The 93426-nt window shown below is 70.8% G+C and carries 84 protein-coding genes, 1 tRNA gene and 7 pseudogenes; 42 read left to right on the top strand and 50 right to left on the bottom strand.

Annotated features, from left to right (window positions below):
• Positions 1-119: 119 nt before the first annotated feature.
• Positions 120-608 (bottom strand): CAP family protein, encoded by a 489-nt coding sequence (locus ETD85_RS62910; protein ID WP_170246535.1) that lies wholly within the window; start codon positions 606-608, stop codon positions 120-122.
• 276 nt (positions 609-884) lie between these two features.
• On the opposite strand from ETD85_RS62910, the gene ETD85_RS06745 reads away from it, so the two are divergent.
• The 3 genes from ETD85_RS06745 to rpoB all read left to right on the top strand — a co-directional run bounded on the left by ETD85_RS06745 (position 885) and on the right by rpoB (position 5193).
• Positions 885-1262 carry a hypothetical protein gene (locus ETD85_RS06745; RefSeq protein WP_138688720.1) on the top strand — a complete coding sequence of 126 codons (378 nt, stop codon included), beginning with the start codon at positions 885-887 and terminating at the stop codon, positions 1260-1262.
• A 52-nt stretch (positions 1263-1314) separates the two neighbouring features.
• Positions 1315-1482 (top strand): hypothetical protein, encoded by a 168-nt coding sequence (locus tag ETD85_RS62905; protein ID WP_170246534.1) that lies wholly within the window; start codon positions 1315-1317, stop codon positions 1480-1482.
• A 240-nt stretch (positions 1483-1722) separates the two neighbouring features.
• Positions 1723-5193 (top strand): DNA-directed RNA polymerase subunit beta, encoded by a 3471-nt coding sequence (rpoB, locus tag ETD85_RS06740; RefSeq protein WP_170246533.1) that lies wholly within the window; start codon positions 1723-1725, stop codon positions 5191-5193.
• A 91-nt stretch (positions 5194-5284) separates the two neighbouring features.
• On the opposite strand, the gene helR is transcribed toward rpoB, so the two are convergent.
• From helR to ETD85_RS06705, 8 genes and pseudogenes are all read right to left on the bottom strand, one after another.
• Positions 5285-7435 carry an RNA polymerase recycling motor ATPase HelR gene (gene helR / locus ETD85_RS06735; RefSeq protein ID WP_138688718.1) on the bottom strand — a complete coding sequence of 717 codons (2151 nt, stop codon included), beginning with the start codon at positions 7433-7435 and terminating at the stop codon, positions 5285-5287.
• A 339-nt stretch (positions 7436-7774) separates the two neighbouring features.
• Positions 7775-8710, bottom strand: a complete 936-nt coding sequence (locus tag ETD85_RS06730) for a fumarylacetoacetate hydrolase family protein (RefSeq protein ID WP_138688717.1) — start codon at positions 8708-8710, stop codon at positions 7775-7777.
• Between the two features lie 13 nt (positions 8711-8723).
• Positions 8724-9656, bottom strand: a complete 933-nt coding sequence (locus ETD85_RS06725) for a VOC family protein (protein ID WP_138688716.1) — start codon at positions 9654-9656, stop codon at positions 8724-8726.
• Positions 9653-10651, bottom strand: a complete 999-nt coding sequence (locus ETD85_RS06720) for an amidohydrolase family protein (RefSeq protein ID WP_240778997.1) — start codon at positions 10649-10651, stop codon at positions 9653-9655. The genes ETD85_RS06725 and ETD85_RS06720 overlap by 4 nt, the downstream gene beginning before the upstream one ends.
• Complete coding sequence (locus tag ETD85_RS66695; RefSeq protein WP_206058139.1) at positions 10648-11058, bottom strand: FAD-dependent monooxygenase; 411 nt, start codon at positions 11056-11058, stop codon at positions 10648-10650. The genes ETD85_RS06720 and ETD85_RS66695 overlap by 4 nt, the downstream gene beginning before the upstream one ends.
• Before the next feature lie 244 nt (positions 11059-11302).
• A pseudogene (locus tag ETD85_RS67430) lies at positions 11303-11761 on the bottom strand (FAD-dependent monooxygenase); the annotation flags it as partial.
• 7 nt (positions 11762-11768) lie between these two features.
• Entirely contained in the window at positions 11769-12713 is a 945-nt protein-coding gene (locus ETD85_RS06710) for a cyclase family protein (RefSeq protein WP_138688715.1), read from the bottom strand.
• The gene (locus ETD85_RS06705) at positions 12703-13665 is read right to left on the bottom strand and encodes a fumarylacetoacetate hydrolase family protein (RefSeq protein WP_138688714.1); all 963 of its coding nucleotides are present in this window, start codon (positions 13663-13665) and stop codon (positions 12703-12705) included. Before ETD85_RS06705 ends, ETD85_RS06710 begins: the two co-directional genes overlap by 11 nt.
• Positions 13666-13752: 87 nt before the next feature.
• On the opposite strand from ETD85_RS06705, the gene ETD85_RS06700 reads away from it, so the two are divergent.
• Both ETD85_RS06700 and ETD85_RS06695 read left to right on the top strand, forming a co-directional pair.
• Entirely contained in the window at positions 13753-14700 is a 948-nt protein-coding gene (locus ETD85_RS06700) for a LysR family transcriptional regulator (protein ID WP_240778995.1), read from the top strand.
• Positions 14701-14774: 74 nt separating this feature from the next.
• The gene (locus ETD85_RS06695) at positions 14775-15263 is read left to right on the top strand and encodes a hypothetical protein (protein WP_138688713.1); all 489 of its coding nucleotides are present in this window, start codon (positions 14775-14777) and stop codon (positions 15261-15263) included.
• 50 nt (positions 15264-15313) lie between these two features.
• On the opposite strand, the gene ETD85_RS06690 is transcribed toward ETD85_RS06695, so the two are convergent.
• The gene (locus tag ETD85_RS06690) at positions 15314-16294 is read right to left on the bottom strand and encodes an aldo/keto reductase (protein WP_138688712.1); all 981 of its coding nucleotides are present in this window, start codon (positions 16292-16294) and stop codon (positions 15314-15316) included.
• Entirely contained in the window at positions 16291-17175 is an 885-nt protein-coding gene (locus ETD85_RS06685) for an EamA family transporter (RefSeq protein ID WP_138688711.1), read from the bottom strand. Before ETD85_RS06685 ends, ETD85_RS06690 begins: the two co-directional genes overlap by 4 nt.
• Before the next feature lie 69 nt (positions 17176-17244).
• On the opposite strand from ETD85_RS06685, the gene ETD85_RS06680 reads away from it, so the two are divergent.
• The 12 genes and pseudogenes from ETD85_RS06680 to ETD85_RS06630 all read left to right on the top strand — a co-directional run bounded on the left by ETD85_RS06680 (position 17245) and on the right by ETD85_RS06630 (position 27678).
• Positions 17245-17748 carry an Lrp/AsnC family transcriptional regulator gene (locus ETD85_RS06680; protein WP_240778994.1) on the top strand — a complete coding sequence of 168 codons (504 nt, stop codon included), beginning with the start codon at positions 17245-17247 and terminating at the stop codon, positions 17746-17748.
• Between the two features lie 57 nt (positions 17749-17805).
• Entirely contained in the window at positions 17806-18417 is a 612-nt protein-coding gene (locus tag ETD85_RS06675) for a TetR/AcrR family transcriptional regulator C-terminal domain-containing protein (RefSeq protein WP_138688710.1), read from the top strand.
• A gap of 51 nt (positions 18418-18468) precedes the next feature.
• Positions 18469-19056, top strand: a complete 588-nt coding sequence (locus ETD85_RS06670) for a class I SAM-dependent methyltransferase (protein WP_206058138.1) — start codon at positions 18469-18471, stop codon at positions 19054-19056.
• 26 nt (positions 19057-19082) lie between these two features.
• Positions 19083-20366 (top strand): MFS transporter, encoded by a 1284-nt coding sequence (locus ETD85_RS06665; protein ID WP_240778993.1) that lies wholly within the window; start codon positions 19083-19085, stop codon positions 20364-20366.
• Positions 20367-20437: 71 nt separating this feature from the next.
• Positions 20438-20878, top strand: coding sequence for a hypothetical protein (locus ETD85_RS06660; RefSeq protein WP_138688709.1), 441 nt, complete (start codon positions 20438-20440; stop codon positions 20876-20878).
• Between the two features lie 121 nt (positions 20879-20999).
• Entirely contained in the window at positions 21000-22136 is a 1137-nt protein-coding gene (locus tag ETD85_RS06655; RefSeq protein ID WP_138688708.1) for a DUF8189 domain-containing protein, read from the top strand.
• A gap of 138 nt (positions 22137-22274) precedes the next feature.
• Positions 22275-22631 (top strand): annotated as a pseudogene (locus ETD85_RS67425) (3'-5' exonuclease); the annotation flags it as partial.
• Between the two features lie 118 nt (positions 22632-22749).
• Positions 22750-22962, top strand: a pseudogene (locus ETD85_RS65510) (superoxide dismutase); the annotation flags it as partial.
• Positions 22963-23155: 193 nt separating this feature from the next.
• Positions 23156-24154: an ABC transporter substrate-binding protein gene (locus ETD85_RS06645; RefSeq protein ID WP_138688706.1), complete on the top strand. Its 999-nt coding sequence runs from the start codon at positions 23156-23158 to the stop codon at positions 24152-24154.
• A complete protein-coding gene (locus ETD85_RS06640; RefSeq protein ID WP_138688705.1) occupies positions 24151-25248 on the top strand; it encodes a FecCD family ABC transporter permease in 1098 nt (365 codons plus the stop codon). The genes ETD85_RS06645 and ETD85_RS06640 overlap by 4 nt, the downstream gene beginning before the upstream one ends.
• The gene (locus tag ETD85_RS06635; RefSeq protein ID WP_138688704.1) at positions 25245-25988 is read left to right on the top strand and encodes an ABC transporter ATP-binding protein; all 744 of its coding nucleotides are present in this window, start codon (positions 25245-25247) and stop codon (positions 25986-25988) included. The genes ETD85_RS06640 and ETD85_RS06635 overlap by 4 nt, the downstream gene beginning before the upstream one ends.
• A gap of 142 nt (positions 25989-26130) precedes the next feature.
• On the top strand, positions 26131-27678 hold the full coding sequence (locus ETD85_RS06630) for a pectate lyase family protein (RefSeq protein ID WP_138688703.1): 1548 nt from the start codon (positions 26131-26133) through the stop codon (positions 27676-27678).
• A 144-nt stretch (positions 27679-27822) separates the two neighbouring features.
• On the opposite strand, the gene ETD85_RS06625 is transcribed toward ETD85_RS06630, so the two are convergent.
• From ETD85_RS06625 to ETD85_RS06585, 9 genes and pseudogenes are all read right to left on the bottom strand, one after another.
• Complete coding sequence (locus ETD85_RS06625; protein ID WP_138688702.1) at positions 27823-29283, bottom strand: aldehyde dehydrogenase family protein; 1461 nt, start codon at positions 29281-29283, stop codon at positions 27823-27825.
• Between the two features lie 18 nt (positions 29284-29301).
• On the bottom strand, positions 29302-30417 hold the full coding sequence (locus ETD85_RS06620) for an NAD(P)-dependent alcohol dehydrogenase (protein WP_138688701.1): 1116 nt from the start codon (positions 30415-30417) through the stop codon (positions 29302-29304).
• Positions 30414-31796, bottom strand: a complete 1383-nt coding sequence (locus ETD85_RS06615) for an amidase (protein WP_138688700.1) — start codon at positions 31794-31796, stop codon at positions 30414-30416. The genes ETD85_RS06620 and ETD85_RS06615 overlap by 4 nt, the downstream gene beginning before the upstream one ends.
• Positions 31786-32814: a branched-chain amino acid ABC transporter permease gene (locus tag ETD85_RS06610; protein ID WP_138688699.1), complete on the bottom strand. Its 1029-nt coding sequence runs from the start codon at positions 32812-32814 to the stop codon at positions 31786-31788. Before ETD85_RS06610 ends, ETD85_RS06615 begins: the two co-directional genes overlap by 11 nt.
• Positions 32811-33677, bottom strand: a complete 867-nt coding sequence (locus ETD85_RS06605; RefSeq protein ID WP_138688698.1) for a branched-chain amino acid ABC transporter permease — start codon at positions 33675-33677, stop codon at positions 32811-32813. Before ETD85_RS06605 ends, ETD85_RS06610 begins: the two co-directional genes overlap by 4 nt.
• Position 33678: 1 nt before the next feature.
• Complete coding sequence (locus tag ETD85_RS06600) at positions 33679-34485, bottom strand: ABC transporter ATP-binding protein (RefSeq protein ID WP_240778992.1); 807 nt, start codon at positions 34483-34485, stop codon at positions 33679-33681.
• Positions 34482-35165, bottom strand: a pseudogene (locus ETD85_RS06595) (ABC transporter ATP-binding protein); the annotation flags it as partial. The pseudogene ETD85_RS06595 and the gene ETD85_RS06600, both read right to left, overlap by 4 nt.
• Positions 35166-35236: 71 nt before the next feature.
• A complete protein-coding gene (locus ETD85_RS06590; protein WP_138688697.1) occupies positions 35237-36544 on the bottom strand; it encodes an ABC transporter substrate-binding protein in 1308 nt (435 codons plus the stop codon).
• Positions 36545-36798: 254 nt separating this feature from the next.
• On the bottom strand, positions 36799-37638 hold the full coding sequence (locus tag ETD85_RS06585) for an IclR family transcriptional regulator (RefSeq protein ID WP_240778990.1): 840 nt from the start codon (positions 37636-37638) through the stop codon (positions 36799-36801).
• A 113-nt stretch (positions 37639-37751) separates the two neighbouring features.
• Here ETD85_RS06585 and ETD85_RS06580 point away from each other — a divergent pair, with 113 nt between their 5' ends.
• Entirely contained in the window at positions 37752-39233 is a 1482-nt protein-coding gene (locus tag ETD85_RS06580; protein WP_138688695.1) for an aldehyde dehydrogenase family protein, read from the top strand.
• Between the two features lie 250 nt (positions 39234-39483).
• Entirely contained in the window at positions 39484-40158 is a 675-nt protein-coding gene (locus ETD85_RS06575) for a nitroreductase (protein WP_138688694.1), read from the top strand.
• Positions 40159-40174: 16 nt separating this feature from the next.
• Here ETD85_RS06575 and ETD85_RS06570 read toward each other — a convergent pair whose 3' ends face one another.
• Entirely contained in the window at positions 40175-40651 is a 477-nt protein-coding gene (locus ETD85_RS06570) for a MarR family winged helix-turn-helix transcriptional regulator (protein WP_170246531.1), read from the bottom strand.
• 180 nt (positions 40652-40831) lie between these two features.
• On the bottom strand, positions 40832-42040 hold the full coding sequence (locus ETD85_RS06565; RefSeq protein WP_138688693.1) for a cytochrome P450: 1209 nt from the start codon (positions 42038-42040) through the stop codon (positions 40832-40834).
• Between the two features lie 251 nt (positions 42041-42291).
• Here ETD85_RS06565 and ETD85_RS06560 point away from each other — a divergent pair, with 251 nt between their 5' ends.
• On the top strand, positions 42292-45390 hold the full coding sequence (locus ETD85_RS06560) for an AfsR/SARP family transcriptional regulator (RefSeq protein ID WP_240778989.1): 3099 nt from the start codon (positions 42292-42294) through the stop codon (positions 45388-45390).
• A 13-nt stretch (positions 45391-45403) separates the two neighbouring features.
• On the opposite strand, the gene ETD85_RS67885 is transcribed toward ETD85_RS06560, so the two are convergent.
• Positions 45404-46135 (bottom strand): ABC transporter permease, encoded by a 732-nt coding sequence (locus tag ETD85_RS67885; RefSeq protein ID WP_449290105.1) that lies wholly within the window; start codon positions 46133-46135, stop codon positions 45404-45406.
• A gap of 11 nt (positions 46136-46146) precedes the next feature.
• On the opposite strand from ETD85_RS67885, the gene ETD85_RS67880 reads away from it, so the two are divergent.
• Positions 46147-46275, top strand: coding sequence for a hypothetical protein (locus tag ETD85_RS67880; protein WP_449290104.1), 129 nt, complete (start codon positions 46147-46149; stop codon positions 46273-46275).
• Here ETD85_RS67880 and ETD85_RS67875 read toward each other — a convergent pair.
• A pseudogene (locus ETD85_RS67875) lies at positions 46248-46445 on the bottom strand (ABC transporter); the annotation flags it as partial. The gene ETD85_RS67880 and the pseudogene ETD85_RS67875 sit on opposite strands and share 28 nt — an antisense overlap.
• On the opposite strand from ETD85_RS67875, the gene ETD85_RS67870 reads away from it, so the two are divergent.
• Together ETD85_RS67870 and ETD85_RS06545 are read left to right on the top strand one after the other, a co-directional pair.
• On the top strand, positions 46381-46515 hold the full coding sequence (locus ETD85_RS67870; protein ID WP_449290103.1) for a hypothetical protein: 135 nt from the start codon (positions 46381-46383) through the stop codon (positions 46513-46515). The pseudogene ETD85_RS67875 and the gene ETD85_RS67870 sit on opposite strands and share 65 nt — an antisense overlap.
• Before the next feature lie 101 nt (positions 46516-46616).
• Positions 46617-47303, top strand: a complete 687-nt coding sequence (locus tag ETD85_RS06545; protein WP_138688691.1) for a DNA alkylation repair protein — start codon at positions 46617-46619, stop codon at positions 47301-47303.
• A gap of 47 nt (positions 47304-47350) precedes the next feature.
• Here ETD85_RS06545 and ETD85_RS06540 read toward each other — a convergent pair whose 3' ends face one another.
• Positions 47351-47995 (bottom strand): TetR/AcrR family transcriptional regulator, encoded by a 645-nt coding sequence (locus ETD85_RS06540; protein ID WP_138688690.1) that lies wholly within the window; start codon positions 47993-47995, stop codon positions 47351-47353.
• A 183-nt stretch (positions 47996-48178) separates the two neighbouring features.
• On the opposite strand from ETD85_RS06540, the gene ETD85_RS06535 reads away from it, so the two are divergent.
• The 6 genes from ETD85_RS06535 to ETD85_RS06510 all read left to right on the top strand — a co-directional run bounded on the left by ETD85_RS06535 (position 48179) and on the right by ETD85_RS06510 (position 55391).
• Positions 48179-49453 carry an erythromycin esterase family protein gene (locus tag ETD85_RS06535; RefSeq protein ID WP_138688689.1) on the top strand — a complete coding sequence of 425 codons (1275 nt, stop codon included), beginning with the start codon at positions 48179-48181 and terminating at the stop codon, positions 49451-49453.
• A 66-nt stretch (positions 49454-49519) separates the two neighbouring features.
• Positions 49520-51055, top strand: a complete 1536-nt coding sequence (locus ETD85_RS06530; protein WP_138688688.1) for an FAD-dependent monooxygenase — start codon at positions 49520-49522, stop codon at positions 51053-51055.
• 202 nt (positions 51056-51257) lie between these two features.
• Positions 51258-52235, top strand: coding sequence for a hypothetical protein (locus tag ETD85_RS06525; RefSeq protein ID WP_138688687.1), 978 nt, complete (start codon positions 51258-51260; stop codon positions 52233-52235).
• An 18-nt stretch (positions 52236-52253) separates the two neighbouring features.
• Positions 52254-52913 (top strand): O-methyltransferase, encoded by a 660-nt coding sequence (locus ETD85_RS06520; RefSeq protein WP_138688686.1) that lies wholly within the window; start codon positions 52254-52256, stop codon positions 52911-52913.
• The gene (locus ETD85_RS06515) at positions 52910-54364 is read left to right on the top strand and encodes a pyridoxal phosphate-dependent decarboxylase family protein (protein WP_138688685.1); all 1455 of its coding nucleotides are present in this window, start codon (positions 52910-52912) and stop codon (positions 54362-54364) included. The genes ETD85_RS06520 and ETD85_RS06515 overlap by 4 nt, the downstream gene beginning before the upstream one ends.
• Position 54365: 1 nt before the next feature.
• Positions 54366-55391 carry a zinc-binding dehydrogenase gene (locus tag ETD85_RS06510; RefSeq protein ID WP_138688684.1) on the top strand — a complete coding sequence of 342 codons (1026 nt, stop codon included), beginning with the start codon at positions 54366-54368 and terminating at the stop codon, positions 55389-55391.
• 108 nt (positions 55392-55499) lie between these two features.
• Here ETD85_RS06510 and ETD85_RS06505 read toward each other — a convergent pair whose 3' ends face one another.
• The 6 genes from ETD85_RS06505 to ETD85_RS06480 form a co-directional block, all read right to left on the bottom strand.
• Complete coding sequence (locus ETD85_RS06505; RefSeq protein ID WP_138688683.1) at positions 55500-55979, bottom strand: tellurite resistance TerB family protein; 480 nt, start codon at positions 55977-55979, stop codon at positions 55500-55502.
• A gap of 72 nt (positions 55980-56051) precedes the next feature.
• Positions 56052-57455 (bottom strand): FAD-binding oxidoreductase, encoded by a 1404-nt coding sequence (locus ETD85_RS06500; protein ID WP_206058133.1) that lies wholly within the window; start codon positions 57453-57455, stop codon positions 56052-56054.
• An 11-nt stretch (positions 57456-57466) separates the two neighbouring features.
• Positions 57467-58720 (bottom strand): cytochrome P450 family protein, encoded by a 1254-nt coding sequence (locus ETD85_RS06495; RefSeq protein ID WP_138688682.1) that lies wholly within the window; start codon positions 58718-58720, stop codon positions 57467-57469.
• A 26-nt stretch (positions 58721-58746) separates the two neighbouring features.
• Entirely contained in the window at positions 58747-59589 is an 843-nt protein-coding gene (locus ETD85_RS06490; RefSeq protein WP_138688681.1) for a methyltransferase domain-containing protein, read from the bottom strand.
• A gap of 52 nt (positions 59590-59641) precedes the next feature.
• On the bottom strand, positions 59642-61435 hold the full coding sequence (locus tag ETD85_RS06485; protein WP_138688680.1) for an FAD-dependent monooxygenase: 1794 nt from the start codon (positions 61433-61435) through the stop codon (positions 59642-59644).
• 165 nt (positions 61436-61600) lie between these two features.
• The gene (locus tag ETD85_RS06480) at positions 61601-61915 is read right to left on the bottom strand and encodes a hypothetical protein (protein WP_138688679.1); all 315 of its coding nucleotides are present in this window, start codon (positions 61913-61915) and stop codon (positions 61601-61603) included.
• A 73-nt stretch (positions 61916-61988) separates the two neighbouring features.
• Here ETD85_RS06480 and ETD85_RS06475 point away from each other — a divergent pair, with 73 nt between their 5' ends.
• Positions 61989-62300, top strand: a complete 312-nt coding sequence (locus ETD85_RS06475) for an N-acetyltransferase (protein ID WP_138688678.1) — start codon at positions 61989-61991, stop codon at positions 62298-62300.
• Between the two features lie 177 nt (positions 62301-62477).
• Positions 62478-62843 carry a DUF4267 domain-containing protein gene (locus ETD85_RS06470; RefSeq protein ID WP_138688677.1) on the top strand — a complete coding sequence of 122 codons (366 nt, stop codon included), beginning with the start codon at positions 62478-62480 and terminating at the stop codon, positions 62841-62843.
• A gap of 194 nt (positions 62844-63037) precedes the next feature.
• Here the strand turns inward: ETD85_RS06470 and ETD85_RS06465 are convergent, their stop codons facing one another.
• From ETD85_RS06465 to ETD85_RS06450, 4 genes are all read right to left on the bottom strand, one after another.
• Positions 63038-63475, bottom strand: coding sequence for an ester cyclase (locus ETD85_RS06465; protein ID WP_138688676.1), 438 nt, complete (start codon positions 63473-63475; stop codon positions 63038-63040).
• Positions 63476-63618: 143 nt separating this feature from the next.
• A complete protein-coding gene (locus ETD85_RS06460) occupies positions 63619-63939 on the bottom strand; it encodes a GYD domain-containing protein (RefSeq protein WP_138688675.1) in 321 nt (106 codons plus the stop codon).
• Positions 63940-64062: 123 nt separating this feature from the next.
• Positions 64063-64764: a DUF6069 family protein gene (locus ETD85_RS06455; RefSeq protein WP_138688674.1), complete on the bottom strand. Its 702-nt coding sequence runs from the start codon at positions 64762-64764 to the stop codon at positions 64063-64065.
• Positions 64765-64769: 5 nt separating this feature from the next.
• A complete protein-coding gene (locus ETD85_RS06450) occupies positions 64770-65768 on the bottom strand; it encodes an RNA polymerase subunit sigma-70 (RefSeq protein WP_138688673.1) in 999 nt (332 codons plus the stop codon).
• A 92-nt stretch (positions 65769-65860) separates the two neighbouring features.
• On the opposite strand from ETD85_RS06450, the gene ETD85_RS06445 reads away from it, so the two are divergent.
• The gene (locus tag ETD85_RS06445; protein WP_206058132.1) at positions 65861-66220 is read left to right on the top strand and encodes a hypothetical protein; all 360 of its coding nucleotides are present in this window, start codon (positions 65861-65863) and stop codon (positions 66218-66220) included.
• A 47-nt stretch (positions 66221-66267) separates the two neighbouring features.
• Here ETD85_RS06445 and ETD85_RS06440 read toward each other — a convergent pair whose 3' ends face one another.
• Entirely contained in the window at positions 66268-66786 is a 519-nt protein-coding gene (locus tag ETD85_RS06440) for an RICIN domain-containing protein (RefSeq protein ID WP_170246529.1), read from the bottom strand.
• A 220-nt stretch (positions 66787-67006) separates the two neighbouring features.
• Between ETD85_RS06440 and ETD85_RS06435 the strand changes: the two genes are divergently transcribed.
• From ETD85_RS06435 to ETD85_RS67230, 5 genes are all read left to right on the top strand, one after another.
• Positions 67007-67654 (top strand): hypothetical protein, encoded by a 648-nt coding sequence (locus ETD85_RS06435; RefSeq protein WP_138688671.1) that lies wholly within the window; start codon positions 67007-67009, stop codon positions 67652-67654.
• Positions 67655-67666: 12 nt separating this feature from the next.
• Positions 67667-69721 carry a sensor histidine kinase gene (locus ETD85_RS06430; RefSeq protein WP_138688670.1) on the top strand — a complete coding sequence of 685 codons (2055 nt, stop codon included), beginning with the start codon at positions 67667-67669 and terminating at the stop codon, positions 69719-69721.
• Positions 69718-70362 carry a response regulator transcription factor gene (locus tag ETD85_RS06425; protein WP_138688669.1) on the top strand — a complete coding sequence of 215 codons (645 nt, stop codon included), beginning with the start codon at positions 69718-69720 and terminating at the stop codon, positions 70360-70362. The genes ETD85_RS06430 and ETD85_RS06425 overlap by 4 nt, the downstream gene beginning before the upstream one ends.
• Before the next feature lie 1740 nt (positions 70363-72102).
• Positions 72103-73065: a DUF4360 domain-containing protein gene (locus tag ETD85_RS65500; RefSeq protein ID WP_276617184.1), complete on the top strand. Its 963-nt coding sequence runs from the start codon at positions 72103-72105 to the stop codon at positions 73063-73065.
• A 301-nt stretch (positions 73066-73366) separates the two neighbouring features.
• The gene (locus ETD85_RS67230; protein WP_338087124.1) at positions 73367-73591 is read left to right on the top strand and encodes a replication initiator; all 225 of its coding nucleotides are present in this window, start codon (positions 73367-73369) and stop codon (positions 73589-73591) included.
• Here the strand turns inward: ETD85_RS67230 and ETD85_RS06405 are convergent.
• Positions 73549-74340 (bottom strand): annotated as a pseudogene (locus ETD85_RS06405) (IS5 family transposase); the annotation flags it as partial. The gene ETD85_RS67230 and the pseudogene ETD85_RS06405 sit on opposite strands and share 43 nt — an antisense overlap.
• 476 nt (positions 74341-74816) lie before the next feature.
• On the opposite strand from ETD85_RS06405, the gene ETD85_RS64510 reads away from it, so the two are divergent.
• Together ETD85_RS64510 and ETD85_RS06400 are read left to right on the top strand one after the other, a co-directional pair.
• A complete protein-coding gene (locus tag ETD85_RS64510; RefSeq protein WP_206058131.1) occupies positions 74817-75134 on the top strand; it encodes an IS110 family transposase in 318 nt (105 codons plus the stop codon).
• Entirely contained in the window at positions 75128-75823 is a 696-nt protein-coding gene (locus ETD85_RS06400; RefSeq protein WP_206058130.1) for a transposase, read from the top strand. Before ETD85_RS64510 ends, ETD85_RS06400 begins: the two co-directional genes overlap by 7 nt.
• 764 nt (positions 75824-76587) lie before the next feature.
• On the opposite strand, the gene ETD85_RS06390 is transcribed toward ETD85_RS06400, so the two are convergent.
• From ETD85_RS06390 to ETD85_RS66685, 6 genes and pseudogenes are all read right to left on the bottom strand, one after another.
• Positions 76588-77061, bottom strand: a complete 474-nt coding sequence (locus ETD85_RS06390) for a hypothetical protein (RefSeq protein ID WP_138688667.1) — start codon at positions 77059-77061, stop codon at positions 76588-76590.
• Positions 77062-78393: 1332 nt separating this feature from the next.
• Complete coding sequence (locus tag ETD85_RS06380) at positions 78394-79434, bottom strand: trypsin-like serine peptidase (RefSeq protein WP_138688666.1); 1041 nt, start codon at positions 79432-79434, stop codon at positions 78394-78396.
• A 447-nt stretch (positions 79435-79881) separates the two neighbouring features.
• Positions 79882-80481, bottom strand: coding sequence for a hypothetical protein (locus ETD85_RS06375; RefSeq protein ID WP_138688665.1), 600 nt, complete (start codon positions 80479-80481; stop codon positions 79882-79884).
• Between the two features lie 138 nt (positions 80482-80619).
• Positions 80620-80704: transfer RNA gene (locus tag ETD85_RS06370), tRNA-Tyr, on the bottom strand.
• A gap of 87 nt (positions 80705-80791) precedes the next feature.
• Complete coding sequence (locus tag ETD85_RS66690; RefSeq protein WP_206058129.1) at positions 80792-81022, bottom strand: sulfotransferase; 231 nt, start codon at positions 81020-81022, stop codon at positions 80792-80794.
• A gap of 178 nt (positions 81023-81200) precedes the next feature.
• A pseudogene (locus ETD85_RS66685) lies at positions 81201-81470 on the bottom strand (sulfotransferase family protein); the annotation flags it as partial.
• A 193-nt stretch (positions 81471-81663) separates the two neighbouring features.
• Here ETD85_RS66685 and ETD85_RS06360 point away from each other — a divergent pair.
• Both ETD85_RS06360 and ETD85_RS06355 read left to right on the top strand, forming a co-directional pair.
• Positions 81664-82155 carry a YajQ family cyclic di-GMP-binding protein gene (locus ETD85_RS06360; protein WP_138688664.1) on the top strand — a complete coding sequence of 164 codons (492 nt, stop codon included), beginning with the start codon at positions 81664-81666 and terminating at the stop codon, positions 82153-82155.
• A gap of 405 nt (positions 82156-82560) precedes the next feature.
• Positions 82561-83079 carry an NUDIX hydrolase gene (locus tag ETD85_RS06355; RefSeq protein ID WP_138688663.1) on the top strand — a complete coding sequence of 173 codons (519 nt, stop codon included), beginning with the start codon at positions 82561-82563 and terminating at the stop codon, positions 83077-83079.
• Here ETD85_RS06355 and ETD85_RS06350 read toward each other — a convergent pair.
• The 7 genes from ETD85_RS06350 to ETD85_RS06320 form a co-directional block, all read right to left on the bottom strand.
• Positions 83054-84538: a hypothetical protein gene (locus ETD85_RS06350; RefSeq protein ID WP_138688662.1), complete on the bottom strand. Its 1485-nt coding sequence runs from the start codon at positions 84536-84538 to the stop codon at positions 83054-83056. The genes ETD85_RS06355 and ETD85_RS06350 overlap by 26 nt on opposite strands.
• A 5-nt stretch (positions 84539-84543) precedes the next feature.
• Positions 84544-85395: a zinc metalloprotease HtpX gene (gene htpX, locus ETD85_RS06345; protein WP_138688661.1), complete on the bottom strand. Its 852-nt coding sequence runs from the start codon at positions 85393-85395 to the stop codon at positions 84544-84546.
• 207 nt (positions 85396-85602) lie between these two features.
• The gene (locus ETD85_RS06340; protein ID WP_138688660.1) at positions 85603-87204 is read right to left on the bottom strand and encodes an NADH-quinone oxidoreductase subunit N; all 1602 of its coding nucleotides are present in this window, start codon (positions 87202-87204) and stop codon (positions 85603-85605) included.
• Positions 87201-88952, bottom strand: a complete 1752-nt coding sequence (locus tag ETD85_RS06335; RefSeq protein ID WP_138688722.1) for a complex I subunit 4 family protein — start codon at positions 88950-88952, stop codon at positions 87201-87203. Before ETD85_RS06335 ends, ETD85_RS06340 begins: the two co-directional genes overlap by 4 nt.
• Complete coding sequence (locus ETD85_RS06330) at positions 88952-90931, bottom strand: NADH-quinone oxidoreductase subunit 5 family protein (RefSeq protein ID WP_138688659.1); 1980 nt, start codon at positions 90929-90931, stop codon at positions 88952-88954. The genes ETD85_RS06335 and ETD85_RS06330 overlap by 1 nt, the downstream gene beginning before the upstream one ends.
• Entirely contained in the window at positions 90928-91632 is a 705-nt protein-coding gene (nuoK, locus tag ETD85_RS67865) for an NADH-quinone oxidoreductase subunit NuoK (RefSeq protein WP_276617182.1), read from the bottom strand. The genes ETD85_RS06330 and nuoK overlap by 4 nt, the downstream gene beginning before the upstream one ends.
• Positions 91632-92264 carry an NADH-quinone oxidoreductase subunit J family protein gene (locus tag ETD85_RS06320; RefSeq protein WP_138688658.1) on the bottom strand — a complete coding sequence of 211 codons (633 nt, stop codon included), beginning with the start codon at positions 92262-92264 and terminating at the stop codon, positions 91632-91634. The genes nuoK and ETD85_RS06320 overlap by 1 nt, the downstream gene beginning before the upstream one ends.
• A 231-nt stretch (positions 92265-92495) precedes the next feature.
• Between ETD85_RS06320 and ETD85_RS06315 the strand changes: the two genes are divergently transcribed.
• Positions 92496-92948 (top strand): hypothetical protein, encoded by a 453-nt coding sequence (locus ETD85_RS06315; protein ID WP_138688657.1) that lies wholly within the window; start codon positions 92496-92498, stop codon positions 92946-92948.
• Positions 92949-93426: the final 478 nt, after the last annotated feature.

Raw genomic sequence — 93426 nt, 5'->3', positions numbered from 1 at the left:
CGTCCGGTGAGTGCACATGAGCGCCTCCCGGCCAGGGACGACACATCCCGTTAAGGACCCGAAGTCAGTCAGGCGGTGGGTCAGCCCCTGGCGGGAAGCGCTCATCTACATCCTCACTGTCAGGCGGGCAGCACGTTGTCCGCGAACGCGCCCGCCATGTTTCCGCGCGCCTCGAAGACGAACACGATGTACGTCTCGAAGTACTTGCTGCCCTGTCCCGCGACGCGGGCGATGCCGACCTTGGTGCTGGCCTTCCAGACCAGCTGGGTGAAGTGGCCGGCGCCGGAGGAGAACTTGGCGGCGGCGAAGTCGTAGGCGGTGATCTCGTCGTACCAGGACTTGACCGCGTCCGATCCGGGCAGTGCTTCGGAGCCGCCGCCCCAGAAGATGTTCTCGCCCGTCTGTGCACGCAGGCCGGTGTGACCGGCATTGAGCATCTCCTGCTCGGAGCGGGAGGATGCCCGTTCCTGAGCGTAGGCGTTGAGCTCAGGGTCCATCACCAGGGGCGGCGCGTGGTGCTTGGCCCGGTAGGCGTTGGCCTCGGCGAGCGCCTCGGCCTGGAATTCCGGCGTGGTGCAGTCGGGTAAGGCGGGGCGGGTTCCGGTCATGAGACGTCCTTCGGACAGCGTCAGGGTGGCCGGCCGGATCACGATCGCCGCTCGACGCGGCTGTTCCCGGCCGGGGCGGCCTCGGTCGTGGGCCGCCCACTGCTCATCCTCCGCCTCGCGCGGGAATCCGCCAGGTGCCGTCCCTGTCCAACATCGGACACTCAGCCACCACGTCGGGACTGTGCGTAACATCGGGCGGACGGGTCTGTCAAGGCCACACCGTGAAGCCCTCGTGCCGGACGCTCCAGAGCCGGTGGCTGGCCATACCATCACGCAATGGCGCAGAGACCCACAGACAGGTGGCGGGAGCAGGCCGCCGAGCCGAGAAGTGCCGAGGGCACGGGCTTCGCCGAGCTGTATCCGGAGCCGTTCGTGTCGGCGACCGAGCAGGTGCTCAAGTCCTTCGAGTCCGAGGTACGGGCCCTCGGCTCGCCTTCCGACGACGACGTCTTCGCGGCCGTCCAGCGGGTGGTCGAAGGGCTCAACGACGTGGACGAATCCCATGACGACTGCGACTACACGACCATCGAGCGTGAGGACCTGTGCGAGTTCATCGACACCGTGCTCACCGAGGCCGGGATAGACCTCGACGGCCTCGCCGCCCGCCGCGGGCTCGGACGACACGAGATCACCGACGAGTGGCGCGACTGGTGAGCTACGCCGCGCAGCTCAGACCGGTGAGCCGCTCGACGCCGCCTGCACCGCCGTGCTTCTGGCCTACGGGGCCGACCCCGAGCGGCCCGGCCCCGACGGGACCAGCCCGCGGCTCTTCGCCTTCCACTACGGCCACGGGCCGGCGGTCCGGCTGATCGAGGCGCACATCGCCCGCCTGCGCGGCGGCGACCTGCCGGACCCCTGCCCTGAGCTGCCGTGAGCCGGGGATCCGGGCAGCGTGACCGGCGGTAATTTGGGCGCTTGACAAGCGCAGCGGCGTAGGTCATCCTGAAAATGCGACCGGCCTAGTGGGTCGGCGGTAGCGTGGACAAATTCCCCCAGAGCGAGTACGCTCAAGCATTCGCGCTGCCCTTTTTGACGGCCCGCTCCGCTGCTCACGTTGCGAGGTTGTCTGGCGTGCGTGTAGTCAGTCCGCCGCGAGCCCTCGGAAGGACATCTGTTGGCAGCCTCGCGCAACGCCTCCGCCGTACCCGCTGGTCCCCGTCGCGTCTCTTTTTCGCGCATCCAGGAGCCCCTCGAAGTTCCTGACCTTCTCGCCCTGCAGACCGAGTCGTTCGACTGGTTGCTCGGCAACGAGAAGTGGAAGGCCCGGGTAGAGGCGGCTCGCCAGGCCGGGCGCAAGGACGTCCCGACCCAGTCGGGCCTCGAAGAGATCTTCGAAGAGATCAGTCCCATCGAGGACTTCTCGGGGACCATGTCCTTGTCGTTCCGCGACCACCGGTTCGAGCCGCCCAAGCACTCCGTCGATGAGTGCAAAGACAAGGACATGACCTTCTCCGCCCCGATGTTCGTGACGGCGGAGTTCATCAACAACACCACCGGTGAGATCAAGAGCCAGACGGTGTTCATGGGCGACTTCCCGCTCATGTCACCCAAGGGCACGTTCATCGTGAACGGCACCGAAAGGGTGGTCGTCTCCCAGCTCGTCCGGTCCCCGGGCGTGTACTTCGAGCGCAACATCGACAAGACCTCCGACAAGGACCTGTACGCGTGCAAGGTGATCCCCTCGCGCGGGGCCTGGCTGGAGTTCGAGATCGACAAGCGCGACAGCGTCGGCGTCCGCATCGACCGCAAGCGCAAGCAACCGGTGACGGTGCTGCTCAAGGCGCTGGGCTGGACCAGCGACGCGATCCTGGAGCGGTTCGGCCAGTACGAGTCGATGCGCGCCACCCTGGAGAAGGACCACACGGCCGGCCAGGATGACGCCCTGCTCGACATCTACCGCAAGCTGCGGCCGGGTGAGCCGCCGACCAAGGAGTCGGCGCAGACCCTGCTGGAGAACCTGTATTTCAACCCCAAGCGGTACGACCTGGCCAAGGTCGGCCGATACAAGATCAACAAGAAGCTCGGGGTCGACTCCGAGATCACGCAGGGCACGCTGACCGAAGAGGACATCGTCGCCACGATCGAGTACATCGTCCGCCTGCACGCGGGCGAGGAGTCGATGCCGGGCGCCGGCGAGCGTGAGGTCATCGTCGAGGTCGACGACATCGACCACTTCGGCAACCGCCGCCTGCGCAGCGTCGGCGAGCTCATCCAGAACCAGGTCCGCCTGGGCCTGGCCCGCATGGAGCGCGTCGTCCGCGAGCGGATGACCACCCAGGACGTCGAGGCGATCACGCCGCAGACCCTGATCAACATCCGCCCGGTCGTGGCGTCCATGAAGGAGTTCTTCGGCACCTCGCAGCTGTCGCAGTTCATGGACCAGATCAACCCGCTGTCCGGGCTGACGCACAAGCGGCGGATGAATGCCCTGGGCCCTGGCGGTCTGTCCCGTGAGCGGGCGGGCTTCGAGGTCCGTGACGTGCACCCGTCCCACTATGGCCGGATGTGCCCGATCGAGACCCCTGAAGGCCCGAACATCGGCCTGATCGGCTCCCTGGCCTCCTACGCCAGGCTCAACGCCTTCGGGTTCGTCGAGACCCCGTACCGGAAGGTCGTGGACGGGAAGGTCACCGAGCAGATCGACTACCTGACCGCCGACGAGGAAGACCGCTACGTCAAGGCGCAGGCCAACACGGTGCTCAACGCCGACGGCTCCTTCGCCGAGTCGCGCGTCCTGGTCCGTACCAAGGGCGGCGAGACCGAGCTCATGCGGGCCGAGGAGGTCGACTACATCGACGTCTCGCCCCGGCAGATGGTGTCGGTGGCGACGGCGATGATCCCCTTCCTGGAGCACGACGACGCCAACCGGGCACTGATGGGCGCGAACATGATGCGCCAGTCGGTGCCGCTGCTCAAGAGCGAGGCGCCGCTGGTCGGCACCGGCATGGAATACCGTGCCGCCACCGACGCCGGTGACGTGATCAGCGCCGAGAAGGCGGGCGTGGTCGAGGAGGTCTCGGCCGACTACGTGACCGTGATGAACGACGACGGCAGCCGCACCACCTACCGGGTGGCCAAGTTCAGCCGGTCCAACCAGGGCACCTCGTTCAACCAGAAGCCCATCGTCGCCGAGGGCGACCGGGTGGAGGTCAACCAGGTGATCGCCGACGGTCCTTGCACCGACCAGGGCGAGATGGCCCTGGGCAAGAACCTGCTGGTGGCGTTCATGCCGTGGGAGGGTCACAACTACGAAGACGCGATCATCCTGTCCCAGCGGCTGATCCAGGACGACGTCCTTTCCTCGATCCACATCGAGGAGCACGAGGTCGACGCCCGTGACACCAAGCTGGGCCCGGAGGAGATCACCCGGGACATCCCCAACGTCTCCGAAGAGGTCCTGGCCGACCTCGACGAGCGCGGCATCATCCGCATCGGCGCCGAAGTGTCGCCCGGCGACATCCTGGTCGGCAAGGTCACCCCGAAGGGCGAGACCGAGCTGACCCCGGAGGAGCGGCTGCTGCGCGCGATCTTCGGTGAGAAGGCCCGTGAAGTCCGCGACACCTCGCTGAAGGTGCCGCACGGCGAGCAGGGCAAGGTCATCGGGGTCCGGGTGTTCTCCCGGGAAGAGGGCGACGAGCTGCCCCCGGGGGTCAACGAGCTGGTCCGCGTGCACGTGGCGCAGAAGCGTAAGATCACCGATGGCGACAAGCTGGCCGGCCGGCACGGCAACAAGGGCGTCATCTCCAAGATCCTGCCGGTCGAGGACATGCCGTTCCTGGAGGACGGCACCCCGGTCGACATCATCCTCAACCCGCTGGGCGTGCCCGGCCGGATGAACGTCGGCCAGGTGCTGGAGATGCATCTGGGATGGATCGCCGCCCGCGGCTGGGACATCTCGGGCGTCCAGGAAGCCTGGGCCGAGCGGCTCCGGGACAAGGGCCTGGACCGGGTGGAGCCGCACACCAACATGGCCACCCCGGTCTTCGACGGCGCCCACGAGGACGAGATCGTCGGCCTGCTCGACAGCACCGTCCCCAACCGTGACGGGGATCGGCTGGTGGACCACAGCGGCAAGGCCCAGCTGTTCGACGGCCGGAGCGGTGAGCCGTTCCCGTACCCGATCGCGGTCGGCTACGTGTACATCCTCAAGCTGCTGCACCTGGTCGACGACAAGATCCACGCGCGGTCGACCGGCCCGTACTCCATGATCACCCAGCAGCCGCTCGGCGGTAAGGCCCAGTTCGGCGGCCAGCGCTTCGGTGAGATGGAGGTGTGGGCGCTGGAGGCGTACGGCGCCGCCTACGCCCTGCAGGAGCTGCTGACCATCAAGTCCGACGACGTTCTCGGCCGGGTGAAGGTCTACGAGGCCATCGTCAAGGGCGAGAACATTCCCGAGCCGGGCATCCCGGAGTCCTTCAAGGTCCTCATCAAGGAAATGCAGTCGCTGTGCCTCAACGTCGAGGTGCTCTCCAGCGACGGCATGTCCATCGAGATGCGAGACACGGACGAGGACGTCTTCCGCGCAGCGGAGGAGCTCGGCATCGACCTGTCCCGGCGCGAGCCGAGCAGCGTAGAGGAGATCTGACAGGGGCCGAGGGCAAGCCTCGGCCCCACCAGCAGGCAAGCCGTCCCGGCCGGTCGTGAACCGGCCGGGACGGCTTGCTTCCGGCTGAACGTCAGGAGCTCGTGAGGATGACGAGCTGCTGGGTCGCCCGGGTCATCGCGACATAGCGGTCCACCGCTCCTTCGACGCCCTCCCCGAACGACTCCGGGTCGATGAGGACGACCAGGTCGAACTCCAGGCCCTTCGACAGCTCCGGGGTCAGCGAGCGGACGCGGGACGTCGCCCGGAACGTGGGATCGCCGATGACGCAGGCGATCCCGTCGGCGTGTTCGGCGAGCCAGGCGTCGAGGATCGAGCTCAGCTCCGCAGTGGATCCGTGCACGACGGGGACGCCGCTGCTGCGGATGGAGGACGGCACGTTGGCATCCGGGAGCGCGGCCCGGATGACCGGCTCGGCCTCCGTCATGATCTCTTCCGGGGTCCGGTAGTTGATGCTCAGCGAGGCCAGGTTGATCCGGTCGAGCCCGATCCGCTCCAACCGTTCCTGCCACGACTCCGTGAACCCGTGCCTGGCCTGGGCCCGGTCCCCGACGATGGTGAAGCTCCTGGACGGGCAGCGCAGCAGCAGCATCTGCCACTCCGCGTCGGTCAGCTCCTGCGCCTCGTCCACGACGACGTGCGCGAACGGGCCGGCGAGCAGGTCCGGCTCGGTGCCGGGCGCCGCGGTCTGGTCCACCAGGGCGTCCTGGAGGTCGCGCCCGCGCAGCATCGTCACCGCGCCTTCGCCGTCGTCGTCGGCCTCCAGCAGGTGGTCGACGACGGCGGCCATGCGCTCGCGCTCGGCGGCGACGGCGGCGGCGTGCCGGCGCTTGCGCCGCGCCGTCTCCGGGTCGCCGAGCCGCTGCCGCGCCGCGTCCAGGAGCGGCAGGTCGGACACCGTCCACGCCTGGGCGTCCGCGCGCTGCAACCGCCGGATCTCGTCGGGGCTGAGCCAGGGGGCGCACATCCGCAGGTACGCGGGCACCGACCACAGGTCACCGACGAGGTCGGCCGCTTCGATCAGCGGCCACGCGCGGTTGAACGTGGTGAGCAGCTCCCTGTTCTGCAGCAGCGACTTGCGGAGCAGGTCGTCCGAGACGTTGTCGTCGTCGTGCTTGTCGGCCAGGATCGTGAGCAGTTCCGACCAGATCTGGTCGCGTGCCTCGTTGTGCGGGGTGCCGGGTTCGGCCGCGTCGAACGCCTCGGCCCAGTCGTCGGTGCTCAGCCAGATGTCCGACCAGTGGGTCGTGACCGTCATCCCCTTGGTGGGCGGGTTCTCGTAGAACTTGACGGCCGGCTCGATCGCCTTGACCAGGTCCGCCGACGACTTCAGCCGGGCCACCTCCGGGTCGGTCTCGATCGCCGCCGCGGCCCCCTCGGCGACGAGGTCCCGCAGGGTGCAGGTCTGCACGCCCTCCTCGCCGAGGCTGGGCAGGACGTCGGAGACGTAGGCCAGGTAGGGCTGGTGCGGGCCGACGAAGAGCACGCCGCCCCGGTGGTGGCCGAGCCGGGGGTCGGAGTAGAGCAGGTAGGCGGAGCGGTGCAGGGCGACGACGGTCTTGCCCGTGCCGGGACCGCCGTCCACGACGAGAGCGCCGCGGGATCCCGCGCGGATGATGGCGTCCTGGTCGGCCTGGATGGTGCCGAGCACGTCCCGCATCCGTGCCGACCGGTTGCTGCCCAGGCTGGCGATGAAGGCGGACTGGTCGTCGAGCGCGGCGTGCCCGACGATCCCGTCCGTGGTGAACACCTCGTCCCAGTAGTCGCTGATCCGGCCCCGGGTCCAGCGGTACCGGCGGCGGCTGGCCAGGCCCATCGGGTTGGCGTGGGTGGCGCCGAAGAACGGCTCGGCGGCGGGCGAGCGCCAGTCGAGCAGCAGCCGCCGGCCCGTGCTGTCCGTGAGGCCGAGCCGCCCGACGTACACGGGCTCGGAGTCGTCCGCGCCGACCATGTGCCCGAGGCACAGGTCCAGGCCGAAGCGACGCAGCGCGCGCAGGCGCGTGGTCAGCCGGTGGATCTCCAGGTCCCGGTCCAGCGCCTGCCGGCCCTTGCCGCCGGGCGCCTTGCGCTCGGCGTCGAGGCGGTCGGACAGCTCGGCGATCGACTGCTCAAGGCTCTCCGCGATGGCCGCGAAGTGCCGCTCGTCACCGGCGATCAGCGTCGGGTCGGCCTTGGGAGCGAGGTTTTCGGGAAGGTCGAACGCGCTGGTGGTCAGTGGGTTCACGTCATTGACTCCGATATCTGAGATCGCGTACGACCACTACGCGCGGCCGGCCGGCTGGACCACGTCGACCAGCGGCCTCGCGACCACCATCGCCCCGTCTGTGCACGATCCGTGCGTAGACAGCAACACCCGCACTACACATCCCCCATTTCCGCAGGTTCTGGCCTCGGGCGACAATACTGCGGCATGACCCGGGTCTTGCCGCAAGCCCCCTGGTGCGCTATACGTTGAGAGTGGAGAGGTGCGGGTCTTCCCCTCTCCCTCATCGTCCGCTGCGGCCGGACGATCCCCTGCGAAGCGGCAGCGTACCGCGGCCGAGCACCGAACCGCCTCCCTGGTTCAAGGACGGTGCCGCGGGCGCGGGCGGGCCTTGGGCAGCGGCACCGGGTCCACGCCGGCCACGACGGTGTTGCGGATGGCGCCGATGCCCTCGACGGCGATCTCGACCACGTCTCCCGGGCGCAGCGGCGGCGGGTCCGGCCGGCCGCGCAGGCCCCACAGCTCGGCCAGGCAGCCGCCGTTGCCGCAGGTGCCGGAGCCGAGCACGTCGCCCGGGCGGACCCAGGTCCCGCGCGAGGCGTAGGCGACCAGGTCCTCGAACGGCCAGCCCATGTTGGACAGCAGGTCGCGGCCGATCTCGGCCCCGTTCACGCTGACGGTGAGCGCCAGGCGCAGGAAGCCGTCGGCGTCCCGGTACGGCTCCAGCTCGTCGGCGGTGACCAGCCAGGGGCCGAGCGTGGTGGCGGTGTCCTTGCCCTTGGCCGGACCCAGGTTGACCTGCATCTCGCGCGACTGCAGGTCGCGGGCGGACCAGTCGTTCATGATCAGGTACCCGGCGATGTGCTCCCGCGCCGCATCGGGCGTCAGGTCACGCCCGGCCCGGCCGATGACGGCGGCGACCTCCAGCTCGAAGTCGAACGCCCGGCAGCCGGGCGGCACCGGCACGTCGTCATGCGGTCCGACGACGGCGTAGGGGTTGGTGAAGTAGAAGGCGGGGGCGTCGTACCAGGCGTCGGGCACCCCCGCGCGGCCGTCCACGCTCCTGCGCACGCCCTCGACGTGCTCCTCGAAGGCGACGAAGTCGCGGACGGTGGGCGGCTGGTACGGCGCCAGCAGCCGCACCTCGGACAGCGGGACCGGCTCCCCCGCGGGCTCCGCGTCGAGACGGCCCTTCCTGAGCAGGCCGAGCAGGTCGCCGTGCACCGGGGTGACCGTGCCGCCGGCCACGACGCCGCAGCGGGTGCGGCCCTCATAGTTGTAGGTGGCCAGGCGCATCAGACGGGCCCCCTCAGACCGGCGGGGCGACGAACACGCCGCGGTCGACGTCGTTGAACGACTCCTTGGCGATCAGCTCGTTCATCGGGTTGGCGGTGCCCCACTGGTCGGTGACCTCGGGCTGGGAGAAGTCGTGGACGTGCGGGTGCCAGGCGTCCTCGTCCAGCTCCTCCAGCTCGGTGGTGTATTCGACGGTGTTGCCGTGCGGGTCGAGGAAGTAGGAGAAGGTGTTGTCGCCCGCGAGGTGGCGGCCGGGACCCCAGATCATGCGGACGCCGGCGCGCAGCAGCCTGCCCGTCCCGTACATGTACTCGTCCAGGCCGCGCAGCTCGAAGCTGATGTGGTGCAGGGAGGCGTGCGGGCCGCGGGCGATGGCCAGGCTGTGGTGCTGGGGGTTGCAGCGCATGAAGTGCATGACCTGGCCCATGTGCGGGTGGGCGAGGGTGTCGGACAGGGCGAAGCCCAGGTGGGTCTCGTACCAGGCGCGGGTGGCGTCGATGTCGGGGGCGTTGAGCACGACGTGCGAGAGCCGTACGGGGACGGACTCCTTGGCCTCCAGCTTGCGGTGCGCGCGCACGGCGACGTCGGCGGAGACCTCGATGGTGCGGCCGTCGAGGTCGAAGAAGCGGAAACCGTACCCGCCGCCGGGGGTGTCCATCGTGCCCGGCTCGGAGATCAGGCCGGCGCCCGCGGCACGCAGCCGTCCGGCCAGCGCGTCCACGTCGGCGGGGCTCGCGGCGCCGAAGGACACCAGGTCCAGGCGCTTCTCCGCGGCCTTGCGCAGGCGGACGACGTACTGCTCGGGCGATCCGGCCGCGGCCAGGAAGCTGATCCCCGAGTCGTTGGCGACCTCGGTCAGGCCCCAGACGCCGGCGTAGAAGTCGCGCTGCTTGTCGTAGTCGGGCACGGCCAGGTCGACGTGCCGCAGATGGGTGATGAGTCTCATCGGTCGTCCTTGAGGTCGAACAGGCGGATGGCGTTGCCGCCGCGGATCGCGTCGAAGGCGGTGGGCCCGAGCCCGGCCGCGCGCAGGGCCGCGAGGGGGTCGGGTTCGCCCATGTCGAAGGGGAAGTCGGAGCCGAGCAGCACCCGTTCGGGCCCGGCGACCCGGACCAGCTCGCGCAGCACGGCGGGGTCGTGCGTGAGCGAGTCGAAGTGCAGCTCCCGCAGGTAGTCGCTGGGCGCGCGGGCGCAGCCGCGGGCGTCGGGGCGTACCCGGTGGCCGTGATCGGCGCGCCCCAGGTAGTACGGCAGGTAGCCGCCGCCGTGCGCGGCCAGCAGCTTGAGACCGGGATGCCGGTCGAGCACCCCGGAGAAGATCAGGTGCGACAGGGCGACGGCGTTCTCCACCGGCTGGCCGACGATGTTGGACAGGTACCAGTGGTCCAGCCGCTCGTCCAGCGTGCAGCCGAACGGGTGCAGGAACACCACCGCGCCCGACTCCGCGGCCCGCGCCCAGAACGGCTCGTAGGCGGGGTCGGACAGGTCGCGTCCTGGCGCGTGCGAGGAGATCTCCACGCCCTCCAGCCCCAGCCCGAGCGCCTGGTCCAGGGCCGTGACCAGCAGGTCAGGGTGCTGGAGCGGGGCCAGGCCGAGGCCGCGCAGCCGGCCGGGAGCCTGGGCGACGTGCCCGGCCACGCCTTCGGCGGCCAGGCGGCACACGTCCGCGGCCAGCTCCCGGCCGGCCCAGTAGTGGTAGTGGGAGGGCGACGGGCTCACGATCTGCACGTCCACCCCGGTCGCGTCCATGGCCGTCAGCCGGTCGGCGACCCGCGTGAGCAGGCCGATGCGCTCGCCGATCATCGCGCCGGACACGGCCTGCGCGCCGGGCCCGTTGCGCCGCGCGTCCAGCTCCCGGTGGGCGGCATGGCCGGGGTGCCCGGCCACCGCCTGCTCGATGCCGGGCAGCAGCACGTGCGCGTGCGCGTCCACCGTGGTCACGGGCGCTCGCTCACCATCGCCGCGATCCGTCCCATCAGGCCGGGCACGTCGGCGTCGCGCACCCCGTCGAGCTGCCAGCGCGCGAGCTGCACCGACGCCTCGACCACGGCCTTGACCCGGTCGTGGCGGCGGTCCATGAACGCGTCGAACAGCTCCTGGTCCAGCCGGTCGGCGCCGAGCAGCAGCTCGGCCAGCACGGCGGCGTCCTCCAGGCACTGGGCGGCGCCCTGGGCGAGCGTGGGCGGGCAGGCGTGGGCGGCGTCGCCGATCAGGACGACGCGCCCGCGGTTCCACGGGCGCTCCACCAGCAGCGACTCGAACCACGTGTAGTTGATGCGGTCGGGGTCGGTGATGTCGGCGCGGATCTCGTCCCAGGCGCCGCCGTACCCCTCGGCCAGGGCGCGCATGTGCCCGGCCTTGTCGCCGACGGCTTCCCGGGGGGCGGGCCTTCTCGACCAGGTAGGCGTACATGGTGGCAGGGCCGGTCGGGCAGTAGCCGGCGATGAAGCAGGGGCCGCCGTAGACGAGGTCGGTGCGCTCGACCCCCTCCGGACGGCGGGTGTGGATGCGCCAGATGCCCATGCCGGTCGGCTCGGGATCCAGATCGATGCCGATCAGGCCGCGGACCTTGGAGCGGATGCCGTCGGCCCCCACGACCAGGTCATAGCTGGCACTCGTGCCGTCGGACAGGCGCACCCGGCCGTCGGCGGTGACCTCGTCCACGGTGAGCCCGTACCTGACGCGTGCCCCCGCCGCGCGCACGGCGGCGGCCAGGACGGCCGCCAGTTCGGGCCGGTTCATGCCGAGGGTGGCGGGCAGGTCGGGGCCGCCGGTGCGGACGTCGGGGATCTCGGCGAGCAGGCCGCCGTCGGGCGTGCGCAGCCCGAGCGTGTCGAACCCGAACCCGGCCGCGCTGACCTGCTCCCAGACGCCGAGGTCGCGCAGCACCCGCAGGGCGTTGCCCTGCAAGGTCAGGCCCGAGCCGAGCGTGGTGGGCGACGGCTGGAGCTCCGCGACGTCCACGGCGACGCCGGCCCGGGCGAGCAGGACGGCCAGGGCCGAGCCGGCCGTGCCACCGCCGACGATGAGGACGTTCCCTACTGCTGGCATGCGGGCCTCATTTGATCGCGAGGGGGTTGACGGGGGAGCCGACCGCGCCGGTGACGGGCAGCGGGGCGGCGGTGAGGAAGAACTCGTGGACGCCGTCGCCCGCGCAGTCGGCGGCCAGGGCCTCCAGGTCCCACATCTCGCCGACCAGCAGCCCGAGGTGCGGGATCACGACCTGGTGCAGCGGCTGGAACGCGCCGTCGAACTCGTTGGGACGCACCTCGAAGCCCCAGGTGTCGGTGGCGATGGCGGCGATCTCGGTGCGGTGCAGCCAGCCCGCGCTCCAGAACGACAGGCCGGGCGCGGGGCCGCCCGCGTACTCGCCCCAGCCTTCGCGTTTCGCCCTGGCGAACCGGCCGGTGCGTACGCACACGAGGTCGCCGCGCCGGATCTCGACGCCGTGTGCCCCGGCGGTGGCCGCCAGGTGCTCCTCAGTGATGGCGAACCCGTCGGGCAGCTCGCCGCCACCGATCGCCCGGCCCACGTCGAGCAGCACCCCACGCCCGGCCACGGGGGCGGCCAGGTGCTCGATGCCGGTCACCTGGTCGCCCTCGCTGGTGACGACCCGGTCGGCGGGGCGGCCGTTCCACGCCCTGCCGTGGTCGAAGATGTGGCCGAGGCCGTCCCACTGGGTGGAGCACTGCAGCGGCATGGCGATCACGTCGTCCGCGCCGCCGAACCCGTGCGGGAACCCCTGGTCCCCGTGTACGGCGTCCAGGCCGGTGTCGAGCATGGTGTGCACCGGGTTGGTCCGCCGCCGCAAGCCCCGCTGCGGGCCGTTCATGTCGAAGGGCTGCGCCAGCGAGAAGCTCACGCCGCGCCGGACCAGCCGGGCGGCGGCGGCCCGCTCGCCCGGGCCGATGAAGTTGACCGTGCCGAGCACGTCGCCGGCGCCCCAGCGGCCCCAGTTGGAGTATTTCGCCGCGGCCTCGGCGATGGCGTCCTCAGCGTTCATCGCGGCACCTGTTCCGCTGCGTGCCGAGCCCGGTGATCGTGCCCTCCATCACGTCGCCGGGCCTGAGCAGCCGGCCCCAGTGCAGGCCGTTGCCGGCCGGGCTGCCGGTGAGAACGAGGTCGCCGGGCCGCAGCTCCACGGTCTGGGAGGCGTAGGAGACCAGCCGGGCCACGTCGAAGATCATGTCCTTGGTGGACTCGTCCTGCATCACCTCGCCGTTGAGCCGCAGCGTCACCCGCAGGCTCGACGGGTCGGGCACGAACCCGGCCGGCACCAGGTACGGGCCGAGCGGCGTGAACGTGGGCGCGTTCTTGGCCCGCAGCCAGTCGGTGCCGATCTCCGGCATGTCGCGGCGGAACACCAGCTCGCGCGCGGTGATGTCGTTGGCGACGGTGTAGGCGGCCACGTGCTCCAGCGCGTCCTCCTGAGCCACCCGGAACGCCGGGCGGCCGATCACCGCGGCCAGCTCCAGCTCCCAGTCCGGCTTCTCGCACCAGGCCGGGATCACCACGTCGTCGTACGGGCCGGTGACGGAGGAGGGCAGGCCGATGAACACGTACGGCTGGTCCTCGGCCGCGCGGCGGTCCATCATCGCCGCGACCTCGGCCCGTACCTGCTCGGCCGGCCGCCCGCCGGCCGGCTCGTGCGCCACGGCCAGGTCGATCACGTGGGTGCGGTAGTTCGCGCCGGACTGCAGGATCTGCCGCGGCTCGACGGGCGCGTGCACCCGCAGCCCCGCCAGCGGGCGCCACTCCCCCTCCGCCGCCGCGGCGGCCTCGTGCAGCAGCGGCAGGACCTCGTCCCAGCGCTCCAGCAGCGCCCGCGTGGTGGCCGCGTGACCGCTCAGGTCGAGGACGCGTTCACCGGCGACCAGGCCGGGAAAGGCCGGGCCTGCCCCGGCGGAGAAGGTGCCGAGCGCGAAGGGGCCGGCGAGGGACGGGAATGTTTCCACGAGGTTTCCTCCCGATGCGATGCCTTAACCTTGAGCCATCCACAAGGATCTGGGAAATCGATTCTTTGGATCCGAGCCATCCACCACATGGATATGCGTGTGAACCTCGCCAACCTCGACCTCAACCTCCTCGTCGCCCTGCGCGCGCTGCTGGAGGAGCGCAACGTCACCAAGGCCGGCCTGCGCGTCGGGCTGAGCCAGCCCGCGATGAGCGCCGCCCTGGCCAGGCTCCGCCGCCACTTCGCCGACGAGCTGCTGGTCAGGCAGGGCAACCGCTACGAGCTGACCCCGCTCGGCATCGCCCTGCGCGCGCCCGTCGCCAACGCCCACGCGGTGCTGGAACGGCTGTTCACCAGCCGCGCCGACTTCAACCCGGCCACCGAGCAGCGCGACTTCACGCTGCTCTCCTCCGACTACGCGATCGCGGTCTTCGGCGCGCGGCTGGCCCGCGTGCTGCACGAGGAGGCGCCCGGCGTGCGGCTCCACTTCCGGCACGTGCCGCCCGACACGGTGGAGAGCCCGGAAACCGTGCTGTCCGGCGTGGACGGCCTGCTCATGCCGCACGGCGTGATCTCCGGCCTGCCCGCGGTCGAGCTCTACCGCGACGAGTGGGTGTGCCTGGTGTCGGCCGGCCATCCGGAGATCGGCGAGCGCGTCACGCTGGACGATCTGGCCCGCCTGCCGTGGGTGGTCTACCAGCGCACCTTCGACGCCCCGGTCACCCGCCAGCTCACCATGCTCGGGCTGGAGCCGCACGTGGAGGTGTCCGTACAGAACTTCCAGCTCCTGCCGTCGCTGGTGGCCGGCACCCGCCGGGTCGCGCTCGTGCAGCAGCGGCTGGCCCACCTGCTGCGCGACCTCGCCCCCGTCCGCGCGCTGCCCTGCCCGTTCGAGGCGGTGCCGCTGCAGGAGGCGCTGTGGTGGCACCCGGTGCACACCCACGACGCCGCCCACAGCTGGCTGCGCGAGACCGCCGCCCGCGTGGCCGCCGAGCTCCCCGATCCGCCGGCCACGGGCGCGTCCGGCCGGGCCTGAGCCGATCGCGGCCCCCGGCGGCCTGCCCGCGGTGATCGGCGATAATCCCTGGCAGGCCCAACCCGGAGGATCCCGTGCCTGACGACATGACCGAGGACGAGCTGCCGTACCTGCGGCTTCAGGCCGGCTACGTGGGCCGGCTGGGGGTCGAGGTCGGCATCTTCGTCGCCGTCGACCACCTGCGGCGCCAGAGCCTGCTCACCGTGGAGGAAGAAGAGCGCTATTTCGACATCGACGACTGGTTCCAGGAGCACCTGCCCGAGCCGCCGTTCTACGCCGACGGGAACATCATCGGCGCGGTCACCTGGTTCAAGCGCGCCACCACGGGCGCGATGCTCGCCCGCCTGCAGCCGTTGCGTGACCTGCTGAAGACGCACGGCGTGCGCTGCGACCTCGTACGCGCCAGCGATCCCGGAGAGCTCGTCTACGAGGACGCGTACCAGGTCGGCATCGTGCCCAGGGTCCGGAAGCCCGTGACGCCGCCGCCGCCCGGTGTCACGTTCGGACCGACCACCGCGGGGTCGAAGCGGCACCTGGCGCGGCGGTCACCGAAAGCCGGATGACCCGGCGGCCGTCCTCGGCGCCCTGCGGTGAGGTCGCGGGTGGCGGGCGATCACTCGTGGCCGCTGACCGGATGCGGCCGGTACGGCGCCTCCAGCCGGGCGACCTCCTCGCCGGTCAGCGCCACGTCCAGGGCGGCGACCGCCTCGTCGACGTGGTGCACCTTGGTGGCGCCGATGACGGGCGCCGTCACGCCGGGCCTGCCGAGCAGCCAGGCGAGCGAGATCTGGGCCGGTGACCGGCCGTGCCCGGTGGCGATCGCGCGCACCTCGTCCACGATGTCGAAGTCGGCCTCGTCGTGCCGGGACTCGGCGAGCGGGTCCGAGCCGGCGCGCACGGTGGTGGGCTGCCCGTCGCGGGTTCGGTTCCCGGCGAGCATGCCGCGGGCGAGCGGGCTGTACGGGATCACGCCGACGCCCTGGTCCCGGCAGAGCGGGATCATCTCCCGCTCCTCCTCCCGGTACACCAGGTTGTAGTGGTTCTGCATCGACACGAACGGCGTCCACCCCCCGGACCGGGCGGCGTGCTGGGCCTTGGCGAACTCCCAGGCGTACATGCTGGACGCCCCGAGGTAGCGGGCCTTTCCGGCCTTGACCACGTCGTGCAGCGCCTCCATGGTCTCCTCGATCGGCGTCTCGCGGTCCAGGCGGTGGATCTGGTAGAGATCGACGTGGTCGGTGCCCAGCCGGCGCAGCGAGGCGTCGATCGCGGCCATGATGTGCTTGCGCGACAGGCCGCCGTCGTTGGGCCCGGGACCGGTGGGAAAGTAGACCTTCGTGGCCAGCACGTAGTCCTCGCGGCGCGGGAAGAGCCGGCCGAGCAGCCGCCCGGTGATCTCCTCGCTGGCGCCGCCCGAGTACATATCGGCCGTGTCGAAGAAGGTCACCCCCGCGTCGGCCGCCTGTTTGACGATGGGCTCGGCGGCCTGCTCGTCCAGATGCCAGCGCCGGGTCGCGGTGTCACCGAAGGTCATCATGCCTAGGCAGACACGTGAGACCTTCAGCCCGGACGCCCCGAGACGTACATATTTCACGAAATTTTCCCCTTTTCGGGTTCTTGGTGGACTGCGACGCCCACCGTGATCAGGGCGATGCCGGCGAGGTCCTGGATCGTGGGAACCTGGGCCAGCACGGCCAGGCCGATGACGGTGGCCATCGCCGGGAGGATGCTGAGCATGAGCGCGAAGGTCGCCCGGCGCAGCCGCGCCATGGCCAGCTGGTCGGTGACGTACGGGATGACCGAGGAGCAGACGGCCACGCCGATCCCGGCCAGCAGCAGGGACGGGTGGGTGAAGGCCGCCGTGGCGTCGCCCAGGCCGTACGGCGTCACCACGACGGCGGCGATCAGCATCGCGGCACCCAGCTGGTCGATCCCGCTCAGGCCCGGGCCGGCGTTGGCGACGCGGTGCCCGAGTACGACGTACACCAGGAACAACGCGCAGTTCGCGAACGCGAAGACGAACCCCAGCGGCTCGTCCACGAGCCGGACGTCGGCCAGCACGGCGACCCCGCCGACGGCGAGCACGAGCGCCAGCAGGTTGCGGCGATTGCGCACGCCGATCGCGGCCAGCACGATCGTGCCGAGGAACTCGATCGCCCCGACCGTCGACAGCGGGATGCGCGCGCAGGCCAGGTAGAACACGGTGTTCATGGCCGCGAGCACCACGCCCAGCGCGGCGAGCAGGCCCAGCTGCGCGCGCCCCAGCCGCCGGGCCAGCCGCCACGGGCGGCACCAGACGGCGAACACCACCGCGGCGCAGGCGATCCGCAGCCAGGTGACCCCGAACACGCCGACGTGCTCGAACAGCATGACGGCGAGCGCCGGCCCGAGATAGTGGAAGACGGCGCTCACCGCGAAGAACGCCTGCGGCGGCACCCGGTCGGACAAGTGCGACTCTTTGCCGGAGGGGCTCACCGGAGTAGCGTGGCAAACCCTGGTAGCGCAGCTGAATGCCATTCTGTAGGCGAGAGGCCCCAATTGCCGTTGAATTCCAGGTCTTCCGGCCCTGCCACGCACGACCTCGGCGCGATCGACAGCGTCAACACCCGGTTGCTCGCCGAGCTGCACGCCGACCCGCGGCTGTCGATGTCCGAGCTCGCGCGCCGGGTCGGCATGTCCGCGCCCGCGGTCACCGAACGCGTGCAGCGCCTCCAGCGGGCCGGCGTCATCGCCGGGTTCCGCATGGAGGTCGCACCCGAGGCCCTCGGCATGACCGTGACCGCGCTTGTACGCGTCCGCCCTGGCCCCGGCCAGCTCCCCAGGGTGGCCGAGGCCGCCCGCCGGACGCCGAACGTGGTCGAATGCCACCGGATCACCGGGGAGGACTGCTTCATCCTGAAAGTCCACGCCCCGTCGATGGCCGGGCTGGAGGAGATCATCGACCGGTTCGTCATCCACGGGCAGACGACGACGTCGATCGTCGTCTCGACGCCGGTTCCGCTCCGTCCTCTCCCGATCCCGGATCCCGACGAGGGCACTGTGAGATAGCTCACTTGAACATTGTTCAGGTTGAACGATGTTCAAGTTTGGTGCGACGATCCAGGCATGCAGCTGAAGCGTGCTGACGTCGTCACCGGGGCGCTGGCCCTGCTCGACACCGACGGCCTCGACGGGCTGACCATGCGCAAGCTGGGCGCGCGGCTCGGAGTGCAGGCCGGCGGCATCTACTGGCACTTCAAGAACAAGGAAGCCCTGCTCGGCGCCATGGCCGAGCGGATCGTCGGCGAGATCACCGACACCCCGCTCGCCCCAGGCCCCTGGGACGCGCAACTGGCGGAGATCGCCCACCGCGCGCGCCGCGCCTTGCTCTCCCACCGTGACGGCGCCCGCGTGGTCGCCGGCACGTACGTGGTGGAGCCGAACACCGTGCGCGGCGGCGAGCAGGCCGCGCGCATCCTCACCGACGCGGGCTTCCCGCTCGAACGGGCCGGCTGGGTGGTCTTCTCCGCCCTGTACTACGTCCTCGGTCACACGATCGAGGAGCAGGCCCAGCGCGCCGCCGGTGACTGGGAGCAGCGCGGAGCGCAGCTGCCCGACACCGAGCTGCACCGCGCGATGGACGGCGTGATCAAGGCCGACCCCGAGGAGCGGTTCGCGTACGGCCTGGAGCTCTTCCTCGACGGCGTACGCCTGCGGCTCGCGGCGGCCCGGACATGACCCCGAAGACCGAGCGGCTATTCGCAGAGGAGCGATGCGCATGCCCACGACCTGGCTGGACACACTGATCAAGCAGACCCGGCGGCTCGGCGACTTCCCTTTCCCGCACCAGGCGGCGTTCGTGCTCGACAACCCGCTGCGCCGGCTGCTGACGAAGCCGAAAGGCGTGATCGACCGGCTCGGGCTGACCGGCAGCGAACGGGTCCTGGAGCTGGGTCCCGGTCCCGGGTTCTACAGCGTCGAGATCGCGCGCCGACTGACGGCGGCCGGCTCGAACTGTTCGACGTCCAGCCCGAGATGCTCGCCAAGGCGCGGCGCAAGCTCGACCGCGCCGGTTGCCGCAACGTCGGCTTCCACAGCGGCGACGCCGGTGAAGGTCTGCCGTTCGCCGCGCGCACGTTCGACGTGGCGTTCCTGGCCGCCGTGATCGGCGAGGTGCCGGACGCGGCCGCCTGCGTGCGCGCGCTGGCCGGCGTGCTCAGGCCGGGCGGCGTGCTCGTCTTCTTCGAAGGCTTCCTCGACCCCGACCGGTTCAGCGTCGCCCGGCTCCGCGCTCTGGCCGAGCCCGAGGGGTTCGCGTTTCTCGACACCGACGGCGACCGGTGGAGGGACTTCGTCCGTTTCACCCGGCTCGGATGAAGACCGAGTAGGGGCAAAATGTTTACGTGAACATCGGACAGAACGGCGGAGACCGGCGGCGAATGCCCGGCGGATTGGTCGCGCTCGCGCTCGGCAGCTTCGGGATCGGTCTGACCGAGTTCGTGATCGCGGGCCTGTTACCCCAGGTGAGCCGCGGTCTGGACGTCTCCGAGGCCGCGGCCGGGTGGCTCATCTCGGGATACGCCCTGAGCGTCGCGATCGGCGCGATCCTGCTGACCGCCGCCACCGCCCGCATCCACCGCAAGATGGGCCTGGTCGGGCTGATGGCGCTGTTCGTCCTCGGCAACCTGCTGTCCGCCGTCGCGCCCACCTACGCCGTGGCGCTGCTCGGCCGCGTCGTCGCCGCCCTGTGCCACGGCTCCTTCTTCGGCATCGGCTCGCTCGTCGCCCGCCGCATGGTCCCGCCGGAGCGGGCCTCGCGCGCGGTCGCCATGATGTTCGCCGGCCTGACGCTCGCCAACGTGCTGGGCGTGCCGTTCGGCGCGCTGGTCGGCGAGCGGTGGGGCTGGCGCGCCACGTTCTGGGCGATCACCGGGATCGGCGTGCTGGCCGCGGCCGCCATCGCCGTCTGGGTCCCGGCCTGGGCAGGCACCTTGGACCAGGTGGACGGGACTGCCGGCGAGGGCAAGACCCGGGGGACGGCCGCCGAGGGCGAGACCCAGCGGGCGGCCGGCCTGCGCGCCCAGCTTCGCGCCTTCCGCTCGTGGCAGGTCTGGCTGACCCTGACCGCCACCGCCCTCAGCTACGGCGGCATGTTCGGGGCGTTCAGCTACATCGCCTACACCTTCACCGAGGTCACCGGCTTCTCCAGCGCGGACGTCGCCTGGCTGCTGGTCGTCTACGGCAGCGGCCTGGTGCTCGGCAACGTCGCCGGGGGCCGGGCGGCCGACCGCGACCGCGACCGCACGCTGATCGTGTCCATGGCGGGACTCGCCGTCACGCTCGCGACGTTCGGCCTGCTGGCCGACGGGCGGGTCGCGTCGGTGGTCCTGGTCTTCCTGATGGGCGCCTTCGGGTTCGCCGGCGTCCCCGGCCTGATCACCCGCGTCACGGACGCCGCCGGCGGCGCACCGCTCGCCGCCAGCGCCAATGTCTCGGCCTCCAACGTCGGCAACGCCCTGGGCGCCTGGCTCGGCGGCCTCGCGATCAGCGCCGGCCTGGGCTACGCCTCGCCGCTGTTCGTGGGCGCGGCGGTCGTGGCGCTCGGCCTGGCCGTGATGGTGATCACCGCGCGCACCGGGCGTGCCGCCATGAGCCTCGCGGTCCATGCCGGCCCTCGATCGCGGTGAACCGGCAGCCGCCGGCCTGCGTACCTGAGCACGGCCGCTCGGCCATCGCCAGGTCCAGAAAGTTGCCCAGGTTGAAGCTTCTGCGTGTCATCGTGGCGTCCTGCCTGACCCTCTTGGGCGTGAGCCTGGCCGCGGTCACGATTTTCACCCCCGCGCCGGCCGGCACCGCGGCCACGCATCACCATCAGGCCCGGCCCGTCATCGACGAGGCTCTGCCCGCGGCCGGCCTCGACCGCATCCTCGCCGCCATCCGGTGCGAGCGGCCGCAGACCCAGGTCGACGCGGCGGAGCTGCACGGGGTGTCCTGCCGGTCGGCTGCCGACCGCTACATCGTCATGACCTTCGCCACGCGGGCCGGCGAGGACGAGTGGCTCAGCGAGGCGGAGTCCTACGGCGGGACCTACCTGGTCGGCGACCGCTGGACCGTCGTCTCCGCCTCGAAGCTCCTGTCCGGGCTCCGCGCCCGGCTCGGCGGCCATATCGAGGGCCCTGTCGAAAGCCACCGGCACTGAGCGTAGCGAGCCGGACGGATCGTCCCCTCAGCGCGGACGACGGCAGATTTACTTGAATTTTGTACCAATCCAGATGCCCTCCAGGGGCGAATCGAAGTCACTTCCGAAGAAGGGACTTCCCATGGCCCTCCCACGCTGGTTGCGCAAGCCCGCCGTGGCCGCGGTGATCGTCGCCGCGAGCGTCCTGGCGCTCGCGCCGCCCGCCTCGGCCGCGCCGCCGCCATACGCGGCCGACCTGCCCGAACTCAGCACTCCCAACGTCGCGTACAACCTGAGCCCCTTCGCCGCCACGGGCGTCGCCGTCCGCGGCGCCGACGGCTCCCTGTTGTTCAGCCGTCGCTCGGGCTCGGCCTTCGGGCCCCTGCAGTCGCTGGGCGGATCGATCGTCGGCGACCCGTCGGTCGTGGTGACCACCGCGGGGACGCAGTTCTTCGTCCGCGGCACCGATGACCAGGTCTACACCAACACCATCACCCCGTCCGGCGCGGTCACCGGCTATTCCGCGGTGCCCGGTCTGACCGCCACGGGCGACGTCGAAGCCATCGTCCCGAACGTGTCCCCGCTGGGCAGCGTGGTCCGGATCTTCGCCCGCGGCACCGACGGCGCGGTCTGGACGAACGTCCTGCGCAACGGCCAGTGGACGGGGTGGAGCAGCCTGGGCGGTTTCGCCACCAGCGACATCACCGCCGCCCGCACGTTCGTGTTCCCGACCGACACCGTACGCGTGTTCATCCGCGGCAGCGATCACCGCGTGTACGTCAGCCGGGTGACCACCACCTCGGCCACCAGCTTCCAGCCCCTCGGTGACCTGCAGGTCACCAGCAACATCGCCGTCGCCGAGGACTTCTACTTCGCGGGCGGCGAGATCTGGGCGCGCGGCCAGGACAACGGGCTGTACACCTACAGCCTGGTCGTCGCACCGCAATCCTGGAAGCCTCTCGGCGGCACCCTCACCAGCGACATCGCCGCCAGTGGCCAGCCGAACATCACCTACCTGTACAGCCGGGGCCCGGACGGCGCGATCACCGTCAACAAGCGGGGACCGGACGGCGTCTACCGCGGCTTCGAGCGCCTCGACGGCGCCGTGACCGGGAACCCGGCGGCATTCGGCACCGGCCCCAACGGCCCCTTGACCGAGTTCCTGCTGGCCCGCCTCGGCAGCGGCGCCCTGGCCGCGAACCTGGAGCTCGGCTCCGTCCTGCAGCCCCCCAACCAGTTCACCGGCTACGTCCCGATCGCCGGCCCGCCCGTCGGCTGACCGGACGAGGAGGGGGGACCGCTCGCGTCTCCCCTCCTTCCGCCATGCCGGCCGCTGGAGCCCGTCGAGGTCGCCGTCCTGGCCGGTCGGCTGAACGACGACGGGACCTGGACGGAGTCCGACCGGTTCACCTCCCTGATGCGCCTGCCACCCGACGTGCCGGTCACCGAGCTCTTCGTGACCCACACCGGCATCACCGCGGCCATGCTCGCCCGGGCGGCGCCCGCGGCGCAGGTGATGGCGAGGCTGGAGGCTCGCCTGAACGCTCCGCCGTACCGGCTCGTGGCCCACTCCGCGCACACGGAGGCCACGCTGATCGGCGGTCAGCGCCGCCACTGCCCGACCTTGGCCGCCATACCGCTCATCTGCACCGTGAAGCTCGCCCGCGCCCTGCTGCCAGAGCTCCGTTCCCACAAGCTCGACCTGGTCGCCCGGCGCCTCGGTCTGGCCCTTCCCGCCGACCGGCACCGCGCCATGCCCGACGTCGAGCTCACCTCGAAGGTGTTCACCCGCTTGACGGTTGACGGGGTGCGCACCGGACGCTGGCGCACCTTGCTGGAACTTCAGCGCGTCGGCGGCATCAATCCGAAACCGCGATTTCGCCGGGCTGGTCGGGCTGGAGAAGACGTTCGCGTTCAACCTGTCCGGGCACGTGCTGCACACGATCTTCTGGCAGAACCTGTCCCCCGACGGCGGCGACCGCCCCGACGGCGAGCTGGGCGATGCGATCACCGAGCACTTCGGCTCCTTCGACGCCTTCAAGAAGAAGCTCACCACCGCCACCGCCACCGTCCAGGGCTCGGGCTGGGGCGTGCTGGCCTGGGAGCACGCCAGGCGGGCGCCGCCCTCTGCCCAGGTTGAGCTAATGCGACTTGCTGGCAATTGCGACTTATGAGCAGAATGGGGTGCTTTCTCGCATCACGATCAGTTGACCTCTCACCACCTCCGGAGACTCGCCACATGAGCCGCCCGCCCCGTACCGCCCGGCCAGGCCGACCACTGAAGGTGGTAACCGGATCATGAGAAGGCTGCTCGCCCTGGTGGCGGCTCTGTCACTGGCGGCCTGTTCGCCGGCTCCCGCCACAAAGCAGGCGGCGGCGCCGCAGGCCGGCTTCCCCGTCACGATCGAGAACTGCGGGCGCAAGCTCACCTTCGACAGGCCGCCCGCCAAGGTGGTGACCGGCTACCATCCCTCGCTGGAGACCCTGCTCGCCCTCGGCCTGGGCGACCGGATCGCCGGGCGCACGAACTTCGCGGAGAGCCCGTTCCTGCCTGGGCAGAAGGAGCAGTACGACCGGATCCCGGAGATCGCACCGACGATCATGCTGCCGCAGAAGGAGGTCATGCTCGCCCAGGGCGCGGACTTCGTCCTGGACAACGCGATGGCCAGCTTCGACGCCGCCGGCGGCTATGCCACCGTGGAGGAGCTGGACGCGGCCGGCTCACCGCCGTACATCCTGGGCGGCTGGTGCAGCCCCGAGGAGGTGCTGCAGTTCACCATCGACGACACCTTCACGGACCTGCGTAACCTCGGCAAGATCTTCGGCGTGTCCGACCGGGCCGAGAAGCTGGTCAGCGAGTTGCAGGCGCAGCTGGCCGAGGTGCGCAAGCGCGTCGAGGGCCGTACCCCCGTCAAGGTGCTGGCCACCGACGGCGGCAAGGGCCCGGTCAACGCCTACGGCGGCTCCGGGATCACCAACCAGATGATCACCGCGGCCGGCGGCGTGAACGTGCTGGCCGACGTCAAGGGCGACTACACCGAGGTCAGCGCCGAGAAGGTCAGCGCCTCCCAGCCCGAAGCCGTCCTGGTCAGCGACTACGCCACCCTGCGCGGCGAGGACATGCCGAGCTCCCCGGCCAAGGCCGCCGAGGCGTTCGCCATCGCAAAGAACAGCCCGGCCGCCAAGGACCAGCGCTACCTCGCGCTTCCGGTGGCGGCCCAGCACCCCGGCTACCGCAACCTCCTGGCCATCACCGACATCGCCCGCTTCCTGCACCCGGACGCCTTCGACCAGTGACCAGCACAGCCCAGCAGGACCCGGCACGGACCGGGCTCCGGCCCAAGAGCCGCCGCGCGAGCCGGTTCCTCCTGCTCGTCGCGGCACTCGTCGTCGCCGTCGTCGCCTCGACCTGGCTGGCGGTAAGCATCGGCGCGGTGCACGTGGCCCTGCCCCAGGCGTGGGGCATCGTCGCCGACCGCCTCGCCCCCGGCCTGGTGCCGCGCACCTGGACCCCGGTGCAGGAGCAGATCGTGTGGGAGTTCCGGCTGCCCCGGGCGCTGCTGGCGCTCCTGGTCGGGGCCGGGCTCGCCGTGGTCGGGGCCGTGCTGCAGGCACTGGTACGCAATCCGCTGGCCGACCCGTTCCTGCTCGGGGTCTCCTCCGGCGCCTCGTTCGGTGCGGTGCTCGTGCTGATCCTGGGCGCCTCGGCGCTGGGCGGGCTGTCGCTGTCGGCCGCCGCCTTCGCCGGCTCCCTGCTGGCTCTCGGCCTGGTGTACCTGCTGGCGCAGCGGTCCGGACGGCTCACCCCGTCGCGGCTGGTGCTGGCCGGGGTGGCGCTGGCGTACCTGTTCCAGGCCGCCTACAGCTACGTCCTGCAAGCCGCGCAGAGCGGGCGGGCCGCCCAGCAGGTGCTGTTCTGGCTGATGGGCAGCCTCGGCGGGGCCCGCTGGCACCTGCTGCCGCTGCCGGCCGTCGTCCTGGCCGCCGGGGTGGCGTACCTGCTGCTTCAGCACCGCCCGCTGAACGCGCTCGCCGCCGGGGAGGAGAGCGCCGTCTCGCTCGGCGTCAACGTCAACCGCTTCCGGCTGACCCTGTTCGTGCTGACCTCGCTGCTGGTCGGCGTGCTCGTGGCCACCAGCGGCGCGATCGCGTTCGTCGGGCTCATCGTGCCGCACTCGGCCCGGCTGCTCGTCGGCGCCGACCACCGCCGGGTGCTGCCCGTCACCGCCCTGCTCGGTGCCGTGTTCCTGCAACTCGTCGACATCGCCGCCCGCACCGTCAACGCCCCGCAGGAGCTGGCGCTCAGCATCGTCACCGCCCTGTTCGGCGTGCCGTTCTTCCTGTGGCTGCTGCGCCGCCGCTCCGTGGACCGGGCGGTGAGCGTCACGTGAAACTCGACCTGCGCGGGGTGTCCGTCCGGCTGGACGGCCACGGGATCGTGCACGAGGCCGACCTGACGGTGGCCGACGGCGAGATCGTCGGCCTGGTCGGCCCCAACGGCTGCGGCAAGTCCACCCTGCTCCGCTCGATCTACCGGGCCCTGCGCCCGGCGGCCGGGCTGATCAGCGTGGACGGCGACGACGTGCACCGGCTGCCTGCCCGCGAGGCGGCCAGGCGGACCGCCGTCGTCGCCCAGGAGACCCCGGCCGACCTGGACTTCACCGTGGCCGAGATCGTCCTCATGGGCCGCACCCCGTACAAGCCCGACGCTCTGGCGGACGGGGAGCTGTGCGCGCGGGCGCTGGACCGCGTCGGCCTGGCCGGCGCCGCCGACCGGATCTTCGCCACACTGTCCGGCGGCGAGAAGCAACGCGTCCTGCTCGCCCGCGCCCTCGCCCAGCAGACCCGCCTGCTCCTGCTGGACGAGCCCACCTCCCACCTCGACATCCGCCACCAGCTCGAGCTCCTGCACCTCGTCCGCAAGCAGGGCATCGCCACCCTGGCCGTCCTGCACGACCTCAACCAGGCCGCCGCCTTCTGCGACCGCCTCTACGTCATGAACGCCGGCCGCATCGTCACCGGCGGGCCCCCCGACCAGGTCCTCACCCCCGAGCTGATCTCCCAGGTGTACGGCGTGCGCGCCGTCCGGCGCACCCAGCTCGTCTTCGAACGCCTCAAGGAAGAGCACTGACCTGGCCGCGGCCCGCTCGTCCGTCAGGTGCGCGATGAAAGTTTCATGACTCATTGACACCACACCGGGAAAGCGCTTTCCTACGGTGACCGCGCGGAGAAACCAGAGACACCCGGGATTCGACGACGAAGGTGGGACGAGGATGAGACGAGCAGTCGCGTTGCGACTCCAGGCGGCGCTGGCCGCGGTGGCCACTGCGGCCGCGGTCGGCGTGGCCTGGCCGATGATCCAGGCGTCGGCGGCGGCGGTCGGCAGCGCCACCGGCTACGCGACCGGCAACGGCGGGACCACCGGCGGTGCGGGCGGGCAGACGGTGCGGGCCACCACGGGGACCGCGATCCATGCGGCCCTCTGCGGCCGGGCCAGCAGCAGCACCCCGATCACCATCGAGGTCGAGGGGACCATCAACCACGGCAACACCACCAAGGTGTCGGGCGGAAGCTGCAACACCGCCGCCGGCGTGATCGAACTCAAGCAGATCAGCAACGTCACGATCATCGGGGTCGGCAGCGGGGCCGTCTTCGACCAGCTGGGCATCCACATCCGCGAGGCCAGCAACATCATCATCCAGAACGTGACCATCCGGAACGTCAAGAAGTCGGGCTCGCCCACCTCCAACGGCGGCGACGCCATCGGCATGGAGAGCGGCGTCCGCAACGTCTGGGTCGATCACGCCACCCTGGAGGCGTCGGGCGGGGAGTCGGAGGGCTTCGACGGCCTCTTCGACATGAAGGACGACACCCAGTACGTGACCCTCTCCTACAGCATCCTGCGCAACTCCGGCCGCGGCGGGCTCATCGGGTCCAGCGAGAGCGACCGCTCGAACGGCTACGTCACCTTCCACCACAACCTGTACGAGAACATCGACTCCCGCACGCCGCTGCTGCGTGGCGGCATAGCCCACATCTACAACAACTCCTACGTGAGCCTGCACGAGTCCGGTATCAACTCCCGGGCCGGGGCGCGCGCCAAGGTGGAGAACAACTACTTCAAGGACTCCAAGGACGTCCTCGGCACCTTCTACACCAGCGAGGCCGGCTACTGGCAGGTCGGCGGCAACATCTTCGACAACGTCACCTGGTCCGCCCCCGGCACCGACAACGCCCCCGCCGGACCCAACCCTCAGTCCAACACCACCGTCAGCATCCCCTACTCCTACAGCCTCGACGGGGCGAGCTGCGTGCCGGCCATCGTCCGGCAGACGGCCGGCGCCAACAAGGGACTGCAGGTGTCGAACGGCAGCTGCACGCCACAGACACCGACGCCGACCGTGACTCCGACGGTGACTCCGACGGTCACCCCCACGCCGACGCCCACCACCTCGCCCGGCGGCCCCAACCTCAGCATCGGGGCCGGCTCCGACGGCTCCAGCAAGGCCGACGGGACGAGCTACGGCAACGTGCGGGACGGCGACGTGAGCACCTACTGGTCCCCGGCCGGCTCGACCGGTGACATCTCGATCAAGTGGGGCTCCGCCACGACGGTCTCCAGAGTCATCATCCGCGAGGCGTCCGGCTCCGCGATCGGGGCCTGGCAGCTCCTCAACGCCGGCACCGGCGCCGTCCTGAAGTCCGGCAGCGGGGCGGGCACCATCACCTTCACCTCGACCGCGCTGAGCAAGATCACCTTCAGGATCACCAGCTCGACCGGCACGCCGAGGGTCGCCGAGTTCGAGACCTACGCGAGCTAGCGGACGGGTCCCACCGTCCACCGCCGATCACCCGGAACGGGGCGGGGGCCTGACGGTCCCCGCCCCGTCGCAGCCCTGGCCCGCCGCCGCCTCTGGACGGCCTGCGCGTGGCCGAGGGTGGGGGAAGCGGAGCCCGGCGGCGGCTCAGAAGGGGTAGTGGGCGTGCTGGGTCGCCAGGGTGATCCAGCGGGTGTTGGTGAAGGACTCGATGCCCCAGCGGCCACCGAACCGGCCGTAGCCGGAGGACTTGAACCCGCCGAACGGGGCCTGCGGCTCGTCGGCCACCGACTGGTCGTTGACGTGGACGATGCCGGTCCGCAGCCGGCGGGCCACCCGCAGCCCGTGCGTACCGTTCTCGGTGATGATCCCCGCGGTCAGGCCGTGGTCGGTGTCGTTGGCCTTGGTGACGGCCTCCTCGTCGGTGGCGAAGGTGTCGATCACGCAGACCGGGCCGAAGGCTTCGCCGTGGTACAGATCGGCGTCGCCGGGCACCCCGGTCAGCACGGTCGCCGGGTGGACCGCCCCCACCGGCTCGCCCCCGCCGGTCACGACGGTGGCTCCCCTGGCGACGGCGTCGCTGACGAGGGCGGCGACGCGGCGCGCCGCGCCGGCGGAGACCAGCGGCCCGATGACCGTGGCGGGGTCGGCCGGATCGCCGGAGGGCAGGGCGGCGACCTTGGCGGCGAACTTGGCGGTGAACTCCTCGGCCAGCGACTCGTGCACCAGGACGCGGTCGCCGGACATGCAGATCTGCCCGGCGTTCATGAACACGCCGAACGCCGCCGCGTCCACCGCGTAGTCGACGTCCGCGTCGTCGAGCACGATGATCGCGTTCTTGCCGCCGAGCTCCAGCAGGGCCGGCTTGAGGTGCCTGGCGGCGTGGGTGCCGATGATGCGGCCGATCTCGGTGGAGCCGGTGAAGTTGATCGTGCGCACCCGCGGGTCGGCGATGAGCGCCTCGGCGATCTGGGCGGCGTCGGCCGGATCGTTGGTGACGACGTTGAGCGCGCCGTCGGGGAGCCCGGCCTCCGCCAGCACGTCGGCGACGAACAGGCCGCAGGCGATGGGGGCGTCCTCGCTGGGCTTCATGACGACCGTGTTCCCGGCGGCGAGCGCGGCGGCCACCGCGCGTACGCCGAGGATGAGGGGTGCGTTCCACGGCGAGAAGGCGGCGACCACGCCGACGGGCTCGCGTACGGCCAGGCCGAGCGCGCCTTCCTCCTGGGCGGCGAGCACGTCCCCACGGGGCGCTGTGATCGCGGCGGCGCACTCCCGCAGGATGTTCGCGGCCAGGCCGACGTTGAACAGGGCCCACGGACGGGTGCCGCCGACCTCGCCGGCCATGAGGGCCGCCGCCTGCTCGCCGCGTTCGGCCAGCAGGTCGGCGGCCTTGAGGAAGATCGCACGGCGGGCGAACGGGCTCAGCGCCGCCCAGTCGTCGAAGGCGGCCTGCGCGGCGTCCACCGCGAGCGCCACGTCCTCGGTTCCGGCGGCGGCCACGGTGGCGTACGCCTGCCCGGTGTAGGGATTGACGTCGGCGACGGTACGGCCGGACCGGGCGGGCACGGCCTTGCCGCCGATGAGCAGGTGACGGGTGAGGGTCATGAGGGGTTCCTTACGTCTTCAGTGGCTCATGCGGAGGACGGGTTTGAGCACCTCGCCCCGATGACTGTCTTCCAGCGCCGTTTCGAGGTCGGCCAGGTCGTAGAAGCGCACCAATCGGTCGAACGGGAACCGTCCCTGCCGGTGCAGCTCGACCAGGGTGCCGATGAGCGGCTCGCTGCGGCCGCTGCCGCCCAGCGTGCCGATGACGCGCTTGCCCCACAGCGTCGACAGGTGGTCGAGGCCGAACTCGGCTCCCGCCGGGGCGCCGCCGATGAGCACGCAGGTGCCCAGCATGCCGACGCTGTCGGCCGCCTGGCGTACGACCGGGATGACGCCGGTGCATTCCAGCGCGTAGTCGGCCGGACCGCCGCAGACGCGGTGCACCTCGGCGACCGGGTCGGTCCGGGAGGCGTCGATCGTGTGGGTGGCGCCGAACTCCATGGCCAGGTCGAGCCGGGACCGGTGCCGGTCGACCGCGATGATCTTCGTGGCGGGCGAGAGCCGGGCCGCCATCACCGCGGCCAGGCCGACCGCCCCGGCGCCGTAGATCACCAGGCTCGCGCCCGGACCCGGCTTGAGGGTGTTCAGCACCGCCCCGGCCCCGGTGGAGATGCCGCAGGCGAGCGGGCCCAGCAGCTCCAGCGGCGCGTCCCGCGGCACGACGACGAGGGCGTCCGCCCACGTGAGCGCGTAGGTCGAGAAGGACGACTGGCCGAAGAAGTGGCTGTGCACCGGCGACCCGTCCGGCCGGCGCAGCGCGCTCTCTCCGGCGCGCGGGCCGAGCAGCCGTCCGCCGCCGCACAGCGCCTCGCCGAGGCGGGCGCAGTAGCGCGGCTCCCCGTCGCGGCAGTTGCGGCAGGCACCGCACGAGGGCCAGCCGATGACCACGTGGTCACCGGGCCGCACGGCGGAGACGCCCGCGCCGACCGCCACCACCTCGCCGGCGCCCTCGTGGCCGAGCACGGAGGGGAACGGCATCGGCAGGTCTCCGTGCCGGGTGATCGTGTCGGTGTGGCAGACGCCCGACGCGACGATCCGCACCAGGGCCTCGCCCGGTCCCGGCTCGTCGAGGTCGAGATCCTCGATCTGGAACCTGCCGCCGAGCTTGTCGACGACCGCGGCCGTCACTCTCATCGCCGCTCTCCTTCGTGTCGTTCCGCGGGGATGGCGGGCCCGGAGACGCCGGGGGCCGGAAGTGGCGGGGTCAACCGTTCGACGAGGCGGGCCGCCGCCAACACGGTGGTGTCGCGCATGGGGCCGCCGGCGAGCTGCAGCCCGACGGGCAGGCCGCCGGCCAGGGCCACCGGCACCGAGATCGCGGGCAACCCGGCCGCGTTGAACGGCGCGGTCAGCCGGGTCAGCATCAGCTCGACCGGCCACTCGCGGCCGTCCACCATGACGGTGCCCGCGCCGACGGGCGGCGCCGTCACCGGCACGGTGGCGCAGGCCAGCACGTCGCAGTCGTCCAGCGCGGAGCGCAGCGCGCCGACGATCCGGCCCAGCGCGGCCTCCTGCCGCTCGGCCTGCCCGGCGGGCGGCGCGGGCAGCCGCATCAGCTCGGCGATGTCCGCCCCGAACAGCGCCGGGTCGGCCTGGAAAGCCGCCCGGTGAAAGGCGCCGGCCTCGCGTACTATCCGGGCCAGCGGCGCCTCCGGCATCAGCGGCTCGTCCGGCACGGCGACGTCCACGACGGCGACCCCGGCGTCCTCCAGCCGGGCCCGCACGGCGGCGAGCACCGCGCGCACCTCCGGGGCGAGCACCGCGCCGAACCAGCCGCCCAGCCAGCCCACCCGTGGCCGCCGCGGCGGCTGGTCCTGGACGGGGGCGGCGAGCCCGCTCATGAGCAGCGCCGCGTCGTCCACGGTACGGGCCAGCACCCCGAGGTGGTCCAGCGACGGGGCCAGCGGCAGCACGCCGTCCAGCGGGATCCGGCCGCGGCTCGGCTTGAGACCGACGCAGCCGCTCAGCGCGGCGGGGATGCGCACGCTGCCGGCCGTGTCCGAGCCGAGGCCGCCCAGCGAGCTGCCGGCGGCGACCGAGGCCGCCGACCCGCCGGACGACCCGCCGGGGATGTGGCCGAGCCGGTACGGATTGTGCGTCGGGCCGAAGAACGCGCTGTCGGTACGGCCGCCCCAGGCCAGCTCGTGCGTGGTGTGCTTGCCGAGGATCACCGTCCCGGCGTCCAGCAGCCGGGCCACCGCCGTCGCGTCCCGGCCCGGCACGTGCCCGACGAACCGGGGCGAGCCGTAACTGGTGGGCACGCCGGCCGTGTCGATCAGATCCTTGATCCCGATCGGGACGCCGTGCAGCGGGCCGCGGGCCGGTTCGCCGGCAAGGGCCTTCGCGCGGGCGAGCGCGGCCTCGGCGGTGACGGTGGCGTAGGCGTGCAGCGCGGGCTCGGTCGCGGCGATCCGGGCCAGCAGGTGCTCGGTCAGCTCGACCGGTGACAGCTCGCCGCGGGCGATGGCCGCCGAGGCCGCGGTGGCCGTCTCGGTCGCGGGTTCAGCGGGCATCGGTGCCCCGTACGAAATAGCCGACCGGGAACAGGCTGAGCCCGGTACGGTCCCGCGCCAGCCCCCACAGCCCGCCCGGCAGCCAGAGCGCGGTCGCGATGCCGACGGCACCCAGGATCACCAGGTACCAGGAGCCGAAGTCGGCCAGCAGCTGCTGCAGCGCGAAGAACGCAATCGCGCCCACCAGCGGCCCCTCGACGAACCCGATGCCGCCGATCAGCACGATGAAGATCATGTACGCCGACCACTGCACGTTGAAGATCGCGTCCGGATTGACGCTGAGCGAGCTGATCGTGATCACCCCGCCCGCCGCGCCGCACCCCGCGGCCGACACCAGGTACACGATCCGCTTGGCCCGGGTCACGTCGATGCCGGCGGCGCTCGCGGCGGTCTCCTCGTCGCGCACCGCCATCAGCGACAGCCCCAGCCGGCCGCGCAGCAGCAGGTAGCAGCCGCCGACCGTGGCCAGCGCCAGCGCGAGCGCCACCCAGTACGTCAGCGCGCCGCGCAGCGCGGGGTCCAGGCCGGACAGCCCGGCCAGGCCCTTGCCGCTGGCTCCGCCCAGGGCGTCGACCCGCACCACCAGCAGCCGGTACACCTCGGCGATCACCCAGGTCCCGACGGCGAAGTAGTCGCCGCGCAGCCGGAACGCCAGCCACGAGGTGGGCACCGCGAACACCGCGCAGGTGAGCGCGGCCAGCGGCACCGCCAGGTACGGCTGGACCCCCGCGTCGGCCAGCGCGATCACGCTGTAGGCGCCGATCCCGACGAAGGCCTGCTGGCCCACCGAGACCAGGCCGCCGAACCCGGCCAGCAGGTTCCACATGCTCGCCAGCGCGACCAGCACGAACAGGTTGACGAGCGTGTCGGTGACGTCGCTGAACACCACGTACGGCAGCGCACCGAGCACCACCACGACGGCGAGGAGCGCTCCACCCGACACCTTGGAGGTACGGGCGGCACGGCGAACGTCCAGGGCGGCCGCCGCCCGGTCGGTCAGCAGGTGAGAGAGGGTCATGCGGTCCGTCCCGCGAGCAGGCCCTGCGGCCGGAAGGCCAGCACGGCGAGGAAGACGAGGTGGCCGGCGAGCAGCGTCATCGCCGGGTCGATCTGCGCGCCGAGCGACTGGGTGACGCCCAGCACCATGCCGCCCAGCAGGGTCCCCCACAGCGAGCCGAGGCCGCCGATGACGACCGCCTCGAACGCGAAGATCAGCCGGGACGGGCCGATGGCCGGGTCGAACGACGAACGCATCGCGAACATCAGCCCGGCCAGCGCCACCGTGGCGAAGGCGATGGCGGTGGCCACCCCGTACACGTGCCGGCTGTCGGCGCCCACCAGGTTCGCGGTCTCCCGGTCGTCGGAGGAGGCGCGCAGCATGCGGCCCAGCCCGGTGCGGGACAGGAACATCTGGATGCCGGCCAGCACGGCGCAGGCCAGCACGAACGTGGCCAGCGGCAGCCAGCCCACCGAGACGGAGCCGGCCAGCCAGAACGAGGCGGTGGCGAACGAGCCCCCGTCCAGGGTGCGGGTGTCGGCGGAGAACAGCTCCAGCAGCAGGTTCTGCAGCACGATGGACAGCCCGAACGTGACCAGCAGGGTGGCGAGCGGCCCGGAGCTCAGGCTGCGCTGCAGCAGCACTCGCTGGGTCAGGTAGCCGAGCACCGCGAACAACGGCACGGTCACCACGATGACCACCCACAGCGGCAGCCCGGTGCCGCCGACCAGGGCGAGGGCCAGGAACGAGGCGACGACGGCCAGGTCGCCGTGGCCGAGGTTGACGATCCGCATCACGCCGAACATCAGTGACAGGCCGGTCGCGAACAGCGCGTACAGGCCGCCGAGCAGCAGTCCCTGGACGACCGCGTTGAACCATTGCATGTCAGTGCCGACCTTCTTCCATGTCTTTCAGCGCGCCGTCCTTCGCGGCACCGTCCCGCACCACGCCGTCCTTCGCGGCGTCCTTCGCGGCACCGTCCTGTACCGTGTCGCCGATGCCGAAGTAGGCGTGGCCGACCTGCTCGGCGGTCAGCTCGGCGGGCCGGCCGGCCAGCACCGAGCGGCCCTCCAGCAGGCAGTGCACCCGGTCGGCGACCCGCAGGGCCTGCGAGACGTCCTGCTCGACGATGAGCGCGGTGGTCCCGGCCGCGACGATCTCCGGCAGCACCTGGTAGATGCGGCGCACCACCACCGGCGCCAGGCCCAGCGACAGCTCGTCGACGAGCAGCAGGTCGGGGTTGGACAGCAGCGCGCGGCCGATGGCCACCGCCTGCTGCTCGCCGCCGGACAGCTGCGCCGCGTTCTGCCGCCGCCGCTCGGTCATCCACGGGAACAGCTCGTAGACCCGCTCCACCGACCAGGGGCCGGGGCGCTTGCGGTACGCGCCGGTGAGCAGGTTCTCCTCCACGGTGAGGGAGCGGAACAGCCGCCGGCCTTCCGGCACCAGCGCGATCCCCGCCGAGGTGCGCTTGTGCGCGGGGAAGCGGGTGATGTCGCGGCCCCCGAGGTGGACGGTCCCCGACGTGGGCAGGTTGAGCCCGGCCAGGGCACGCAGCAGCGTGGACTTGCCGGCGCCGTTGGCACCGATGATCGCCAGCACCTCGCCCGGCTCCACCTCCAGGCTGAGCCCGTCCACCGCGCGCAGCAGGCCGTGGTGGACGGTGAGGTCGCGGACCGACAGCAGCGTCACGATCCGTCCTCCCCGGTCAGGCCCGTCTCCGGCCCGGCGCCCAGGTACAGCTCGCGTACTTTCGGGTCCGCGAGCACCGCGACCGGCTCGCCGTCGGCCACCACGTCGCCGCCGGCCAGGCAGACCATCCGGCCGACGGTCTTCACCAGCGCGTGCACCACGTGCTCGATCCACACGATGCCGAGCCCGTCGGCGTGCAGCCGCCTGATCACCTCGACCAGCTCGGCCACCTCGGGCTCGGTGAGCCCGCCGGCGACCTCGTCGAGCAGCAGCAGCCTGGGCCGGGTGCCGAGCGCGCGGGCCACCTCCAGCCGCTTGCGCTGCAGCAGGGTGAGCCGGCCGGCGGCGGTGTTGGCCAGCCCGGCCAGGCCGGTGCGCTCCAGCACGTCCATGGCCTGCGACCAGGCTTCCCTGCCGTGCAGCCCGGCGCCCTGGTGCGCGCACACCAGCACGTTCTCGAACACGGTGAGGTGGGTGAACGGCCGCGGCACCTGATAGGTGCGGCCGATGCCGTCGCGGGTGCGGGCGTGCGGCGGGACGCCGGTGACGTCCCGCCCGTCCAGCCACACCGCGCCGCCGTCCGGGCGCAGGTCGCCGGAGATCATGGCGAACAGCGTGGACTTGCCCGCGCCGTTCGGCCCGACGATCCCCAGTGCCTCACCCGGCTCCAGCGAGAGCGTCAGGTCCCTGGCGACGGTCACCTGGCCGAAGCTCTTGGCGATGTTCTCCAGCCGCAGCAGTGGTGCGGTCATCATGCGCTGGTCGGCAGCAGGTCGCCCCCGATGGGGACGGCCTTGTTCGCCGTGTTGTCCACGATGGTGACGTCCCAGGGGAACTTGGTGCCCTCGCGCCACTGGCCGCCGACCGGGTGCTGGATCGCGATGCCCGGCTGCGGCCCGGCGGTGAAGTCCAGGTCGCCGCTCATGCAGCTGAGCTTCATGGTGCGCAGCTTGTCGGCCACGTCGTCGCGGTCCTTGGGGTCGGCCGCGTTCTTGAACGCCTGTACGGCGATCTCGAACAGCGAGTACACCGAGCCGAGCGCCTGCGTCCACTGCTTGCCGGAGGAGGCGGCGAAGTCGTCGGCGAGCTGCTTGGCGCTCTTGCCGTCCAGCACCGACTTGTACGGGTGAGCCGGGCTCCACCAGAAGTCGGTGGCGATGTTGCTCGCGAGCGGGCCGAGCGCCTCGGCCTCGGAGGGGAAGAGCATGACCTTGGCGACGGTGGCCAGCTTCGGCTTGAAGCCCTGCTGCCTGGCCTGCTTCCAGAACGTCTGGAAGTCGGGCGGGATGGGAGTGCAGGTGAACAGCTCGGCGTCCGACGACTTGTACTTGGCGATCTGCGAGCTGAAGTCGGTCGCCCCGCCCTGGTAGGCGCCGCCGTCCACCAGTTCGTAGCCGGCCTTGGTGATCATCGGGCCGAGCCCCTTGCGGAAGGCGTTGGCGTCGGTGTCGTTGGGCCACAGCGCCGCGACGCTCTTGTTGTCCACGCCGATCCGCTGCCACATCGGGAAGAAGCAGTCGGCGAACTCCTGCATGCCGAAGAAGAACAGCGTCGTGTACTTGAAGCCCTCGCCGTCCTTGCCGTTGCGGCCGTGGAACCACGCCTCCCACGGGGCGATCGTGGTGACGTTCGGGATGCCGTTGGCCTCGCACTGGTCGGCCACCGGGTTGGTGGTGTCCGGGGTGGAGGAGCCGACGATGAGGTCCACCTTGTCGCTGTTGATCAGCTGGCGGGTGACCTCGGTGGCCCGGTTCGGGTTGGACTGGGTGTCCTTGACGATGATCTCGACGGTGCGCTTCTTCCCGCCGGCGGTGAAGCCGCCCCGCAGCGCCTCGGTGATCTGCTTGACCACGAAGTTGTCGGCGGTGGCGAAGCCGGCCAGCGCGCCGGTCTGCGGGCTGACGTACCCGATCTTCAGGACGTCGGAGGACGATGCGCCGGTGCCCTTGAGGCCGCCACAGGCGCTCAGCAGCGGGGCGCCGCCGACCGCGGCGGCGCCCAGGCCGACCGCGCTGAGGAAGGAACGGCGGTTCATACCGCCGGGGGAAGCGTCGCTCACGCGAGGACTCCTTATGCCGAGCAGTGTCCTGCAGGCATGGCGAAGCGCGCTGCCGGGACACCAGAGGGGTGCACTTGGGATTTGGCCGGGCGGGCACGTTCGGTTTGTGGCCGTGGTGTGGGTGCCGGCCTGGAGGATGCCGTGAAGGTGACCCGACCGTACGGTCCCGTTAACACGCGTGCAACAGGACGTCCTAGTGAGTAGAACGCGAATTCACGGTGTGGAACGCCATGCCGGCGACCGCGCGGACTCGGCTACGGCTGCTGCCGGTGGCCGAGGCGCCGGGAGATCTCCGCGGCGGTGCGCCGCAGCGGCGCCTCCAGCCGCCCGGCCAGCGCCTCGACGGTGGTCGGCGCCAGCGTCAGGTACACCGCGACGTTGATCGCGGCCACCACCTCGCCGGACCGGTCACGCACCGGCGCGGAGAACGAGCGCAGGCCCGGGGCGAGCTCCTCGTCGTTGACCGCCACCCCGCTCTGGCGCACCTTGGCCAGCGCGGCCAGCAGTTGCTCCCGGTTGGTGATGGTCTTGGGCCCGCGGCGGGCCATGTCGGTGTGGTCCAGGATCTGCCGCAGCGCCGCCGGGTCCCGGTAGGCCAGCAGCACCTTGCCCATCGAGGTGCAGTAGGCCGGCAGCCGGGAGCCGACGTGCAGGTTGAGGTCCATGGCCAGGGCGCTGCGCCGGTTGCTGCGCCGGCGGTCCACGTAGACGACGTCGGGCCCGTCGCACACCGCCACGCTGGCCGTGAACCCGGTCTCGTCGGCCAGCGCCTGCAGCAGCGGCCCGGTGACCCGGGTGAGCTCCATCGAGTCGATCGCCGCGAACCCCAGGTCCACGGCGCGCGGGCCGAGGAAGTACTTCTTCGTCTCCGGGTCCTGCTGCAGGTAGCGCAGGGAGGTCAGCGTGGCGACGTACCGGTGGGTGGTGCTCTTGTTCAGGCCCACCGCCCTGGCCAGGTCGGCGATCCCCAGCACCGAGCGGTTGCCGGTGAACGCGTCGAGGATGCTCAGCCCCCGCTCCAGGGACACCGAGTGGGACGCGGGGGCGTCTGCCGGGACGCGGCCACGCCGCTGGGCGGGTTCCTCATCGGTCACAATGGTCAGCATATGGTCTTACAGTTCTAGCTATCCGAATACTCCGACTGCCGAGTGGCCGGTGTCCGGCCGTGTCGCCCTACCGGTCGATGTGAGCGAGAGGATCAAGTCATATGGCCGGAGCGGAGAGCGCCTGGCGGAAGTCGCGGGCCGGGAACTTCATCGGCGGCGAGTGGGCGGCCGCCGGCTCCGGTCGCTGCTACCCCAATCACTCTCCGTGGTCCGGCGAGGTGCTCGGCGAGGTGGCCGCCGGCGACGCCGACGACGCGCACCGGGCGATCACCGCCGCGCACGAGGCGTTCCCCGGCTGGTCCACGCGGTCGCCCTGGCTGCGCCAGCAGGTGTTCCTGCGCGCGGCCGACATCCTGGATGGCCGGCGCGGCGAGGTCCTCGACGCCCTGGCCGCCGAGACCGGGTGCGGACGCCACTTCGGCGAGGTCCAGGTGGTCTTCGCCCTCAAGCTGCTCCGCCAGGCCGCCCAGCTCGCCTACCAGCCGACCGGCAGCCTGCTGCCGTCCGACGTCGAGGGCACCCAGGCGATGGCGATCCGCCGCCCGGTGGGCGTGGTCGGCGCGATCGCGCCGTGGAACGCCTCACTCACCCTGTCCGGCCGGGGAATCGTCGGGCCGCTCGCCCTCGGCAACACCGTGGTGCTGAAACCCTCCGAGGAGGCGCCCTACACCGGCGGCGCCCTGTGGGCGGAGGTCCTGCACGAGGCCGGGCTGCCGGCCGGCGCGCTCAACATGGTCACGCACGCCCCCGGCGAGGCCGGCGGGATCGCCGACGCGATGCTGGCCAGCCCGCTGGTCAAGCGGATCAACTTCACCGGCTCCACGCCGACCGGCCGGCGCCTGGCCGAGAAGGCGGGCCGGCATCTCAAGCGCGTGGTGCTCCAGCTCAGCGGCCAGAACCCGCTCATCGTCACCCGCGACGCCGACCTCGGGTACGCGGTGCAGGCCGCGGCCTACGGCGCCTTCGTGCACCAGGGCCAGGTGTGCATGTGCGTCCGGCGGATCTACGTGGAGCGGCCGCTGGCCGCCGAGTTCACCGAGCGGTTCGCCGCCAGGGTGGCCACGCTGCCCACCGGCGACCCGCGCGACCCGGCCACCGTGGTCGGCCCGGTGATCAACGAGTGGGCGCTGGCGCTGCTGGACCGCCGGGTCAACGAGGCCGTCGAGCTCGGCTCCCGGGTGCTGGCCGGCGGCGTGCCCCGGCCGCCGTGCTACCCGGCGACCGTGCTGACCGACGTACCGGATGAGGCCGAGATCGCGCACGGCGAGACGTTCGGGCCGGTCGTGGTGGTGGAGGCCGTGGACTCCGCCGAGGAGGCGGTGGCCCGCGCGAACGCCTCGGACCTGGGCCTGGCCGCCTCGATCATCACCGGCGACCCCCGGTACGGGCTGAAACTGGCCTCCCTGCTGGAGGTCGGGATCGTGCACGTCAACGACCAGCCGGTCAACGACGAGCCGCACATGCCGTTCGGCGGGGTCAAGGACAGCGGGTGGGGCCGGTTCGGGCTGGGGTTCGCCGCCGAGGAGTTCAGCGAGCTGCAGTGGGTCACCGTCCGCGACCAGGACCGCGAGTTTCCCTTCTGAGCTGTTGCGACGAGCTCCCGGCGGGCGTGGCCGGGGCCTCCGGTTCGTGCCGTCGGCCCCGATGTGGTGCCGCGTGGCGGGCCGCTACGCAGCGTGAGCACGCCGGATACTGAACGGCATGCGTGTCACCCCTTGACAGAGCGATCGCCAACCTCGCCCCACACACTTCCCGATGGACGTAAATTAGTATCGAATGATACTATCGCGAATGTAACGAAATATCGCGCCGGGCAGAGAAGGAGGGACGATCATGGATGTGTACGAGGCGGTCACGAGCCGGCGGGCGGTTCGCGGGTTCACCGACCGGCCGGTCCCGAGGGAGGCGCTGGAGCGGGTGCTGTCCGCCGCGGCCTGGTCGCCGTCCGGATCGAACCTCCAGCCGTGGCGCGTCTACGTGCTGACCGGCCGGCCGCTGGCAGAGCTCAAGAAACGCGCCGGCGAGCGCGTGGCGGCGGCCGACCCCTGGGACGAGCGGCAGTACGAGATGTACCCGCCCGACCTGAAGTCCCCCTACGGCGAGCGCCGCGCCGCCTTCGGCAAGGAGCGCTACAGCGCGCTCGGCGTCACCCGCGAGGACTGGCAGGCACGCCAGAGAGCCGCCTCGGAGAACTGGCAGTGCTTCGGCGCGCCCGCCGCGCTGTTCTGCTACATCGACCGCGACATGGGCCGGCCCCAGTGGGCCGACGTCGGCATGTACCTGCAGACCGTCATGCTCCTGCTGCGCGCGGAAGGACTGCACAGCTGCCCCCAGATGGCCTGGTCGGTCTACCGCACGACCGTCGCCGAGCTCCTCGCACCCCCCGACGACCTCATCCTCTACTGCGGCATGTCCATCGGATACGAGGACACCACGACACACCACCCCCGCACGGGCCGGGCGCCACTCGAAGAGACCGTCACTTTCGTCGATGACCCGACGGCATGACGGGGACGCGCCCGCCTCACCCCGCGGGATAGGCGAACCGGGTCAGCAGCTCCCTCAGCTGCTCGGGCTCGCCTGGCCCCAGCTCGGCGACCAGCTGCTCGGCCAGCGGCTCCGCCGCCACGTGGGCCGCGTCGAAAAGCTCGATGCCCTCAGGCGTGATCTCCACCGCTCGCACCCGCCGGTCCCCCGGAACGGACTTGCGCACGGCCAGCCCTCTCCGCTCCAGGTCGTCCACGACCCGCATGATCCCCGCCTTGTCCGACCCCGTCGCCGCCGCCAGGTCCCGCTGCACCGTGGGCCCGCGATCGACGAGCACGATCAGCACGGCGAAGTGCCGCAGCTCGATGCCGAGCGGCCGGAGCGCCTCCGTCATCACCGTGGACACCCGCCAGTGCGCCTGGCGCAGCAGCAGGCCGAGGGCGAACGGCGAGGCATCCCCAGGGCGAGCGGTCGCCCGCGAGGCACCGGCTCCGGGCGGAACGTCAGCGGTCATGAGAACAGATTACCGCATTATATTCTCATTCGATACGGTATCGTTTGATATTAAACCTGCTCGCCCGGCTGAGCGACGCCGCCCCCAAGCCACTCAGCAGGTCGATCCGGCCGGCCTGATCCGCACCGAGGCACGCCACCAGCCAGGTGCGGATACGGCTTGGCCCAGTCTTGGTGGTGCTTACGCGTCCCAGGTGACCGGGAGGCTCTTGACGCCGTAGATGTCGGCGGTCTCCGGGCGCAGGGCGACCTCTTCGGCCGGTACGGCCAGGCGCAGCGCGGGGAACCGGTCGAGCAGGGCGGGCAGGGCCACGCGCAGCTCCACCCTGGCCAGCTGCTGGCCCAGGCACTGGTGGATGCCGTGACCGAAGGCCAGGTGGCCGCCGTCCTGCCGGGCGAGGTCGAGCACGTGGGGGTCGGTGAAGCGCTCGGGGTCGCGGTTGGCCGTGTGGTAGGACAGGATGACCGTCGTGCCGGCCTTGATGGTGTGGCCGCCCAGCTCGACGTCTTCCAGCGCCGTTCTCATGAAGGTCTTGGCGACGCTGAGATAGCGCAGCAGCTCTTCCACGGCCTTGTCGGTGAGCGCCGGGTCGGCGCGCAGGGCGGCCAGCTGCGCCGGGTTCTGCAGCAGGGCGAAGGTGCCCAGGGCCAGCATGTTCGCGGTGGTGTCGAACCCGGCCGAGAGCAGGATCAGGGCCATCCCCCGCAGCTCCTCGTCGGTCAGGTCGCTGTCGGTGAGGTCGCTGAGCAGGTCGTCGGTGGGGTTGGCACGCTTGGCGGCGACCAGCCGCGCGAGGTATTCCTGGGTCGCGGTGTAGGCCGCGATCAGCTCCTCGTCGCTGGTCTCCCCGCCGAGGAAGGTGTCGATCTGCTCCTGGAAGGAGTCCCGGTCCTCGTACGGGACCCCCAGCAGCTCGCAGATGACGATGGCGGGGATGGGCTTGGCGAACGCGGTCACCAGATCCGCCGACGATCCGGCCTGCTCCATGGCGTCCAGGTGCTCGGCGGTGATCTGCTCGACCCGCTCGGTGAGCAGCCGCATCCGCCGGACGGTGAACGTGCCCACCAGCGGCTTGCGGTAACGGCTGTGCTGCGGGTCGTCCATCAGCAGGAACTCGCCGGGCGGCGCCGGAGGGACCTCGAAGTCTCCGAGGTCCACCAGCGGGTGGTGGCGCATGAATTCCTTGCGCGAGCTGAACCGCGGGTCGGCCAGCACCGCCCGGACCAGGTCGAAACCGGTGACAATCCAGCCCTCGTGCCCGTCGGGGAACGGGAAGCGGCTGATCGGGCCGTGCTCGCGGGCCTCGGTCAGCTCCTTGGGCGGGTCGAAGGGACAGCCGGACTGACGCGCGGTCGGCATTGTCGTGACGGTGTGGAGGGAGTCACTCATGGTCGTTCCCATCTCGCGATAGTCCATGGTCATAACAGCCCCGCGGCCCCGGGGCCACGAGCGCTGAACCGGTCATGGCGTCCACGATCGCCGACCGCCCTGACATCGGGCCGTCGCCGTGCTGACATGGCCGCGGCGGTGTGTTGCAGATTGTCCACAGTCGCGGTTGGTTACCACTGTTCGGCACAATGACTGATGTGCGAGTTGACTTGCTTGGGCCGTTCGATGTCCGGAACCGCGACGGGGCAGTGGTGGAGGTTCCGGGGAGTCGGCTGCGCGCGCTCCTGGCCGCACTCGCCCTCGAACCCGGCCGGATCGTCACGCGGACGAGGCTGGTGGACTGGATCTGGGGAGAGCAGCCGCCCGCCGACGAGGTGAACGCCGTGCAGGCGCTGGTGTCCCGGCTGCGCAGGGTGCTGCCGGACGGCGTGATCGAGGCGGAGTCGGGCGGATACCGGCTGGCCGTGCCCCCCGAAGCCGTGGACGTGTGGCGGTTCGAGCAGCTCATCGGCCAGGCCCGTGCCGCCGAGCCCGCCGCGCGGGCGGATCTGCTGCGTTCGGCCTTGGCATTGTGGCGCGGCACCCCCATGGCGGACATCGCGCTGCGGGACAGCGAGGCGTTCGACGCCGTGGTCGCGCGCCTGGACGAGCTCCACGTCACCGCGCTCGGGGATCGCGTGGCCGAAGACATCCGTCTCGGCCGTGGCTCGGAGCTGGTCTCCGAGCTGACCGACCTGGTCGCCACGTATCCGCTGCGAGAGGGGTTCGTGGCGGCCTTGATGCGAGCGCTCGCCGAGGCGGGGCGCGGGAACGAGGCCCTGACCGTTTTCCAGCGGACGCGCGAGCGGCTCGCCGAGGAGCTGGGCGCCGACCCGTCGGCCGAGCTCTCCGCGCTGCACACGGCGTTGCTGCGCGGCGAGCTGGGCGAGCGGGCGGAGAACCGCAGGACGAACCTGCGCGCCGAGCTGACGAGTTTCGTCGGCGATGACGACGGCATCGCCGCGGTCGCCGCCATGGCCATCAAGCACCGGCTGGTCACCCTGACGGGGCCGGGTGGCTCCGGCAAGACGAGGCTGGCCACGGAGACCGCGCGGACGATGCTCGCCGAGCTGCCGGATGGCGCGTGGCTGGTCGAGCTGGCCTCGGTGCCGGCCGGCGGTGAGCTGGCGCAGGCCGCCCTCACCGCGATCGGCCTGCGTGACCAGGCGTTGCTCGGCGGCGCGCGGGGTGGTGAGCCGGTGGATCGGCTCATCGCCGCGGTCCGGGATCGCTCGATCTTGCTGATCCTGGACAACTGCGAGCACGTGATCGAGGAGGCCGCGGCTTTCGCCGATCGGCTTCTGGGTGAGTGCCGGCGGCTGCGGATCCTGGCCACGAGCAGGGAACCGCTCGGGATCACCGGGGAGGTGCTGTGGCAGGTCGAGCCGCTCGCGCTGCCCGCGCAGGGAGCGGCCCCCGCCGAGGTCGGGTCCTCGCCCGCCGTGCAGCTGCTGCGGGACCGCGCGGATCTGGTGCGCCAGGACATCGGCTCCGACGCGCACGCCCTGTCGGCGATGGCGCGGATCTGCCGGGCGCTCGACGGGATGCCGCTGGCGATCGAGCTGGCCGCGGCGCGGCTGCGCACCATGTCCGTCGATCAGCTGGCGCGCCGGCTCGACGACCGATTCCGGCTGCTGACGGGCGGCAGCCGTACGGCGCTTCCCCGGCACAAGACGCTGCGCGCGGTCGTGGACTGGAGCTGGGATCTGCTGACCGAGGCCGAGCGCGGCGTGCTGCGGCGGCTCTCGGTGTTCTCCGGCGGGGCGAGCCTGGAAGCTGCCGAACGGGTGTGCGGGGACGGGACCGACGGGACGTTCGGCGGGGAGCTGGTGCTCGACGTCCTGACCGCGTTGATCGAGAAGTCGCTGCTGGTCGCCGACGGCGAGGGCACGCCGCGCTACCGGATGCTCAACACCATCAGGGAGTACGCGGCGGACCGGCTCGTCGAAGCCGGGGAGGCCGAGCCGGTGCGCCGGGCGTACCTCGCCTACTTCACCGAGCTGGCCGAGACGGCCGATCCGCACCTGCGCCGGGCCGAGCAGCTGGAATGGCTGTCCGCGCTCACGGCCGAGCACGACAACATCAATGCGGCCCTGCGCGGCGCGATCGCCGAAGGGTGGGCCCAGGAGGCGATGCGGCTGGTCGGGGCCGTGGGCTGGTACTGGTTCCTCAGCGGGCACAGGGACGAGGGCACCGAGCTGAGCATCGCGGTGGCCACGCTGCCCGGTGAGGTGACCGATGAGGTGCGGGCGATGGTGTACACCATCCTGACCGTGTTCGTGACCTCCGGGCCCGGCCGCGACCAGTTCCAGGCGGAGAAGTGGATCCACGAGGCGCACCGGTTCACCCAGCGCAGCGGGCATCGCCACCCGATACTCGGGTTCGTCGCGCCGCTGGAGCGGATGCTGGCGGAGCCGGCGAACTTCCTGTCCGCGTTCGACCCGCTCGTCGCCGACGACGACCCGTGGGTGCGCGCTCAGGCCAGGCTCAGCCGTAGCCGGCTGCGGCACACGCACGCCGGCGACGAGACCGACGTCGACGTCGACATCGAGACCGCCCTCGCCGAGTTCCGCACGCTGGGCGACCGGTGGGGGATCTCGCTGGCGCTGCACTTCCTGTCCGATCGGCTCGCCATCCGCGGCGAGTTCGCCCGCGCGTGCGAGCACTTCGAAGAGGCGATCACGGCGCTGACCGAGGTGGGCGCGATCGAGGACGCCATCGGCCTGCGGGCACGGCAGGCTCAGCTGTACTGGCTGCTCGGCGACGAGCGATCCAGCACCTCCGCCATGGCCGAAGCGCAGCGGGGCGCGAGCGGGATCGCCTCGCCGGACGCGCTGGCCGACCTGGCGCTGTCGAAGGCGCAGCTGGCGCGCTGGCGCGGCGAGCCGGACCAGGCGTACCAGCATCTGGCCACGGCGCGGGCGACGCAGTCCGGCACGGAGCTGTCCGGCGCCTTCCGCGTCAGGACCCTGGACCTGTACGGCTACCTCACCGAGGATCTCGGCGAGGCCCGCGGGCATCGGGCCGAGGCGCTCAACACGGCCGTCGAGACGACGTATCCGCCGCTGATCGCCGAGGTGCTGATCGGGGTCGCGGATCTCGCGCTGCGCCAGGGCCAGTACGAGCAGGCCGCGCGGTTGCTCGCGGCGAGCGACGGCGTACGCGGCACGACCGATCATTCGATCCCCGACGTTTCCAGGATCGCCGCGGAAACGCGCGATCGCCTCGGCGAAACCGTGTTCGCCGAGGCGACCCGTGCGGGCCAGGAGCAGGACTGGCGCGAGCTGGCCAAGATCACGCTCGCTTCGTGAACGTCGAGCGCGCCTACAGGTAGCCGGCCAGCGCGAGCCCGGCGCACCAGGCGACCGCCGCGATGGCCGAGCCCGCCGACGGCATGCCGGTCAGCAGCCCGCGCAGGGTTTCGATGATCGGGGTGAACGGCTGGTACTTCGCGAACTGCCGCGCACCCGGCCCCATCGTGTCGGCCGGCACGAACGCGCTGCTCAGGAAGGGAAGCAGCATGAGCGGGACAGCGGCGAGGCCCGCGCTGTCCGGCGTCTTCGCCGCGAGCCCGAACGCGACGGTCAGCCAGCCGATCGCCAGCATGGTCAGCACGACGATGCCGATCACGCCGAGCCATTCCACGAAACTCGCCGACGGCCGGAATCCCACGAGCAACGCGACCCCGATGATGAACACGATGGCCACCAGGCTCCGCAGCATGGTCGCGATCACGTGCGCGTTCAGCACCGCGGCCCGCGACACGTCCATGACGCGAAGCCGGTTGATGAATCCGGTCGTCATGTCGGAGTTCACCGCGACCGCGGTGGAGCCGACGTCGAGCCGGTCGAGCAGCGCGCGCGATGACCTCACCCCGCCGTCGCCGGGCACCCGCAGGCTCAGCTCCTCGTCGTCCCTCGTGGACTCGGGCAGGACCTGCGCCGCGACGTCGAGCTCGTGCCGGCCGGTGAACCGCAGCCGGACGTGGCTGCCGGGCACCCGGCGCTTGAGCTCGTCGGCGGTGCCCTCGGCGACCAGCCGGCCCTGGTCGAGCACGGCGATCCCGGATGATCTGCCACATCGTGCGGCGGCTGCGCGGATCGAGCCCGGTCGTGGGCTCGTCCAGGAAGATGATCTGCGGCTCGCCGACCAGCGTCATGGCCAGGTCCAGCTTGCGGCGCATGCCGCCGGAGTAGGACGCCACCTGCTTGCCCGCCGCTTCGACCAGATCGAACCGGTCGAGCAGCCGGCGAGTGATCCGCCTGCCCTGCGCCTTCGGCAGGTGCAGGAGATCCGCCATCATGAGCGGGTTCTCCTCGCCGGTGAGCAGGTTGTCCACCGAGGCGAACTGCCCGGTGCCCCCGATCGCCGCGCGCACCGCCTTGGTCGCGGTGGTCACGTCGTGCCCGGCGACGACCGGGCCGTCGCCGGACTGACACGCCCGCTGACACCACACCTGGTCGCGAGAACGTAGGCGTTCCCCGCCGCGAGCCTTCCGACGTAGGCTGCAACTCGCAGGTGATGACAGGAGGCCGAGGTGGCGGGGACGACGCTGACCGAGACGACGGTGGCCGAGGTGCTGGCCGAGCTGGCCGAGCTCGACGACCCGAAGATCCGCGAGGTGAACGAGCGACACGGTGACGACCACGGCGTGAACCTCGGCAAGCTGCGCGCGCTCGCCAAGCGGCTGAAGACGCAGCAGGAGCTCGCGTACCGGCTCTGGGAGACGGAGGACACCGCGGCGCGGCTGCTGGCGATCCTGATCTGCCGCCCGAAGGCGTTCGGGCGGGACGAGCTGGACGTCATGCTGCGCGACGCGCGCAGGCCCAAGGTGCACGACTGGCTCGTGAACTACGTGGTGAAGAAGAGCCCGCACGCCGAAGAGCTGCGCCTGGTCTGGTTCGCGGATCCGGATCCCGTGGTCGCGAGCGCCGGCTGGGCGCTGACCACCGAGCGCGTGGCGAAGAAACCCGATGGTCTCGACCTCGCAGGTCTGCTCGACGCCATCGAGGCGGAGATGAAGAGCGCCCCGCAACGCCTGCAGTGGGCGATGAACCACTGCCTGGCGCAGATCGGGATCGAGCACGCCGAGCACCGCGCCCGTGCCCTCGACATCGGCGAGCGCCTGGAGGTGCTCAAGGACTACCCGACTCCCCCGGGTTGCACGTCCCCGTTCGCGCCCATCTGGATCACCGAGATGGTCCGCCGGCAGCACGGCAAGTAGGAACGCCCGCGCTCACGGCGCTCCGGCTGCTGCTCGCGCTCCCGCCGTTACCCGCGTGCGCGGCGGTGCGGCCCCGGCGTGGGCGGCGGGCCGGCCTGGGCTGCCGGCATGGGCGGCCGGGGCCTCATCCCCGCGAAGAGGGCGTCGAGGATGCGGTCGACGTACTCGTGCGTCAGCTGTTCCTGCGTGATCAGGAGCTGGAAGTACAGCGGCCCGGACAGGATCGCCATCGCCAGGGCGAGGTCGAAGCCGGGCGACAGCTGGCCCTGGTCGCGGGCCGCCTTCAGCCGGGCGACGGTCTTGTCCGCCTGCGGGGCGATCAAGCGCTCGTTGAGTGCGGCGGCGACCTGAGGATCGTGCTGGGCCTCTCCGACCAGGGCCTTGAACAGAGGGCCGAAGGCCGGCCCGGCCAGCAGGTCGACGGCCGCGTGGATCTGCGCGCGCAGGTCGGCGACGAGGTCGCCGGTGTCGGGATAGTCCAGGCCGGGCTCGTTCAGCGACAGCAGCGAGTCGAGCAGCAGCGCTCCCTTGGACGACCACCGGCGATAGATGGTCTGCTTGCTGGCTCCCGCGTGGGCGGCGACCGCTTCCATGCTCAGTCTGGCGTAGCCGATCTTCTGGCCGAGCTCCAGCGTGGTCCGCATGATGGCCTCGGTCCGGTCTGCGCCACGGCGGTGGGGCGTGTCGGTCATGCCGGCACCTTATCAGTACGGCACGTTCCGTACTTGACACGGCAACCCGGCTTGGACATCATTCCATCGGTACGGCCCGTTCCGCACCGATAGCCGGGGTTTCGTCCCCTGAGCGGCCGCCGCCCGGGCTGAGGCGATGACCCGCGCTTCCTTTACCCTCAACACCGGAATCGAGCCGCCAGCATGCCTGCTCCGTCCCACCACACCACGTTCGCCGGCTGGCTCGGCGCTCATGCCGTCCCGCTCACCCACCTCGACCCGCAGGCGCCGCTCGACGACCTGGAGCCGCTGCGCGAGCTCGTCGGCACGGCCCGGGTCGTCGCCATCGGCGAGAACTCCCACTTCATCACCGAGTTCTCCCAGCTGCGGCAACGCATCCTGCGGTTCCTGGCCGAGCGCTGCGGCTTCACCGTCCTGGCCTTCGAGTACGGCTTCAGCGAAGGCTTCCCCCTCGACGCCTGGGCCCAGGGCGAGGGCACCGGCGACGAGCTGCCGGCCCAGCTCGCCGAGGCGATCCCGGTCGGGGTGGACGAGCCGCTGCGCTGGATCCGCCGGCACAACGCCACCGCCGGGGTGCCGGTGCGGTTCGCCGGGATCGACATCCCGGCGGCCGGCGGATCCCTGCTTCCCGCGCTGGCCCCGGTCGCCGGCTACCTGCGCGAGGTCGATCCCGAGGCCCTCCCGGTGATCAAGGAGGCGATCCGGATCGCCGGGTCGTTCGCCGGCGCCTCCGCGGCCTCGGCCGCGCCGGCCTGGACCCGTCTGGCCGCCGCCGAGCAGGACGCTCTCAGCGCGCTGCTGCTGCGGCTGCTCATGCGCTTCCGTGCCGTCGAGCTGCTGTACGTCTCCCGCGCCGGCCGGCCCAGTTACGACATCGCCCTGCGCCGCGTCGAGGCCGCCTGCACCGCCGACTACGGCTTCCGCGCCATGGCCGGCCTGTACGCCGGCACCGGCCTGACCGCCGACACCTCGGCCCGCGACGTCTACATGGCCGGGTCGATCCTGTGGCACCTGGAGCGCTTCGCACCCGGCACCCGCATCGTGCTGGCGGCGCACAACGCCCACATCCAGAAGACGCCGGTCTCCTTCAACGGCCAACTGACGGGGCTGCCCATGGGACAGCACCTGCACGACGAGCTCGGCGACGACTATGTCGCCCTCGCCCTGACCAGCCCCGCCGGACGTACCGCCGACATGCGCCCCGACGCGAACGCGCGCTTCGGCTTCGCCATCGACGACACCGCGCTGCAGCCGCCCGAGCCGGGCAGCGTCGAGGCCGCCTTCGCCGAGGCCGGGCTCGGGTTCGGGCTCGCCGACCTCCGCCAGGCGGCGCGGCACGCGATCCCTGGCCCCGACCGCATCCGGATCCAGAGCGCCTACGTGCACACGCCCGTCCTGGAGGCGTTCGACGGCGTCCTCAGCACCCCGGCCTCCACCGTCGCCGACATCGAGAGCTGAGACGCGACCCGTCACACGGCCACATCGCCGGTTGCCGGCAACGACAGACAACGAGGAAGTAACCGAATGACGAACACCGATGTGATCATCGTGGGGGCCGGACCGACCGGCCTGATGCTGGCCGCCGAACTGCGTCTGGCCGGGGTGCGACCGCTGCTGCTGGAGCGGCAGCCGCAGCGCCGGGACACCCCCAAGGCCGGCGGGCTCGGCGGCCAGATCCTGGAGCTGCTGCGCCATCGAGGCCTGCTGGACCGCTTCCAGGCGGCCTGCACCGGCCCCGCCCCGGCTCCCCGGTTCCCGTTCGGCGGGGTGCACCTGGACTTCACCCAGCTGACGGATCCCCCGCTGCACGCCCTGCCCCTGCCGCAACAGGAGCTGGAGCGGCTGCTGGAGGAACGCGCCGGCGAACTCGGCGCCGACGTCCGCCGCGGCCACCAGGTGGTCGGGGTGAGCCAGGACGACGCCGCGGTGAGGGTGGACGTGCAGGGCCCGGACGGGCCGTACCAGGCGAGCGCCCGCTACCTCGTGGGCTGCGACGGCGCGCGCAGCCGGGTCCGCGACCGGGCCGGGATCGGCTTCCCCGGCACCACCTATCCCGAGGTCAACCGGCTGGCCCAGGTCACACTGCCGGAGACGGTGACCGTGCTCGGCAACGGCGATCTCGACGTTCCCGGCTTCGGCACGATCCGCGCCGGCTTCACCCGCACGGATCAGGGCCTGTTCGGCGTCGGCTCATCGCCCGGCTCTCAGGCCGTCTCCCTCTACACCATCGAGGACGAGAGCACCGAGTACGACGACGACGTCCCGATGACCCTGACCGAGCTGCAGGACAGCGTTCACCGCGTGCTCGGCGTGCACCTGCCGCTGGCGGGATCGGCGCGGCTGTCGCGATTCACCTTCAAGGCCCGCCAGGCCGAGCGCTACCGCCACGGGCGGATCCTGCTGGCCGGCGACGCGGCGCACCTGTTCCCCGCCACCGGGGTGGCGCTCAACGCCGGCCTGCTGGACGCGGTCAACCTGGCCTGGAAGCTCGCCGCCGACCTCGACGGCTGGGCCCCGTCCGGCCTGCTGGACACCTACCACACCGAACGCCACCTGGCCGGCGCCCGCACCATGCTGCACGCCCGGGCCCAGGTGGCGCTGCGGCGCGGGCACGACCCGGCCGCCGAAGCGCTCCGGGAGGTCTTCTCCGAACTGCTCACCGACGAACAACCGCTGCGCCGCATGGGCGCCCTGGTCGCCGGCTCCGACGTCCGCTACCCCATGTCCGGCTCGCACCCGCTGGCCGGCACCTTCGCCCCCGACCTCACCCTGCACACCGACCAGGGCATGACCAGCCTCGCCGAGCTCATGCACACCGGCCGGCCCGTCCTGCTCGATCTCGCCGGCCGCCCGGACCTCCGCGAGATCGCCGGAGACTGGCGGCACCGCGTGGACATCCACGTCGCCAAGACCGGCCAGCGCCCCGCCGACGTGCTGCTGATCCGCCCGGACGCCCACGTCGCCTGGGCCGCGGCCCTCGACGAACCCGCCGGCACCGCCGCGCCCGCCCTGCGCGAAGCACTCTCCGGCTGGTTCGGCACGCCTTTGACATCGCCCTGAGTGCGGACTCGACTCGCCGCGCGTGGTCCGGCGAGGTGAGGTATGCCTGAGTTGCGCGCCGACCTTCATGCTCAGGTCAACTACTCACAGTGATAGAGTAATTACTCTAAGTAATTGCCTATCCAGGGAGCGTTGATTGCCCTCAGACAGCTTCGCACTGACAGCGTCAGAGGACCTTCCTGCCGGTTGGCCTGGGCCGCCCGTGAGCACGCGCGTTCGGCAAGCCTCCAGGGCACTGCTGAACCATGACCGGCAGGCCGGCGAGCGGGAGCTGTCGGCATCCGCCCGGCGGCTGCGGCAGGCGTGCCGCGGCGCGGAGGAGCGCCCTTTCGGCCACGACCCGCGCGCCTCTCGCGGCAACCTCGACAACGACCGGTTCTTCGGCGTCGTGCGGGTGGCCGGCGACCCGTACACGGTGCTGCTCGGGGCCACCGCACAGGCGTATGCCGAGCTGCTCGACGAGCTCGGCCACGCGGGGACGACGCTGGACGAGCCGACCCTCGGCGAGCTGGGGCTCGGACTGGCCGCCCTGATAGCCGCGGCCACCGGTGAGACGCCCGCCGCGCTGCCGATGCCACGCCGGCCGGCCGATCCGGCCGCGGCCACCGACCAGCCGCTGCGGCGCTGGCGGCGCGGACACCACCTGTTCATGGTGCTGTTGCAGGCGCTCGCGATCACCGCCGGCGGGCTGACCGCGACGATCCGGAGCGCGGCGGCCTCCGGCGAGGAGGCACGCGAGCGGCTGCGCGCCCAATGGGCGCTCCTCACCACGCTGCTCCGTGGCTCGTCCGCCGCGCTGCGCTTCACCGGCGATTTCGCCGGAATCGACTACATCACGCGGGTCCGTCCCTTGATGTCGGACCCGACGGTCCCCGGTGGCATGACCGGGCTGGAGCTGCGGGACCATCGCTTCCTCGTGCGACGGCTGCGGGAGCTGGGCGCCGCGCTGAAGTCGGACGCCGCCGCCGGCGAGGTCTGCGCGCACGGCAGCGCCGCCTTCCAGACCGTCCTGGCCGAGGTGTACGCCGCCCACGGCGAGGTGTGCGCCCACTTCGTCGGCGCGGACCGCACCAGCCTCATCGCGGCCGGCGGACCACCCGCCGTCGCCGTCCTGGAGCGCCTCGCCGCCGCCCGCCTCCAGCTCTTCCCCGAGCCCCTCCCCACCTCCACGCCGATCTGACCCGGAAGCGAGCCCCCTGTGATCCACCATCTCGACGTCACCCGCTCCGTGCTGGACTACGTGCGCGAGCACACGCTGCGCGAGGACCCCGTTCTGACCGGCCTCCGGGACGCCACCGCCGCGATGACCGAGCGCGCCATGCAGCTCTACCCCGAGGAGGGCGAGCTGCTCGCGATGCTCGTCCGGCTGACCGGCGCGCGCCGCACCCTGGAGGTCGGCGTGTTCACCGGCTACAGCACCCTGTGCACCGCGCGGGCGCTGCCTCCCGGCGGGCGCGTCGTGGCGCTGGACGTCAGCGAGGAGTTCACCGCGATCGCCCGCCGGTTCTGGGCGCGTGCGGGCGTGGCTGACCGCATCGACCTGCGGCTGGGCGAGGCTTCGGCGGAGCTGCGGCGGATGCTGGGCCGCGGCGAGGCAGGCACGTACGACTTCGCCTTCCTCGACGCGGACAAGAACAACTACCCCGCCTACTGGGAGCTCCTGCTCGCCCTGGTGCGGCCGGGCGGCCTGCTGGTGATCGACAACACCCTCTGGGCGGGCAAGGTCGCCGATCCCGCCCAGCAGGACCCGGACACCGCCGGCGTACGGGCCCTGAACGAGCTGATCGCCAGGGACGAGCGGGTGGAGTCGGTCATGTTGCCGTTCGCCGACGGCGTCACCCTGGTCAGGGTGCGATGAGCGCCCCCGCACCCGCGCTCGGCGACTGGCCGCCGGACCTGCTGGCGGACAACGGCGCGCTGCTGCTGGCCCGGCTGCGCGAGCACTTCGAGGGGCTGCACGACCTGCCGGTACGCAGCCCGTCCACGCCCGCCGACGTACGCGCCCTGCTGCGGCGGGAGCCGCCCGCGGAGCCGCAGGACTTCGCGGCGATCCTGGCCGACACGTTCGCCGACGTGGTCCCCCACCTGGTGCAGTGGAACCATCCCGGCTTCCACGCCTACATCCCCAACTCCAGCAGCGGCCCCGGCATTCTGGCCGAGACGCTGGCGGCGGCTCTGAACCCCAACGCGATGCTGTGGCACACCTCCCCCGCGGCCTCCGCGCTGGAGGAGACCGTGCTGGGCTGGATCGCCGGCCTGGCCGGCTACCCGCAGGACGCCGACGGCGTGCTGCTGTCCGGCGCCAGCACCGCGACGTTCACCGCGCTGGCCGCGGCCCGCGACGCGCTGCCCGGCCTGGACATCCGCCGCCGTGGCCTGACCGGCCGCACCGACGTGCCGACCCTCCGCGTCCACACCTCCGACCAGGCGCACTCCTCCGTCGACAAGGCGGCCATCGCGCTGGGCGTCGGGCTGGACAACGTCGTCAGGCTGCCGGCCGACGCCGCCTACCGTCTCGATCCCGCCGTCCTGGACGCGGCGCTGCGCGCCGACCGCGAGGCGGGCCTGCTGCCCATGGCCGTGGTCGCCACCCTGGGCACCACGGCCACCGGGGCCGTGGACCCGGTCGGCGACCTCGCCGGCGTGTGCGCCCGGCACGGCGTGTGGCTGCACGTGGACGCCGCCTACGGCGGGCTCTGGCGGGTCGCCGATGCCGTGCGCGCGGCCCTGCCCGATGCCGCGGCGGCGGACTCGATCGTGGTGAACCCGCACAAGGTCCTGTTCACGCCCATGCACGCCAGCGCCCTGTACTGCCGCCGTCCCGGCGCGCTGGCCGGCGCCTTCCGCCTGGTGCCGGAGATCCTGCGAACCGACGACGACGGCGCCCCCACCGACTACATGAACCGCTCGCTGGAGCTGGGGCGCAGCTTCAAGGCGCTGAAGCTCTGGTGGATCATCCGCTCCTTCGGCACCCGCGGCATCGGCGAACGTCTCGGCCACCAGGCCCGGCTGGCCGCGACGCTGCGCGAGAGAGTCGCCGCCGAGCCCGGCTGGGAGCTCACCGCCACCTCGCCGCTGCCGGTGGTGTGCCTGCGCCACCGGCCGAGCGACGCCGGCCCGCACACCCTCGACGCGCTCAACGCCCGCATCCTGCGGCGGGTCAACGCCGGCGGCGAGGTGTTCCTGTCGCACGCCGTGCTCCGCGACGGCTACACGCTGCGGGTGGCGTTCGGCAACATCCACACCCGCGAGCAGGACGCCGACCGCGTTTGGGACGTGCTGCGGGCCGCGGCGGAGAAGGAGTCCTGACATGCGCGCGACCATCCTGCGCCCCGGCGGCGACGTCCGGGTGGAGAGCGTCCCCGACGCCCGCGTCGAGCAGCCCCGCGACGCGGTCGTACGCGTGTGCCACGCGGCGGTGTGCGGCAGCGACCTGTGGCGCTACCGCGATCGCACCCCGGCCGGGCCGATCCGTCCCGGGCACGAGTTCGTCGGCGTGGTCGAGGCACTCGGCCCGGACGCGACCGGCCTGCGCGTCGGGCAGGTGGTCCTGGCGCCGTTCGCGTGGTCGGACGGTGCCTGCGAGCACTGCCTCGCCGGGCTGCCCACCTCCTGCCCGGCCGGCGCCGTCTTCGGCGACAACGCCGACGGCGCGCAGGCCGAGGCCGTACGCGTCCGGTACGCCGACGCCAACCTCGTCCCCCTCCCCATGGACCGCGACGACTCGCGCCTGCCCGCCGTGCTCACCCTGGCCGACGTGATGAGCACCGGCCACCACGCGGCCACCTGCGCGCGCGTCGCGCCGGGGGCCACCGTGGCCGTCATCGGCGACGGGGCGGTCGGCCTGTGCGCGGCGGCCGCCGCGCGCCGCCTGGGCGCCGCCCACGTCGTCGTCCTGTCCCACCATCACGCGCGGGGCGAGCTGGCCCGGCGGCTGGGCGCCGACACGGTGGTGCACGAACGCGGCCCGGCCGCGGCCGAGCGCGTACGCGAGCTCACCGGCGGGCGCGGCGCGGACGCCGTGCTGGAATGCGTGGGCACCGCGGGCTCCTGGGCCGACGCGCTGGCCACGGTGCGCGACGGCGGCGCGATCGGCTACGTGGGCCTGCCGCATGGCGTCGCCCTGGATCCCGCCGCGTTCTTCGACCGCAACCTGACACTGTCCGGCGGGATCGCCCCCGCCCGCCGATACATTCCGCACCTGCTGCCGGAGCTCCTGTCCGGCTCGCTGGACCCGTCCGGTGTCTTCGATCACCGCGTCGGCCTGGCGGACGTCGCGGACGCCTACCGCGCCATGCACACCCGCACGGCGGTCAAGGCACTGATCACTCCGTGACCCGCCGTGCCGGGCGCACGGCATCGGAAGGAGCGGGGTGGCCGCCCCGGACGAAACGGCCACCCCGGGTCCGGCGCGGTCAGAAAGGCGCTTGTCAGAAAGGCGCTGTCAGAAAGGCTTCGTCGCCGGGTCCGGCCACGTGAGCCGGACCCGCTCCGCGCGCAACCGCTGCTCCTGCTCATGCAGCGCGAGATACTGGTCGACGAGCTCGTCCGGGTGGTCGAGGTGGTGGTTCATCTTCCGGATGGCCGACAGCTCGTCCGGATGGAGGCTGCCGTCCGCCGAGCACGCGCGGATCGCGTCGTAGATGAGCGCCCGCTTGTTCGCCGCGGCGTTCTCACTGCGGGCGAGCACGTCGTGCACATCTTCGGTCGCGGGGTAGGTCCGCAGCTCCTCCATGAGCGGCGCGGGCGCGTCGAGCGCCGCGGCGAGGCCCAGCACCCACGCTCGCTCCTCCTCCGTGATCTGGCCGTCCCCGTTCGAGCAGATCAACAGCGCCTTGGTGTAGGCCTCATAGGTGCCGCCGTCGGGGACGGAGTCGAAGTCCCAGTCCTTCTTGTACAGCCACCGCAGGCCGGTGTCGTGCATGAGCTTCCCCCTCGATTCGCCATCATTCGACTACCCTCTGTAGTCATTGTTTGGCTTTGCGTGACCATTCTATTACTCTGAGTAGTCGAAGCGCAGGTCTTCCGCCGTTGCGGCCGGCGGGATGTTGTGCGTGAAACGGAAGAGGTTGCGCGGGTCGTACGCCGCCTTGATCGTGGCCAGCCGGCGATGGTCCGCCGCCGAGTAGCAGGCCAGCACCTCGGCCGGATCGGCTCGGCCGGCCAGGAAGTTGACGTACTTCCCGCCGGTCCCCCACGGCTGCATCCGCGCCAGCAACCGCGCCTGTGCGGCCGCCACCTCGTCCGCCTCCTCCTGCCGAGCCGCCGGTGAGGCGGAGAAGAGCGCGAACGCGGCGTTCCTGTTGCCGACGGAGTTGGGCACGGCGGGGGCGCGGCCGAGCGCACCGCCCAGCTGGCGCAGCTCGACCAGCCTCACCGGGCAGCGCGCGCCGGGGCCCGCGAGCTCCATCAGCACGCCCGCCGCCTGGTCGTCCAGCCGGCCCAGCATCATCATGCGCTCGTGGTAGACGCCCGGCTCCCTCGGGTCGTTGTGGATGGAGCCGACCCGCGTGTAGGGCATGTCCGCGACCGTGTCGAGCACGGGGCGCAGGCCGCGCAGCGGGCTGATCAGCTCCGCACCACGGCGGCCGCTTCCCAGGTAGGCGACGCGCACGTGGACGGCGAGCCCGTCGCGCAGCCCGGGCACCTCGTCCGGTGACGCGTGGCGGATCAGGGCGATCGAGCTGCTCATCTCCTCCGGAGCCTCGGCGCTCCACCGGAGATACTCGCGCAGGACGTCACCGGCGTCCCGGCCGGGAAAGATGAGCACCCCGCCGTACAGGCTCGGCACCGGGATCAGGTCGGCTTCCATCGCGACGACCACCCCGAAGTTGCCCTTGCCGCCGCGCAGCGCCCAGAACAGCTCCGGGTGCTCGGCCGGCGACGTGCGCCGCAGCCGGCCGTCGAGGGTCACGACGTCGATCCAGCGCACATGATCGGCCGCGTAACCGTGTTTGCGGCCCAGCAGGCCCAGCCCGCCGCCCAGCGTGTAGCCCACCGCGCCCACGTCGGGCGACGATCCGCTGAGCGGCGCCAGCCCATGGGCCGCCGCGGCGTGGATCACCTGCTCCCACCGCACTCCGGCCTCCAGCCGGACGGTTCGCGCTCCTGGATCGACGTGCAGCCCCGCCATCCTCCTGGTGCTGACGAGGAGCCCGCCATCGGCCGGCACCGCCGCGCCGTGGCCGGTGGCCTGGACCCCGATCCCGAGATCGTGGCGTGCCGCGAAACTGACCGCGGCGGCCACGTCGGCCCCGCCGGTCGCGCCCACCACCAGCGCGGGACGGTGTCGCACAATTCGCTGGTAAGCCGCGCACTCGGCCTGATAACCGCTCTGGCCGGACTCGAGAACCGGGCCCTTGACCATGTCGGCCAGCTCGTTGACCGCGCGACGGGACACGGCCTCCGCGCTCAACGACGCCCCCCGCGATCCGGAGTGCCGTGGAGGTTGACCGGCAGGACGGCGGGACCGTTCGCGATGAACGACGGGATGGGCTGGAGCTCGCCGGCCGGCACGGCCAGCTCCAGGCGCGGAAAGCGGTCGAACAGCGCGGGCAGGGCGATCTCCGCCTCCAGGTGCACGAGATCGATGCCCTTGCAGAAGTGCACGCCGTGCCCGAAGGACAGGTGGACCCGGTCGCCACGGGTGATGTCGAAGCGGTCCGCGTCCTCGTTGAGCGCGGGCTCCCGGCCGGCGGCGGCGAAGCACAGCAGGATCGGGTCGCCCGCGCGGATGATCACGCCGTCGCCGAGGTCGATGTCCTGCACCGCGTAGCGCAGGGGCGCGTGCATGAACGAGCTCTGCATGCGCAACGACTCATCGACGGCGTCCCGCCACCTGGCCTGCCCGGCCCGGATCAGGCCGAGCTGGTCGGGATGAGCGAGCAGGCTCACGACGGTGCTGCTGAGCAGGTTGGTGACGGTTTCGGTACCGGCGCCGATCAGCAGGATCAGCGTGGAGATCAGCTCGGAGTCGGGCAGGCCGCCGCCCTCGTGGCGGAACCGCAGCAGCTCGGTGGTCAGGTCGTCACCCGGATGGGCGCGTTTGACGGCGATCAGGTCCGCCATGCAGGCGCGCATGGCCGCGAAATTCTCCTTGGCCTCGCCGGGGGCGGGGTTGGTCTTCTGGACCGCGTGCACGACACGACGTGCTCGGGGACGCAGGTGCGGCGGCACCCCGCACAGGTCCATGACGGTCTCGGCCGGGACCAGGGTGGTGAACTGCTTGCGCAGGTCCACGGGCTGCTCCGACGGAAGTCCGGCCAGGTCGTCCAGCAGCCGGGCGACGAGCTTCTCGACATGGGGACGCCGGGCCTCGATCGCCCGCCTGCCGAACTTGGGCCCGAGGAGGGTCTGGATGTTGACGTTGCGGTGCTTGTCGCCGTAGGCGTTCAGCGTGTGGTCGACCCCGATCCAGCTGATCAACGCCCAGTCCTCGGAGATCTCGCCGGCGGCCCAGGCCGGCCAGTGCTGCCACGGGTCGCGCGAGACGCGCGGATCGGCGGCCAGCATCCTGACGACGTCTCGGCGCGTCACCGACCACCCCGTGACCCCGCCGGCCATGTCCACCAGAACGGCGGGGCCCTGGGTGCGCAGGTAGGCGATCTCGCCCCAGATGTCGGCGCCGGTGGGATCGAGACGGTAGGGGCACTGGCCGTGTTCCATGCGGAGTCTCCTCGGGGAAATGCGGATCAGGCGGAGGCGGGCTTGTCGGCGGTCACGAACACGTAGCCCAGGGAATGGCCGAACGCCGCCAGCACCGCCGGCCAGTCGTCGAGCAGCGCGTCGATGAACGCGTCCCCGCAGTGCGCGCGCAGCTCGCCCTCGTGGCTGAGGTGGCGCTCGTGGATCTGCTCCACCGAGCGCCGCGAATGTGCGCTGATGTCACGGAGCTCGCGTACGCGCAGCCCCGCGGCGGCGAGGGCGGGCGGGTAGTCCTCGACGCCGGCCAGGGGCGCGCAGCCCAACGTCCGCTGGATGTGCGCGCCCAGCGCGCCGGTCATCGGCCCCACGCGCACGATGTCCGTGATCGCCACCCGGCCGCCCGGCCGCAGCACGCGGGAGATCTCCGCGAACGCCCGCCGCCGATCGGCCATGTGGAAGATCGACTCCAGTGCCAGCACCGCGTCGAACGACTCCGCCGGGAACGGCAGGGCCATCGCGTCGGCCCGCTGCACGCGCAGGCGGCCCGCCACCCCCTCCCGCACGGCCGTCCGGTGCGCCTGCTCCACCTGGCTCCGGCTGACCGTGACCCCGGCCACCGAGCACCCGGTCTCGCGCACCGCCAGCCGGCCCGGGCCTCCCGTGCCGCACCCGACGTCCAGCACCCAGTGCTCCGCCGCGGGGCTGAGCCAGGCCAGCGCCATCCGGGTCAGCCGATCCTGCGCGAGGCCGGATCCGGCGTCGTCGTCGGCGTCGTCCCAGTAGCCGAAGTGGATGTTGTCGTCCCCGAACACGGTCGCGAAGTAACCGCCCAGGCGATCGTAGAAGGCACCGACCTCGTCGGCAGAGCACGGGTTGGCCTCGGTCAGCACATCGAACCCCCGGAAGGAACCAGCAACTTCTTAACTCTGAGTAATTATTACATTACTCAGAGTAGCTGCGATCCTTGCTCCGCCGCCTCAAGACGCACTCCAGCACCGTCGCCAGCGCCCTGCCCGGATCGTCCACCCGGCCAGGGCTGCGCCAGGCGACGTGGTTGTCCGGCCGCACGAGAAGCGCGCCGTCCGGACCGATGCCGCTGAGCCGCGCCCAGTCGCCGCTCGGATCGGTCCACACCCCCTCCGGCACCCCGGCGCCCCCGCTCACCACGGCCGCCGCGATGGCGACACCCGCGTCCGCGCGCACCCGCCGTACGGCCTCCTGCCACGCGGCGCCCTCCGCGCCCGTGATCAGCGCGAAGGAAGCGCCGGCGCCGGTCAGGTCATGAGTGGACACCCGCCGCCCGCCCCGCTGGAGCCACACGTGCGGGAGCCGATGGCCCGGCCTGGCCGTCGGCCGGTAGCGCCCGCCCTCGGGATCGCGCGGCGGCGCGGCGGTGCCATCGGGGACCAGCGCGCCGGCGGCGTAGGCGAATCCGAGCTCAAGATCGTGCGCCTGGAACTCGACCCGCTGCGACGCGAACGCCTCGCGCGCTTCGGCGGGCGCGCTCGCCAGGTACCGGGCGAAGACCGCGGTCCGCTCCGCGGCCGACATGTCAGGCGAGAGACCGATGGCGGCCACGATCCGCTGGTGATTGAGCGAGGCGGCGGTGGCCCAGTCGACGTTGCGCCGGCCGACCGGACGCCGCTCGCTGTCGTAGGTGTCGAGCAGCGCCTCCCCGCCCCGGCCCGCCAGCACCGCGGACAGCTTCCAGGCCAGGTTGTGCGCGTCCTGGACCGCCGTGTTCAGGCCGAGCCCGGTGTTCGGGCCGTGCCGGTGGGCGGCGTCTCCGGCGAGGAAGACGTTTCCGGCCCGGTAGCGCTCGGCCACCACCGCCTCCAGCCGCCAGTGGCTGACGCGATGAACCTCCGGCCGCAGCCGCGGCACCCCCAGCAGCTCGCGCATCCGCTCCGCGAAGGTGCTCGCGTCCAGCCGCTCGGCGGCATCGGGAGCCTGGGTGAGATGCAGCACCCATTCCCGGCACCGGCTTCCCCACTCCGGCCCGGCCGCCACGAGCGCGCCACTGCCCCACACGCCCCGGCTGCCGGGATTGAGGAACCACGTGAGCAGGGCCTGGTCGTCCCACCACGGCGACAGGTCCGCCGTGAAGTACGCGCTGACCACCTCCGGCAGGTCGTCCCGCCCCACCATCCGGACGCCCGCGCCCGGCCCGACGGTCTTGCCCCCATCGGCGGCCACGAGATAGCGGCAGCACACCGCCAGCCGTTCGCCGGTGGCGCGGTCGCATATCTCGGCGTTGATCCGCCCGCGGTCGTCGGCGCTCCACCCCAGGAGCTCATGGCCGAACCGGACCCGGCCCGGGGCCCGCTCCTCGGCGTGCCGCCGCAGCAGCGGCTCCAGCCTGATCTGCGGAAGATTCGCCGTGGCGCAGGGGCTGACCGCCTCGTAGGTGGCTCGCAGCCCTCCTCCGCCACCGCAGTCCATGACGTACAGGGTCTGCGCGTCGAAGGGCCGATCGCCGGCCAGCGAGGTCTGCCAGCGCACCGTGGCCACCTTCTCCGGCGGCGCCGCCTCCGCGTACACGGCGTCGGCGAGGGCGTGCTGGCGGAAGATCTCCATCGTGCGCTGGTTGAGATAGTGCGCCCGCGGCATGTCCGACGTCCCGGCACGCCGTTCCACCAGCAGATGCTCAACCCCGAGGTCGGACAGGAAGATCGAGGCGGACAGCCCGCACGCGCCGCCTCCCACCACCAGCACGGGAACATGCAGAACAGACAAAGAGTGCCCTCTTCATTCACACGGCCAGGACATCGACGACGGATCCCGCCGGTTCGCCGAGGTCAGGGACCGGATCAGCATCGTACCGGCGACCGCCGGGCCCGACTGGAAAAGCGCATCACCCCAGGCGCGCCGGAACGCGCGCTGGGGTGATCGCATCGGCGCCTACCTCCAGACGAGGTACGACTGCGTCAGCTTCCTGACCGGCCCCTGCTTCCCCGAATGAATGATCGCGGTCGCGTTGGTGAAGCATTCGACGTCCCCGTAGAAGCTCACCGTGGCGTCGGTGTTGTTGACCACGGTCATCTCCGGCGCCCACATCCTGTGGCAGCCTTTCGGCGGGTCGAGCACGGAATCGTGGCCGCTGAAGTGCAGCCACCCGACGGCGGCCTGCGCTTCGGCCGGCACGCCGAACGTGATGGCCGCCGCCGCGCCGACAGCGGCTGCCCCAGCCTGGATCCGACGCCATGTTGTCTGCATAACCGGCTCCCTTTCGCTTCGCCGTGGACCGCATGAGCGGTGCCCTGGAAGCCACTCAAACCGCGTGGTGAAGGTGTCCAACAGGCCCGCGGACAGACTCGGCCAGACGCGTCCACGCTCGGACGCGGCCTCGTTCAGGGAGAGCCGGCCGGCATCGTCGCGTGTACCGACGGCCATCATCAAGCACCTCCTCGACCTGCCGCAGTACGACGAGTACGTGCTGGACACCATCGCCGACATCAACGCCCCGGCCCTGCGCCTGTACGAGAGGCTCGGCTTCACCGAGTTCAAGCGGACCAAGGTGCGCCACACCAAGATCACCGGGATCGGCGCCTACGTCGGCATGCGCCTCGTCCAGCGCGAGCCGACGTCCCGGGCGAGCTGAGCAGCAGCTCCCGCCCGGCCCCGCCCGCTACTCGACCGCCCGGCCGGCCGTGATGATGAGGTCTCCCGTTGTGCGCGCCTGGATAGGCAGGTTCGCAATCTAGCGCCGCTAGCGAATCTATCAACGCTCTGCTAGCTTTGTTCTTGCTTCTAGCACTGCTAGCAACTGGAGACCCTCATGCTCACCACCGTTGCCTACGGCCTTGCCATCGTTCTCAACCTCATGTGCCTGCTCATCGGAGCCCGTTTCCTGCTCGTGCCGCGTGCCGCCGCCACGGCGTACGGCGTCCCCGCCAAGGAGGACAGTGCCTATCTGACGATCAAGGGCCTCCGCGACGGCACCTACGGCCTGGTCGGCCTGGCTCTGCTGGCCTTCGTCGGCGCCCACGCCGAGGCCTGGTTCATGCTCATCGTCGCCCTGCTCCCGCTCGGCGACACCCTGATCGTGCTGCGCAACGGCGGCCCCAAGGCGGCCGCGTTCGGCATCCACTTCGCCACCGCCGTGCTCGTCCTGATCAGCGCGGCCCTGCTCTTCGCCCTCTGAACCAACCCCAAGGATGCGACCTTGTCCCTGATCGTCGGCCGCCCTCCGCCCGACGAATCCGGCCGGCGCGACCGGCAGCTGCCGGGGAGCCGCCACCCTCGGCACCCCGTCCTCTTGACCATCAGGCGCGGCGACGCCGCGGCCGCTGTGCCTCTGCCCAGACCAGCAGGGGCACGGCAGCCGTTTGACGGTGGTCAGTTGCCCGGCCCGTCGGCGTTCAGCCGGACCCCGAGCGAGGCGAACAGCTCCAGCTGGTCGAAATAGAACTGATGGCTGACGATGAGGTCGCTTTCCGTCGTGGCCGTGCTGCACGCGCGTACGACGACGCCTCGCCCGGTCGCGTCGAGCGTGCCACCGCCGGGAATGAGGAAAGGGCCGAGGTGGGTGCCGGTCAGCGTCCACTCGTACAGGGCCACGCCAGCCGTGGTGATCTTTCGCCAGAGCGTGGCGCCGATGTCCGGGAAGCCGTCGAACACGTGCCCGTAGTAGGCGGCGATCTGGTCGTGCCCCTCGGCCATGCCTCCCGGCGCCACGAGGACCGCCTGCGGGCTGTAGAGCCGCAATATCCCGTCCAGCGTGTGCGCGTTGATGGCGTCGGTCAGCGCATCACCGATCTGCCCGTGCCCCGACATGGCTTTCCTCCTTGATCTACGTACGAGCTGGCGCAGGCCGGGGGGCGCCTTACACAATTCCGCGAACGGCGGCGACAGCGCCTGCCCTCATCCCGGCAGAAGCCGCACAAGCCGCGGTCCATACGCTCTCGATCACCCGGCCGTCACGCGCCAGGAGCCCGGTATCCCACCTCCATCCGCACGGCCTCGTCGATCTCCTCCGGCGTCAGCAGGACGGTCGTCTTCGTGCGTACCGCCCCGGACGCCGATATCGTGAGCCCCACAGCGGCCGAAGCCGCGTTGCTCGGCAGGTCGAGGACCACATACGTGTCCGCCTCGCCGAAGGCGAAATACATCTGCTCGACCCGGCCGCCGACGCTTTCCGCCATGCGCTCCACCGCTTGCCGGCGTCCGGTGCCGCCGTCCTGAAGCACTCCTTTGAGGCCGTCTGCGGTGTAGGTCGCCTGAATCAGGTACTTGGGCATGGTGGAGTCCCTCTTCTCGTACCGCCGCCTGCGCTTTGGGGCGGCCTATTGCGTCACGGAGTCGAGGTTCTCGGCTTAGGGTGACGGTAATCCCACCCGCTGTACTGGTTTTCCCCCGATACGTCACCTGAGGCTCCGCGCCAGGATGGGGATCATCACCGTCGCGGGGACGAGGTGCAGCCCGAGGAGGGCGACGGTGGTGGCGGTGCTCGCCCCGGAGATGACGGGCGGGACCAGCGAGATCGCGGTCAGCGACACTGCCGTCCACACGAATCGCTCGGCGGGGCGAGCGCTCCAGCGAAGGAGAGCGGCGGCAATGACGACGCCCACGATCGAGAAGAAGCCGGTCACCACGGCGAACCCGGCCGGCGGGATCGTCTCGCCACCGTCGGGGACCTCGAAGTCGACGCCGGCGGCCTGGGCAAGCGCAGCGGCGAGGGTGGTGGCCACCATCGCCGCGAGCGTGGCGGCGAAGCCGGTGCCGGCGAGCCCGCGGAGTCGGCGGGTGCGGCCGGCCCCGGTGTCGTTCATGTCGTTCCTCCGTCGTTCGGTAACTGGCGTACGGGATGTGTTGCCTGGCATGTGACGGCCCTGGGCCCTGGGGGTGACGATGCGCACCCTCGCCGTGCGGCGGCCGGGGTTCCGCAGGGCGCGGACCCCCGTACCGCGGAGCCAGAACCCGGCGTCGCGGCCGAGGACCGGCCCGGGCTCGCCGTCGCGCAGCTCCAGCTGCACCCGCCCGCTGGTGACGACGCCGAACGCGTCGCGCCACTCCGCCGCGACCACCGCGACCCGCGCGCCACCGCGCAGCGCGAGCGTCCGCACCGGGACTACTCCGTGCCGTCCGCCGGCAGGCGCTCCGGCAGCCCGAGCCGCGGGAACTGGTCGTCGTGGAACGTGATGATCTCGGCGATCGCCCCGCCGGTGATGCGCAGGACGTCGATCGTCAGCGGCAGGTACGCGCCCTCCCGCTCCCGCCAGCGGTAGAAGGCGACGGCGGGCTGCCGGTTCACGGAGGTGAGGACGGTGCGCAGGTGCTCCATGCCCTCGAAGCCGCTCTCGACCCAGTAGTTCACCACCGTGTCGCGGCCGACGTACAGGCCGGGCGTGGGCGGCATCGAGCTGCGGACGTCGTCCCGCAGCAGTGCGGCGAGCCTGCCGACGTCCGTGGCCACGCTGGCGTCGGTGTAGCGGCGCACCAGCTCGCGCGTCCCGGCGTCCTCCTCGCCAACGGTCCAGTCCTGCCGCTCGGCGGGCAGGTGCTCCCGCATGCCGGCGCGGGCCCGCTGCAGCGCGCTGTTCACGGAGTTGACGGAGTCCCCGAGAAGCTCCGCGACGTCCTTCGCCGGCCAGCCGAGCACGTCCCGCAGGATCAGCACGGCCCGCGGGCGCGGCGCGAGGTGCTGGACCGCGACCAGGTACGCCAGCTCGATCGTCTCCCGCGCGACGGCGACGGCCTCCGGCTCGTCCGCGCCGCCCGCGGGCAGCTCGTCGAGCAGCCGGTCCGGGTAGGGCTGCAGCCACAGCACCTCGCCGCCGGTCGCCGGCTCCGGGCGGCACTTGGCGAGCAGGTCCAGGCAGGCGTTGGTGGCGATCCGGTACAGCCAGGCCCGGAACGTCGAGCGCCCCTCGAAGGTCTCCCGCCGCCGCCAGGCACGCAGGAACGTTTCCTGCACGGTGTCCTCGGCGTCCTCGAACGACCCGAGCATCCGGTAGCAGTGCACGTGCAGCTCCCGCCGGTGCCGCTCCGCCAGCCCCGAGAACGCCGGCTCGTCGACCTCGCCCAGCCCGCTCACGCCCAGCTCCTCCAGCCGCGTGTTCGCACCCATCACGTCATCCTTCCGCGTTGTCGTGTCCCGTCGTAGATGTGACGGGTGCGGGTGCGAGAACTCATCACCGTGGTCAGAAGTACTCTGTCCCTGTGTGCACGTACGCGATGGTCACCTACAAGGTCCACTACGTATGCGTTCCATGCCGGCAGAGCAACAAACTGCCCTGGGACGGCGCAGAGCACCTCTGCACCCGCTGCCGGCAGCCGATGCTCTTCGCCGGCCATGACTTCGCGGCACCGCGCAGGACCAAGGACCGCGACTGGGCAGCCGTCGAGGCCGTTCTGGGAGCGGGGCTCCGTTACGAGGGCTTCGAGACCTGCGGCTGCGGGCGGGAGCCGAAATACCGCCCGCGCACGAGCGCTCAGGTCCGGGCACGGCGCAGGATCGCAGCACGCAAGGGACTGACCGCCGCCGAAGCACTCGCCCTACGCGACCCTGCCGACGCGTAACCCCCTTCTGCTCTTCGAAGGTGCCAAGGACCCGAGCGGAGAGCGGTCTAGCCGACCCTGGTGACGTGCCAGCTCTGGTTCTCCCCGCCCCAGCAGCGGGCCTGGACCACCCTGGCGCCGTCGGCGTAGTCCACATTGGCCACGTCCAGGCACAGACCACTGTGCTTGGCGATGACCCGCTTGGTGCCGTCGGCGTTCGTCTTGATCCGCCACCGCTGGTTGCTCGTGAAGCGGCAGGTCGCCTGAAGCACCGCCGCCGCGCCCGCGGTGCTCGCGTAGGCGACGTCCAGGCACTTGCCGCTGTGCCTGGCGACGAACACGTACGCCCCATCGTCGAACCTGCGGGCCTCCCACTGCTGGCTGAGCACCCGGTCCAGGCACCGCCACTGGTGGGTCGGGGCCGCGTGCCGGGTGCTCCCACCCTGTACGTCCAGGCACTTGCCGCTGTGCTCTGCGACGAACTTGTAGTACGCGGGCGCGGCGTGGGCGGGGGCCGCCGTCGCCGCGAGGGCCCCGGTCATCGCGCACAGCACGGTCAGCGAGGCGGTCAGGCGGATTCTGCGCATTGGAGTGTCCTTCCGGGAGTGTGGCCGCCGTCCGGCGGGTGCTCTCAGATTCGCCATCCCGGCGTCCCGGCTCCCAGAGGCGAGATGTCCCTTTCGTCACCAGGGGCGAATGTCCCACCCGGGACATGAAGTCCCTGCTCTCGCCGGGACATGACGCCTCTGGAGCCAGGGACGGCGGGAACGCGACATTGAGGCTCCCGCTGAAACAAGGGAGAGCCACATGGAAACCCTCGCCCCCTCACCCACCATCCGATCGAGCCGCACCGCCGTCGTCGCCGTGCTCCTCGCCGCCGGCGCCGTCACGGCCGCGGCCAATCTCCTCCTCCGCCCGGTCACGGCACTCGATTTCGGCACGTACGCCACGATGCGCGCCGAGCGCGACGCGGTGTGGCTGTTCAGCCTGCTGGGAGGGATGGGGACGGCCATCGCCTACATCACCGCCGGCCTCGCGGCCTGCCTGCTCGTCCGCCGCAGGGCCGCGTCGCTCGCCACGATCGCCGCCGTGCTCACCGGCCTGGCCGGGGTGCTGTTCTGCGCCGGCTTCTTCGCCATCGGCGCCGTCGACTGGTACCTGACGTCCGACGCCGCCGCGGGCCGTGCACTGTTCGACTCCTTCCAGTCCGACTCGGGACGGGTCTTCGGTATTCAGGCGATCGGATTCCTGCTGTCCGTGGTGGGCTTCGTCGTGCTCGGGGCCGCTCTCTGGCGCTCTCGCGCGGTGCCCCGATGGCTGGCGGCCGCCGTGCCGCTGAGCCAGATCGCGATGATCGCCGCCGGCGCGGGAGTCGTTTACGATGTCGTCCACGCGGTCTTCATGGCGACACTGGTCACGATCGCCTGGTTCACCTGGCGTGGCCACTCCGAGTAAGGGGCTGCACCGGTGCATGGCAGGCGCCTTGCGGCCGACGCGCGACGTGTCGGCCGCGCCGTCGTTCTCACCCTCACATGCCTCCTGCCCGTCCTGTACACCGCCGGGCTCGTGCTGTGGATCGTCGAAGCGGCCCGGCTGCCGGAGGTCGAATTCGCGCCGTGGTCCACGCCACAGGGCCGCGCGGTCCTCGACGCGTGGGGCATGCCCGTCGAGTCGTGGGCCGCGCTGGTGGCCCTGCCCGGTGTCATCGTGACCGCCGCCGCCGTGACGTCCGCGACCTTCATGCTGCGCCGCGGGACGTCGTGGTTCCGCCTCTATCTGTCCTTCGCGCTCGTCATGTTCGCGACGGGCGGCAGCGAGACGCCTCTGGTCGTGGCCGCTCTGTATCCCGAGCTCGAGGGCGTGGCCCGCGGCGTGCAGGGGCTGGCCTGGATCGGGTTGTTCCCCGTGGCGTACGTCTTCCCCGACGGTCGCTTCGTCCCCTCGTGGAGCCGTTGGTTGGCCGCGTTGTGGGCCGTCTACCTGGCGCTGGGCCTGGTGGGGGTCGGAGGAGGATCGCCGGCGCTGGACGCCGTCATCGTCCTGATCCTGGTCGGGACCTGCGTCGCCGCCCAGCTCCACCGCTATCTCCGCGTTTCCGGGCCGGTCGAGAGACAGCAGGCCAAGTGGCTGCTGGTGGCGATCAGCCTGTGGTTCCTGTTCGCGCTCACGCTCAACGTGAGCCCCCTGGGCGCCCTGTACAACGAGGCCAGCTCCCGTGGGCTGATCGCGTTCGTCCTCATCGGCCTGCTCACGGCCGCGCTGATGGCGCTGATCCCCATCGCGGTGGCGATCGCGGTGCTGCGTCACCGGCTGTTCGACCTGGACGTCTGGATCAATCGGGCGCTGGTCTACGGCGTCCTGACCGTCTTCGTGGTGACCGCGTACGCGGCCGTCGTCGGCGGCATCGGCGCGCTGTGGGCCGACGGCACCGGCGGGTTGCTGACGGTCGTCGCGGCGGCCGCGGTGGCGCTGGCCTTCAGCCCGCTGCGCGAGCGCGTCCAACGGCACGTCAACCGCCTGGTGTACGGCGAGCGCGGCGATCCCTACGTCGTGCTCAGCAGGCTCGGGCAACAGCTCGGCAGCCTTGCCCGGCCCGAGGAGATCGCCCCTGCCATCGTCGACGCCGTCGCCCGTACCCTCAAAGCCCCCTACACGGCCCTCGAACTCGGCCACGAGATCGTCGCGAGCACCGGGAGACCGGCAGGCGCGACGGAGAGTTTCGAGATCGGCCACCGGGGCGCGGCGCTGGGCCGGCTCGTCGTCGCCACCCCCGGCGACAACCTGTCCGCCAGGGACCGGCGGCTGCTCGCCGACCTCGCCCGCCACTGCGGCGCGGCGGTGTTCGCCGCCCAGGAATCCCTGCGCATCCGCCGGCTCGCCACCGACCTGCAGAAGACCCGCGAGAGCCTCGTCCTCGCGCGGGAGGAGGAGCGCCGCAGGATCCGCCGCGACCTGCACGACTCCCTCGGCCCCGCGTTGAGCGGTCTCGCGCTGACGGTCGACGCCGCCCACGCCGTCATGGCCACCGACGCCGCCGCCGCGGACAGACTGATGCGCGCGTCGAAGGACCAGAGCAGGCAGACATTAGAGGAGGTACGCCGCCTGGCGCGCATGCTCCGCCCTCCCGCACTGGACGATCTCGGCCTCGCCGGCGCCCTGGCCCACCTGTCGGAGAGCGCCGAACAGGCGGGCCTGGCCACCACCGTGCGCGTCCCAGAGCTGCCGGCGATGCCCGCCGCGGTCGAGGTCGCCGTCTACCGGATCGCGCAGGAAGCCGTCACCAACGTCATCCGGCACTCCGGCGCCGGCTCGTGCCTGATCGAGCTGAACGTCGACGAGCACGCGGCCGAGCTCCTGGTGGCGGACGACGGCACCGGCATCACCCCCTCCAGCCGCCCAGGGGTAGGCACCGCGTCGATGCGCGAACGCGCCGAGGAGCTCGGCGGCGTCCTCACCGTCACCAGCGACGCCGGCAGCACCCGGGTCGCCGCCCGCCTACCGCTGGCCGAGGAGAGCACATGATCCGAATCCTGCTCGCCGACGATCACCCGATCTTCCGGTACGGGCTACGCGCCGTCCTCGACTCCGACCCGGAGACCGAGCTGGTCGGCGAGGCCGGGTCCGGGGAGGAGGCCATCGAGCTGACCCTCCGGCTGCGCCCCGACGTGGTCCTCATGGACATCACCATGCCCGGCCTGAACGGCGTCGAGGCAACCCGCCGCATCCTCGCCGAGCTTCCCGGCACCAACATCCTCATCGTCACGATGTACGACGACAGCGCCTCGGTATTCGCCGCGCTCAGGGCCGGGGCGCGCGGCTACCTCATCAAGGGCGCCGACCGCGAGGAGATGCTGCGCGCGGTCCGCGCCGCCGCGGCCGGCCAGGCCATCCTCAGCCCCGCGGCCGCCCACCACCTGACGACCCAGATCGCCACGCCCCGGCCGGGCCGGCAGCTCTTCCCCGAGCTCACCGCACGGGAGCACGACATCCTTCACCTCATGGCGGCCGGCTACACCAACCCCGCCATAGCCGAGCGGGCCGGGCTGAGCGCCAAGACCGTGCGCAACTACATCTCCACGATCCTCACCAAGCTCAACGCGACCTCCCGCGCCGAGGCCATCGCCCGCGCCCGCGCCGCCGGCCTGGACGACCCCCGCCCGTAGCCCGCCGACAAGGGACACCCGCCCAGGTCACCTCTCCCCTGGCTCGGAGACGACCGTACGACCTGAGGCATGCTGCCGTCTCCGTCCGGCTCAACGCGGGCGTACCCGCCCCCGGCGGACACGGCGTGGACGTGCTCCTAGGGGTCTACGCCAAGCGCCTCGACGCGCAGCAAGAGATGGTCAACAACCGGATTGAGGACGCCCTAGCCGCCACGCGATCCGCAGATCTTCGACCAGAGGAAACACCTCGTGATCCATTCCGGGCATATTCCGGGACCTGCGGCAACGGGCCGCTCACGGCGGCATCCGGCTGCACACCCTTTCCACTCAGCGGCCACATATCGCCTGACCTGCTGAAACACGACCCAGATGACGCGTAGGGGTTTACGGCGACGCGCATACGATGCGGAGGGCGCGCCGCCGTGAGTGCCAGGCCGGCAGATCCTGCACTCGGGAGTAACGTTTGTGAGGTTGGCCTTGCCACGTGGACAACCTTCCTGGACCAATATGATCCTTCTTAGCCGCGCCACTCAGGTTCGCCTTGGGCAGTCGCACGTTTCGCAATTCGAGTCGGTGAAAGTCCACGTCATTCAGGTCGAAATTCTGCCGCCCAAGGGGGTCCAGCTTGGTGAGCACATTCAGGGCGGCAGCCACATCCACAAGCGCTTGTCCTTGGACCTTTTCAGATTCGGTGGATGGGCATGCACCTGAACATAAGCTGTCAGAACCTCGGCGATGGCGGTTCGATCACGGCCTGAGTCTCCGGCAAGACGTTGTAAAGCGTAGATGCCCCTGGTCGGACATCAAATCTTCGCTGAACCCAGTTGCTCAACCGCTTTTGCATGGCGATCAGCTAGTTGTCCCTAGCGGGTCGCGCGTCCAGTGTCCGCACGGATACGTCCAAGGTCTTCGCGGTATAGACCCCGACCAGCGCCGGTGAAGACTAGTCAGCCCACGACTATCAGTCCGGTAGCGGCATGTAAAAAGCGTGGCACGGGCGGTGTTGACCGCCTCGATCCGGTCCTCGACGCTGAGAACGCTTGCGATCCCGGGCGGTGAGTGGCCGCGTTCTCTCCCGCCAGTCGCCGAGCTACCGGGCCAAGTAGCAGCGCCATGCTCAGCGAGGTTTCAAGCGCTCCCAGAATCGCCCCAAGCGTCCAGCGCAACCAGTCCGGGCCACGTGCGCCGCTCGCTGGCCACGCGGCTCCCGCGATCAGGCATGTGGCCGGGACGACTCCAGCCACAGCCCGGATTAACCGACTCGGCCGCATACGCCTTTAGACAGCGCGGGCTGCCGGGCCGAGCCGGCTCAAGGTCGCCCGAATATGGCGCGGTTGCTGCTGCGATTGCTGCCCCTGCCCACCGCCGCGCCAGGGGCCAGATTCTCGAAACCATGGCGTATCTGCGCGAATCGGAATTTTCGGGATATACACGTCAGGATAATATCCATGATTATGGTGGATATTCGGTCATCAAGGACACTCCCGCTTTTCGCTCCTTGCTAATTATTTGCCCGCCTATAAACGTGCGTGCGTCTTTCATACTTGACGCCGGGGTATCTCCCTTATCGCACTATCGCAGCGGTGCGGGCGGATACGAAAAAAGAACAGCTCCGACATCCGCGCTACCGCGACACCATTCACGAGCTCGTTCTGACACAGGTCAACGAGCCTCAGGAAATCACCTGACGTTCTCGCTGGGAACGTTCACCACGGAAAGGAATGTCCTATGCCATTGCTCATGCGCAACACACTCCCCAAACTAGCCGCAGGTACACTCGCCGCCGCCGTCCTCACCGCAGCAGTCATGACGCCCGCGGTCGCGGCCTCCTCTGCCCCCAACCCGGCCGAGGCATACATCTCGAGCGTCAGTGCGAACGGAAACGGGTGCCCGCCCGGGACATGGGAGGCGGCGATCAGCCCCGACGGCAAGGCGTTCACCGTTACATTCAGCTCATACGAGACGCTCATCGAACCTGGTGATGATGCCTCGGATAAGGCATGCACGCTCTCGCTGAACGTGCATACGCCGCCGGGGGCCTCGCTTTCCACCGCCAAGTTCTCCTACCAGGGCTACGCGCTCATGGACCAAGCAGGGATGAGCGCGACGCAGAGCGCAAGCTACAACTTCCGCGGTGCTCCCGTCCCGGCTCAGTCGGTTCGCTCGCCGATCGCGGGGCCACACGACGACGCGTACCTCTTCTCCGACCGGATCTTGCTTCACGACAACGTGGCGTCGGCTCAGGGCGAAACCCGCGCGCTAAACGTGGAAACGGGCCTAGTCCTCACCAACAACCCCGCAGAGACCGGCAGCGGCTTCTTCAACACCAACAGTGTCGACGGGACGCTCCAGAACGGACCGGGCTGCACCATCGACCGGCGCACCGCCACGTCGGGGCAGACCATCGTCGGCACCGCGGGCGCCGATGTCATCTGCGGGTCACCGTTCGCCGACCGTATCGCCGCGCTGGGCGGCGACGACGTCATCCTCCCCTTCGCGGGCAACGACCGGGTCGCCGCCGGTTCCGGCAACGACACCGTCTTCGGCGGCAACGGCGACGACGACATCAGCGGCGACGACGGCAACGACACCCTCGACGGCGAAGCCGGCAACGACCGGATCCTGGGCGGGTCGGGCACCGACACCGCCAACGGCGGGCCGGGCACCGATTCCTGCGTAGCCGAGACGACCACCTCCTGCTGAGTCAGGTCGACGCTCCGGTGATGTGGCTTCGGGACGAAGCAGTCGAGGTCGGAGCCGGGCGACCTGCTTCACCCGCCTTGGCCGCGCCGGGTCCCGAAGCGAGGGGACCCAGTCGGACACTTGCGGGCAGGAAGGAACCTGCCCGACCCGCCGGGCCAGCGTACGGGCCCCCTCGCTCCCGGCCCGACCAAGGACACCGGGCGAAAGCCGGCCGCCCTTCACCATCGCCCGGGAGCCGATCCGGCGCAGGAGCGGCCATAGAGGGTGCCTGGACTGAGAGTGGCAAGCGGCGTGATTGGACGTGCGAGGCGTTCTCGCCGGAACCCCAGATACCGATCAGTGCATCCGGTACCTGTCCAAGTACCTCACGAAATCCATTGGCGACACCCTCGACGGCGGCCAGGCCCAGCGCGAGCACGCCGCTCGCATGCTCGACGCCCTGCGCTACGAGCCCTGCTCACCCACCTGCCCGAACTGGCTCCGCTATGGCGTACAGCCTAAGTGTGTGTTTGAGATGATCGTTTGAGGGGTTAGTCGCAGAGGTGACGCGCTTGGCGTTGGGCTGGTCCGCCGCGGGTAAGGCGTCGGATCATGCCCGCGATGGCGGCCGCTTCGGAGATGGTGGGGTCGCGTTCGTAGTTGCGGACCAGCCGTCGGCAGGTGGTCAGCCAAGCCAACGTCCTCTCTACCAACCCAGCGTCGTGAGATGACGCTGAACCCCGGTTGATCAGCGGGCTTGCGCACGATCTGCAAGGTGGTGCGCAGGGTGTCGCGGGCCCAGTCCACCAGCCGTCCGGCGAAGCCCGGGTCGGCGAAAACGTACCGGATCGGGGTGGCCATGTGGGCCGACAGCAGCGCAGTCTTGGCGCCGTTACGGTCTTGCCAGTTGGCGGCCATGACTGCGACCGTGACGAGCAGGCCGGTGGTGTCGGCGATGATGAACCGCTTGCGACCGGTGATTTCCTTTCCGGCGTCGTAGCCGCGGCTGTCACGGCCGACGGTGTCGGCGCCCTTGACGCTCTGGGAGTCGACGATCCCCGCCGATGGTTCGTCGTCACGGCCGGCCTGCCGCCGGGCTTTGACCCGCAGTTCGGCCAGGAGCATCTCGGTGATGCTGGCGGCTTCCCACTGCTGGAAGTACCAGTACACGGTCTGCCAGGGCGGTAGGTCGGTGGGCAGATAGCGCCACAGGCAGCCGGAGCGCACCATATACCAGATGGCGTTGACGATCTCCCGGCGCGGGTGCTTCTCCGGACGCCCCGCCGGTGTTCGGCTCGGGCAGCAGGGGTTCGATCAGTTCCCACTGCTCATCGGTCAGATCCGAGGGGTAACGATCAGGGGGCATCTGACCACTCTGGCGATCTATACACCGATCGTCATCCCACCACACCGAACATGAACGATCTTCTCAAACCACTAAGAAGGCGGGGATGGCTCCCGGCCGGTGCCGCTCCAAGGCGCACAAGCCTGGACACCTCGGCTGAGCCGGGCGCCGGGTCCTGGTCTCCCGCAGGTCTGGTCCAACTGTGAGGATCGTCTTGTGCCGTCCGGACGAGGTCCTGGCCCGTGGTCTAACTGGCCTTGCTGCCTTTGGATTGATCTGCCGGTCCTTGCTCCGGGCGGTGCTTGCAGGCGTCGAGCCGGCAGACGTGTCCCGATAGGGGCCTTGCCGCTACAAGGCACCGTCACAGTTCTGACCGTCACGCCGGCCCGACGACGGCCATCCCCTCACAGGTCGTTCAAGGAGCCAGATGACCACCGTCAGCATGCCCGAGCCCGACGTCGACCCGACCACAGTGGCGGGCTATCAGCAGCTCGTAGCCTGGGCTCGCTCGCTGGGCCAGGTGCGGCGTGCGGGAGTCGAAGGCACAGGATCCTACGGGGCGGCACTGACCCGGCATCTGCAAGCCGAGAGGCTCACGGTTGTGGAGGTCAACCGGCCGAACCGGGCAGAGCGTCGCCGCCGGGGCAAGAGCGACGTGATCGACGCGGAGAACGCGGCCCGGGCCGTCCTGGCCGGGCAGGCGACTGCTCTTGGAAGAGCGCTGACGGTCCGGTCGAAATGCTGAGGTTGTTCAAAGTCGCCAAGGATTCCGCGATCAAGGCGCGCACGCAGTCGATCAACCAGCTCAAAGCTTTGCTGGTCTCTGCTGATCCCGCCTTGCGTGATCGTCTTGCAGGACTGTCTGTCCCACGGCTGATTACCGCGTGCGCTGTACTGGATCGCGCGGCGGCCACCGATCTCGCGAGCGCCATGCTCTACACGCTCAAGCTCCTGGCCGAGCGAATCCAGTATCTGACCGGAGAGATCAACGAACTGTCCAAGCACATCACGACAGCTGTCGAGGTCGCAGCTCCTGTGCTCCTCCAGCAGCCCGGCATAGGGCCTGACAGTGCCGCTGTTCTCCTCATCGCTGCGGGTGACAACCCAGACAGGCTCGCCAGCCAAGCGTCCTTCGCTGCTCTGTGCGGGGTGAGTCCGCTGGAATCGTCATCCGGGAAGTCCAGCCGGCGACGGCTGATTCGCGGCGGTGACCGCCAGGCCAACGCGGCCCTCTACCGGATCACGCTCAGCCGCCTGCGCTGGGACCCACGTACTCAGGAGTACCTGCGCAAACGCACCGCTGACGGAAAGACTCGTCGGGAGGCCATCCGGTGCCTGAAGCGCTACATCGCGCGCGAAGTCCACCGTTTTATCATCAATTCCAGCGCCCAGGTCCGAGACTTGACATCCATAGGGGCATCAAACCCTTGTTGAGCACAAGCAGGACCGCCGCGCCTGGGTCCTGGAAGCCTCGGCCAGGCCGACGAACCGACCGACCCCCACCGCTACATCTGGCGGCCCATCCCGCCCGGAGACGCCAACGTGCCGCCCCTCGCCGTACGCCTCCTGCGCATCGTGGCCGAGCGCCAACGCTGGCGAGCCCAGCTCAGAGAGCTGGAGGCCCGTCATCCCGCACGTCTTCCGGATCATGGACATCCACCTGGGGAAACGCTCCATGATCCATCCCGCGTGTACCCCGTGACCAGCGACAATCGGCCGCTCAGGGCTGCACACCCCGAAAAGCAGAAGAGCCCCGTAGGGCCTCTGACCTGCACTTACTCGACTCGAAGCGCTCGTCCGGGAACGTATGGGAACGATCAAGCTTTACGTCTTGCGAGCCCGTGCCATGGCCGTTCTCGGCTCGGGCGGTTTAATCAGCAGCCGGGTTGAGGGCGGCTCTCCATCGTGGTGGGAGCCGCTCTCTCGTTGATCATCTACCGCGCGGCGTCAGGAGGTTGCCCTGCGCAGGTGGTGACACCGCACGCCTTCTTGCCTGCTGCAACGGCCGCACTTAGTTCCGCCTCGTCGATCGCGCGCGGTTCCCGGCCTTCGGATTCGCTGCTCATCTGGCCGCCTACCAGCCCCATGGCAGTCCCGTCTCGTATGCCAGCAGTCTCCCTTTTCGGTGATGAAGACGATGGTCATGGTGTCGTCCCCCTCCAGGCTCGTTGCGTGTGGTGAGTAGGTCACACGAGGCGTTACCGCCGCCAGTGTCCGTCGCGGCAGATGTAGGTGCGCCCGTTCGACGCGACGCCTACCGCTCCCGGACTGCCGCAGAAGCCGCCCGGGCGTGCTCTAGCGAGCGGTGCCGGCTCCGGTTCCGCTACGGCCTTGGGCTTGGGAGTGCGCTTCGGCGAACGCCTCCCCATATCGGGGTCGCGGTCGTCGCGGTCGCGGGACTTGATCACGCCGTCGCCGTCTTTATCGTCGTCGTAGCGGTCTTCGATGCCGTCCTCGTCGAGGTCTTCGATGTCCTCAACGGGTTCCGGTGTCGGCGTCCAAGAGGGCGTCCAAGAGATGGTGTGCGACGTGATCGGAGGCGCGCTGGCCACGGCTGCGGGTTCTTGGTCGTTGCCGACGAAGAGGGCGTTGCAGCCGACGACAACAAAGGCGATTAATGCGAGGCAGCCCCATGCCCCACCCTGGTTGCCTGACTTGGATTTGCTGGGCATGGCGTCCCCTCCGGCTCCGTGTGAACACGAACGGTATGTGGGACGCTGCTTTGCGCTACTTAGTTGGCGGGAGAGCCCTCATCTTGCAGGCTCATCTGGCTTTCGCAGTCCCGCCACTTCTCCAACCTGTGATCCTCACAGGCCAGCAGGGAGCAATGCCGAGTTGGGTGTGGCTCTTCCGCACTGGTACAGATCGCCAGCGAACGCGCCGAACTGCCCGCGGTGTGTGAGCGCCAGGCCGACCTGGCTGAGCGTGCCCGGCTGCTGAAGTAGACCGGCCCCACACTCGAGCAAGCAGCCCGCACCACCGCCGAGCAGGCGCCGTCGGCGACCTGGCCGCTGATCCGCCGCCGCCACACCGACCTGACCGGCGCGAGGCCGAACACGCCGCCCACGCCCAGCTCGTAGAACGCGACGCCGCCCGCCCGGGCCGAACTCGGGCGCGGCACTCTCCCTGCCGCAGCTTCAGCCGCTGATCCGGCGCGGTCGCGTGAGCGGCAGCATGTTCACCGCGCCCGCCATGACGGGGTGGCCCTGGACGTCACCGGGGCCGACATCGTGCTAGGACGGCGGGTGGAGATGGGACATCACCACCTCCTGGCCACGATGGTCGGAACGGTGACCGTCAACCGGTGCGTATGGCGCGCCCCGAACGTCCGCAACGTGTATCCAGCGGACGCCGCGTTGTCGTTGCCAGCGGTGCGGCACTCGGCCGAGGCTGGCCAAGCTGACCAGGCGTCAACCGCCCGTGGCACCCTCATGCATCAGCGCGTCCACGAGCCAGGATACGAGACACGTAGCGCCATACGAACCATGCGTGCCCTTCCCCGCTGGCATGACCGGCTCGCCCTCGTCGGAGTCTGCGACGTGGTGGAGATCCACCGCGATGGCCCGGTGGCGGTCGCCCTCCGGGGCGACCGAGGATCGCAACATCGAGATCGCAATCGTGGCGTTCGCAGTCCGCGCCTGTAGACAATCGGATACAACGCAAGAGGCCCGTCACCGCGTTTCCGCTGGTGACGGGCCTCTTTCCGCTGGTGTGGCAGGTGCAAGGTTCGAACTTGCGTAGGCTGAGCCGACGGTTTACAGACCCGTCGCAATCAGCTCCTGACCTGCGCTTACGCGGACAGGATGCCCGTCTGGGGACGCATTGGGAACGATCAGCTTTCGGGACTCTCGTGCCCTCCAGCCGCACCTCGATGTCGTCGGGGCAAGCTGATCACCTCGTACGTGATCCCCAGATCAAACGCCTCCGGTAAAGGATGAACGGCTCCAGACCTATGGCACTGTGCCCGCCCTCCGGGGCGGGCACTGCTTGACATGTGAGATTGCCTAGGCGATGACGCCGGTCCAGAAGCTCGCGGCGTTCCTGTAGACCATGTACAGCTCACTGTCGAAGTACGGCGATATGCCAGTGTCATACCGGTTGTCGCCATCGGTGTCGGAGACGCTGACGGTGATGCCGTTGAGATGGCCGGTGCGGCTGTCGCTCGCATAACCGGTCAGCCACGAGGACCCGAGCGAGCCTTCCGCGGTGAACGGGGAGTTCGCGCCGATGGGACGGCCGGCCCGGAAGAGCGTGGTGTTCATCGCGAAGGTCGATCCCGTCGACCGTTCGAGCGTCTCACCCGTGTAGGGCAGGCTGCCGTCAGGATGGGGACCGGCGGGGTAGCCGAAGACGTCAACCGTTGGTGCGAGCGGCTGGTTGATCGTGATCCCCTGGGCGCCGACGTTGTCGGCCAGCCTGCCGACATTGCTCAGCACGTCGGGAGAGGAGAGGACGACACCGCTGTACACGTTGGCGAAGGCGTAATCGCGGTCGAAGTCCCGAAGGTCCTCGAAGTCATAGGGAACAGCGGCCCGCTTCCCAACGTACAGGCCGAACGGGATCTCACCGTCGGAGTAGCCGGGGACGAAGACCCACTTGTCGAGCGAGCCCATCGGGGCCTCGATGTCCAGCAGGCAGTGACCTGCGGTCGCGACAAGGTTCCGATACTGCGAGTTCACCACTGCGCCAGTGCACCAGTGCGGCTCGCCGTCACTGCCGATGAAGAACACGCGGCCGGAAGCCGCGGGTGCCGCCCCTTCGGGCAAGGCCGGCCCTTCCAGCGGCGGGATGGAAGCCGGAGGGCCGTCCGGAACGATGTCCGTGGTCAGGCGTTCCCCGCCGGCCATGGTCTGCACGGCGTATGGCGTGGCGTTCCTCAGGTTGGCGCCACCGTCGTCGAGCCAGAACTTCGCGACCTCCTGAGCCTCCGCCGTCGTCTGAGCCAGCGGTTCCCCCCACACACTTGCTGCCTGTGCCGCCCCAGGAACGACAGCAGAACCCAGCACGCTCAAGCCGATGCCTAACGCGACCAGTGCACGCCGCAATGTGGATCTCCGTTCGGTCAGGGGGCGTCATCGCGCCCGCCAGGATGGAGAGCCGACCGATCGACCCGGCCGACGCGAACGCCAAGATCGTAAGCATGATCCAGACCAGCATCCTAGAAGTTTTAGATCACATGTTCGACACAGCGACGTGCGTCTCGTAAGACGTCTACCTGTAACCCTGCGCGACGACCCTGCCTCGGCCGCCCCGACGCCATCGAGGAGGGACGCGGAGGCGACACCCACGCCCACGAGGTCTTAAGATTGCGAAGCCGCGGCGGCAACCGTGACGCTCGCCACCGCGACCCTGGCGGCAGAGCATGCCAGGCCATAGACAGCCACTGAGACGGTCTGCGAGGCTCGCGGGCCAGACGAGGCGCGCAGTGCGGGGGTCGCCGCCCCAAGCACGGCGAGTACGGCACACGCGCCCGTCACGGCGGCGACCATCCCCTACGGCATCGGCACTCCTGTAGACCCCGTGATCTGGACCAGGGCGGCCCACAGCCCGAGCAGGCTGAGCGCGGTGGCCCCGGCCGCCAGCACCACCCCGACAGCCACCACGAGCAGGGCCTCCATGGTCACGTACCTCAGAACCTTTGCCCTGATGGCATCCAGGAGCCGGAGCACGCCGCGCCCTCCCACCCGGTCCGACGCGGCCATCAGCAGGGCGTTGACCAGCCCGATGGCGGTGTACGCGAGCATGATCCCCAGCACCACGAGCAGCCCGAGCCGGCTGGCCGAGTTACGGCGCTCACTCGAGTCGCCCGTCCATTCGGACTTGGTGACGGCCGGCGCGTTGTACCCACGCGCGGCCGGGTTTAGGGCCTTGCGCGCCATGTCAGGAGAGATGCCGGGTCGCAGTTTCACATACGCGACGGACGGGAGCGCCGACAGGGCGTGCTGAGGGGTGACGTAGGAGTCGGCCGGTGATTCGGCGCCGAGCAGCGCCACCACCTTGAGCGTGGTACGGGTGCCGTCGGCCTGACATACCGGCATGCATTGCCCGACGCGCCGCTCCCCGGTCTCCGAGCACCACCCCTGACTGATCATCCCGTCCGCCATCGTCCCGCCCGCGGGAAGGCATTGGGAACAGCCACCCGTTGTGGGCCGTGGATGACCGTGGACGGCCGGACAGAACGAGATCGACCCCTGACCGCGTTTGTGCTGGTCAGGGGCCGATCGTCCTGCTGGTGGCAGGTGCAAGGTTCGAACTTGCGTAGGCTGAGCCGACGGTTTTACAGACCGCTCCCTTTGGCCACTCGGGCAACCTGCCGTGCCATCCGCTCTCGCGGCGACAGACAGAAGAATAGCGGACTTCCGAGGTGTACGTGACACCGGTTTGTCCCGTGCCGGATCCGCGTTAGCGGCTTCGCCGAAACAGGAGGCGTCCTGCGGCTCTGGCGTGCTGCTGGAACATGGCGGCGTCGTTCACTCTGGGGAAGGGTTCCGAGGGGGTTGGGACGCCGAGGAAGGCGCACAGGGGCGGCCAGCCTTGCCTGACGTCGAAGACCAGGAGGCGGTCCGGGGGGATCGCGGCTTGGACGTCCTCTATGTGGGTGGTGAAGGTCTTGAGTGCGTGGTCCGGGGTCATCTGGCCGGCGAATACGCGGTCGCGTACCACCAGGCCGGTCAGTTTGATGAGGGCGGCGAAGTCGGTGCCTAAGAGGGTGGAGATGCGGTGGATTGTGCGGCCCGGGGAGGGTGGCGCCGCGCTGCGTCTGCTTGAAGATGGTGGCTTTCATGCTGGCCAGCCAGCGGTCCGGGTCGCGGACGGTGAGGATGACCTTGGCGTCCGGGTAGTGGTCGGCGAGTTCGCGCCAGTACGCGGCCGCCGGCCAGTCGACGCTGGAGGAGTAGCCGGATAAGAGGGAGTCCCAGTTCGTCCGGCGGCCTTCGGCCAGGTCCAGCCAGCGGCGCACCTGGCCGCGGTGTTGGATCACTTCGGTCATGTGGTGACATGGGCCGAAGCCCAGGCGTTCCAGAGCGGACTTGGTGGACAGGGTTCCGGTACGGCCGAAGCCGGCCCCGATCACTCGCATGATTCCTACCAATCCGAGCGGAAACTGCGATATGTCGCAAACATGTTCCTTCGACGTCCTGGGGTTAGCAAGGGGTCGGGGTCCTGCACTGCGCGCCGATGCTGGCTAGGCTCGTTCGCTGGGTCCGCGCGTCCGCGTACGCAGGAGGCAGCGGGATCCGGACAGTGCTTTCACAGCCGAGAGGATGGGTGTTTTGGCCGATTCATCTTTCGACATCGTCAGCAAGATCGACCACCAGGAAGTCGACAACGCTCTCAACCAGACGGTGAAGGAGGTCGGACACCGTTTCGACTTCAAGGGCACCGGGGCGAGCATCAGCTGGTCCGGGCAGACCAACATCGAGATCAAGGCGAACAGCGAGGAGCGCGCGGGCGCCGTACTCGACGTCTTCAAGGACAAGGTGGTCAAGCGGGGTCTGTCGCTGAAGATCCTTGACGCGGGCGAGCCCAAGCTGTCGGGCAAGGAATACCGGATGCTGGTCAGCCTGAAGGAGGGCATCGACCAGGAGAACGCGAAGAAGATCTCCAAGCTGATCCGTGACGAGGGGCCGAAGGGCATCAAGGCGCAGATTCAGGGCGAGGAGCTTCGGGTCAGCTCCAAGAAGAAGGATGACCTGCAGGATGTCATCTCGCTGCTCAAGGGTAAAGATTTGGATATCGCACTGCAGTTCGTGAACTACCGCTGATTGGTGGGGCGGGGTTCATATCCGGGGTTTCATATCCGGGGTTCCCGATCTGGGGGTCCCGATCTGGGGGGTCATGGTCGGGGTTTCACATCCGGGTAGTTCCCTGGGTTCGAGGTCAGGGGTTCGAGGTCCTGCGGGGATCGAGGCTCAGGGTCCTGGTGCTGCGGCTGGGTCGGGGGTACGGGTCCGGCTTGGGGCTGGGGTGCGTGTACGGAAGGCGTATCCGGGGCACACGGGTGAGCGCGGCGACGCGGCTGCTCCTGTGTCCCGGGCCACCCGTCCGATGCCCCCAGGACAGGCGCTCCCAGAACAGGCCCTCCCAGGAGAGGCGCTCGCGGGCGAAGGACGCGCGCCCTCCTTGTCCAAGCCACGCTCCAGGCTCGGCCTCGACCCTCCGTGTGCGTCGTGTTCGGACGCGTATCTCCTGGTTCGACCGTAAGCTCGGTATTCATGACGAAGATCCCCCTGCGCCGCATCACGGCCCGCGCTCTGCCGATTGACGACGAAGACCGGGTGCTCCTGCTCCACGGTTTCGACCCCGCGCGGCCGGAGCAGCCGTTCTGGTTCACCATCGGCGGGGCCATGGAGGATGGCGAGACGCTGCAGGAAGCCGCGGCGCGCGAACTGCACGAAGAGGTCGGCATCCGGGCGACCGCGGACGACTTCACCGGACCGTACGGAACGAGCACGATCGATTTCTTCTTCGCCCAGTACGCCATCACCCAGGATCAGACGTTCTTCGCGATCCGGGTGGGCGCCAACGCGGCCGTGTCGTTCGAGCACATGGAGCAGATCGAGAAGGACACGACGACCGCTCACCGGTGGTGGAGCGTCGAGGAGCTTGAGAACACCCAGGAGGTCTTCTTCCCGGAAGATCTCGCGGTGATCCTGCGGAAGGTCATTGCGGGCGGAGAATTCGAGTAGCACCCGCGATCAGGGCCGTCGCCAGGATCCAGCCGCAGATGATCAGCCCGTACGCGAGCCACTGCGTCCACCCCGCCGGATCGAACAGCTCTCGTTGCCCGAATGCCGGGATCGGCAGCAACAGGTCGAAAGCGTAGGCGAAGGAGTTGAAATCGGGGCTCTCGGCCGGTTTGAGGGCTCTGGGCGGGCTCACGCCGAAGACGACCGTCCCGACCATCAGCAGCAGCGCGAACCACAGCCCGGCCAGCCACGGGCGATAGCCGTAGCCGACCGCGCCGTCGAGCAGCCGCCCCCACACCCGGCCGCCCAGGCCCTGGGTCTGCCGCCTGGCCCGGAGTTTCGCGAGCTGGGTGCGGCGGGCGAGCGCGTCGTTGCCGTCGCCGAGGTACCAGGCGGCCAGCTGCTCGTACGGCTGCGGCCTGAAGCCCTCCGGATCGCGCGTCACCCAGCCGATCCGCTCGGCGTCACCGGCCCCACGCAGGCGGTCGTACCTGAGACCGCTCAGCCGCAGTTTGGCGGGCCAGGTGGCTGGATGGTCGTACAACGTGCCGAGAGTGCTGTGGGCGAGGGTGACCACGCCGTCGACGGGCTCGTCGGGCATGAGGTGGAGCTCGCGGATCTGCATGTGGCTGAGATAGAGGGCATACCGGGTGTCCGGGCTGCGGACGATCCCGCCGACGGACAGCGTGCCGTTGACCCGCGCGCCCCGCAGCCGTACGCAGCCCAGCGCCAGGAAGTCGTCGGTGCAGCGCATGCTGTCCTCGACGGCCAGGTTGTCGGCGGCGAGGGCCTCTTTGCCGGGATTGCGGAGCTTCGCGCCCTCCAGGAAGAACCCGCCGTTCAAGCGGGAGCCGACCAGGCTCACTCCTCCCGTGAAGTCCGCGTTGCGCATGTACGTGCCGGAGTCCACGACCATGGTGTTCGCGTACAGCGCCCAGTCCTCGCCGGCGTCGGCGCTCACCTTCGTGCCGCCGAGCCACAGGCCGCTTTCGAACTGGGCCCGGTTCAACCGGACGGTGCCGGTGATGTCCGATCCCGACAGGCTGAGGTGCCCGGCGACCCGCATGCCGCCCCCGCTCAGGCCCGGGAACCGGCAGTCGGTCAGGCGGATCGTACGGGTGGTGCAGCCGGTGAGACGGATGGGTTCGTCCAGATGGCAGCCGCTGAGGATGAGCTCGTGCGGAATCGTGCCCCCGACGATGGCCAGCTGGCCGGTGATCCGCGCGCCGCGCAGGCGTACCGCCGGGACCGAGCCCGTGCCGGTGTCACGGGCACCGAGCAGCAGCGCCGCGATCACCTCGGCCCTGATCGAGCGATCGGGGCCCCAGGCGTCGCCGTCCGCGGGCGCGTTCGCCCCTGCCGCACGGCTGGCGCCGATCTCGAAGGGGCCCAGCTCGACCGTCTCACCCGTGGCGAAGGCGTCCCACAGCTTGCGCTCTGCCTCGGATAATCGGCGCATCGGGGTCAGCGGCGGTAGCCGGCCATGCGCTCGAGGCGGGCGACCCGCTCGGAGGTGGGCGGGTGGGTCGAGAAGAGGCGGCCGAAGCCGGAGCCGCTGAACGGGTTCGCGATCATCATGTGGGAGGCCGAGGTCAGGCGGCTGTTCTCCGGGAGCGGAAGGCGCCGGGCACCCATCTCGATCTTGCGCAGGGCCGAGGCGAGCGCGAGCGGGTCGCCGGTGAGCCTGGCGCCCGATTCGTCGGCCTGGAACTCCCTCGTACGGGAGATCGCCATCTGCACCATGCCCGCCGCCACCGGACCGAGCACCATCATCAGCAGCGCCCCCAGGAAGCCCGGGCCCTCGTCGTCGTCGGAGCCGCCGAAGAAGACGGCGACATAGCTCAGCCAGGTGATCATCGTGGCCAGCGCGCCGGCCACCGAGGAGACCAGGATGTCGCGGTTGTAGACGTGGGACAGCTCGTGTCCGATCACTCCGCGCAGCTCGGCCTCGTCGAGCAGCTTGGTCAGGCCGTACGTCACGCACACCGCGGCCTGGCGGGGGCTCCGGCCGGTCGCGAACGCGTTCGGCTGCACCGTCGGCGAGATGTACAGCCGGGGCATCGGCTGGCGTGCCTCGGTGGAGAGCTCTCGCACGATCCGGTAGAGCGTGGGCTGCTCGACCTCGCTGACCGGCCTGGCCCGCATGGCCGACAGAGCGATGCGGTCGGAGAAGAAGTAGGCGACACCGTTGCTCGCCAGGGCGAGCAGGAGCGCGATCCGTGCACCGGTGCCGCCGCCCAACCACGCGCCCACCGCGATTATCAGCGCCGACAGGCCGCCGAGCAGTACGGCGGTGCGCAGACCGTTGTGGTGCAAGGTTCCCCCCTTCGGGGTCTGGGTTCACCTGGTCCAACGATGATGACCCGGTCCTTCGTTCCCCGCCGTGCTCAGCTGAGGGCGGAGTGCGACTTTTCGCACGCTCCAGGACGCATCGTAGGGGCATGGAGTGGGGGCCTGCCGGTACGCGCCCGGGGGCCGTTCGTACGGCTTCCAGGCCGCCGTGCGGGCGCTCGGCGCAGCGTGTCAGCCGAAGGCGGACAGGGAGGTCGCGTTCAGGACGAGCTGGGGAGCGATCGAGAACAGCACGGCCACCGCCACGGCGAGACCGATGGCCAGCCACGTGGCGCGCATCGGGGCAACGCGCTTTGCCGGTGCCGGGGACGGGGACGGGGTGAAGAGGCGGGCTGTCCAGGCGGCGTAGTAGTAGAGGCCGATCACGGTGTTGACGGCCATGATCAGCGCCAGCCACCCCGACGCGCCTCCGACGAGCTCGCGGAAGACGAAGACCTTGGCGAAGAGGCCGGCCAGGCCCGGAGGAAGCCCGGCCAGGCAGACCAGGCAGAATGCCAGCGCGATGCCCGCCAGCGGGCTCCGGAACGCCAGGCCCCGGTAGTCGTCGAGCTCGTTGCGGGCGGCGGTCCTGGAGACGAGCATGACGACGGCGAAGGCGCCGAGGTTCATCGCGGCGTAGATCACCAGGTAGGCCGTGGAGGTGCCGACCGCGGTGCTCTCGGAAAGGAGCGCGGAGGTGGCGGCCGCGGTGTCCCCCGTGGGGGGCGCTGAGCCGGTCGCGGCGATCGCCAGCGGGGCCAGGATGTAGCCGGACTGCGCCACGGAGGACCAGGCCAGCAGGCGTACGGCGGAGCGTTGCCGCATGGCCAGCAGGTTGCCCGCGGTCATGGTCAGCGCGGCGATGACGCCGACGATCGGCGCCCAGGTGGCGGCCTGCCCGGACAGGGCGGCGACCAGTACGAGGATCAGCCCGGCGAATCCGGCCGCCTTGGAGATCACCGACAGCAGCGCGGCCACGGGGACGGGCGCGCCCTGGTAGACGTCGGCCGCCCAGGAGTGGAACGGCACGGCGGCGATCTTGAAGGCGAACCCCGCCACCACGAGGACGACCCCCACCGTGACGACGGTGGGCAGCTCCTGACCCGTCACCGGCAGCTGGCCCGCGAGCACGCCTGGCGCCGGGATCCGGCCGCTGAAGACGGCCGCCAGGCGGGACAGGTAGACGGTGCCCGCGATGCCGTACAGGAGGGAGACGCCGAACAGCATGACGGCCGTCGACACGACCGACACCACGAACAGCTTCACCGCCGCCTCGGACCCGCGCCCGTCGTAGCGCTTCAGCGCGGTGAGGGCGAAGACCGGCAGCGAGACCAGCTCCAGCGCGACCACGAGCATGATGAGGTCTCGGGAGGCAGGCAGGGTGACCGCGCCGACGAGGGTGCAGAGCAGGAGGAAATACCACTCGCCCACCGGAATGCCGCCGCCGTCGAGCTGCGTCATCGACAGCAGGACGACCACCACGGCGGCCACGAGCACCAGGCCCGCGAACACCAGGCTGAACCTGTCCACCACGAACGAGCACAGCTCCGCCTGCCGGCCCGGGCCCGCGAGGTTGGGCGGGACGCAGAAGGTCGATCGGGGCGTGCCGCCCCCGGCGGCCTGGGCGACGACGAGGCCCAGGGAGACCAGGACGCCGGCCAGCGTGACGAGCCCAAGAGTGGCCCTGGTCCGCGGGCGGGCGGGGAGGAACGCGTCGAGCAGCAGCACCAGCCCGGCCACCAGCGCGAGCGCCAGAGGTGGCGCGATCACGAAATAGTCGATCTGCTGGATCATGAGACGGCTCCCAGCAGCGTCTGTACGGGCGGCGTGGTGAGCGACAGGAGCAGGCCGGGCCAGAGGCCGAAGAGCAGGGTCAGGACCACCAGCGGTGTCCAGGCCAGCAGCTCGTAGCCTCTGATGTCGTCCGGTGCCGGCGTCTCAGGGCCGTCGCCTGGAGTCCCTGGAGGCCCTGGAGTCCCTGCAGGCGTGGAAGGGCTGTCGTACGGCTCCGGATATCCCGAGGAGCTGTCGTACGGCTCCAGGGATCCTGAGCGGCTGTCGTAGGGCTCCGGGTTCGAGCCCACCGGATCCAGGGTGGCCGTCGCCGAGCGCGTCTCGGGTGCGCCGAGCGGCACGACGGGGCGTTCGTCCGGAGCGTGTACGCGCGCGGCGCGGGCCTCCGGGCGGCCGTGAGTGACGCGGGACAGCATGACCACGAAGTAGGCGGCGGTGAGGACCGCGCCCAGGCCGCCGATCACCATGTAGGTGAGGAAGAGGCCGCGCGGCAGCCCGTTCGCCGGCTGGAACGCCCCGAGCAACGCCAGCATCTCGCCCCAGAACCCGGCCAGCCCCGGCAGCCCCAGCGAGGCGATGGCGGCGAACGTCAGCACCGAGCCCAGCCGTGGCATCGTCGCGAGCAGGCCGCCGCCCAGCGAGGGCATGTCGGCGGTGTGGTAGCGCTCCTTGATCGCGCCGGCCAGGAAGAACAGCAGGCCGGTGATGAGGCCGTGGGCGACGTTCGCGAAGAGGGCGCCGTTGATGCCGACGGGGGTCAGCGTGGCGAATCCCAGCAGGACGAAGCCCATGTGACCGACCGACGAATAGGCGATCATGCGTTTGAGGTCGCGCTGTGCGAGACAGGCCAGGGCGCCGTAGACGATGCCGACCACGGCGAACGCGCCCAGCCACGGCGCCACCGCCGCCGCGCCCTCGGGGAGGGCCGGGATGGCGATCCGCGCGAAGCCGTACGTGCCCATCTTCAGCAGCACGCCGGCGAGCAGCACGGAGCCCACCGTCGGAGCCTCGGTGTGGGCGTCGGGCAGCCACGTGTGCAGCGGCCACATGGGCGTCTTGACCGCCAGCCCGATGCCGATCGCCACGAACGCCAGGATCTGCACCGATCTCGACATTCCGGCGCCGTGGGACGCGCTCAGCGCCTCGATGTCGAGCGTCCCGGCCTGCGCCCACACGAGCAGCAGGCCGAGGAGCATCACGACCGAGCCGAGCAGCGTGTAGAGGATGAACTTGACGGACGCCGCCCGCCGCCCCTCGCCGCCCCAGATGCCGATCAGGAAGTACATCGGGATGAGCACGATCTCGAAGAACACGAAGAAGAGCAGCAGGTCGAGCGCGAGGAACGTACCGATCATGCCGACTTCGAGCACCAGCAGCGTGAACACGAGCGCCCGCGGCCTGGCGCGCAGCAGCTGCCCGGGGCCGCCGCCGCCACCCCAGCTCAGGTAGACGAAGCAGAGGAACGTCAGCAGCGCCGTCAGCGCGACCAGCGGCAGCGAGATCCCGTCGACTCCGAGATGGAACCGGAGCCCCAGCCCCGGGATCCACGGCACGTCCACCTCGAACTGCGACCGCGCCGCCCCGCCGTAGTCGAACGCCGCCACCATCAGCACGGCCAGCGCCAGCGTGAGGCCGGAAAGGACCATCCCGTACGTACGCAGCACCGGGCGCAGCGCGTGCGGGAAGACGAGCAGCAGGAGGGCCCCGGCCAGCGGCACGGCCAGCATTGCGACGGGAAGCCAGCCCATCATGTGAAGACCACCGCCCCGACCGCGATCAACAGGACACCAGCGAGGAGGCCGCTCACGTAGAGCTGGACGTTGCCGTTCTGGGCCAGTCGCAGCACTCCGGACAATCCGCGCGCCGACCGGCCCGAGCCGCGCACCGCCCCGTCCACGACCACGTCATCCGTCCTGACGACGAGCCTGGCCAGCGCCAGCACCGGCCGGACGAACAGCGCGGCGTAGAGAGCGTCCACGGAGAACGCGCGCTCGCACGGCCCGCGCAGCGGGCCCAGCAGGCGGGCCGGGTCGGCGAGAGGATCGCTGCGCCAGAACGCGTAGACCACCCCGGCGCCGAGCACGGCGAGCACGATGCTGATGGCCGCCACGCCGAGGTCCAGGTGCAGCTCGCCGGCGAAGCCCAGCAGCAGGGCCGGGACCGCGAGGAGGATGACGGGGACGAGCATGGTCCGGGGGGCCTCGGTGACGTCCACGATGTGGGCGGTGCCGGGCTCCGGCTCGGGCAGCGCGACGGTCCTGGCCTCGCCGAAGAAGGTGCGCAGCCAGGCTCTGGCCGCGTACGCGCCGGTGACGGCGACGGTCGCGAGGGCGCAGCCGTACAGGAGGAGGGCGGCGGCGTCCGTGAGCCCGCCGCTGGTCAGCGCGTCGTCCATGGCCAGCAGGACGCCGTCCTTGCTGAAGAAGCCGCTGGCCGGCGGGATGCCCATCAGGGCGGCGAACCCGATCGTCATCGTCACGAACGTCACCGGCAGCTCCCGGCGCAGCCCGCCCATCTGGGTCATCAGGTTGGAGCCGACGTGGTGGATGACCGCGCCCGCGCAGAGGAACAGCAGGGCCTTGAACGCGCCGTGGGTCAGCAGGTGGAAGATGGCCGCCGTGTCGGAGCCCGCGGCCAGGCCACCCGCCATGTAGGCGAGCTGGCTGACCGTGGAGTAGGCGAGCACGCGTTTCAGGTCGTCCTGGGCGAGCGCGGCCAGCGCGGCGCCCAGCATGCCGAGCCCGGCCAGGACCGCGAGCACGTCGAGGGTGGGCCGGGCGGCGAGGAACACCGGGAAGAGCCTGGCCACGATGAAGATGCCGGCGGCGACCATGGTGGCGGCGTGGATCAGCGCGCTGATCGGCGTCGGGCCCGCCATGGCGTCGGGGAGCCAGGTGTGCAGCGGGACCTGCGCGCTCTTGCCCGCCACCCCGGCCAGCAGCAGCATCGTGGCGGTCACCAGGGTGGCCGCGGACATCTCGGGCACCTTGCTCACCACGTCGGCGATGCGGAAGCTGCCCGCCGCCGTGCCGAGCACGAAGATGCCGAAGAGGAAGCCGACATCGCCCAGGCGGGTGACGAGGAACGCCTTGATCGCCGCGCGCGAGTTGTCGCGGTCTTCCCACCAGTGGCCGATGAGGAGGTAGGAGCAGAGGCCCATGATCTCCCAGCCCACGTAGAGGACCAGGAGGTCGCCCGCGTAGACGACCAGGAGCATGGCGCTGGTGAACAGGCTGATGAACGCGCTGTAGGAGGGGTAGCGCGGGTCGTCCTTGAGGTAGCCGACCGAGTAGACCTGCACGGCCAGGGCCACCGCGGTCACCAGGACGCCGAGGATGCTCGACAGGTTGTCGGCCTGGAGGGTGAGCGAGATCGGGATGCCGCCGGTGACGATCGTGCCGTAGGTCTGGCCGGTGGGGCGGGACGTGGTGGCGCCGTTGAGATAGGCGAAGCCGGGGTCCCAGGCGAGCCAGGTGGCGAGGATCGCCGCGGCGGCTGTGGGGATGATCGCCAGCCAGGCGGCACGGGTGTTGGCGCGTTTGCCGGCTGCGGCCTCCGCTACGGCCTGCCCGGATGCTCCTGTTTGTCGTGTTGTGCTGGTTTGTGGGGTGGTGGTGGTTTTGTTGTTGTTGTGGGGTGGGCGTCGGTGGGGCCAGCGTGGGAGCAGGAGGCCCGCGAAGGCTGCGAGGGCTAGGAGGAGTACGGCCAGCAGTGGGAACGTCGTCATCGCGGACCACCTCGTTTGACGGGCTGCTCGCCCGCACGACCGCCGTCGGTCTCCGCCTTGCCGCCTGCCTGACCTGCCTGGTTCGCCTGCCCGGCTTGCTCGGCCTGGCCCGCCTGCTCGGCCTGGCCTGCTTGCTCTACCTGGCTCGCCTGGCTCTCTTCGGTCGGCTGCTCTGCTTGGTTTGCGTTCTGTGGATGAACGTCGGTGTCCGCAGGGTTGTGGGCGGTTTGGCCTGGTGATGCTGCCGGGATCGGCGAGAGGCCGCCAGGCTCATGGCTGCTGGGTGTCGCTGCCGCCGCCGTGGCCGCCGCCTGATCGTCGCCGAGCTTGACGGGTGCATCGGGCTCGCCGAGTGCGGCCGGTTCGCCGGGTGCGTCGGACGCGCTGAGTGCGTCGGGCTCTGCGAGGTCGCGTAGATGGTCGATGTCGACGGTGCGGCGGTTGCGGTAGAGCGCCAGCACGATCGCCAGGCCCAGCCCCACTTCGGCGGCCGCGATGACGATGACGAAGAGGGTGAGCACCTGGCCGCTGTGCAGGCGGTCGCCCAGCCAAACGTCGAACGCCACCAGGTTGAGGTTGACGGCGTTGAGCATCAACTCGACCGACATCAGCACGAGGATCGTGTTGCGCCGGGCGAGCACGCCGTAGACGCCGACGGAGAAGAGGAGCGCGGAGACGACCGCCGGGTAGACGATGTGCACTACCTACCCCCGGTCTGGTCGGGTGGCGAGCTGGGCTGGGCCTGGTCGGGTGGTGCGGTGTCGCCTGGCGGAGGGCTGGCGTCCTCGCTTGGGGGTGGGCCGCCGGGAATGTCCGTACGGGACAGCACGATGGCACCGATCAAGGCGGCGAGCAGCAGCACGGACAGCGCCTCGAAGGGCAGCACCCAGGTGGCGAACACGCTCGCGCCCAGCGCTTCCGCGCCTCCCGCGCCCGGCTTGAGCGGGGTGTAGGCCGTACGGAAACCGTCGATCACCACCGTGACCAGGACGGCCGCCGTCGCCACCGCCACCACCGCGGCGACCAGCCGGTTGCCGCTGTCGAGGTCGGCGGAGCGGCCGATGGGCGCGCGGGTGAGCATGATGCCGAACAGCATCAGCACCACCACCGCACCGACGTAGATCAGGACCTGCACCCAGGCCACGAACTCGGCGGTCAGCACGAGATAGCCCCCGGCCAGCGCGCCGAAGCTCACCACGAGCCAGAGCGCGGCATGGACCAATTGCCGGGTCATGACAACGAGCAGCGCCGATCCGACCGCTACCGCGCCCAGCAGCAAGAAGACGACCTCTTGCCCGGTGGGTGACAGGTAGGAGGGCACCGCTTCGGTCACGACTCCTCCTCGGACTCCCTCGTCTCGTCAGGGTCGAGCCGCCCCGGCGGTCGGATGGACCGTGGATCGGCCATCCTGCGTCGGCGCGGGCTCGCGGAAGAAGTCTGCTCCTCCGGCCCGGACTCCGGTTGCGGTTCACCCGTGGCTGTGGACAAGTTTTGTGCGGGCGGCTGGCCTGTGGATGAAGCCGGTCCCCCGGGCCCGGGTTGCCCCGACTCTGTGGAGGGTCCGGTGCCCGTCTCCGTGGAGGGTCTGGTGCCTGTCTCCGTGGAAGGTCCGGTCTCTGTCTCCGTGGGCCCGGCGTTTGTCTCAGGCGCCGATGACGAGCTGGCGTCCGTCTCGGGCGCTGATGGTGAGCCGGTGTCCCTCTCGGGCCTTGAGGGCGAGCCGGAGCCCGTCTCGGGTGTGGACGGCGAGCCGGAGCCCGTGGCGTCGGGTGCCGACGAGCCCGAGTCTCGTCCGTCCTCGGTCGTGGAGCCGGTGGCCGTCCTGGCCTCTGTTGAGGAGCCGGTGTCGCTTCCGCCGGCCGTCTCAGGGCTGGTTCCAGGCTCCGTGCCTGTGGACGAGCCGGTGTCGCTGCCGGTCTCCGGTCTGGGGCTCGGCTCTCCGCTTCCTGAGGAGTCGGCCTCATGGCTGGTGCCGGGCTTTCCGCCTGTGGAGGAGCCGGTGTCCTTCTCGTCATGAGTTGAGGAGGGCGGGACGTCGGACTGTGGACGGGCGGGGAGCGCGCCGGGGGGACGGATTCCGCGTACGTTCGAGGTCGCGCGGCGCGGCCGCCCGCCTCTGGGCTCGGGGCTTGGTTGCGCCTGCGTGCTCTCGCCGGGCGCGCCCGGGGGCGGCTCCGTTGCGCTCGTCGAGGGCTTCGGCGGCGCGCTGGGGCCGGCTTGCCTGGGAGTCTCGTCGCCAGCGGAGGTCTCCGTTGCGGACGTGCCGTCTGCGGGAGCCTCCGTGGCGGGCGTCTCGCCCCTGCTGGTCTTGCTAGCAGGCTCCTCGCCCGCAGGAGGTGTCGTCCTGGCGGGTGTACCGGATGCTGGTGGCTCGCCCGTCGGAGGCGTTGCAGCGGGCTTGCCAGGCGCTGGCGATTCCGGGGCGGCGGTGGTGCCTGCGGGTGCTGGCGGCGTGGATCGGCCTGCTCTGGGGGGACGGGCGGCATCCGTTGTAC

This window comes from Nonomuraea zeae (genome assembly GCF_005889725.1).
Lineage (GTDB): Bacteria > Actinomycetota > Actinomycetes > Streptosporangiales > Streptosporangiaceae > Nonomuraea > Nonomuraea zeae.
This window is presented reverse-complemented; position numbering and strand designations above follow the sequence as displayed.

What these genes read in the sequence shown, in the direction of transcription:
- ETD85_RS62910 (WP_170246535.1), bottom strand. Translation starts at nt 608, where the DNA reads ATGACCGGAACCCGCCCCGCCTTACCCGACTGCACCACGCCGGAATTC.
- ETD85_RS06745 (WP_138688720.1), top strand. Translation starts at nt 885, where the DNA reads ATGGCGCAGAGACCCACAGACAGGTGGCGGGAGCAGGCCGCCGAGCCG.
- ETD85_RS06730 (WP_138688717.1), bottom strand. Translation starts at nt 8,710, where the DNA reads ATGCGCCTGGCCACCTACAACTATGAGGGCCGCACCCGCTGCGGCGTC.
- ETD85_RS06725 (WP_138688716.1), bottom strand. Translation starts at nt 9,656, where the DNA reads ATGAGACTCATCACCCATCTGCGGCACGTCGACCTGGCCGTGCCCGAC.
- ETD85_RS66695 (WP_206058139.1), bottom strand. Translation starts at nt 11,058, where the DNA reads ATGCGCGCCCTGGCCGAGGGGTACGGCGGCGCCTGGGACGAGATCCGC.
- ETD85_RS06710 (WP_138688715.1), bottom strand. Translation starts at nt 12,713, where the DNA reads ATGAACGCTGAGGACGCCATCGCCGAGGCCGCGGCGAAATACTCCAAC.
- ETD85_RS06700 (WP_240778995.1), top strand. Translation starts at nt 13,753, where the DNA reads ATGGATATGCGTGTGAACCTCGCCAACCTCGACCTCAACCTCCTCGTC.
- ETD85_RS06675 (WP_138688710.1), top strand. Translation starts at nt 17,806, where the DNA reads ATGCAGCTGAAGCGTGCTGACGTCGTCACCGGGGCGCTGGCCCTGCTC.
- ETD85_RS06655 (WP_138688708.1), top strand. Translation starts at nt 21,000, where the DNA reads ATGGCCCTCCCACGCTGGTTGCGCAAGCCCGCCGTGGCCGCGGTGATC.
- ETD85_RS06645 (WP_138688706.1), top strand. Translation starts at nt 23,156, where the DNA reads ATGAGAAGGCTGCTCGCCCTGGTGGCGGCTCTGTCACTGGCGGCCTGT.
- ETD85_RS06630 (WP_138688703.1), top strand. Translation starts at nt 26,131, where the DNA reads ATGAGACGAGCAGTCGCGTTGCGACTCCAGGCGGCGCTGGCCGCGGTG.
- ETD85_RS06625 (WP_138688702.1), bottom strand. Translation starts at nt 29,283, where the DNA reads ATGACCCTCACCCGTCACCTGCTCATCGGCGGCAAGGCCGTGCCCGCC.
- ETD85_RS06620 (WP_138688701.1), bottom strand. Translation starts at nt 30,417, where the DNA reads ATGAGAGTGACGGCCGCGGTCGTCGACAAGCTCGGCGGCAGGTTCCAG.
- ETD85_RS06615 (WP_138688700.1), bottom strand. Translation starts at nt 31,796, where the DNA reads ATGCCCGCTGAACCCGCGACCGAGACGGCCACCGCGGCCTCGGCGGCC.
- ETD85_RS06610 (WP_138688699.1), bottom strand. Translation starts at nt 32,814, where the DNA reads ATGACCCTCTCTCACCTGCTGACCGACCGGGCGGCGGCCGCCCTGGAC.
- ETD85_RS06605 (WP_138688698.1), bottom strand. Translation starts at nt 33,677, where the DNA reads ATGCAATGGTTCAACGCGGTCGTCCAGGGACTGCTGCTCGGCGGCCTG.
- ETD85_RS06580 (WP_138688695.1), top strand. Translation starts at nt 37,752, where the DNA reads ATGGCCGGAGCGGAGAGCGCCTGGCGGAAGTCGCGGGCCGGGAACTTC.
- ETD85_RS06575 (WP_138688694.1), top strand. Translation starts at nt 39,484, where the DNA reads ATGGATGTGTACGAGGCGGTCACGAGCCGGCGGGCGGTTCGCGGGTTC.
- ETD85_RS06570 (WP_170246531.1), bottom strand. Translation starts at nt 40,651, where the DNA reads ATGACCGCTGACGTTCCGCCCGGAGCCGGTGCCTCGCGGGCGACCGCT.
- ETD85_RS06565 (WP_138688693.1), bottom strand. Translation starts at nt 42,040, where the DNA reads ATGAGTGACTCCCTCCACACCGTCACGACAATGCCGACCGCGCGTCAG.
- ETD85_RS67880 (WP_449290104.1), top strand. Translation starts at nt 46,147, where the DNA reads ATGATCTGCCACATCGTGCGGCGGCTGCGCGGATCGAGCCCGGTCGTG.
- ETD85_RS67870 (WP_449290103.1), top strand. Translation starts at nt 46,381, where the DNA reads ATGAGCGGGTTCTCCTCGCCGGTGAGCAGGTTGTCCACCGAGGCGAAC.
- ETD85_RS06540 (WP_138688690.1), bottom strand. Translation starts at nt 47,995, where the DNA reads ATGACCGACACGCCCCACCGCCGTGGCGCAGACCGGACCGAGGCCATC.
- ETD85_RS06535 (WP_138688689.1), top strand. Translation starts at nt 48,179, where the DNA reads ATGCCTGCTCCGTCCCACCACACCACGTTCGCCGGCTGGCTCGGCGCT.
- ETD85_RS06530 (WP_138688688.1), top strand. Translation starts at nt 49,520, where the DNA reads ATGACGAACACCGATGTGATCATCGTGGGGGCCGGACCGACCGGCCTG.
- ETD85_RS06515 (WP_138688685.1), top strand. Translation starts at nt 52,910, where the DNA reads ATGAGCGCCCCCGCACCCGCGCTCGGCGACTGGCCGCCGGACCTGCTG.
- ETD85_RS06510 (WP_138688684.1), top strand. Translation starts at nt 54,366, where the DNA reads ATGCGCGCGACCATCCTGCGCCCCGGCGGCGACGTCCGGGTGGAGAGC.
- ETD85_RS06505 (WP_138688683.1), bottom strand. Translation starts at nt 55,979, where the DNA reads ATGCACGACACCGGCCTGCGGTGGCTGTACAAGAAGGACTGGGACTTC.
- ETD85_RS06495 (WP_138688682.1), bottom strand. Translation starts at nt 58,720, where the DNA reads ATGGAACACGGCCAGTGCCCCTACCGTCTCGATCCCACCGGCGCCGAC.
- ETD85_RS06480 (WP_138688679.1), bottom strand. Translation starts at nt 61,915, where the DNA reads ATGCAGACAACATGGCGTCGGATCCAGGCTGGGGCAGCCGCTGTCGGC.
- ETD85_RS06470 (WP_138688677.1), top strand. Translation starts at nt 62,478, where the DNA reads ATGCTCACCACCGTTGCCTACGGCCTTGCCATCGTTCTCAACCTCATG.
- ETD85_RS06465 (WP_138688676.1), bottom strand. Translation starts at nt 63,475, where the DNA reads ATGTCGGGGCACGGGCAGATCGGTGATGCGCTGACCGACGCCATCAAC.
- ETD85_RS06460 (WP_138688675.1), bottom strand. Translation starts at nt 63,939, where the DNA reads ATGCCCAAGTACCTGATTCAGGCGACCTACACCGCAGACGGCCTCAAA.
- ETD85_RS06450 (WP_138688673.1), bottom strand. Translation starts at nt 65,768, where the DNA reads ATGGGTGCGAACACGCGGCTGGAGGAGCTGGGCGTGAGCGGGCTGGGC.
- ETD85_RS06440 (WP_170246529.1), bottom strand. Translation starts at nt 66,786, where the DNA reads ATGCGCAGAATCCGCCTGACCGCCTCGCTGACCGTGCTGTGCGCGATG.
- ETD85_RS06435 (WP_138688671.1), top strand. Translation starts at nt 67,007, where the DNA reads ATGGAAACCCTCGCCCCCTCACCCACCATCCGATCGAGCCGCACCGCC.
- ETD85_RS06425 (WP_138688669.1), top strand. Translation starts at nt 69,718, where the DNA reads ATGATCCGAATCCTGCTCGCCGACGATCACCCGATCTTCCGGTACGGG.
- ETD85_RS65500 (WP_276617184.1), top strand. Translation starts at nt 72,103, where the DNA reads ATGCGCAACACACTCCCCAAACTAGCCGCAGGTACACTCGCCGCCGCC.
- ETD85_RS64510 (WP_206058131.1), top strand. Translation starts at nt 74,817, where the DNA reads ATGACCACCGTCAGCATGCCCGAGCCCGACGTCGACCCGACCACAGTG.
- ETD85_RS06400 (WP_206058130.1), top strand. Translation starts at nt 75,128, where the DNA reads ATGCTGAGGTTGTTCAAAGTCGCCAAGGATTCCGCGATCAAGGCGCGC.
- ETD85_RS06390 (WP_138688667.1), bottom strand. Translation starts at nt 77,061, where the DNA reads ATGCCCAGCAAATCCAAGTCAGGCAACCAGGGTGGGGCATGGGGCTGC.
- ETD85_RS06375 (WP_138688665.1), bottom strand. Translation starts at nt 80,481, where the DNA reads ATGATCAGTCAGGGGTGGTGCTCGGAGACCGGGGAGCGGCGCGTCGGG.
- ETD85_RS66690 (WP_206058129.1), bottom strand. Translation starts at nt 81,022, where the DNA reads ATGACCCCGGACCACGCACTCAAGACCTTCACCACCCACATAGAGGAC.
- ETD85_RS06350 (WP_138688662.1), bottom strand. Translation starts at nt 84,538, where the DNA reads ATGCGCCGATTATCCGAGGCAGAGCGCAAGCTGTGGGACGCCTTCGCC.
- ETD85_RS06340 (WP_138688660.1), bottom strand. Translation starts at nt 87,204, where the DNA reads ATGATCCAGCAGATCGACTATTTCGTGATCGCGCCACCTCTGGCGCTC.
- ETD85_RS06335 (WP_138688722.1), bottom strand. Translation starts at nt 88,952, where the DNA reads ATGGGCTGGCTTCCCGTCGCAATGCTGGCCGTGCCGCTGGCCGGGGCC.
- ETD85_RS06330 (WP_138688659.1), bottom strand. Translation starts at nt 90,931, where the DNA reads ATGACGACGTTCCCACTGCTGGCCGTACTCCTCCTAGCCCTCGCAGCC.